The sequence below is a fragment of the Rheinheimera sp. genome (assembly GCF_037442345.1).
GTDB lineage: Bacteria > Pseudomonadota > Gammaproteobacteria > Enterobacterales > Alteromonadaceae > Pararheinheimera.
This window is the reverse complement of the sequence record NZ_JBBIQL010000010.1, coordinates 1-113,882: the sequence shown is the minus strand read 5'-3', so window position 1 is coordinate 113,882 and position 113,882 is coordinate 1. Positions and strand designations below refer to the sequence as shown.

General features: G+C 54.4%; 110 protein-coding genes, 1 tRNA gene and 1 riboswitch (1 of these 112 running past the window's edge). Of the genes, 74 read left to right on the top strand and 37 right to left on the bottom strand.

Annotated elements, in window-relative coordinates:
• The 6 genes in view from WKJ04_RS07835 to WKJ04_RS07810 are tightly spaced (at most 47 nt apart) and all read right to left on the bottom strand, a layout consistent with a single transcriptional unit that may run on beyond the window.
• Positions 1–1,322, bottom strand: the 5' portion of a protein-coding gene (locus WKJ04_RS07835; protein WP_337879922.1) for a GH92 family glycosyl hydrolase. 904 nt of this gene lie to the left of the window's left edge; the window shows 1,322 of its 2,226 coding nt (coding positions 1–1,322); it begins with the start codon at positions 1,320–1,322; its stop codon lies beyond the left edge, outside the window.
• Positions 1,319–3,517: a GH92 family glycosyl hydrolase gene (locus tag WKJ04_RS07830; protein ID WP_337879921.1), complete on the bottom strand. Its 2,199-nt coding sequence runs from the start codon at positions 3,515–3,517 to the stop codon at positions 1,319–1,321. Before WKJ04_RS07830 ends, WKJ04_RS07835 begins: the two co-directional genes overlap by 4 nt.
• A 33-nt stretch (positions 3,518–3,550) precedes the next feature.
• Positions 3,551–4,738 (bottom strand): AGE family epimerase/isomerase, encoded by a 1,188-nt coding sequence (locus WKJ04_RS07825; RefSeq protein ID WP_337842445.1) that lies wholly within the window; start codon positions 4,736–4,738, stop codon positions 3,551–3,553.
• Positions 4,738–5,748: a carbohydrate kinase gene (locus WKJ04_RS07820; RefSeq protein ID WP_337879920.1), complete on the bottom strand. Its 1,011-nt coding sequence runs from the start codon at positions 5,746–5,748 to the stop codon at positions 4,738–4,740. Before WKJ04_RS07820 ends, WKJ04_RS07825 begins: the two co-directional genes overlap by 1 nt.
• A complete protein-coding gene (locus WKJ04_RS07815) occupies positions 5,745–6,989 on the bottom strand; it encodes a sugar MFS transporter (RefSeq protein ID WP_337879919.1) in 1,245 nt (414 codons plus the stop codon). Before WKJ04_RS07815 ends, WKJ04_RS07820 begins: the two co-directional genes overlap by 4 nt.
• Positions 6,990–7,036: 47 nt before the next feature.
• Entirely contained in the window at positions 7,037–9,361 is a 2,325-nt protein-coding gene (locus WKJ04_RS07810; protein ID WP_337879918.1) for a GH92 family glycosyl hydrolase, read from the bottom strand.
• Between the two features lie 362 nt (positions 9,362–9,723).
• Between WKJ04_RS07810 and WKJ04_RS07805 the strand changes: the two genes are divergently transcribed.
• The 10 genes from WKJ04_RS07805 (at position 9,724) to WKJ04_RS07760 (ending at position 27,824) form a co-directional block, all read left to right on the top strand.
• Positions 9,724–10,740 (top strand): LacI family DNA-binding transcriptional regulator, encoded by a 1,017-nt coding sequence (locus tag WKJ04_RS07805; protein WP_337842441.1) that lies wholly within the window; start codon positions 9,724–9,726, stop codon positions 10,738–10,740.
• A gap of 283 nt (positions 10,741–11,023) precedes the next feature.
• Positions 11,024–13,933 carry a TonB-dependent receptor gene (locus WKJ04_RS07800; RefSeq protein ID WP_337879917.1) on the top strand — a complete coding sequence of 970 codons (2,910 nt, stop codon included), beginning with the start codon at positions 11,024–11,026 and terminating at the stop codon, positions 13,931–13,933.
• Between the two features lie 42 nt (positions 13,934–13,975).
• Complete coding sequence (locus tag WKJ04_RS07795; RefSeq protein ID WP_337879916.1) at positions 13,976–16,804, top strand: discoidin domain-containing protein; 2,829 nt, start codon at positions 13,976–13,978, stop codon at positions 16,802–16,804.
• A 62-nt stretch (positions 16,805–16,866) separates the two neighbouring features.
• A complete protein-coding gene (locus WKJ04_RS07790) occupies positions 16,867–17,793 on the top strand; it encodes a BadF/BadG/BcrA/BcrD ATPase family protein (protein WP_337879915.1) in 927 nt (308 codons plus the stop codon).
• Positions 17,790–18,761: a N(4)-(beta-N-acetylglucosaminyl)-L-asparaginase gene (locus WKJ04_RS07785; protein WP_337879914.1), complete on the top strand. Its 972-nt coding sequence runs from the start codon at positions 17,790–17,792 to the stop codon at positions 18,759–18,761. The genes WKJ04_RS07790 and WKJ04_RS07785 overlap by 4 nt, the downstream gene beginning before the upstream one ends.
• Positions 18,761–20,536: an endo-beta-N-acetylglucosaminidase gene (locus WKJ04_RS07780; RefSeq protein WP_337879913.1), complete on the top strand. Its 1,776-nt coding sequence runs from the start codon at positions 18,761–18,763 to the stop codon at positions 20,534–20,536. The genes WKJ04_RS07785 and WKJ04_RS07780 overlap by 1 nt, the downstream gene beginning before the upstream one ends.
• The gene (locus tag WKJ04_RS07775; RefSeq protein WP_337879912.1) at positions 20,533–21,270 is read left to right on the top strand and encodes a copper homeostasis protein CutC; all 738 of its coding nucleotides are present in this window, start codon (positions 20,533–20,535) and stop codon (positions 21,268–21,270) included. Before WKJ04_RS07780 ends, WKJ04_RS07775 begins: the two co-directional genes overlap by 4 nt.
• Before the next feature lie 64 nt (positions 21,271–21,334).
• Positions 21,335–23,842 (top strand): glycoside hydrolase family 2 protein, encoded by a 2,508-nt coding sequence (locus WKJ04_RS07770; RefSeq protein WP_337879911.1) that lies wholly within the window; start codon positions 21,335–21,337, stop codon positions 23,840–23,842.
• A complete protein-coding gene (locus WKJ04_RS07765; protein WP_337879910.1) occupies positions 23,839–25,629 on the top strand; it encodes a sodium:solute symporter family protein in 1,791 nt (596 codons plus the stop codon). Before WKJ04_RS07770 ends, WKJ04_RS07765 begins: the two co-directional genes overlap by 4 nt.
• A 2-nt stretch (positions 25,630–25,631) precedes the next feature.
• Positions 25,632–27,824: a GH92 family glycosyl hydrolase gene (locus WKJ04_RS07760; RefSeq protein ID WP_337879909.1), complete on the top strand. Its 2,193-nt coding sequence runs from the start codon at positions 25,632–25,634 to the stop codon at positions 27,822–27,824.
• A gap of 177 nt (positions 27,825–28,001) precedes the next feature.
• Here the strand turns inward: WKJ04_RS07760 and WKJ04_RS07755 are convergent, their stop codons facing one another.
• Complete coding sequence (locus WKJ04_RS07755; protein WP_337879908.1) at positions 28,002–28,472, bottom strand: hypothetical protein; 471 nt, start codon at positions 28,470–28,472, stop codon at positions 28,002–28,004.
• A gap of 152 nt (positions 28,473–28,624) precedes the next feature.
• Here WKJ04_RS07755 and WKJ04_RS07750 point away from each other — a divergent pair, with 152 nt between their 5' ends.
• Positions 28,625–29,461, top strand: coding sequence for an endonuclease/exonuclease/phosphatase family protein (locus tag WKJ04_RS07750; protein ID WP_337879907.1), 837 nt, complete (start codon positions 28,625–28,627; stop codon positions 29,459–29,461).
• Between the two features lie 58 nt (positions 29,462–29,519).
• Here WKJ04_RS07750 and WKJ04_RS07745 read toward each other — a convergent pair whose 3' ends face one another.
• The 3 genes from WKJ04_RS07745 to WKJ04_RS07735 are packed head-to-tail and all read right to left on the bottom strand — an operon-like array spanning position 29,520 to position 31,099.
• Positions 29,520–30,437 (bottom strand): HipA domain-containing protein, encoded by a 918-nt coding sequence (locus WKJ04_RS07745; RefSeq protein ID WP_337879906.1) that lies wholly within the window; start codon positions 30,435–30,437, stop codon positions 29,520–29,522.
• A gap of 28 nt (positions 30,438–30,465) precedes the next feature.
• A complete protein-coding gene (locus tag WKJ04_RS07740; protein WP_337879905.1) occupies positions 30,466–30,771 on the bottom strand; it encodes a hypothetical protein in 306 nt (101 codons plus the stop codon).
• Positions 30,761–31,099 (bottom strand): helix-turn-helix transcriptional regulator, encoded by a 339-nt coding sequence (locus WKJ04_RS07735; RefSeq protein ID WP_337879904.1) that lies wholly within the window; start codon positions 31,097–31,099, stop codon positions 30,761–30,763. Before WKJ04_RS07735 ends, WKJ04_RS07740 begins: the two co-directional genes overlap by 11 nt.
• A 333-nt stretch (positions 31,100–31,432) precedes the next feature.
• On the opposite strand from WKJ04_RS07735, the gene WKJ04_RS07730 reads away from it, so the two are divergent.
• The gene (locus WKJ04_RS07730; protein ID WP_337879903.1) at positions 31,433–32,347 is read left to right on the top strand and encodes a bestrophin family ion channel; all 915 of its coding nucleotides are present in this window, start codon (positions 31,433–31,435) and stop codon (positions 32,345–32,347) included.
• A gap of 22 nt (positions 32,348–32,369) precedes the next feature.
• Here the strand turns inward: WKJ04_RS07730 and WKJ04_RS07725 are convergent, their stop codons facing one another.
• Genes WKJ04_RS07725 through WKJ04_RS07715 form a run of 3 tightly spaced genes read right to left on the bottom strand, consistent with a single transcriptional unit; the run spans position 32,370 to position 35,560 of the window.
• Positions 32,370–33,284 (bottom strand): redoxin family protein, encoded by a 915-nt coding sequence (locus WKJ04_RS07725; RefSeq protein WP_337879902.1) that lies wholly within the window; start codon positions 33,282–33,284, stop codon positions 32,370–32,372.
• A 42-nt stretch (positions 33,285–33,326) separates the two neighbouring features.
• Positions 33,327–34,130: a helix-turn-helix domain-containing protein gene (locus tag WKJ04_RS07720; RefSeq protein ID WP_337879901.1), complete on the bottom strand. Its 804-nt coding sequence runs from the start codon at positions 34,128–34,130 to the stop codon at positions 33,327–33,329.
• A 38-nt stretch (positions 34,131–34,168) separates the two neighbouring features.
• On the bottom strand, positions 34,169–35,560 hold the full coding sequence (locus WKJ04_RS07715) for a PLP-dependent aminotransferase family protein (RefSeq protein WP_337879900.1): 1,392 nt from the start codon (positions 35,558–35,560) through the stop codon (positions 34,169–34,171).
• 105 nt (positions 35,561–35,665) lie between these two features.
• Between WKJ04_RS07715 and WKJ04_RS07710 the strand changes: the two genes are divergently transcribed.
• Both WKJ04_RS07710 and WKJ04_RS07705 read left to right on the top strand, forming a co-directional pair.
• Positions 35,666–36,298, top strand: a complete 633-nt coding sequence (locus WKJ04_RS07710; RefSeq protein ID WP_337879899.1) for an NAD(P)H-dependent oxidoreductase — start codon at positions 35,666–35,668, stop codon at positions 36,296–36,298.
• Between the two features lie 2 nt (positions 36,299–36,300).
• Positions 36,301–36,780, top strand: coding sequence for a carboxymuconolactone decarboxylase family protein (locus WKJ04_RS07705; protein WP_337879898.1), 480 nt, complete (start codon positions 36,301–36,303; stop codon positions 36,778–36,780).
• An 86-nt stretch (positions 36,781–36,866) separates the two neighbouring features.
• Here the strand turns inward: WKJ04_RS07705 and hmpA are convergent, their stop codons facing one another.
• The 3 genes from hmpA to WKJ04_RS07690 are packed head-to-tail and all read right to left on the bottom strand — an operon-like array spanning position 36,867 to position 39,534.
• Positions 36,867–38,057, bottom strand: coding sequence for an NO-inducible flavohemoprotein (hmpA, locus tag WKJ04_RS07700; RefSeq protein WP_337879897.1), 1,191 nt, complete (start codon positions 38,055–38,057; stop codon positions 36,867–36,869).
• A gap of 23 nt (positions 38,058–38,080) precedes the next feature.
• Positions 38,081–39,280 (bottom strand): NnrS family protein, encoded by a 1,200-nt coding sequence (locus WKJ04_RS07695; protein WP_337879896.1) that lies wholly within the window; start codon positions 39,278–39,280, stop codon positions 38,081–38,083.
• A gap of 2 nt (positions 39,281–39,282) precedes the next feature.
• Complete coding sequence (locus tag WKJ04_RS07690) at positions 39,283–39,534, bottom strand: hypothetical protein (protein WP_337879895.1); 252 nt, start codon at positions 39,532–39,534, stop codon at positions 39,283–39,285.
• 163 nt (positions 39,535–39,697) lie between these two features.
• On the opposite strand from WKJ04_RS07690, the gene norR reads away from it, so the two are divergent.
• Entirely contained in the window at positions 39,698–41,272 is a 1,575-nt protein-coding gene (norR, locus tag WKJ04_RS07685; protein ID WP_337879894.1) for a nitric oxide reductase transcriptional regulator NorR, read from the top strand.
• A gap of 48 nt (positions 41,273–41,320) precedes the next feature.
• Here the strand turns inward: norR and WKJ04_RS07680 are convergent, their stop codons facing one another.
• The 3 genes from WKJ04_RS07680 to WKJ04_RS07670 form a co-directional block, all read right to left on the bottom strand.
• A complete protein-coding gene (locus WKJ04_RS07680) occupies positions 41,321–42,631 on the bottom strand; it encodes a hemolysin family protein (RefSeq protein WP_337879893.1) in 1,311 nt (436 codons plus the stop codon).
• A 464-nt stretch (positions 42,632–43,095) separates the two neighbouring features.
• Positions 43,096–43,563 (bottom strand): Cys-tRNA(Pro) deacylase, encoded by a 468-nt coding sequence (gene ybaK / locus WKJ04_RS07675; RefSeq protein ID WP_337879892.1) that lies wholly within the window; start codon positions 43,561–43,563, stop codon positions 43,096–43,098.
• Positions 43,560–44,453, bottom strand: a complete 894-nt coding sequence (locus WKJ04_RS07670; protein ID WP_337879891.1) for a LytTR family DNA-binding domain-containing protein — start codon at positions 44,451–44,453, stop codon at positions 43,560–43,562. The genes ybaK and WKJ04_RS07670 overlap by 4 nt, the downstream gene beginning before the upstream one ends.
• Positions 44,454–44,553: 100 nt before the next feature.
• Here WKJ04_RS07670 and WKJ04_RS07665 point away from each other — a divergent pair, with 100 nt between their 5' ends.
• From WKJ04_RS07665 to WKJ04_RS07645, 5 genes are all read left to right on the top strand, one after another.
• Entirely contained in the window at positions 44,554–45,771 is a 1,218-nt protein-coding gene (locus WKJ04_RS07665) for an acyltransferase family protein (RefSeq protein ID WP_337879890.1), read from the top strand.
• A gap of 290 nt (positions 45,772–46,061) precedes the next feature.
• Positions 46,062–46,703 carry a TetR/AcrR family transcriptional regulator gene (locus WKJ04_RS07660; RefSeq protein WP_337879889.1) on the top strand — a complete coding sequence of 214 codons (642 nt, stop codon included), beginning with the start codon at positions 46,062–46,064 and terminating at the stop codon, positions 46,701–46,703.
• Entirely contained in the window at positions 46,696–47,643 is a 948-nt protein-coding gene (locus WKJ04_RS07655; RefSeq protein WP_337879888.1) for an HlyD family efflux transporter periplasmic adaptor subunit, read from the top strand. The genes WKJ04_RS07660 and WKJ04_RS07655 overlap by 8 nt, the downstream gene beginning before the upstream one ends.
• Positions 47,640–48,566, top strand: a complete 927-nt coding sequence (locus tag WKJ04_RS07650) for an ABC transporter ATP-binding protein (protein ID WP_337879887.1) — start codon at positions 47,640–47,642, stop codon at positions 48,564–48,566. Before WKJ04_RS07655 ends, WKJ04_RS07650 begins: the two co-directional genes overlap by 4 nt.
• Positions 48,550–49,680: an ABC transporter permease gene (locus tag WKJ04_RS07645; protein ID WP_337879886.1), complete on the top strand. Its 1,131-nt coding sequence runs from the start codon at positions 48,550–48,552 to the stop codon at positions 49,678–49,680. The genes WKJ04_RS07650 and WKJ04_RS07645 overlap by 17 nt, the downstream gene beginning before the upstream one ends.
• A gap of 17 nt (positions 49,681–49,697) precedes the next feature.
• Here WKJ04_RS07645 and flgN read toward each other — a convergent pair whose 3' ends face one another.
• From flgN to flgA, 3 genes are read right to left on the bottom strand one after another with little or no spacing between them, the layout of a single operon-like run.
• The gene (flgN, locus tag WKJ04_RS07640; RefSeq protein ID WP_337879885.1) at positions 49,698–50,129 is read right to left on the bottom strand and encodes a flagellar export chaperone FlgN; all 432 of its coding nucleotides are present in this window, start codon (positions 50,127–50,129) and stop codon (positions 49,698–49,700) included.
• A complete protein-coding gene (gene flgM, locus WKJ04_RS07635) occupies positions 50,126–50,413 on the bottom strand; it encodes a flagellar biosynthesis anti-sigma factor FlgM (protein WP_337879884.1) in 288 nt (95 codons plus the stop codon). The genes flgN and flgM overlap by 4 nt, the downstream gene beginning before the upstream one ends.
• 59 nt (positions 50,414–50,472) lie before the next feature.
• Complete coding sequence (flgA, locus tag WKJ04_RS07630; protein ID WP_337879883.1) at positions 50,473–51,231, bottom strand: flagellar basal body P-ring formation chaperone FlgA; 759 nt, start codon at positions 51,229–51,231, stop codon at positions 50,473–50,475.
• Positions 51,232–51,303: 72 nt separating this feature from the next.
• Between flgA and flgB the strand changes: the two genes are divergently transcribed.
• The 37 genes from flgB to WKJ04_RS07445 all read left to right on the top strand — a co-directional run bounded on the left by flgB (position 51,304) and on the right by WKJ04_RS07445 (position 83,748).
• On the top strand, positions 51,304–51,678 hold the full coding sequence (flgB, locus tag WKJ04_RS07625) for a flagellar basal body rod protein FlgB (RefSeq protein WP_337879882.1): 375 nt from the start codon (positions 51,304–51,306) through the stop codon (positions 51,676–51,678).
• A 2-nt stretch (positions 51,679–51,680) separates the two neighbouring features.
• The gene (gene flgC / locus WKJ04_RS07620) at positions 51,681–52,097 is read left to right on the top strand and encodes a flagellar basal body rod protein FlgC (protein WP_337879881.1); all 417 of its coding nucleotides are present in this window, start codon (positions 51,681–51,683) and stop codon (positions 52,095–52,097) included.
• 8 nt (positions 52,098–52,105) lie between these two features.
• The gene (locus WKJ04_RS07615; RefSeq protein WP_337879880.1) at positions 52,106–52,777 is read left to right on the top strand and encodes a flagellar hook capping FlgD N-terminal domain-containing protein; all 672 of its coding nucleotides are present in this window, start codon (positions 52,106–52,108) and stop codon (positions 52,775–52,777) included.
• An 11-nt stretch (positions 52,778–52,788) separates the two neighbouring features.
• Complete coding sequence (locus tag WKJ04_RS07610; RefSeq protein WP_337879879.1) at positions 52,789–54,111, top strand: flagellar hook-basal body complex protein; 1,323 nt, start codon at positions 52,789–52,791, stop codon at positions 54,109–54,111.
• A 10-nt stretch (positions 54,112–54,121) separates the two neighbouring features.
• Positions 54,122–54,850 carry a flagellar basal body rod protein FlgF gene (locus WKJ04_RS07605; protein ID WP_337879878.1) on the top strand — a complete coding sequence of 243 codons (729 nt, stop codon included), beginning with the start codon at positions 54,122–54,124 and terminating at the stop codon, positions 54,848–54,850.
• Positions 54,851–54,872: 22 nt separating this feature from the next.
• Positions 54,873–55,658 carry a flagellar basal-body rod protein FlgG gene (flgG, locus tag WKJ04_RS07600; RefSeq protein ID WP_337879877.1) on the top strand — a complete coding sequence of 262 codons (786 nt, stop codon included), beginning with the start codon at positions 54,873–54,875 and terminating at the stop codon, positions 55,656–55,658.
• A gap of 13 nt (positions 55,659–55,671) precedes the next feature.
• Entirely contained in the window at positions 55,672–56,340 is a 669-nt protein-coding gene (locus tag WKJ04_RS07595) for a flagellar basal body L-ring protein FlgH (protein WP_337879876.1), read from the top strand.
• Positions 56,341–56,351: 11 nt separating this feature from the next.
• On the top strand, positions 56,352–57,455 hold the full coding sequence (locus WKJ04_RS07590; protein WP_337879875.1) for a flagellar basal body P-ring protein FlgI: 1,104 nt from the start codon (positions 56,352–56,354) through the stop codon (positions 57,453–57,455).
• Positions 57,455–57,895: a rod-binding protein gene (locus tag WKJ04_RS07585; protein ID WP_337879874.1), complete on the top strand. Its 441-nt coding sequence runs from the start codon at positions 57,455–57,457 to the stop codon at positions 57,893–57,895. The genes WKJ04_RS07590 and WKJ04_RS07585 overlap by 1 nt, the downstream gene beginning before the upstream one ends.
• Positions 57,892–59,226 (top strand): flagellar hook-associated protein FlgK, encoded by a 1,335-nt coding sequence (gene flgK / locus WKJ04_RS07580; RefSeq protein WP_337879873.1) that lies wholly within the window; start codon positions 57,892–57,894, stop codon positions 59,224–59,226. The genes WKJ04_RS07585 and flgK overlap by 4 nt, the downstream gene beginning before the upstream one ends.
• A 10-nt stretch (positions 59,227–59,236) precedes the next feature.
• Complete coding sequence (flgL, locus tag WKJ04_RS07575) at positions 59,237–60,133, top strand: flagellar hook-associated protein FlgL (protein ID WP_337879872.1); 897 nt, start codon at positions 59,237–59,239, stop codon at positions 60,131–60,133.
• Between the two features lie 9 nt (positions 60,134–60,142).
• Positions 60,143–61,141 (top strand): hypothetical protein, encoded by a 999-nt coding sequence (locus WKJ04_RS07570; RefSeq protein WP_337879871.1) that lies wholly within the window; start codon positions 60,143–60,145, stop codon positions 61,139–61,141.
• Positions 61,142–61,360: 219 nt separating this feature from the next.
• Positions 61,361–62,200: a flagellin gene (locus tag WKJ04_RS07565; protein ID WP_337842394.1), complete on the top strand. Its 840-nt coding sequence runs from the start codon at positions 61,361–61,363 to the stop codon at positions 62,198–62,200.
• Between the two features lie 90 nt (positions 62,201–62,290).
• Complete coding sequence (gene fliD, locus WKJ04_RS07560; RefSeq protein WP_337879870.1) at positions 62,291–63,580, top strand: flagellar filament capping protein FliD; 1,290 nt, start codon at positions 62,291–62,293, stop codon at positions 63,578–63,580.
• 10 nt (positions 63,581–63,590) lie between these two features.
• A complete protein-coding gene (gene fliS, locus WKJ04_RS07555) occupies positions 63,591–63,983 on the top strand; it encodes a flagellar export chaperone FliS (protein ID WP_337879869.1) in 393 nt (130 codons plus the stop codon).
• Positions 63,984–64,152: 169 nt separating this feature from the next.
• Complete coding sequence (locus WKJ04_RS07550) at positions 64,153–64,479, top strand: hypothetical protein (protein ID WP_337879868.1); 327 nt, start codon at positions 64,153–64,155, stop codon at positions 64,477–64,479.
• On the top strand, positions 64,476–65,855 hold the full coding sequence (locus tag WKJ04_RS07545; protein ID WP_337879867.1) for a flagellar hook-length control protein FliK: 1,380 nt from the start codon (positions 64,476–64,478) through the stop codon (positions 65,853–65,855). Before WKJ04_RS07550 ends, WKJ04_RS07545 begins: the two co-directional genes overlap by 4 nt.
• A gap of 14 nt (positions 65,856–65,869) precedes the next feature.
• Entirely contained in the window at positions 65,870–66,301 is a 432-nt protein-coding gene (locus WKJ04_RS07540; RefSeq protein ID WP_337879866.1) for a flagellar basal body-associated FliL family protein, read from the top strand.
• A gap of 9 nt (positions 66,302–66,310) precedes the next feature.
• Positions 66,311–67,033, top strand: coding sequence for a FliA/WhiG family RNA polymerase sigma factor (locus WKJ04_RS07535; RefSeq protein WP_337842388.1), 723 nt, complete (start codon positions 66,311–66,313; stop codon positions 67,031–67,033).
• Positions 67,034–67,048: 15 nt separating this feature from the next.
• Positions 67,049–67,906, top strand: a complete 858-nt coding sequence (gene motA, locus WKJ04_RS07530) for a flagellar motor stator protein MotA (RefSeq protein WP_337879865.1) — start codon at positions 67,049–67,051, stop codon at positions 67,904–67,906.
• Positions 67,906–68,895 (top strand): flagellar motor protein MotB, encoded by a 990-nt coding sequence (locus WKJ04_RS07525; protein ID WP_337879864.1) that lies wholly within the window; start codon positions 67,906–67,908, stop codon positions 68,893–68,895. The genes motA and WKJ04_RS07525 overlap by 1 nt, the downstream gene beginning before the upstream one ends.
• A 1-nt stretch (position 68,896) precedes the next feature.
• On the top strand, positions 68,897–69,313 hold the full coding sequence (locus WKJ04_RS07520; protein ID WP_337879863.1) for a hypothetical protein: 417 nt from the start codon (positions 68,897–68,899) through the stop codon (positions 69,311–69,313).
• An 8-nt stretch (positions 69,314–69,321) separates the two neighbouring features.
• Complete coding sequence (locus tag WKJ04_RS07515) at positions 69,322–70,197, top strand: hypothetical protein (protein ID WP_337879862.1); 876 nt, start codon at positions 69,322–69,324, stop codon at positions 70,195–70,197.
• Positions 70,194–70,550 carry a FliM/FliN family flagellar motor switch protein gene (locus WKJ04_RS07510; RefSeq protein ID WP_337842383.1) on the top strand — a complete coding sequence of 119 codons (357 nt, stop codon included), beginning with the start codon at positions 70,194–70,196 and terminating at the stop codon, positions 70,548–70,550. The genes WKJ04_RS07515 and WKJ04_RS07510 overlap by 4 nt, the downstream gene beginning before the upstream one ends.
• Complete coding sequence (gene fliP / locus WKJ04_RS07505) at positions 70,543–71,280, top strand: flagellar type III secretion system pore protein FliP (RefSeq protein WP_337879861.1); 738 nt, start codon at positions 70,543–70,545, stop codon at positions 71,278–71,280. Before WKJ04_RS07510 ends, fliP begins: the two co-directional genes overlap by 8 nt.
• Positions 71,277–71,546: a flagellar biosynthetic protein FliQ gene (locus WKJ04_RS07500; RefSeq protein ID WP_337879860.1), complete on the top strand. Its 270-nt coding sequence runs from the start codon at positions 71,277–71,279 to the stop codon at positions 71,544–71,546. The genes fliP and WKJ04_RS07500 overlap by 4 nt, the downstream gene beginning before the upstream one ends.
• Positions 71,543–72,319: a flagellar biosynthetic protein FliR gene (gene fliR, locus WKJ04_RS07495; protein WP_337879859.1), complete on the top strand. Its 777-nt coding sequence runs from the start codon at positions 71,543–71,545 to the stop codon at positions 72,317–72,319. Before WKJ04_RS07500 ends, fliR begins: the two co-directional genes overlap by 4 nt.
• A gap of 3 nt (positions 72,320–72,322) precedes the next feature.
• Positions 72,323–73,459 carry a flagellar biosynthesis protein FlhB gene (gene flhB / locus WKJ04_RS07490; RefSeq protein ID WP_337879858.1) on the top strand — a complete coding sequence of 379 codons (1,137 nt, stop codon included), beginning with the start codon at positions 72,323–72,325 and terminating at the stop codon, positions 73,457–73,459.
• 2 nt (positions 73,460–73,461) lie between these two features.
• Positions 73,462–75,543, top strand: a complete 2,082-nt coding sequence (gene flhA / locus WKJ04_RS07485; RefSeq protein WP_337879857.1) for a flagellar biosynthesis protein FlhA — start codon at positions 73,462–73,464, stop codon at positions 75,541–75,543.
• Between the two features lie 320 nt (positions 75,544–75,863).
• Positions 75,864–75,948: riboswitch (cyclic di-GMP riboswitch) on the top strand.
• A gap of 179 nt (positions 75,949–76,127) precedes the next feature.
• A complete protein-coding gene (locus WKJ04_RS07480) occupies positions 76,128–76,958 on the top strand; it encodes an OmpA family protein (protein ID WP_337879856.1) in 831 nt (276 codons plus the stop codon).
• A 13-nt stretch (positions 76,959–76,971) separates the two neighbouring features.
• Positions 76,972–78,282 (top strand): sigma-54 dependent transcriptional regulator, encoded by a 1,311-nt coding sequence (locus WKJ04_RS07475; RefSeq protein ID WP_337879855.1) that lies wholly within the window; start codon positions 76,972–76,974, stop codon positions 78,280–78,282.
• Positions 78,283–78,299: 17 nt separating this feature from the next.
• Positions 78,300–78,617, top strand: coding sequence for a flagellar hook-basal body complex protein FliE (locus WKJ04_RS07470; RefSeq protein WP_337842375.1), 318 nt, complete (start codon positions 78,300–78,302; stop codon positions 78,615–78,617).
• Between the two features lie 9 nt (positions 78,618–78,626).
• Positions 78,627–80,372 (top strand): flagellar basal-body MS-ring/collar protein FliF, encoded by a 1,746-nt coding sequence (fliF, locus tag WKJ04_RS07465; protein WP_337879854.1) that lies wholly within the window; start codon positions 78,627–78,629, stop codon positions 80,370–80,372.
• A complete protein-coding gene (locus WKJ04_RS07460) occupies positions 80,353–81,372 on the top strand; it encodes a FliG C-terminal domain-containing protein (RefSeq protein ID WP_337842373.1) in 1,020 nt (339 codons plus the stop codon). The genes fliF and WKJ04_RS07460 overlap by 20 nt, the downstream gene beginning before the upstream one ends.
• Positions 81,373–82,005, top strand: coding sequence for a FliH/SctL family protein (locus WKJ04_RS07455; protein WP_337879853.1), 633 nt, complete (start codon positions 81,373–81,375; stop codon positions 82,003–82,005).
• Positions 81,998–83,323, top strand: coding sequence for a FliI/YscN family ATPase (locus WKJ04_RS07450; protein ID WP_337879852.1), 1,326 nt, complete (start codon positions 81,998–82,000; stop codon positions 83,321–83,323). Before WKJ04_RS07455 ends, WKJ04_RS07450 begins: the two co-directional genes overlap by 8 nt.
• Before the next feature lie 5 nt (positions 83,324–83,328).
• Entirely contained in the window at positions 83,329–83,748 is a 420-nt protein-coding gene (locus WKJ04_RS07445) for a hypothetical protein (RefSeq protein WP_337879851.1), read from the top strand.
• Between the two features lie 108 nt (positions 83,749–83,856).
• On the opposite strand, the gene WKJ04_RS07440 is transcribed toward WKJ04_RS07445, so the two are convergent.
• Complete coding sequence (locus WKJ04_RS07440) at positions 83,857–84,111, bottom strand: hypothetical protein (protein WP_337879850.1); 255 nt, start codon at positions 84,109–84,111, stop codon at positions 83,857–83,859.
• On the opposite strand from WKJ04_RS07440, the gene WKJ04_RS07435 reads away from it, so the two are divergent.
• The 3 genes from WKJ04_RS07435 (at position 84,111) to WKJ04_RS07425 (ending at position 86,492) form a co-directional block, all read left to right on the top strand.
• Positions 84,111–84,401 (top strand): hypothetical protein, encoded by a 291-nt coding sequence (locus WKJ04_RS07435; RefSeq protein ID WP_337879849.1) that lies wholly within the window; start codon positions 84,111–84,113, stop codon positions 84,399–84,401. The genes WKJ04_RS07440 and WKJ04_RS07435 overlap by 1 nt on opposite strands.
• 137 nt (positions 84,402–84,538) lie before the next feature.
• Positions 84,539–85,402: a transposase gene (locus tag WKJ04_RS07430; protein WP_337879848.1), complete on the top strand. Its 864-nt coding sequence runs from the start codon at positions 84,539–84,541 to the stop codon at positions 85,400–85,402.
• A 640-nt stretch (positions 85,403–86,042) separates the two neighbouring features.
• Entirely contained in the window at positions 86,043–86,492 is a 450-nt protein-coding gene (locus WKJ04_RS07425) for a DUF2147 domain-containing protein (RefSeq protein ID WP_337879847.1), read from the top strand.
• Between the two features lie 65 nt (positions 86,493–86,557).
• On the opposite strand, the gene WKJ04_RS07420 is transcribed toward WKJ04_RS07425, so the two are convergent.
• Genes WKJ04_RS07420 through WKJ04_RS07410 form a run of 3 tightly spaced genes read right to left on the bottom strand, consistent with a single transcriptional unit; the run spans position 86,558 to position 89,411 of the window.
• Complete coding sequence (locus WKJ04_RS07420; protein ID WP_337879846.1) at positions 86,558–86,950, bottom strand: hypothetical protein; 393 nt, start codon at positions 86,948–86,950, stop codon at positions 86,558–86,560.
• Positions 86,947–88,572: a S41 family peptidase gene (locus tag WKJ04_RS07415; RefSeq protein ID WP_337879845.1), complete on the bottom strand. Its 1,626-nt coding sequence runs from the start codon at positions 88,570–88,572 to the stop codon at positions 86,947–86,949. The genes WKJ04_RS07420 and WKJ04_RS07415 overlap by 4 nt, the downstream gene beginning before the upstream one ends.
• Before the next feature lie 20 nt (positions 88,573–88,592).
• Positions 88,593–89,411: a hypothetical protein gene (locus tag WKJ04_RS07410; RefSeq protein WP_337879844.1), complete on the bottom strand. Its 819-nt coding sequence runs from the start codon at positions 89,409–89,411 to the stop codon at positions 88,593–88,595.
• Positions 89,412–89,525: 114 nt separating this feature from the next.
• Between WKJ04_RS07410 and bla the strand changes: the two genes are divergently transcribed.
• The gene (bla, locus tag WKJ04_RS07405) at positions 89,526–90,272 is read left to right on the top strand and encodes a subclass B1 metallo-beta-lactamase (protein ID WP_337879843.1); all 747 of its coding nucleotides are present in this window, start codon (positions 89,526–89,528) and stop codon (positions 90,270–90,272) included.
• On the opposite strand, the gene WKJ04_RS07400 is transcribed toward bla, so the two are convergent.
• Positions 90,269–91,129 carry an EamA family transporter gene (locus WKJ04_RS07400; protein ID WP_337879842.1) on the bottom strand — a complete coding sequence of 287 codons (861 nt, stop codon included), beginning with the start codon at positions 91,127–91,129 and terminating at the stop codon, positions 90,269–90,271. The two genes, bla and WKJ04_RS07400, sit on opposite strands and share 4 nt — an antisense overlap.
• Positions 91,130–91,292: 163 nt before the next feature.
• Between WKJ04_RS07400 and WKJ04_RS07395 the strand changes: the two genes are divergently transcribed.
• The 6 genes from WKJ04_RS07395 to WKJ04_RS07370 all read left to right on the top strand — a co-directional run bounded on the left by WKJ04_RS07395 (position 91,293) and on the right by WKJ04_RS07370 (position 98,993).
• A complete protein-coding gene (locus tag WKJ04_RS07395) occupies positions 91,293–92,288 on the top strand; it encodes a M20/M25/M40 family metallo-hydrolase (RefSeq protein WP_337879841.1) in 996 nt (331 codons plus the stop codon).
• A gap of 89 nt (positions 92,289–92,377) precedes the next feature.
• Entirely contained in the window at positions 92,378–93,598 is a 1,221-nt protein-coding gene (gene sbcD, locus WKJ04_RS07390; RefSeq protein WP_337879840.1) for an exonuclease subunit SbcD, read from the top strand.
• A complete protein-coding gene (locus tag WKJ04_RS07385; protein ID WP_337879839.1) occupies positions 93,595–96,471 on the top strand; it encodes an AAA family ATPase in 2,877 nt (958 codons plus the stop codon). Before sbcD ends, WKJ04_RS07385 begins: the two co-directional genes overlap by 4 nt.
• Positions 96,472–96,591: 120 nt before the next feature.
• A complete protein-coding gene (locus tag WKJ04_RS07380; RefSeq protein WP_337879838.1) occupies positions 96,592–97,281 on the top strand; it encodes a tetratricopeptide repeat protein in 690 nt (229 codons plus the stop codon).
• A 57-nt stretch (positions 97,282–97,338) separates the two neighbouring features.
• The gene (locus tag WKJ04_RS07375; RefSeq protein WP_337879837.1) at positions 97,339–98,394 is read left to right on the top strand and encodes a histidine kinase; all 1,056 of its coding nucleotides are present in this window, start codon (positions 97,339–97,341) and stop codon (positions 98,392–98,394) included.
• Positions 98,394–98,993 (top strand): response regulator transcription factor, encoded by a 600-nt coding sequence (locus WKJ04_RS07370; protein WP_337879836.1) that lies wholly within the window; start codon positions 98,394–98,396, stop codon positions 98,991–98,993. The genes WKJ04_RS07375 and WKJ04_RS07370 overlap by 1 nt, the downstream gene beginning before the upstream one ends.
• Positions 98,994–99,024: 31 nt before the next feature.
• On the opposite strand, the gene WKJ04_RS07365 is transcribed toward WKJ04_RS07370, so the two are convergent.
• Positions 99,025–99,783: a DUF481 domain-containing protein gene (locus WKJ04_RS07365; protein ID WP_337842353.1), complete on the bottom strand. Its 759-nt coding sequence runs from the start codon at positions 99,781–99,783 to the stop codon at positions 99,025–99,027.
• On the bottom strand, positions 99,780–100,604 hold the full coding sequence (locus tag WKJ04_RS07360) for a mechanosensitive ion channel domain-containing protein (protein WP_337879835.1): 825 nt from the start codon (positions 100,602–100,604) through the stop codon (positions 99,780–99,782). Before WKJ04_RS07360 ends, WKJ04_RS07365 begins: the two co-directional genes overlap by 4 nt.
• A gap of 168 nt (positions 100,605–100,772) precedes the next feature.
• Between WKJ04_RS07360 and WKJ04_RS07355 the strand changes: the two genes are divergently transcribed.
• From WKJ04_RS07355 to WKJ04_RS07345, 3 genes are all read left to right on the top strand, one after another.
• Positions 100,773–100,848, top strand: a tRNA-His gene (locus tag WKJ04_RS07355).
• Positions 100,849–100,909: 61 nt separating this feature from the next.
• A complete protein-coding gene (locus WKJ04_RS07350; RefSeq protein ID WP_337879834.1) occupies positions 100,910–101,446 on the top strand; it encodes a DUF1285 domain-containing protein in 537 nt (178 codons plus the stop codon).
• A gap of 77 nt (positions 101,447–101,523) precedes the next feature.
• Positions 101,524–102,804, top strand: coding sequence for an amidohydrolase family protein (locus WKJ04_RS07345; RefSeq protein ID WP_337879833.1), 1,281 nt, complete (start codon positions 101,524–101,526; stop codon positions 102,802–102,804).
• A 22-nt stretch (positions 102,805–102,826) separates the two neighbouring features.
• Here WKJ04_RS07345 and WKJ04_RS07340 read toward each other — a convergent pair whose 3' ends face one another.
• From WKJ04_RS07340 to rsd, 4 genes are all read right to left on the bottom strand, one after another.
• Positions 102,827–103,285 (bottom strand): DUF2489 domain-containing protein, encoded by a 459-nt coding sequence (locus WKJ04_RS07340; RefSeq protein WP_337879832.1) that lies wholly within the window; start codon positions 103,283–103,285, stop codon positions 102,827–102,829.
• Positions 103,286–103,290: 5 nt separating this feature from the next.
• The gene (gene yihI / locus WKJ04_RS07335; protein ID WP_337879831.1) at positions 103,291–103,839 is read right to left on the bottom strand and encodes a Der GTPase-activating protein YihI; all 549 of its coding nucleotides are present in this window, start codon (positions 103,837–103,839) and stop codon (positions 103,291–103,293) included.
• 67 nt (positions 103,840–103,906) lie between these two features.
• On the bottom strand, positions 103,907–104,551 hold the full coding sequence (locus tag WKJ04_RS07330; protein WP_337879830.1) for a class I SAM-dependent methyltransferase: 645 nt from the start codon (positions 104,549–104,551) through the stop codon (positions 103,907–103,909).
• Between the two features lie 427 nt (positions 104,552–104,978).
• A complete protein-coding gene (gene rsd / locus WKJ04_RS07325) occupies positions 104,979–105,464 on the bottom strand; it encodes a sigma D regulator (protein ID WP_337879829.1) in 486 nt (161 codons plus the stop codon).
• 128 nt (positions 105,465–105,592) lie between these two features.
• On the opposite strand from rsd, the gene nudC reads away from it, so the two are divergent.
• Entirely contained in the window at positions 105,593–106,414 is an 822-nt protein-coding gene (gene nudC, locus WKJ04_RS07320; RefSeq protein ID WP_337879828.1) for an NAD(+) diphosphatase, read from the top strand.
• 228 nt (positions 106,415–106,642) lie between these two features.
• Positions 106,643–107,725 (top strand): uroporphyrinogen decarboxylase, encoded by a 1,083-nt coding sequence (gene hemE / locus WKJ04_RS07315; RefSeq protein ID WP_337842344.1) that lies wholly within the window; start codon positions 106,643–106,645, stop codon positions 107,723–107,725.
• A 40-nt stretch (positions 107,726–107,765) separates the two neighbouring features.
• On the opposite strand, the gene sthA is transcribed toward hemE, so the two are convergent.
• Both sthA and WKJ04_RS07305 read right to left on the bottom strand, forming a co-directional pair.
• Positions 107,766–109,181 (bottom strand): Si-specific NAD(P)(+) transhydrogenase, encoded by a 1,416-nt coding sequence (gene sthA, locus WKJ04_RS07310; protein WP_337879827.1) that lies wholly within the window; start codon positions 109,179–109,181, stop codon positions 107,766–107,768.
• A 91-nt stretch (positions 109,182–109,272) separates the two neighbouring features.
• On the bottom strand, positions 109,273–110,391 hold the full coding sequence (locus tag WKJ04_RS07305) for a fatty acid desaturase (protein ID WP_337879826.1): 1,119 nt from the start codon (positions 110,389–110,391) through the stop codon (positions 109,273–109,275).
• A gap of 95 nt (positions 110,392–110,486) precedes the next feature.
• Between WKJ04_RS07305 and fabR the strand changes: the two genes are divergently transcribed.
• Positions 110,487–111,095 (top strand): HTH-type transcriptional repressor FabR, encoded by a 609-nt coding sequence (gene fabR / locus WKJ04_RS07300; RefSeq protein ID WP_337879825.1) that lies wholly within the window; start codon positions 110,487–110,489, stop codon positions 111,093–111,095.
• On the opposite strand, the gene trmA is transcribed toward fabR, so the two are convergent.
• Positions 111,085–112,179: a tRNA (uridine(54)-C5)-methyltransferase TrmA gene (gene trmA, locus WKJ04_RS07295; protein ID WP_337879824.1), complete on the bottom strand. Its 1,095-nt coding sequence runs from the start codon at positions 112,177–112,179 to the stop codon at positions 111,085–111,087. The genes fabR and trmA overlap by 11 nt on opposite strands.
• A gap of 148 nt (positions 112,180–112,327) precedes the next feature.
• Between trmA and murI the strand changes: the two genes are divergently transcribed.
• Positions 112,328–113,155 (top strand): glutamate racemase, encoded by an 828-nt coding sequence (gene murI / locus WKJ04_RS07290; RefSeq protein WP_337879823.1) that lies wholly within the window; start codon positions 112,328–112,330, stop codon positions 113,153–113,155.
• Here the strand turns inward: murI and WKJ04_RS07285 are convergent.
• A complete protein-coding gene (locus tag WKJ04_RS07285; protein WP_337879822.1) occupies positions 113,128–113,625 on the bottom strand; it encodes an RNA-binding protein in 498 nt (165 codons plus the stop codon). The two genes, murI and WKJ04_RS07285, sit on opposite strands and share 28 nt — an antisense overlap.
• Between the last annotated feature and the right edge of the window lie 257 nt (positions 113,626–113,882).

Genomic DNA, 113,882 nt, shown 5'->3' with positions numbered 1-113,882 from the left:
TCAAAGTCGCGAATGCCACGTAAGTAACTGTCGGCAATCATCACTGTGCCGGGGTCGCCCACCATTACCTGGGTTTCCATGCCGTACAGCTCCCATTTCGGCAGCCAGCCACTTTCGTTGGCCATGGCCACGGCCGATTGCACCATTTCGCTTTGCAGCTCTGGGTACAGCAAGCTCAGCAGCGGGTGCACATTGCGGTTGGTGTCCCACAGCGAATAGACGCTGTAGCGGTTTTTACCGCCGCTATTGCCAAAGCCGCTTTGGCCCATCAGTGGGTAATCGCCGTTGACGTCCTGAATAATATTCGGGTGGATCAGGCTGTGGTAAAGCGCGCTGTACAGCAGCGTTTTGTTGTGGTCATTGCCTTTCACCTGCACCTTGTCCAGCAGCTGGTCCCAGGCGGAAACAGACTGCTGACGGGTTTTGTCAAAGTCGAAACCCGGCTGCTCTGCGTCCAGGTTGGCGCGGGCATTGGCAATGCTGACAAAGGAAATACCCAGCTTCACTTCAATCTGTTCGTTGGCTTTGGTGTTAAAACTAAACCAGGCGCCAATTTCATCGCCGGACATCTGCTGGCGGTAACCCGGGTAAGGTTTGATGCTGTTGTTGTACTGCATCCATTCGGCTTCCACCTTGTGGTACTGCGGCATCTGCTTAAAGGCGCCGGTTTGGGTTGCCGCTTTGCTGAAGCGGGCGACAAAATACACAGGCCGCACATCTTCCGGGTGGTAGCAGAAGGTGCCAATCATCCGGCTGCCTTCGATTTCCTGATCCGACACTATTGTTAAACTGCCGCCGCTTTCATTGGTCAGGCCCAGGCCTAAATTCAGCAGCAGGTGCGACTGACCGGCCGGGAAGGTAAAACGGCTTAAGCCGGTGCGTAAGGTACTGGTCAGCTCGCTGGTCACACCGTATTTATCCAGGCTGTGGCGGTAATAACCGGCGCTGGCCTGTTCGGCGGAATAGGTACTGCCGTAGGTTTTGGCATCCAGATTTAACTCGCCTGTTGTTGGCATCAGCAGCAACACCCCGGCTTCCGGGCAGCCGACACCGCTTAAATTCAGGTGGCTATAACCGGTCAGGTAACGGTTTTCATAAATGTAACCGCGCGAATTCCAGGCGGCGTCTTTCTCAAATTTATTCAGCTCGCCGCCATAGGCCACATTAAAGGGCGACACCGAGGCCAGCGCATTCGGGTACTGGGCGCCCGGGTGGGTGGCGCCGAAATTGGAGGTGCCAATAAAGGGGTTTACATACTGGCTGTTGCCCGCCAGCACTGTACAGCTGCAACCAAGCAGCAGGCCGAGTATCACTGATTTCATGGCGTTGCACTCATTTCAAATTTCAGTTCACCACCTTGCATCAGTTGCTGGTGGCTTAACATAAAGTGGTTCAGGCGCAGGTTATTCCAATACACCGCTTTGACATAAGGGTGATCGTCAGCCTGGTCGACCGTACTGATACGCAGCTGTTTGCCGTTTTCCAGCTGCACTAACGCGCTTGTGACTTCCGGGCTGCCTAACACATACTGGCCCGACACCGGGTCGACCGGGTAAAAGCCCAAAGCGCTGAATAAATACCAGGCCGACATCTGGCCTGCATCTTCGTTCCCCGCCAGCCCGTCCGGCGCCGTATGGTACAGCTCCTTCATAATGCGGCGCACCAACAGCTGGGTTTTATGACCTTGCCCCAGATACTGATACAGGTAAGGCACATGGTGGCTGGGTTCGTTGCCATGCACATACTGGCCTATATATCCTGAGATCCACTCGGGTAGTTCACCGGGTTTTTGTCCGGTGTTAAACATGGCGTCCAGTTTGGCGGCCACTGCCTGTTGACCGCCCATCAGCTCGATCATGCCCGGGATGTCGTGTGGCACAAAAAAGTTGTATTGCCAGGCATTGGCTTCGCAATAGTCTTCCGGGTGATACGCATTGGGGTCAAACGGCTGACGGAATTGCCCTTGCTGATTTTTCGCCCGCATAAAACCCGAGGCCGGGTCGAAATGCTTGCGGTAATTCATCGCGCGCTGCTGAAACTCGGCCGCGACCTGAGGTTGGCCTATGGCGTCCGCCAGCCGGGCTATGGCCGAGTCGTCAAAGGCGTATTCCATGGTCAGCGCGACGTTCCAGTTGCGCTCTTCAAAGGGCACATAGCCCAGTTGCTGGTAGCTGGCCAGGCCAAATTCCTGCTGGCTGGCACTGTGCAGCGCGGCTTGCAGCAGCTCTTGTGGGTCCAGTTCAATTTGGCCTTTTAAATAAGCGTCCGCCAGCACAGGCACCGAGTGGTAACCCAGCATCATATCGGTTTCGTTGCCTTCAAAACTCCAGACCGGTAAGCGGCCCACTTCGCGGTAATGCGCCAGCAGGCTTTGCAGCATATCGGCGTTTTGCTTGGGTTTCACCAGCGTCAGCCAGGGGTGCAAGGCGCGGAAGCTGTCCCATAACGAGAAGAACTCATAGCGTGGCTGGTCTTTGCTTTGATGAATGTTGCCGTCCGGGCCTTTGTAACGGCCGTCCACGTCGGAATAGAGCCGGGGTGCTAAAGCGGCATGGTACATCGCGGTATAAAACTGGGTTTTGTTGTCATCCGACGCCTCCACCTGAATGCGGCTTAGCTCCTGACGCCAGCGTTGTTCGGCGTCTGCGCGCAGGGCGTCAAAATTCAGCAGTGCAGGTTCGGCCAGCAGATTGGCTTTGGCGTTGTCGATACTGACCGAGCTGATGGCGGTTTGCAGCAGCAGTGGCTGGCCATTCAGTGCAAAATCCATTTCCAGCGCGATATCTACGCCTGAAGCTTCTGCTGAGGACAGGGTTTTAGCGTCGGCAATGATCTGATGGCTGCTGATCGGCTGCGACAACTGGCTGTAAAAATACACCCGCTGGTCTTTGGCCCAGCCGGTGGATTTACGGTAACCGGCAATATGGTAAGGGTCGATCACCTGCACATAAGTGGCGGTGGTTTTGTCCCAGTTGCGGCTGTAGCCTAAATCCAGCCGCACCACACCAGTGGTGGTGTTAGCCGGAAAACTGTAGCGCTGCAGACCACTGCGTGGCCCTGCCGTCAGTTCGACATTAATGCCGTAGTCTTGCAGCAGTACCTGGTAATAACCGGCTTTGGCCTGTTCCTGCTGGTGGCTGAAGGTAGAAACTATTGTTCCACCATTCGGGCCGCCTTCCGTCGGCTGGCGCTGAAAAGGCCGGGTCAGCGGCATAAAAGAAATGTCGTACAAGTCGCCAGCGCCTGTGCCGGACAAATGGGTATGGCTAAAGCCGGCAATCAGGTTATCCGGGTAGAAATAACCTGCTATCCAGTCCCAGCCGGTGCGGCCATTGTCCGGGCTTAATTGCACCATGCCATGGGGCACAGTGGCGCCAGGGTAGGTTTTGCCTTTGCCGTCTGTGCCAATCAATGGGTTTACATAAGGCAAAGGGTCAAACGCAGTGGGTGGGGTCTGTGCGCTCTGGCCGCAGCCAAATAACAGCGCCGCCGCCAGGGTCATCACAGCAACTCGCATCCATCTTCCTCCGGACCAGGGGCTTGCGCTGGCTTATGCCAGCGCTTTCAGGCCTAAAGTACGTAACACTTCAAAGCAGGCACATAAGGTGTGGTAGTCACACTTGGCACCGGCGGCGCTTTTCTGGTTGGAGTACTTGCTGTTGTCACGGTGCAACAGACGGAACCAGGCACCGTATTGGTGATCCACCATATGCTGCCAGCTGTACTGCCAGAGCGACTGGTACTGCTCCAGGTATTTGCTGTCGCCATTTTGCTGGTGCAGCATGGCGGCCGCGGCCAGGCTTTCGGCCTGCACCCAGAAATATTTGTCGTCGTCACACCACTGGCCTTGTGGGTCAAAGCCATAAATCAGGCCGCCGTGCTCAGCGTCCCAGGCTTTGCTGTAGGCTTGATCAAAGAGTGAAGCAGCGCGTTGCAGCATCCAGTCTTCCGGCGCATGGCGGTGCAAAATCAGCAGCAGTTTGGTCCATTCGGTCTGATGGCCAGGCTGGAAACCCCAGGGGCGGTACAGGTTTTTCGGGTCGTCTTTGTTGTAATCCCAGTCGATGCTGAAATCTGGTTTGTAGTGTTCCCACACCAGGCCACCGGTCTGGTCGGCCTGACGCACCGCAATGTTGTAGGCCAGGGTTTTGGCGCGTTGTAAAAACAGCGGCTCGCCACAGGCTTCGAAAGCTGCCAGCATGGCTTCACACAAATGCATATTGGAGTTTTGGCCACGGTAAGGGCTGAGTTCGCCAGCCACGCTGATTTCGTCCGCATAGAGGCCATAATCCGCCTGCCAGAAGCGCTGCTCCAGCAACTGATAAGTGTGTTTTAACGGCTCGGCAGAGTCGATCAGTTTGGCTTTGTACGCCGCCGAATAAGCCAGCAACACAAAGGCATAACCATAAGCCTGTTGGGTCATATCCAGCGGCTGATGGTTGTTTAAGGTCCAGGCGTAGGTCTGTGTTTCTGCCTGCCAGTGCACCTGCTCCAGATAGTTCAGGCCATGCTGAGCTATGGCTTTGTAATCGGCATTGTCATACACCAGGGACGCCAGCGCGTAATTGACAATAATACGGGTGCTGCTGACCAGCTGTTTAAAGTGGGTGTCAAACAGGCTGCCATCGTCCAGATAGTTCTGGTGATACCCGCCGCTTGGGTCCACCACTTTGTCGGTGTAAAAATCCAGAATGCTCTGGCAGTGCTCAAGTAAAAAGGCTTCAGAATAGAAATTCATCACAGGCTCCGGAAAAACGCTGGGTCAAAGTCGGTCGGGGACAGCTGGTGCTGTTGCATCAGCTGGGCTACGGCCTGCTGATCAGGTAAAGCCGGGAAGGCGCCCGGCAACGTCACGGCATAAGCGCCACAGAAACTGGCGAAAGTCAGCAGCTGCTTCAGTAAAGCGGCATCGCTGAATACGGCCTGCTGACTGTTCAGTACGCTCAGACCAAACAACACCCCACCAATAAAGGCGTCGCCGCCTGCTGTGGTGTCGACTGCTTTGACTTTGGGTGGCTGAATGCTGCCACTGTGTTGTTGGCCATAAAAATCGATGCGGTTAGCACCGTCAGTGACCAGCAATAAAGCGCAACCGGCGTGCAGGCAGTCCTGCAGGTACGCCTCGGATTGGCCTTGCGCTAAATACTCCAGCTCATCGCGGGAGAACTTCACTAAATCGGCTTGTTTGACCAGCGCGTTTACCACGTCGCGGTCGGCGGCTCCGGCCGCCCACAGGTTATGGCGCAGGTTCACATCAAAACTAATAAACTGACCGGCGGCTTTGGCCTGCGCGATCAGTGCTGTGGTGCTTTGTGCAATAGCAGGGGTGGTCAGCGTATTGCTGCAAATATGTACCAGGCCGTCCGGGTTGAACCAGTCCGGGCTGATTTGCGCCGGGGTCAGCATCACGTCGGCGGTTTCATGGCGATAAAAGGAAAAACTGCGGTCGCCGCTGTCGTCCAGCATCACAAATGCCAGGCTGGTTTTGGCGCTGGGGTGGCGCAGTAAAAAACGGGTATCGACACCGTACTGCTCAAGCGCAGACGACAGAAAATCACCAAATTTGTCCGCACCAACCTGGCCGGCAAAACGTGCCTGTCCACCCAGTTGTGCCACAGCAACGGCGGCATTAGCCGGTGCACCGCCCGGATACTGGCGGAATTCCGGCAGGCTGAGTGGCCCCTGGCTGGTTGCACCTATGTGCAGGAAGTCGATCAGTGCTTCGCCGAAACAAAGAACGTTTTTCATGATGTTGCCTTAGTCTCACTTGAGTTGTGGCTGATGTTGCTGCCGGATAAGGCATACCAGCCAATGTAGAAATAGGCCAGTGCTGGTACCAGGAAACTCCATTGCACCGAGCTGGCATCTGCCACCAGACCTTGCAGCAGTGGCAATAAAGCCCCACCAACAATGGCCTGACATAATAAACCTGAGCCCCGGCTGGTTAAGTCGCCCAGACCACGGATGGCCAGAGTGAAAATAGTCGGGAACATAATAGAGTTAAAGAAACCCACTGCCAGTACAGACCAAACGGCGACAGTGCCAGTGCTGTTAATAGTCACCAGCAGTAACAGCACCGCAATTACAGAGTTAAACGCCAGCACATACACAGGCGCAATCCAGCGGGTGATCAGTGCACCGGCAAAACGGCCCAGCATAGCGCCACCCCAATAATAGGACACCATCTGGCTCGCTTGTTGTTCACTCAGGCCGGCAATATCCGGTTGGGCGAAGTAGTTCACCAAAAAGCTGCCAATCGACACTTCAGCACCGACATAGACAAAAATAGCGATGGCACCAAATACCAGGTGTTTGTGGTGCCAGATGCTGTCTTTCTGCTCACTGTCGCTGGCAGCAGGGCTGCTCAGCTCAGGCAGTTGCAGAAAGCGAAATCCGATGGCGGTAGCCACCACGGCCGCAGCCAGGATTAGGTAAGGCAGCTGTACCGCTTTAGCACTGTCGGCATGTAAGGCACCAAAAATCAGCGCAGCCCCAAAGAGTGGTGCCAGGGTATGGCCTAAGGAGTTAATCGCCTGCGCCAGGCTTAAACGGCTGGCGGCGGTGCGTTCTTCACCCAGAATGGCAACATAAGGGTTGGCTGATACCTGCAAAATGGTAATGCCGCTGGCCAGTACAAACAGGCCCAGCAAAAACACCCCATAAACCGCCACTTCGGCGGCCGGGTAAAACAGCAGGCAACCGGTCGCCATGGTCAACAGGCCGGTAATAATGCCGCGAATATAACCGATGCGTTCAATCAGTTTGCCGGCCAGTGGCGACACAATGAAATAAGCACCAAAAAAACAAAACTGCACCAGCATCGCCTGAAAGTAATTGAGTTCAAAGGCGGCTTTGAGGTGTGGAATTAAAATATCGTTCAGGGCAGTAACAAAACCCCAGATAAAAAACAGGCTGGTCATGGCTGCAAAGGCAAACTGGCTGGATTTACCGCTGCTTTGCACTGCCTGAGCTGAGCTGAAAGTGGCCATAAAAATTCTCTCTGAAAAAGGCCAGAGCAGGGCTCTGGCCAGAAGGGTTAGTGGCTGGTGGACATGGAATAAGGGGCAGCATCCGGGCCTGCAAGCCGGTTTTGATTTGGCGCGGCGCCCATGCTGAACTGCAGTTCACCGCCTTGCAGCAGTGCCTGATGGCTGAGCCAGCTTTGCGCCTGGGTCTGGCCATTGAACTGCACCTGCTGCACATAAGGGTGGTCAGCCAGGTTGTTGCTGGCGCTTATGGTCAGTTGCTTGCCGTTTGGCAGGCTCAGCACCGCTTTATCAAACAGCGGGCTGCCCAGCACATACTGCGGCACACCCGGAGTGACAGGGTAAAACCCTAAAGCGCTGAACACATACCAGGCCGAGGTCTGGCCGTTGTCTTCATCACCGGCATAACCATCCGGCGTGGCAGCATAGAGTTTGTTCATCACTTCACGCAGCCGGGCTTCACCTTTCCATGGCTGGCCAGCGTAGTTGTACAGGTACAGCATGTGCTGAATGGGCTGGTTGCCATGGGCGTAGTTGCCCATATTCACAATCTGCATTTCGCGGATTTCGTGAATAGTAAAACCGTAGTAAGAGTCGTCAAACAGCGGCGGCATCTCAAATACCTGGTCCAGTTTGGCGACAAAAGCCTGGTCGCCGCCCATCAGCTGCTTTAATCCGGCAATGTCATGGAAGACCGACCAGCTGTAATGCAAGGCGTTGCCTTCGGTAAAGGCGTCACCCCATTTCAGTGGGTTAAAGGGGCTCTGGAAACTACCGTCCTGGTTTTTGCCACGCATCCAGCCGCTTTGTGGATCAAACAGCTGCTGGTAGTTATGCGCCCGCTGTAAAAACAGCGCCGCGTCGTCGGTTTTGCCAAGAGCTGTAGCCAGTTGCGACAGGTTAAAGTCGGCAAAGGCATACTCCAGACTACGGGCCACGTTTTCGTGAATGCCTGAGTCATAAGGCACATAACCCAGCTGGTTGTAGTAGTTCACGCCTTCGCGGCCGACCGACTTCACCGGCCGTCCGGCGTCCACTTCAGCGTTCTTTTTCATCGCCTGATACAGGGTGTCGATATCAAAACCCCGCACACCTTTCATATAGGCGTCGGCAATAATATTGGCCGAGTTGGAGCCGATCATCACATCGCGGTGGCCCGGGCTGGCCCATTCAGGTAACCAGCCGGATTCGTGATAGGTGTTCACCAGGCCTTGCATAATCTGGCTGTTCAGCTCTGGGTACATCAGGCTGAAAAACGGGAATACAGCGCGGAAGGTGTCCCAAAAGCCATTGTCGGTAAATAGATAACCCGGCAGCACCTGGCCATTGTACGGGCTGTAGTGCACCACCTGGTCTTTGGCGTCCAGTTCGTAGAATTTACGTGGGAACAGCAGCACCCGGTACAGGGTGGAATAAAAGGTGCGAACCTGGTCTAGATCCTGGTCGTGCAGGCGGATTTTGCTCAGTTCAGCCTGCCAGCTGGCGCGGGCTTTGCTGCGGGTTTGCTCAAAGTTATCCTTGCCAATTTCGCGCTGCAGGTTGAGTTCAGCCTGTTCAGGGCTGATAAAAGACGAGGCCACTTTCACCTGCACCTGCTCACCTTTTTTGGTTTTAAAACCAATAATGGCGCCAACATGCTGGCCTTCACTTTGAGTGCTGCCTTGCTGTAGTGCCCAGTTGTCGCCCCAGGTGTGGCTCAGCTCGAAGTCTTTATCAAACTGCAGCACAAAGTAGTTATGGAAGTTGTCCGGTACGCCGCCATGGTTGTTGCGGGCATAACCGATAATTTTGCGTTCGGCCGGAATAATCTGCACTTTGGAGCCTTTATCAAAGGCGTCCAGCAGAATGTAGCTGTGCTGGTTATCCGGGAAAGTAAAACGGAACTGGGCAGCGCGTTCAGTCGGTGCTACCTCCGCTGTCACGTCATAGTCGGCCAGGTAGACCGAATAATAATCCGGCCCTGAGGTTTCGGCTTTATGTGAAAACCAGGACGCCCGTTGTTCCTGTTCAAACTTCAGCTCACCTGTGACCGCCATCAGCGAAAAGGCGCCATAGTCGTTCAACCAGGGGCTGGGTTGGTGGGTTTGTTTAATACCACGAATAGTGTCGTCGCGGTATTTGTAAGTCCAGCCGTCGCCCATAGCCGCCGTCATCGGCGTCCAGAAGTGCATGCCCCATGGCATGGCGACGGCCGGATAGGTATTGCCATTGGATAAACTGAACTTGGAGTCGGTGCCCATCAACGGATTGACGTAGCTGACCAAGTCCTGTTGTACCAGATCCACTGGTGCCTGTTGTTGATTCTGCTGCTGGCTGCAAGCCGGTAAAACCAGACTAAAAGCGGCAAGCAGGCTGAGTTGTTTAATAGTTATCATCATTCAGCTCTGATTGTCCCGGTGTTCCTGTTGGCTGCTTTTGTGATCGCCTGGCCATTTGACACCGGTTCATTTTCCCCGGATTTTGACTGTAAACGATTACATTTGATTCTGTCCAGAAAAAAACGGTCTTGTCCTACCAGAGGGATAATAAGCACGGTAAACTGCTACTATTTGGCAAATTTGCCGACTGATGATACCGTTTACATGAAGGATTGCTGACGTAAAAGTAACTGTGAAACGTCAACTAGCCCTGGTGTTTGGCTGAGACAACCTGGCCGTGATTTGTCGGTAGGTTCAGCCTGTGAAAGGTAAAATTTTATCTGCGGATTTAAGAATTTTGTTAGGAAATTCAAAAGGTCATGACCAATATTAAAAAGGTAAGTGAGTTAGCCGGTGTGTCGACGGCAACTGTGTCCAGAACCTTGAAGTCCCCTGATCTGGTGACAGCCCAGACCCGTGAAAAAGTGATGGAAGCGGTAAAACGGGCTGGTTACCGGCCGAACTGGCTGGCCTCCAGCGTCAAATCAGGTAAATCCAATTCCATTGTGGTGCTGGTTCCCAACCTGGTGAACCCGTTTTTTATGCGCATTATTGAAGGCATAGAACAGGCGGCGCAGGAAAATGGTTATTCGGTGCTGCTGGGCGATACCCAAGGCAAAGCCGAGCGGGAAAACGAATACGCCAGCATGGTGCTGACCAACAGAGCCGATGGTTTAATTCAGCTCGACCATTCCTTTCCGTTTTCCGCTGCAGACGCCGAGCTGGCGGCCGTGGTGCCTATGGTCAGTGTCTGTGAACGCATTGAAGGGGAAAAGAAATTTCCTGTCATCGAGTTAGATAACTACGCGGCTGGCCGGGCGTTAAGCCACCATCTGATCAGTTATGGCCATCAGCGCTTTGGCATTATTGCCGGCCAGATTGCCAGCCAGATCCACCATGACCGGCTGGCCGGTATCCGTTCAGTGTTGCAGGAAGAAGGGCTGGAGTTTGACGAGCAAATGCTGGTCGGTGGCAGTTATCAGATAGAGACAGGCATCCGTGGTGTGCAGGACTTATTGAAGTTACCAGTGCGGCCAACCGCCATTGTCTGCTTTAACGACGACATCGCCATTGGTGCTTTGCACGAAATTAAACGCCAGGGCCTGCGGGTGCCGCAGGATATATCGCTGACCGGCTTCGATAATATCCGGGTGTCGGCCTATATGGACCCGCCACTGACCACAGTGGACCAACCGGCCAACGACATGGGCCGCCGCGCTGTTGAAGTCTTGCTGCAACTGATTAAACGCCAGCCACTCAAACGCAGCCGGGAGATCCTGCCTTTCCATCTGCTCGAACGTGGCAGCAGTGGCCCTGTGCCGCGCCAGACTGCTTAATTTCTGGTCAGAGATCTATTTTTATCTAAATAAAAACAACAGCTTGTCTGTTGTTTTTTCTTTTATCGCTCCAGCAAAACTGCGCTGATTCTGAGCTGATGTTGACAGCTAAATAATCCGGGGCTAGTATCTGACGCTGCCTGTAAACGATTACATTTATGTTTATGGCAATGAACTGCTAATACTTAATGGCAGTTGTGTAAGTATTAGAAATATAAAGAAATTATCGGTTCATTTTGGTTTTGATGAATACGATTACATAAAGTCCGAGGGGGAGCCGGTCATGGCTAAACGGAATTCAACAGGGTATACAGATCGTTACAAAGGCTTCGCTAAGTCTTTGTTATATATATCAATGTTCAGCACCATTGGCCTGGCTCAGGCCCAGGAAGAGCAAAGTGCTGAACAAAAGAAAGAACAAGAAGCCCAGACTGAAGTGATCGAAGTCAGGGGTATTCGTGCTTCATCGGCAGAAAACCTGGCGGTGAAGCGGATGTCTCTGGCGACCATTGACGCCATTACCTCAGAAGACATTGGTAAATTCCCGGATAAAAACGTCGCCGACTCGCTGCAGCGGGTGCCAGGTGTCACCATTCAGCGTGACGGTGGTGAAGGCTCCACTGTATCTATCCGCGGCTTATCTTCAGATTTAACTTTCACTCAGCTGAACGGCAATTTCATTGCCTCATCGCCGGGTGAACCGTCACGTTCTTTCTCTTATGCCTTGTTGCCTTCCACCATGATTGACCGGGTTGAGGTGTACAAATCCTCTGAAGCCCGTCTGGACGAAGGTGGTATCGGCGGTACCGTCTTGATGTACAGCCGCAAACCTCTGAGCATGGACGCCAACGAAGGCGTGCTGAATGTCGAATACAGCAACTCCGACATTACCGACAAAAACGAACCTCAGCTCAGCGGTATCTATTCCTGGAAAAATGACGACGAAGATTTCGGTTTCCTGTTCGGTTACACCCAGCAGGACAGAACCAACCGCACCCAGGATTCGCGCGTCAATATCATGAACCGTAACTACTACTACGGCGAAATGGTCGACAAACAAACGGTCGCTGGCGGTGCCAAAGGCTACGCAGCCCAGAGTATGGTGCAGGAAGTGCTGGAAGAAGACCGTGAACGCCGCGGTTACCAGGCCACCACCCAATGGCGCATTAACGACCGATTAGAAGTCGGTTTTAACTATTTCCGTTTTACCCTGGGTTTAAACTCCATTCTGAACCAGCTGGAATACCCGGAGTGGAATAACAACGACAACTACTGGACCGACATCCGCGTCGACGCTGACGCCGAATTTGTCACCGGCATTGATTACTCTGCTGCTGCGTCCGGTACTTTGCTGGACACGCCAATTCCGCGGATTAACGGCGAATACAAAATCGAAGAAGCGACGTCAGACACCTTCGACTTTTTTGCCGATTACGAAGGCGATAACTTTAAATCGCATATCACCTTTGGCCGCACTAAAGCTGACGGTGGCCCGACAGAAAAATACCGTGCTGCTTATTATGCCGGCGCCTCGTCAGGCTATTACGGTTATGACCTGACCAACAAAAACATGACCACCTATATGGACCCGAACATGATTGCTAATCTGGTTCAGGGCATTGGTGGTGAAGCGGATGCCGGTGCGACCGACTCCAGCTTTGTCGCAGGTACGCAGGATGAAGATTACGCCAGTATCGACGTCGACCACTTTGTGAATCTGGGCATAGTCGAAACGCTGCATTACGGTGCCAAATACCGGAAAGGTAAAATTCACCGTGAAACCCGCAATACCTTCTTCCTGGCGAAAGACTTTGATATTGCTGCAGGCGAAGCGGCCGGCACTATTGACCTGGATGATGACTACTCGAAAAACGGTGGTATTCCACTGATTACTGACGTGATTCTGCCGCAGTCGCTGCAAAACCTGTCTGGTGCTATTAATACCAACCTGTTCCCAGCGGTCGACTGGCGTAAATACCGGCAGATCATAGGGGAAAACTTCCAGAAATACACGCGTTATGAGCCGAACTATGTGTATGACGTCGAAGAGGAAATCTCGGCGGCTTATATTCAGGCTGATTACCAGTACGAGAGCCTGCGCGGTAACCTGGGTGTGCGTTTTGTCCGCACCACCACCACCACCGGCTCGTCTGACAAAATCACCTACCGCCTGGACTGGACAGACGACAGCGGCGCTGAGCTGCCAATCGACCAGCAACGGGTGGAAGATTTCGTTTATATCGAAAAAGAAAGCACAGAAACCAAAGCCTTACCTAGCCTGAACCTGGTGTGGGATATTGATGACAACTGGGTACTGCGTGGTGCGGCGTCCAAAACTATGGCTCGCCCTGGTTACAACTCCTTAGGCCGTTTCCAGACCTTAACCTACACCTCCAGCGAATACTCGGCAGACCGTTCGTCGGCGGATAACTTCGACGAAGTGATCGACGGCGAAGGCTGGACAGGTTCAGGTGGTAACACTGAACTGAAGCCATACGAAGCCACCCAGTTTGACTTGTCACTGGAGTATTACTACGGCAATGGCTCAGGTTTTGGGGCTGCACTCTTTAAGAAAGACGTGGATAACTTTGTCGTTCCGCTGATCCTGGACATTACCCAGGATATGCCGGTGGAACAGTTTGAACTGATCAACGCCGGTAACGAGCTGATCAGTGTCGGCGGCGCTAACCAGCTGGTGCGTGATTTCTCCACCTCAGGTAACGGGACCAATGCGACCGTGAAAGGGATGGAAGTCTTTATGCAGCACTTCTTCGACAACGGTTTTGGTTTATACGCTAACTACACCCGTACCCTGACCAACCAGGCCAATGTGGAACTGAATGGTGAAAAACTGGGTGAATCGCCACTGATTGGCAGCTCGAAGTACCAGATGAACTTCTCAGCCTTCTACGAAGATGACCTGTTCAGCGTACGTGCTTCGTACAACAGACGTGGCCCAACAGTCGGCAGCTACAACTCTGACTGGGAAATGAACTACTACGAAGACGTGTATGACCAGGTCGACGTCAACGCCAGTTACAACCTGACTGAGAGTCTGATCCTGTCTGCCTCCGTCATTAACCTGACCAAATCTGAGGTGTATCAGCATTTGGGCAATGACACCGACAAGCGTTTCATTATGAACGCATACAGCGGCCGCCGGTTCTACGCCGGAGCTACCTACAGATTCTGATCTGTAGCGCCAATGTCAGGTTAACGAAAAGGAAATAAACAGATGAAAACCTTTAAAACAACTCAATCAGCTTTAGCCCTGGCGGTCGCTTTTGGTGTACTGACAGGTTGTGGTGGCGGCAAAGAAGTCGACCCTACGGATGTACCGGTGCAACTGGACACCACCTCGGCCGATCTGGCCGGTTCTGTGGTGAAAGGCACCTTAAGCAATGCGGCTATTCAGGTGACTCAGCTGAACGGCTCTGCGCTGAATCTGAGCAGTACTCCACGTACTGACGCGACAGGTGAAGCCGGTTTCAGCGTATCAGGTCAACCAGGTTACGGCATTAACTCAATGCTGAAAATTGCGGTGACTGCAGACGCACAAAGCCAGATGGTGTGTGACGCCATCAACTGTGCTGGTACGGCAATGGGCGGCAGCCTGTCAGGTGACACCCTGGCCACCTTGAAACTCAACACCATGACTTATCTGCAGGTGGCGTACGCCAGCCAGGCGGACAACCAGGTCGATGCCCAGTTTTATGCCAACGCGCTGACCACTATTGCCACAGCACTGGTGGAAAAAGATGTTGCTGGTGGCCGTAATGTGGCGGTGCGTGCGCTGTACGAACTGGCGCTGGCCGACAATGCCCGTCGCGCCCTGCGTGCTTTGGGCCTGGACAGCAAAACCAATGTGTTCAACACCGCACTGGTTAGCGCCGAAGCCTATGAAAATTTTGTCACCGACACCAAGTGTGAAGACGTGGAAGTGACAGACGGTGACGGCAATACCACAGTGCAGGAGCAATGCACCGATGTGCTGGTGGCGCCTGACGTGATCAAGCTGTCACTGCTTAACGCTGCATTTGCCAACCTGCAATCGAGCGAACAATTTGACCAGCTGTTCGCCTCCGCACTGGACGCCATTTACCTGGCGCAGGATGGGGATGAAACGGCACTGGAGCCGCTGCGTCAGCGTCTGCTGGATTCAATAGCTGCTGTGCCTTACCTGGACCAGCTGAACCTGACCGCCGAAGATGTGGTGGACCTGAAGCTGAAGTTTGCCGAAGAACAGGCAGACACAGGCCCAATTCACCGTATTACCACCGCAGCCAACCTGGCCACAGCGGTGATCACTGGCCGTAACCGCATCAGTGATGCCGAAGCGGAAGCCAAAGCCTTTGACGGCGATACGTCGACTAAATGGCTGGATCACAACGACTGGAAAGGTGCACCCACTGAGGAAAATCCATCCTGGATCCAAATTCAGTTTGCCACGCCTCAGGCGGTGAACACCCTGTCGATCACCAGTGCCAACGACTCACCAAGCCGTGACCCGGAAAACTTTACCGTATTGGGTTCTAACGACGGTGTGACCTGGGTCACTTTAGGCAGCTTTATCGGCGAAAGCTTTGACGAGCGTTTTGAAAGCAAAGACTTTAAGTTTGATAACGGTCTGGCGTACAGCTACTACAAGCTGAATATCACCAAAAACAAGGGGGATGACGGTCTGATGCAGCTGGCTGAGATTGAGCTGTTTGGTCCTATCTACCCGGACCTGAAACACCCAACGGCCAATGCCAATATCACAGCACGCGGTCAGATCAGCGATGCAGAAGCGCCAACCAAAGCCTTTGACGGTGATACCGAAACCAAGTGGCTGGACAACAAAGGTGTGCCAAGCGAAGCCGAGCCTAGCTGGGTGCAACTGGATTACCCGGCACCTGTGGCCGTCAGCTCACTGGCCCTGACCAGTGCCAACGATTCACCAGGCCGTGACCCGGAAAACTTTAATCTGCAAGGGTCAAACGACGGCGTGACCTGGGTCACCTTAGGTTCCTGGTTAGGTGAGTCCTTTGAGGAGCGTTTTGAGCGTCAGAGCTTCCGCGTTGATAACAGCCTGGCCTTTAGCAGCTACCGGCTGAACATCACCAAAAACAAAGGTGATGACGTATTAATGCAGGTGGCTGAAATTGAACTGATTGGCCCTGAAGTGCCTGGCCTGAACCATGGCCGCAGCAGTGGTGTACAAATCACCGGCCGCGCCGCCATCAGTGAAGGCGAAGCGGTAACCAAAGCTTTTGACGGCGACAGCAGCACCAAGTGGCTGGATAACGAAGCGGTGCCAACCGCTGCGGCGCCGGCCTGGGCTGAGATCAGTCTGCCAACGGCACAGGCAGTGACCCAACTGGCGCTGACCAGTGCCAATGATGCACCAGACCGTGACCCGGAAAACTTTACGCTGCAGGCGTCGAAAGACGGTGAAACCTGGATTGACCTGGCCAGCTGGTTAGGCGTGAGCTTTGATGCGCGCTTCCAGCGTCAGATCTTCTCTGTGGGCAACCAGTTAGGTTTCCCTTACTACCGTCTGAACATCACCAAAAACAAAGGTGACGCCAACCTGATGCAAGTCGCTGAAATTGAGCTGATTGGTCCGCAGCACCAGGCCGTGGTGCACAGCCATCAAGGCGGTGTCGCCATTACTGGCCGGGCCGCTATCAGCGACAACGAAGCCGCCAGCAAAGCTTTTGACGGCGACAGCAGCACCAAGTGGCTGGACAACGAAGCCGTGCCGACCGCCGAAGCGCCAAGCTGGGTTGAGCTGGATATGGGCGCTGAAGTCATTGTGAATGCGCTGGCGCTGACCAGTGCCAACGATGCGCCAGACCGTGATCCGGAAAACTTCAGCCTGTCAGGCTCGAACGATGGCGAAAGCTGGTTTACTGTGGGGTCATGGATTGGTGAAGCCTTTGACCAGCGGTTTGAACGTAAGCTGTTCAACACCGGCAGTGGCCGCGCCTTCCGCTTTTACCGGGTGGAGATCAGCAAAAACAAAGGTGACAGCAACCTGATGCAGGTGGCTGAAATCGAACTGATCGGCCCTGACATCTAACCTGGCTGCAACAGCCATGCAGGCTCCGGTACGCCGGAGCCTGGTTTTACAGGATTTAACACATGATTCAGATCAGTAAGGGGCTGCACACTTCTGCAGCAAAAGGCGACGAGCTGCTATTTGTCGGCATAGACGGTGGTGCCAGCCATTGCCGTGCTTTGTTGCAAAACACGGCCGGCGTCAGTCTGGGTAGCGGCAAAAGCGGCCCGGCCAACCCGGTCAATGGTCTGGAACAATGCAAAAACTCTATTCTCGCTGCGGTGACTGAAGCCCTGCAACAGGCAGGCCTCAGCACGGCAGACTTTTCCCGTCTGGTGGTGGGAGCTGGCCTGGCTGGCTTGCATTTACCGGCGATGCGTGACGCTATGGCGGCGTGGCAGCATCCATTTCATTCGTTATACCTGACCACAGACCTGCATGCAGCCGCGGCCGGTGCCCACCAGGGGCTGGATGGCGCTGTGCTGATCCTCGGTACTGGCTTCAGTTCGCTGGCCAATGTGGCAGGGAAACAAACTCAGGTTGGCGGTTATGGTTTTCCTATTAATGCCACCTGCAGTGGTTCCTGGTTTGGCTTGGAAGCGGTAAAGGCGGTGCTATTGGATGCCGATGGTGTCGGGCTGCCAACCAGCCTGACGCAAAGTATGCTGACCTGTTGCAGTGCCACTGAACTGGCGCAGCAACTGATGAACGCCAGCGCCACTGAATTTGCCCGTTACGCCCCGCTGGTGTTCAGCGCGGCAGACGCTGGCGACAAAGTCAGCCTGGGCCTGATCCAGCAAGGTGCCAGCTTCGTCAATCAGGTGATCCGCCGTTTATTGGCTTGTGGCGCCGACCGGTTGGCACTGATTGGCGGTATTACCGAACGGATTAAACCCTGGCTCGACCCTCAGCTGGCGGCCTGTATTACGCCGGCACTGGCGTCGCCTGAGCAGGGCGCCATTTTATTGGCCCATCAACAACGCAACAGCCTGCAGGGAGCTGCCCAATGAGATCACGGCGCGATTTTCTGAAACTGTCCGCTCTGCTGGGCGTGACAGGACTGTTTAAAAGTCAGCAGGTGCTGGCGGCTCCGGCTAAAGCGAATAAACCTGTGGTGGTGTCCACCTGGGAGCATGGTATGCCAGCCAACGAAGCCGCCTGGCAAGTGCTGAGCAAAGGTGGCCGGGCGCTCGACGCGGTGGAAGCCGGCGTGCGGGTGCCGGAAGCGGACCCGAAAGTGCGCACCGTCGGTTACGGTGGTTACCCGGATAAAAACGGTATCGTCACCTTAGACGCCTGCATCATGGATGAACACATGAACTGCGGCTCTGTGGCTTTTTTGCAGAATATCAAACACCCAATTTCGGTGGCCCGCGCCGTGATGGAGAAAACTCCACACGTGATGCTGGTGGGTGAAGGTGCCAAACAATTTGCGCTGTCGCAGGGCTTTGTTGAAGAAGACCTGCTGACGGCAGAAAGCAAAGCCGACTGGCTGGCCTGGCAAAAAGACCAGCAGCTGCAGCTGATCAATATTGAAAACCACGACACCATCGGCATGTTGGCGCTGGACGCTGACGGCAACTTAAGCGGTGCCTGCACCACCAGTGGCGCTGCGTACAAAATGCATGGCCGGGTGGGCGATTCACCCATTATTGGCGCCGGTTTGTATGTGGATAACGAGGTGGGAGCCGCCACGGCCACTGGCATGGGTGAGCTGATGATCAAAACCGTAGGCAGCCATTTAGTGGTGGAACTGATGCGTCAGGGCGCGAGCCCGGAGCAAGCCTGCCGTGAAGCCGTGGAACGTATTGCCCGCAAAATTGGTGATTACGCCGCCTTTCAGGTGGGCTTTTTAGCCTTAAACCGCCAAGGCCAGTATGGTGCATTCTGTATTCAGCCTGGTTTTAACTACGCCGTGCGCCAGCACAGCGGCAGCCAGTTGATTGACGGCAAAAGCCTGCTCGGAGCCAAAGCCTGATGCGAAGTTTGTTCTGGTGCTGTGTGGCGCTGTGCAGCTGTCTGGCGCAGCCAGTTTTTGCAGTGCAGCCAATGGCTTCAGCGCAGTCAGCAGAAAAGACGCAGGCCGTTGGCCTTCAGCCAGCCGAACCGCCTTTTGCGCTGACGCTGCAGCAACTGACGGACTGGACAGAGCAGGGCGCGACCGCCAGTGCGGCCAACCGCAGCCTGGTGCCGTTAGCGCGGCGACAGAGTGCGCCGCTGACGGGGCTGGCGGTACAGGACTCTTACGCCAAGGTGTTATACGCGCCTGATGGCATGAATAACTTTGGCAATTATGTAACGCCTCAGCCGAAGTTTAATCTGTACAACTTCAGCCACTGGTCGCAAATCGACATTCTGAACTGGTTTGCCGGTACTGCCGATTTAACAGTGCAAATTCCGGCCCGGCCCTGGGTCGATACCGCCCATAAAAATGGCGTCAAAGTGATAGGGTCTGTGTTTCTGGGGATTGCGCAGTGGGGCGGCAACCCGGACACAGTCGAAACCTTGCTGCAGCAGGATGCTCAAGGCCGTTTTGTGCTGGCAGACCAGCTGATCCGCATTGCAGAATTTTATGGTTTTGACGGCTGGCTGGTAAATCAGGAAACCGATTTAACCGCAGTCAAAGACGCTGCCAATCAACTGGTAAAAGGCGAGAAAAACCCGCAACGTGGTGCTGAGCTGGCTGCGCGGTTATTGGCGTTTATGCAGTACCTGACCGCCCGTGCGCCGCAGGGCATGGAAATTCATTGGTACGACTCCATGCTGCCGAGCGGCGTGGTGCGCTGGCAAAATGAGCTGAATGAACAGAACCAGCGTTATCTGCAGGGCGCGGTACGCAGCAGCGACGCTATTTTTCTGAATTATTGGTGGGACCAGCCAATGATTCGCCAATCGGCCGAGCGTGCGCTGATGCTGGGGCGCAGCCCTTATGAGGTTTACACAGGGGCGGATTTATGGCCAAGTCGCACAGCCCAGCGCGCCTTCAGTCAAAGCCGTTGGCTGGACGACTTAATGGTCGACGGCAAAGCCCTGACCTCTATTGCGCTTTTTGCGCCTAACGTGAATTTTAACTTCAGTGGTGACGCCGATACTCCGGCCTTCAGCACTTTTGCCGAAAACCCTCACGATGAGCGGCGCTTTTATCAGACCGAACAACGACTGTTCGCTGGCGACGATTTAAATCAGGCCACCACAGATGCTACCGGCTGGAAAGGCCTGGGCGCGTATCTGGCGGCCAAAACCACAGTGCTTAGCCTGCCATTTCACACCCGATTTAACACAGGGCACGGCAAGCAGTTGTGGTTGAACGGCCAGACCAAAGGCGCGGCCTGGAGCGATATCAGCCAGCAGGATGTGCTGCCTACCTGGCAATTTGCGGTGGAAGGTGACGCTGCATTGCATATTTTTTACGACTTTCACCAAGCCTGGTCTGGTGGCAGCTCGTTAGCCATTCAAAGCAGCGCGACGACCAAAACCAGTCATATTCCACTGTACCGCACTCAGTTGCAGCCCGGCAGCGGCCTGACGCTGAAGGTACGGGTTCAGGGGCAGGCCGCAGGCCTCAGCCTCTACGTACAGACCGCTGACGGCAACAGGCTGAGCCTGCCACTGCAAAACAGTGACCACTGGCAGCAACTGACTGCCCACTGGCCAGAGTTACAGGGCCAGCAGATAGTGCAGTTGGGTTTGCTGCTGAGCGCCGGTCAGAAACGACTGGATGCCCGGATTGGTGAACTGGAGCTGCTGCCATGACCTCGGTCAGCGCTATCCCATTGGAAGCATGCATTAATGCCGACGACTTGTCTGCGTTAGCTGGCGATCTGCAGGCAGTCTTGGCAGGCGGAGCGCGCCGGATTGAACTATGTGGCGTGATGGAGCAGGACGGTTTAACCCCGTCGTTGGCTGCGATGACTATTGCCCGTCACAGCCTGGCTGACCTGCCCGGTTTGCTGGTGATGATCCGGCCGCGCGGCGGTGATTTTTGCTACAGCGCCGCTGAGCTGCTGCAGATGCAACGCAGCATTGAACTGGCCGCACAGGCTGGAGCCGACGGCGTGGTGCTGGGGCTGTTAACGGAGCAGGGCCAACTGGATATTAGCCGGTTAAAGCCTTTGCTTGCGCAAAGCCAGGCCGCCGGTTTGCAGGTCACTTTTCACCGCGCTTTTGACGCCTTGCCCGACCCACTGGTTGCGTTAGAGCAATTGGTTGACTTGGGTGTGCAGCGCATTTTAACCGCAGGCACCGCCTGGGGCAGTGGTCTGGGTATTCTGCACGGTGTGCCCTTGGTGCAGCAGTTACTGCAGCAGGCCGCTGGCCGCGTAGAGCTGGTGCTGGGTGGCGGGGTGAACCAGCAAAATCTGCCGCAGCTGTTGCCAGCACTGCAAAGCTGGCGTCAGGGTTTTTCAATCCATAGTTATTCCGCTTTGCTGACTCAGGGCCGGGTCGACCCAGACAAAGTCAGGCAGCTGACACAGTGGTGCCGCTGAGCAGAGCGAACAAAAGAACAGCGCCAATGAGGGCGTCATTTAAGTCATTACAAGAGCATTTATCATGGTTGTATCTGAGTCTTCAGGCATTTTGGATCTGAACGGTGACTGGCAATTCCGCCAGGCGGACCAGCAGGACTGGTTTGCGGCGACAGTGCCGGGTTGTAACTTTACCGATTTGCAGGCCAATGGTCTGATCGACGAACCTTTCTACCGTGACAATGAAAACAAGTTGCAATGGATTGAGCAGAAAGACTGGCATTACCGCAAAAGCTTTGTGTTGCCGGCCGACTGGCTGGCGCAGGATATTGAGCTGGTGGCTGAAGGATTGGATACCTTTTGCGACTTGTATCTGAATGGCCAGTTGCTGGGGAAAAGCCAGAATATGTTTATTGGTCAGCAGTTTGCTTGTACTGAACTGCTGAAAGCCGGTGAAAATCGGCTGGAAATCCGTTTTCGCTCGCCGATCAATGAAACCATGCCACAACACCTGGCAGCGGGTTACACCTACCCGGCGGAAAACGACAAGTCGGACGAAAAACTCAGTGTGTATTGCCGCAAAGCACCTTGCCATTTCGGCTGGGACTGGGGCCCACGTTTTGTTACCAGCGGTATCTGGCGGCCAATTTATCTGCGTAAAGTGCCGAAAGCCCGCATCAGCAACCTGCATTTTGTCCAGCAGCGTTTGTCGGCAACGCTGGCGGAATTCAGCTTTGTTGCCAGCTATCAGCTGAAACAAAGCTGTGAAGCTGTGTTGCAGGTGCGTTGTGCCCAGGCACCAGAGCTGAACCAGCAGTTGCGGCTGCAACTGACAGAAGGCCAAGCCACAGAACTGAAGTTTCAGTTGGCCCAGCCGCAGTTATGGTGGCCTAATGGGTTGGGCGAGGCCTTTCTATACCAGTTTGACTTTAGCCTGACGGTGGACGGTGAACTGCTGGATCAACAGCAACAAAAAATTGGCTTGCGCAGCATTGAAGTGGTGAATAAACCCGACGCCGACGGCGTCAGCTTTTTCCTGAAAGTGAATGGTAAGCCGGTCTTTATGAAAGGCGCCAACTACATTCCGGGCGACAGTTTCATTCATCGTATGACTGCCGAGCGGCACCAGGCTGATTTTGCCGCTGTGACCGCCGCCAATATGAATATGCTGCGGGTCTGGGGTGGTGGCGTTTATCAGGACGATGTGTTTTACCAACTGGCGGACGAAAACGGCATTCTGATTTGGCAGGATTTTATGTTCGCCTGCTCACTGTACCCGGGTGACGCGGCTTTTATGGCCAATGTGGCGGAAGAAGCGCAGTACAACATTAAACGGCTGCGTAACCACCCTTGTATTGCACTTTGGTGTGGCAACAACGAAGTGGATATGGCCATTGAAAAATGGGACTGGCCAGCCAAATTTGGTTACAGCGATGAACTCTTTAGCCGTTTAAAACAACAGTATATGGCGTTGTTTGGTGAGCTGTTACCACAGCAGCTGCAGCAGCTGGACCCAACGCGTTTTTACCTGCGATCCTCGCCAGGCGTGTTCTGGGAAGATGATTCGGACCATTTGGGTAACCATCATTTCTGGGGCGTCTGGCATGGCGAGCAGCCCTTTAGCGAATACCAAAAACGTATTCCGCGTTTTATGTCGGAATATGGCTTCCAGTCGTTTCCTGTGCAGTCGTCGATGCAGCGGTTTACCGAAGCAGAAGACTGGGATTTAGGCTCAGAGGTATTGAGGGTGCATCAGAAACACCCACGCGGCAATAAGCTGATCCACAGCTATTTGCAGCAGGAACACAGGGACGCCGTCGACTTTACTGACCTGATGTACTTAAGCCAGGTGCAGCAGGCCGAAGGCTTAAAACTGGCCTTTGAAGCGCACCGCGCCGCCATGCCGTTTTGTATGGGTACCTTGTATTGGCAGTTGAATGATACCTGGCCGGCGGCGTCCTGGTCTGGCATTGACTATTACGGCCGCTGGAAAGCCTTGCATTACCAGGCGGGCCGTAGCTTTGGCACGGATTTACTGGTGATCACTGAACAACAGCAGCAGCTGCAAATACAGCTGGTGTCGGACCGCCACAGTGCGTTGGCCGCCCGTCTGGAGCTGCAACTGCTGGATTTCAGTGGTGCCCTGTTGTGGCAGCAACAGTCAGAACTGACCACAGCAGCCAATGCCTCTGTGCTGGTTTGGTCGAAACCGAAGGCTGAACTGTTGGCTGGTAAAACCGCTGAACAGCTGGTGTTTCAGGCCAAATTACTGAACAGCTCGGGTCAGTTACTGACCGAAAATCTGTATTATTTTGTTCCAGCCAAACAACAGACACTGAGCCGGCCAGAGCTGAGTATTCAAAGCAGTACCGAAGGCGATTGCCTGGTGCTGCAGCTGCAAAGCCGGGCTTTGGTGCGCCAATGTTTCCTGGAGTTCAGTCCTATGCCGGCCAATTTATCGGACAACTTCTTTGACTTGCTGCCCAACCAGCCGAAAACCATCCGCCTGCAAGCGGCAGGCTGGACAGCCCAGCAACTGCAGGCCTTGCTGCCAAGCCTGAGCTGGCGGACGCTGGGGGGCTTTCACTCATGACGCTGCATTGGTTCGACTTGCTGGTGATCGCGCTCTATATGGCCGGTACTTTAGGTCTGGGCTTTTATATTGCCAACAAAGCGCGGCAGGACATGAATGCCTACTTCCTGGGCGGTAAAAAAATTCCCTGGTGGGCGCTGGGCGTGTCGAACGCGTCTGGCATGTTCGATATTGCCGGCACCATGTGGCTGGTGACAGTCTGTTTTATCTATGGGCTGAAAAGCGTCTGGTTGCCCTGGGTCTGGCCTATTTTCAACCAGGTGTTTTTGATGGTGTACCTGTCACTCTGGTTGCGTCGCTCCAATGTGATGACGGGCGCAGAGTGGCTGGAAACCCGCTTTGGTAAAGGCCGCGGTGCAGAGTTATGCCAGTGGGTGGTGGTTATTTTTGCCATTGTCAGCGCCATTGGCTTTATTGCTTATGCCTTTAAAGGCATTGGCAAATTTGCCGCTATTTTCTTCCCCTGGCACTGGTCGCCCGACACTTATGCCTTGCTTATTTTCGCCTTTACTACCTTGTATGTGCTCAAAGGCGGCATGTATTCGGTGGTACTGACCGAGTTGCTGCAGTTCGTCATTATGACGCTGGCAGCGGTGGCAGTCGGTGTGATTGCGATGTCGCTGGTCAGTCCGGAACAAATTCAGCAGGCCACGCCCAATGGCTGGGATCAGCTGTGGTTTGGCTGGCAGGTCGGTTTAGACTGGCAGGGGTTGCTCGACAGTGCCAATGATCGCATTCAGTCCGATGGCATGGAGCTGTTTGGCTTGATGATCATGATGATGCTGTTTAAAGGCGTGTTGTTCAGCATGGCAGGCCCGGTACCGAACTACGATATGCAGCGGATTCTGGCGGCGAAAACACCGAAAGAAGCGGCCAAAATGAGTGGTTTGGTGTCCTTGGTCATGTTCTTCCCAAGGTACATGATGGTGGCTGGTTTTACTGTGCTGGCCCTGGTGTATATGGGGCCGGAAATTAAAGCCCAGGGCCAGAACTTCGACTTTGAGCAGCTGCTGCCTATTGCGATTTCGCAGTATGTGCCGGTCGGGCTGGCTGGTTTGCTGATCGCCGGTTTGCTGGCGGCCTTTATGTCGACGCTGGCGGCGTCGGTCAATGCCGCACCTGTCTACCTGGTCAATGACGTCTACAAAAAGTACTTTAACCCGAATGCAGAGGCCAAAACCTATGTGCGGCTCAGTACCCTGATGTCGCTGGTACTGGTGGTGATTGGGGTTGGCATGGGGTTTATGCTCAGCAGCATCAACAACATTATGCAGTGGATTTTTGGCGCGCTGTTTGGCGGTTATGCAGCGGCCAACCTGCTGAAGTGGCACTGGTGGCGCTTTAATGCCTATGGCTATTTCTGGGGCATGATGTCGGGTCTGGTGGCGTCCCTGGTGTTGCCACTGCTGCTGCCGGATACCCATCCGCTCTATGCCTTCCCGGCTTTATTAGTGTTGAGTCTGGCAGGTTCTGTGCTGGGTACGCTGATGACCCCGGCTGAGCCTATGCAGGTACTCTGCGATTTCTACCGCCAGGTACGGCCATGGGGCTTTTGGGCCCCGGTGAAACAGCAGGTGCTGGCACAACAACCAGATTTTGACCCGGACACTCATCCAGGCCGTGACGCCATCAATATTCTGGTCGGCATGGTCTGGCAATTGGCGCTGGTGGCGCTGCCTATCTATCTGGTGATCCAACAATGGCCTGAGTTCGGTTGGACTCTGGCTGTCGCCTTGCTCTCCAGTTGGTTTTTAAAGAAAAACTGGCTGGATAAACTGAAGGACTAACAATGAAACAACTCCTGCTTGGCAGTGCGCTAGCACTGCTGAGTCTGGCTGCTTGCGCCTCGCAAACGGCTGACTCGCCAAAAAACACCGCAAATTCGCCACTGTCGTACGTGGATCCGCTGATTGGCACCGGCGGTCATGGCCACACTTTTCCTGGCGCTGTAGTGCCTTTTGGCATGGTGCAATTAAGCCCGGACAATCCGTCCAAAGGCTGGGACTGGACTTCGGGTTACCATTATTCTGACGACACCTTGCTGGGGTTTAGCCACACCCATTTGTCCGGCACCGGGGTGGGCGACATGCTGGATTTACTGGTGATGCCGTTTCGCGGTGATTACTTAAAGCGCGAACGCGACGACAAAGGCCGTATTTTCACCAAGTACAGCCATCAAGGCGAAGTGGCACAACCTGGTTATTACGCGCTGGAGCTGCCAGCAGAACAGGTGAAAGCCGAATTAACGGCCAGTGCCAGAGTAGGGGTGCATCACTACAGTTTCAGTGGCGGGCAGGACGCCCAGCTGCTGCTGGATTTAGGTTATGCGCAGAACTTTGATAAACCGGTGACGACTTTTATCCGGGTAGAAAACGACCACACTATTGTGGGCTACCGGGTCTCCACCGGTTGGGCCAAACTGCAGCCGCTGTATTTTGTTGCCCACTTCAACCAGCCGTTCAGCTACCAGCTGTATCAGGCGCAAAAACCAGCCAAAGGCGAGCAATTGCAGGCCGAACAAAGCCAAATCGTGCTGAATTTTGGTCAACCGAAAACGGCGGTTGAAGCGCAAATGGCCTTGTCCTACACCAGCATTGCCGGTGCTAAACGCAACCTGGCGGCAGAAACCGCCGGTAAAAACTTTGCACAAGTGAAAGCGCAGGCGCAGCAGGCCTGGACAGCGCAGCTAAGCCGCTTTGCTGTGGTAGACGACAACAAGGTGAATAAAACCAAGTTTTACACCGCGCTGTACCACAGCTTTTTAGCACCACAGCTGTTCAGCGATGTGGACGGCGCCTATTTTGGTGCTGATGGCGCGACGCACACTCAGCCGGGCTATCAGCGTCATAGCCTGTTTTCGCTGTGGGATACCTTCCGAGCCTTGCACCCGCTGTTGACGCTGAGCAACCCGGAACGGGTGGATGATATGGTCAAATCCATGTTGGGGTTTTATGACGAAACCGGCTTATTGCCAAGCTGGGATTTAATGTCGAATGAAACCGATGTGATGATTGGTTACCACGCGGTGCCGGTGATAGTGGACGCCTACTTAAAAGGCCTTACCAGCGCCGATCCGGAGCACCTGCTGCGGGCGGTCAAAGCCTCGGCCATGCAGAACAAATTTGGCACCGATTTATACCGCCAGTATGGCTATATCCCGTCTGAACTGGAGCTGGAAGCTGTGTCAAAAACGCTGGAATACGCCTTTGACGACGCCGCTATTGCCCGCCTGGCGCAGGCTATGGGTAAAACCGACGATGCAGCGTTATTCAGCAAACGTGCCCTGAGTTACCGCCAGCTGTTTGATAGCAGCACAGGCTTTATGCGTGGCAAAACCAAAGAGGGCCAGTGGGTCAGCCCGTTCAGCCCGACTTATGTGGCGCACCGCACCACGGACTACACCGAAGCCAATGCCTGGCAATACAACTTCTTTGTGCCGCATGATGTTGAAGGCATGATGGCGTTATACCCGTCTGAACAGGCGTTTTTAGCTAAATTGGACGAGCTGTTTACCACCAAAGAGAAAATGCATGGCGATGTGTCGCCGGACATTACCGGCCTGATTGGCCAGTATGCGCATGGCAATGAGCCGGTGCATCATGTGGCGTATTTATACGCTTTTACCAGTGCACCAGAAAAAGGCCAGCACTGGTTACGTCATATCCGCGACACTATGTACAAAGCGGAACCGGACGGTCTGGCCGGTAACGACGACGTTGGCCAGATGTCGGCCTGGTATGTGTTCAGTGCTCTGGGTTTTTACCCGGTGAACCCGGTGGACGACGGTTTTGTTCGTGGTTTGCCGCAGTTCCGTCAGGTGCAGCTCAGCCTGCCGGGTGGCAAAAGCCTGACCATTCGCACTGAAGGCGATCTGGCGGGTACAGTGCAAAGCTGGCAGCTGAACGGCCAGCCGTTAGGGGTGAAAGTCAGCTACCAGCAACTGATGCAAGGCGGTGAGCTGGTGTTTCGGATGAGCAAATAACCTGTGCAGGATAGTACCTGGGCTGGTTGCAGAAGCAAAAGGCGCTACTTAAGGCGAGCAATGGTCTGGCTCTAAGCAGACCCTCTGCGGCAGGGATGCCGCAGCGGAGCCTATAGGGATATATCCACGGCGCGTCTGCGTGAGCCAGGCCTTTGCCGCTGCATCCGGACTATTTATTTATTGGGAGCCCCAGCCGTTCCTTTGGCTACAGCTGAGGTAACCCAGCAGCAGAAAGATCACAAGGAGCACCCCTTGCGCCACTGCAAAAGGTGGTTCGCTTTGGGTGGGGGCCAGCTGCTGCAAGGGCGGCAGCTTCATAAAAGACTGCACCACAGCGACAAAAGCATTGAGGTAAAACGCAAACAGGCTGCAGACAATAAAGCTGACGCGCCAGCCGCCAGTCAGTGCCGTTTTCCACCAGGCATAACCAGATACTGCCAGTACCAGCAGTGACAGGATCACAAAAAGGTGCGAAGGTAAGAACTGCTCCGCAGGCAAAATGACACCGCTCAGGCTGGTCAGCAGCGTCAGCCACCAAAACAGACTATGCAGCAGGGCGCCGGGTTTGTGCTTCAGCAAGGCCAGGCTGAAACAGGCACCGGCCAGTAATGCCAGCAGGCTAATCAGAACGTGCAGGGTCAGTAACATAAGGGCTCCTTGGCCACGAGACAGGCTGTCTCTGAAAGGCTTAGCAGAGCTGTCATCATAACTCCATCTGTGGCGGCTAAAATCGCCCAAAAGAGTGATGGGCTGAGCGCTGAAAGCCGCGCCTGGCCTGAACGCAGAACTAAGGACATCACATGCGATTATCTGCTTCAATCTGGTTCGTAGTCATGCTGTTCAGCAGCGCCAGCTGGGCCGAATCGGTGCAACTGATTAGCTGGAATATCCGGATGGACACCCAAGCCGACAAAGAGCTGGCCTGGCCGCACCGGGCTGGCCGGGTGACCGGCTGGTTGCAACAGCAACAACCTGACGTACTGGGGTTGCAGGAAGTGCTGCATCATCAACTGGAGCAGGTGAAACAAGCGCTGCCTGGTTATGCAGCTGTGGGGGTCGGCCGCGACGATGGCAAACAAGCCGGTGAATACAGCCCGGTACTGTATAAACAAAGCCGCTTTGAACTGCTCGACAGCGGCACCTTCTGGCTGAACCCCGATAACAGCGTGGGTAAAGCGGGCTGGGATGCAGCGCTGCCGCGTATTTGCAGCTGGGTCTTGCTGCGGGATAAACACAGCCAGCAGCAATGGCGTGTACTGAACCTGCATCTGGATCATCTGGGTGCCGAAGCGCGGCGCCAGTCGGTGCAGTTAGTGGTAGCTAAACTGGCGGCCTGGCCGCAGGGAGCTGTGGCCGTAGTGATGGGTGACTTCAATCCCTCTGGCGACGATGGCTTACTGCAAAGCATGCAGCAAGCATTGCCGCAGCACCAGGACGTACTGGCGCTAAAACCAGGCAAGGGCCCGGCATATAGCTTTTTAAATTGGTACGACAAACCTGACCAAGGTGTGCGACTGGATTTTATGCTGGTGCCCAAAGCACAGCTGTCGGTGCAGAAAGCCCAATTGGTTGCGGACGACCTGAAGAACCGCCGTTCGGATCATCTGGCTCTGCAGGCATGGTTACAAATTCAGTGATATTGGGTGGGGCATTAGCCCCTGCGCACAATGCAACTTCATCTGATTTGGTTGGTTCCTACAGTGTGAGAGAAAATGGGTTTAGAAACTGCCGTTGCCACAGTAGCTGTTTATCCACTTCACTGAGCCTGGCTTCATCACAGACCGCTTCCCAGTGATCGGTAATCGCCTGTATTTGGTGTTCGAATATCGCTTTGGCTTCATCCGCAGAGAGCAGAAAGTTATGTGCTGCGGCCAGGCAGGTTGCTAACTGGCTCAGTTTGTTATTCCCTGTGATCAACATAGCCTGGGTTGCTTCATTACCGGTGCGGCCCTGGGGGCAAATGTCGTAAGCAGGAGTCAGCGACAGTGTTTGACCATCCCAAAACGCAGCATGGTTTCTCGCATGATCATCTGTGTTGCCGGACAAAATATTAAAGCTAAGGCGGCAAAATAGCTCTCGCAGCGTTTTTTTGGGTGTGGTGAAGCGGTGGCGGATAATCTCGGCTAGGGTTTCGTAGCTTGCGTACCGTGCCATCATGTCATCCAATGCAAATAAGGTGAGGGCAGAAACGACAGACTTGCGTGACCAGCCATTTGGTGTAAAAACCCGGTCAAATCGTTCGACCAGCAAAACATCCTTATTTGCAGCTTGTGTTAGTTTGACTGGAGCTGCATCAACTCCAGCCAATTTAGCCAACCGCATCGCGATGAATTCCGCTTTTACCACACTGTAAAGGTCATTACTTGCTGAGAACTTTGCGATGTATTTGGTGTTGTTTTCATCGATTAATGCTTTCGGGCGCGCACCACCGATGGAGCTGCCATGAAAGAGGGCCTGATCCAACTCTGCAGTCAGCGGAACTCCTTTCTCTACGCGGGCAGCAGATTCTTGCAATTCTTCCAGGCTGACGTTTGTTGCCGATCTGGGAGTATATTCTGTTGGTGAATGTTGAAAGTCTAATGCGCCTATCCGGTCTGAGCCTGATTCAAGCAAATAGGTCAGTTCATCAAGCTGATCGGTATCAACATCTTTGCCTTTGAGTCCAAGGCGGCGATTGATGATAACCCGCCGTCCCCAGGCATGGCGCTCCGTCTCTGATACAGCCGGGAATGCTCAGGCCATCCTGTAATGGTAAACTGCCAGGCTGTAAGGGGAGTTCTGGTTCATAAATGGGCATGGCATCCTTAATTCGTTCAAGATAGCTTTTACCATAGTTGAACAGCAGCTTGTTCCCGTCAGGTACCAAACGCCCTGCAACAACAGGTGTTGTTGCTTGTGGTAGCCAAACCCAGACAAAGGCTTCTTTATAGTGATCGTTAGAAGTCATCCATGACTACCTTTTTCTCTTTTCGGGCGCTTTTGGGTAAAAGAGCCAACTTATATTCTACCTGTTTGCTGTGCATGGCCAGTCGCCCCGGTTCTGCTTCAAATAAAGACACACCAACAATTCTGGCTACTTCAAATGTGGCGCCGATTTCACATTTAGGATCTGCCTTTTCGATCCGGGAGAGCATGCCTCTGGAAATACCCGCACGATCAGCAACGTCCTGAGCAGTCATTTTGTTTTCAAGCCTCGCTGCACGTATCAAGCCAGCCAAAAGTGTTAATACTTCTTCGGTATAGCGGGAATAAGTTCTTGTCACAGATTTTGGCATTTTTGCTCCATATATGAATCGCATTGGTCTTATATGTATTATGTATAGCGCATCTTTCAGTTATCTGTAATTTACTTTCAGCATAATGTTCCATATATATAGCGTGAGCGTTTTTCTTGCTCTATATGTAGCGCAAATGGCAATTGAGCTGGATTTTGCAGGCTGGTAATCCCATTTATCAACAGATTTTCTCCTTGATGCTGCGCCTGCAAAGCCCCCTGATAATGAACTCATCCTTTGGTCGCATTTTGCTGTGTGGTGCTGGGAATTCTGCAGGCGGCGCTTTACCATAAGCACCGCCTTCCATTTCTTACTTAAAAAGCCTTTAGCCCTATGATTGTCCGGCCCAAGCTGCACTGGTTGCGTATGTTATTTGTCTGGCGTGGTTCAGTGGTGGTGCGCATTTTGCCGCAGCTCTGTACCCTGGTGTTGATTGCTGGGGTGGTGGTGCTGGCGAAACGCTTTTATCCGGCTTATGTGCCCGACTTAACGCCCGTGCCTTTTACCCTGCTTGGCATTGCGCTGGCGATTTTCTTGAGTTTTCGCAATTCGGTCAGTTATGAGCGCTTCTGGGAAGCCCGCAAGTTATGGGGCGCTGTGCTGGTGGAAACCCGCGCCTTAACCCGGCAGCTGTTGTCGGCCAGCGACGCCAGCGACACTCAGCAGCGCCAGTTTGTCCACAGCCTGATTGCCTTTGTGTATGCACTGCGGGCGCAATTACGCCAGCAGGACGCGGCCAGTCTGTTGCAGCCGCTGGTGCGGCCTTTATTGTGGCCTGAGTTGTCGAGGGCCCGTTTTAAACCGGCGCTGGTGGTGCGCGATCTCTCGCTGCAACTTGCCGAGCTGCGCCGTGCTAAACAACTGGAACCGATTTTATTTGCCAGCATGGACCAGCAGTTATCCCAGCTGGCGGCTTGTCTCGGCGGTTGTGAACGGATTGCCAGCACGCCGGTGCCTTTTGCTTATGCGGTGATTTTGCACCGCACTGTCTACCTCTACAGCTTTTTATTGCCCTTGGGATTGGTGGCAACCCTGGGTGTGATGACGCCGCTGATTGTGGCTTTTGTCGCTTACACCTTTTTAGCTATTGAAGCGCTGGCCGAAGAGCTGCAGGAACCCTTTGGTACAGAAGCCAATGATCTGGCGCTGGATGCGATGACTGAAGTGATTGAGTCGTCGTTAAAAGAGATGCTGGGAGAGCAGGTGAATCCGGCACCCGCAGTGCCGGACAATTGCATTGTGACCTGAGCCTGGTGGCAGGACGCTGCCTTTATTGCAGCTGTTGCAGAACTTTGGCCTGGTCAGAAAAATCGTCAATCTGTGCCAGCACTTTGCCGTCTTTCAGCTTCAGCAGCACTGGGATACTGCGCACATTAAAGTGCTGAAACAGTACGCCATACTGGTCAATCCGGAACGGCACTTTCATCTGGTACTGGCGGTTAAAGTCAGCCAGTGCTTTGTCGTCCGTCCACAGATGGTTCACCAGCCCTTGCCAGTTGGCCTTCGGCAATTTGGCCACCAGCGCATTTAAATCGGTCTGCGCTTGTTTGCACTGCGCCGCCATGGTCGGGCGCGTGTCGGCCAGATACCAATCGCACCAGGTGGCGGTTATAAACAGCAGTTGCTCACCCTGGCTGACCGCCGCCAATTGCTGTTGTTGCTGCGCCGGACTGACTTTATCGGCAGGTTCAGGCGGTAATTGCTGGCCTTGGGCCAGGCGCTGAATAAAACCATCCAATGCAGCGTCTGATTCATGGCTGCTGTATACCTGCTGACCCTGGCTGTTCATCAGCACTGAAAATGGCGTACCGACTAACCCCAGTGCTAACGCCAACTGACCGTTCTGGTCCAGCCATACCGGCATGGTCAGGCCAAAGCGCTGGATCACCTTGTTCACTTCAGCGGGCTGCTCGTTGATATTGATATTCACCGCGACAAAATTCACCTGGTCGCCATAGGCTTTATACAGCTGCTCGAAATGTGGCATTTGCTCCATACAGGGTTTACACCAGCTGGCCCATAACTTCACGTACAAAGGTTTGTTGGGGTCAAGCTGACCCAGCTGCAGTTGCTTGTCCGAGCCGAATTGTTGCAGCGGCACGGTTTTGTAATCGGGTAAAGCGGCCTGGCTGGCAAAGCCGGTCAACAGAACCAGGGCCCCCAACAGGGATTTCAGGCGAGACATAACAAACTCCGGTTATTTCACTGGTTCCAGTCTGGCTGGTAGTTAGTTTTTTGCCTTGTAAATTTGCGACAGCTTGCGCTGGCGGTAGCCAGCCGGCGTTTCCCCGACAAAATCACGAAAGGCGTGGCTGAAATGGGCCTGGTCATAAAAACCAAGATCCAGTGCCAACTGGGCCAGCGGTTGTTGGGTCTGCGCCAGCCGCAGTCTGGCCTGCTTTAAGCGCTGACAAAGCTGAAAATAAGCCGGACTCAGGCCGACCTGCTGCAGCAATTGCCGCTCCAGGGTGCGGCTGCTGATGCCGAGCTCGGCGGCAGTACCTGCGACATTCAGTTCGGATTGTTGCAGCAACTGCAGCGCCGCCTGGGTGCGGGCTGAGCCAACTGAATCCAGCCAGAGCCGGATCAGCCACTGTTCTAAACTGGCCACCGCCGCTGCTGTGCTCAGGTCGGGCAACTGCTGCAGCAACAGCAGCAGCTGCTGGCGCATGGTCCCACTGAGCAGCTCTGTGGCATCGCAACCATGGTCAGGCAGCTCGGAAGGAGGCAAACGGAATAGCTGAAACAAAGCGCCGGCAAAGAGCCGCACGCTGATCTGCGGTTGTTGGGTGAAAAACTGCCGGGTTTTAGTCTGGCGGTTAAATTCAAAGCAGGCGGACGCCTGTTGCAGGCCAAGCTCAAAGGTCAGGCTGCAGCCGCCGTCGGGGTAGAGTTTTTCCACTGAACTTGGCGGTAAACCCTGGCCGCCGCCAATAGCCCAAAAGCAATCCACCAGCTCGCACAGCATGGCTTCCGGGTAAAAGCGGCGAAAACCAAGGTAACTGAACTCTTGTTGTTGCTGTTCCCGCATCGGCTGACCTGCTGGATTTTTTCGTCACTTTAACCGCTTCAGCGCTGCTGCAGCAAGGCTTCGGTCGCCACCTGCACCCGTTGCAGCAGTTCCACCGCCTGTTGCTGTGACTGAATATTGGTGTAGCCAATCACCAGGCCATAACGTTTTTGCGAAGTGGCGTACCAGGCCGACAACGGAAACACCAGCAGCTGCTGGGCCTGCCAAATAGCAGCCAGTTGCTGGTCGGCACTACCGTGGCGTAAAAAGGCCACCAAGTGCATGCCGCCGTCGGTCAGTTCAAACTGAAATAAGCCGGGAAACACCTGCTGCATGGCCGCCAGCACCATCTGCCGGCGCAGCTGGTACAAAGCCCGCATTTTTTTCAGGTGTTTAAAGAAATGGCCTTCGCTGAGAAAGCGGCTGAGAATTTGCTGCGGCAATAAGGGCTGGCCGGTTTCGACAATTTCTGCCGTTTCATGGAAAGAATTGACCAGAGCTTTGGGCAACACCAGATAACTGACCCGCATCGATGGCATCACAGTTTTACTGAAGGTGCCGAGGTAAATCACCCTATCGGCCTGGTCCTGGCTTTTCATCGCCGGCAGTACTTTTTTGGTGTAGTGAAATTCACCGTCGTAGTCATCTTCCACCAGATAGCTGTTGTGTTGCTGCGCCCAGGCCAGCAATTTTTGCCGTCTGGGTAACGACAAGGTCACTGCCAGTGGGCTGTGGTGGCTGGGGCTGCAAATCACCAGCCGGGCATCCTGATGGTGCTGCAGCAGGTAATCGACATTCAGGCCCTCTTTGTCCACCGGCACATAATGCAGGTTGGCAGCGATGCGTTTCAGCAGCTTTTGGCCGAAAAAATAGCCGGGTTCTTCGTATATCACTTTGTCCTGCGGTTGCAGCAGGCTTTGCAAGATCAGCGCTATGCTGTGCTTGTAGCCACTGGTAATGCAGACCTGACTGGCCGTGCAATTCAGCCCGCGGGAAATAGTCACATAACTGGCAATGGCTTCGCGCAGCGCAGGCAAGCCCATCACAGGCGGCAGCAGCATTTGTTCTGGACGCATGGCCCGAATGGCTTTGCCGGACAACAACAGCCATTTTTTGTAGGGGAATTCGTCGAGCGACGGAATGCCAAGCCGGAAATAACCGGCGTTGTCGCGTAAGTCGACCAGATGCTGTAACTCGGCGTCCTGAAGGCCAGCGGTGCGCTCTGCCTGGTGCTGTTGCAGCTGCAAGTCAGGATTGACCAGTGTCCCTAAGGCGCCGCGACTGACAAGATACCCCTCACCACACAAGATGTTGTAGGCCGTTTCCACCGTTTTTTTTGCCACGCCCAAATCGTCCGCTAACACCCGGATCGCCGGCACCTTCTCACCTGGCTTCAGTTGCCCGCTTAAGATCTGCTGTTTATAACGCTGATAAATCTGCTGATATCCCATGTCCTACCTAAATACACGGTTTTTGTATCTTTCAACTATGGCATGAACGGCTAAACTTTGCACATCGAATCAAGCAACGCCACTGAGTGGTCACGGAGTTAGCGCATGAAACTGTTACATATCACGGTCAGCCCGAACCGGCTGAATTCAGCGTCCAGAGCAGTCGCCGAGTATCTGTTAACGCAACTGAGACAACGTTATCCGGGGTTGCAGGTCACCACACTGGATTTAGCACAGGACCCGCTGCCGCACCTGGATGCCCTGATGGTAGGTGCTTTTCTGACCAAACCGGATGCGCGCAGTGCCGGGCAACAGCAGGCAGTGCAGCTGTCAGACCAGCTGGTGGATCAGTTGTTGGCGCACGACATGCTGCTGATTGCATCACCGGTGTGGAACCTGGGTTTACCTTCGGTGCTGAAAGCCTGGTTTGACCATATTACCCGTGCCGGCCGCACCTTCGCGTTTACTGCCCAGGGCGACAAAGTTGGTCTGGTGCCGGACAGGCCGGTGTTTGTGGTGATGGCCAACGGCACTCCCTTTATTGGTCAGCCGACAGAGCAGGACGACCAGTTTACTCCATACATCCGCACTGCCTTGCGTTACATAGGGGTGACCAATCTGAAGTTTATTCGGGTGGATGGCACCCACCATCCGCGCACCAAAGCCTGCGCCGTGCCAGAGGCAATGGCCGCGACCGAGTTTTTAATCAATCAATTTGTTAACCCACAGGAGAGTTAATCATGACTGCACGACTGAACCATTTTGAAACCGTACCTCAGCTGACCAAGGCGTTAATGGATGCGACCATGGCCGGTTATAAAACATCCATTGACCCCGTGATCAAAAGCCTGATTGATATCCGTGCTTCCCAGCTGAACGCCTGTGCTTTCTGTCTGGATATGCATATCAAACAAGCCAAAATTAAAGGTGAACGTGAACTGCGGCTTTACCATGTGGCTATCTGGCGTGAGTCGCCATTGTTTAACGCCAAAGAAAAAGCCGCGTTGGCATTAACGGAGGCGCTGACCAATTTAGCGGGTGGCGGCGTCAGCTCTGAACTGTATCAGTCGACCAAAGAGCATTTCAGCGAAGTGGAGATTTCTGAGCTGACCTACAGCATTGGTTTGATTAACTTCTGGAACCGGATGCAAATTCTGGCGTTGGTGGAACCAGGTTCACAGGACATCGCCTTTGGCCTGAATAAAGCCGGTCTGAACTAAGGCCCATTCTGGCAAAAAAACCGGCAGCGCCTGTGCGTTGCCGGTTTTTTGTTTCGAAGCGCAGGGTCCGGCGCTGCGGGCCTGGGTTAGAAGTCGCTGTGTGGGCCAAACACCTCGTAATGAATGGCTTCGGCATGCACGCCTAACGCCAGCAACTGGTTTTTGGCAAACTTCATAAAGCCGGTGGGGCCACAAAGATAAAACTGGCCTGTCAGCAGTGGGAGTTCACTGGCAATGGCGTCCAACTGCATCAGGCCGCTGAACTCACCTGCTGCCGCTGGTTGCGGTTGCTGGTACCAGCTGTAGCTTTGCAGCGCCGGGTACTGCTGCTGTAGCTCGCTGATACGCTGGCGGAACGAGTGCTGCTGTGGGTTTTCGCAGGCGTGCAGGTACCAGACCGGCACATCGGCTTTTGCGGCAACCAATGTTTCCAGCATGGCCAGCATTGGGGTCAGGCCGACACCGGCTGAAATCAGTACAGTGGGCACTGTCTGAGATTTCAGGTAAAAGTCGCCGGCCGGTGGCATCAGTTCCAGCACATCACCTGGCTGAATATGCTGATGCAGGTAGTTGGACACCAGGCCAGGCTGCGGCTGCTCTTCGCGTTTCACACTGATGCGGTAGTTGCGGCCATTGGCTTTGTCCGACAGCGAATACTGGCGAATTTCGACATAGTCCGCATAAGGCGGCTTCACTTTGACACCCAGGTACTGGCCTGGCTGGTAGCCGATCACCGGGCCTCCGTCTTCCGGAGTCAGCACAAAGCTGGACACCAGCTCTGACTCTTTGGTTTTTTCACTGACCACAAAACGGCGGGCGCCCGACCAGCCACCAGTGGCCTCGCTGGACTGCTGGTACAGCTGTTTTTCACGGCCGATCAGAATGCCGGCCAGCAGCTGATACGCCAGAGTCCAGGCTTCAGCCACTTCGTCGGTAAATTGCTCTGGTGCCAGTTCTTTTAAGGTGCAAATCAGGTGATGACCGACAATGTCGTAATGGGCAGGTTCAATCACAAAACTGCTGTGTTTGTGTGCCACCCGTTCCACCACAGCCCCCAGCACCCCCAGGTTATCTATATGCCTGGCGTAGGACGCCACAGCACTGAACAGGGCGAATTGCTGGCGGCCGCTGCGCTGATTGGAAAGATTAAAAATATTCATCAGCTGGGGTTCGGCGTTAAACATCCGTTTGTAGAAATAATCCGTCACCGCCACACCAGCGTTTTCCAGCAGGGGCACAGTGCTTTTGACCAGTTCAATTTGCTTTGCAGTTAACATATCAACCTCGTATGAATAAAAAATCAGCCCGCCCGGCCGTCAAGCCGGCGGGAAGTCAGGATGGGCCAGTAGACCCGGATAAAAATCAGGAAGGCGGCCAGCCAGAGGGCAGCGCTCAGTTGCCACAGCAGATGCGGTGCACTCAGTGCGCTGGCCAGGCCGCGGCATAGCCCGCCCAGTAGCAAGGCAGCAAAACTCCAGGCCATCACAGGCCGGGCGGCTAAAGGGCGGCCTGTATGGCCGAGCGACACCCGCGCCATCATCGCCAGCATCATCGCGGCCATAGCACTAATCGCCACCAGATGCAGCATGTCTTTAAAATTCAGCCAGCCGGTCAGCAGGGCAATACCCATCAGCAGCAAGCCCAGCGCCATCGCGAGATAGGAGGCATGCAAAGACCAGAGCAAGGGCTGACGCAGCAAGCCAGGGGTGAACCAGTAGCCAAGCCGGATCAGGTGCAGCAGACCAGCCAGCGCCATCAGCCAACCCGGTGAAAACAACGGCTGGAAAAAACCACTGCTAATAAAAAGCGCAGTACCCGGCAGACTGACCCACAGCAGCAGTGGGTCCAGCCGCGCCGTGCGCATTTGTTCGGTCTGAGTGGCGCGGGCGGTGAAAAAAGGAATTACCCGGCCGCCGACTATGCCCATCAGCAGGCAGAACAACAGGATCATGCTGTGGCTTAAATGGGAGGCTAAGGCCCAGTGTTGGCTCTGGCTTAGCCATAGCAAGGCTGCATTCAGGCCGGCCATCGCCAGCAGCAACGGCAGAAACTGGTAGTTGTTGCGGCTTTTCGCCAGCCAGAGCTGACGGCCTAATGCTGCAATCACACCCAGCCACCACAGGCTTTGCAGCGCGATCAAAAGCCAGATACCCTGACTGGGGGCGACAAAAGGCGTCAGCCGCGCCAGTAGCCAGCAGAGGCAAAGCAGCGCCAGTTTGCCGCCTTTGAGCCCTGGCACGCCGGTCCAGTTTTGTGCGGCAGTCAGCAGGAAACCGGCCGCCACCAAAGCGCCAAAACCAAACAGCATTTCGTGGCTGTGCCAGAGCGTCGCTGGCAGCAATAATTGGCCTGGCCACCAGCCGGACAGTTGGCCAAGCCAGAGGCTTATGGCGAGCAGGGCCCAGAGCCCGGCCACTAAAAAGAAGGGCCGGAACGCCAGTGCCAACACCGCAGGCATGGCGCTGCTGGCCGGGTTCGGCTCAATAGTCAGCGGCTGCATGCTCAGCGTACCTCTTGCTGTAAGCCGTACTGAGCTACACAGCGGCCGACGTAGCTGATTTTCATCAGGGTGGCACTGCCGATCATGCTCAGGTGGCCAGCGATCAGCTGCTGCATGCTGAACCACTGCTCAAAGGGGTAACAGATCAGCACTGTGGTGATTAATATCAGCACTGACAACGTCAGCAGTGCATTGGACCAGCCCAATAACTTCTGGTAACCGGCCATGGCGAAGAATGACGTAGTGGCTTGCATACAGAGCTCCAGGTTTAGGTGAATTACAGCCTTACCAGAGCATTGAGCGTGCCACTTTTAATTTTTATTTAAAATCAATAATATAGATAAATTCTGTTGGTAATCGTGTCATTTTGACCTATGCTGTTTTGATGTTAATTTGTAACGAAAGAGTCAATTTGACATGTCCGCTGCAACAACAGAGCAAAACACAGCTGTGCTGCTGGAAGTGGCACTGGATTTAGCCAATAGCCTGAACAATGAAAACCGCTTTGACCGCTTGCTGACCTCCATTCGCAAGGCCATTCGTTGTGACGCCGTGGTGCTGATGGGCTTGCATCAGCAGGTGCTGACACCACTGGCTATTCAGGGCCTGTCGGCGGACACCATGGGGCGACGTTTTAGCCTGAGCGAGCACCCCAGACTGGCGCTTTTGTGCCAAAGCCCTGGCCCATACCGCTTTGCGGCAGACAACGAGTTACCCGACCCCTACGACGGCCTGTTGCTGGCGCGTTCCGGTGATTTGCCTGTGCACTCCTGCATGGGGTTGCCGCTGTATTCCGACCAGCAACTGATTGGTCTGCTGACCATCGACAGCCTGGAGCCTTATGCCTTTGACGGCATCAGCGACAAAACACTGGAGCTGATGGCGGCCTTGTCGGCTGCCACCTTAAAAAGCGCTTTTGAGATGACCAAACTGGCGCTCAGTGCTCAGCATGCGCAGCAGCTGGTGCAGGAGCTGACGCAGGAAGCTTTGCTGCGGGATGGTGGTGAACTGATAGGCCAGAGTGCGGCGATGCAGGCGCTGCGCAGTGATATTCAACTGGTGGCCGGGTCGGACTACACAGTGCTGGTGCAGGGCGAAACCGGTGTCGGCAAAGAACTGGTGGCCCGCACCTTACACCAGTTGTCGCCACGCAAAACCGCGCCATTAGTGCATCTGAACTGCGCGTCCTTGCCGGAGAGCCTGGCTGAAGCTGAATTGTTCGGCCACGCCCGCGGTGCTTTTACCGGCGCGGAAAAAGATCGTCCCGGTAAGTTTTTATTGGCCGACGGCGGCAGCATTTTTCTGGATGAAGTGGGTGAGTTACCGCTGAGTATTCAGGCCAAGCTGCTGCGGGTGCTGCAAAGTGGTGAAATTCAGCCGGTCGGCAAAGATGCGGTGCAAAAGGTCAATGTGCGGGTGATTGCCGCCACCAACCGCAATTTACAACTGGAAGTGGAGCAGGGCCGGTTTCGGGCGGATCTGTACCACCGGCTGACGGTGTATCCGCTGACGGTGCCGCCGCTGCGTCAGCGCCAGAATGATGTGCTGCCGCTGGCCGGTTATTTTCTGGAGCAAACCAGCCGTAAACTGGGGATTCGTCAGTTGAAACTGGCAGCGGATGCGGCGCAAGCTTTGCTCAGCTACAACTGGCCTGGCAATGTGCGGGAGCTGGAGCATGTACTGAGCCGGGCCGCGCTGAAAGCCGCCGGACAAAAAGGCCGGGCAGCTATTGTCAGCGTGGACGCTGGGCAGCTGGAGCTGACGCCTTCGGCGCCAGCGGCACTACCCAGCCAGCCTTCAGTGTTGCCAGAGCAGCTGACCGATTTAAAAACTGCGACCGACAGCTTTCAGCGCCAGCTGATTTTACAGACCTTGCAGCAAACGGGCGGCAACTGGGCCGAAGCTGCCCGGCGCTTGCAGCAGGACAGAGCCAACCTGACCCGGCTGGCCAGGCGGCTGGGAATTGCAGTGCAAAAACAGATTATTGGCTGAGTGAGTTGTCAGAAAAACAAAGCGGCCCATTGCAGGCCGCTTTGCGCATTAATCCATTAAATCTTCGTCAAGCATTTGCTCTGGCAGTTTTTCAGCCAGCACTTTATCGACACGTTTGCCGTCCATATCCAGAATTTCCAGGCGCCAGCCGGCAATTTCCAGCACGTCTGTGGTTTGCGGGATACGGCCCAGTTGGTACATCAACAAACCGTTCAGGGTTTGGTAACGGCCTTCGTCTTCTTCAGGCAGCTGTTTAATGTCCAGCGTGTCTTTCAGGTCAATGACCGGCAATAAACCGTCCAGCAGCAGGCTGCCGTCTTCGCGACGGATCACCATTTTTTCGTCGTCATCCTGCTGTTCGAATTCACCGGTTAAGGCGTCCATCATGTCCTGCAGTGTGACCATACCTTTGAGGTCGCCGTATTCGTCCACTACGAATACCATCTGACTGCCGCTGGTGCGGAAATGGTCGAGTAATTCCATACCTGACAGGCTGTCCGGCACAAAGTTGACCGGTTTGGCGAGCGTGGCAATCTGGATGTTTTTGCCGGCAATCGACTGGGCCAGCAGCTGTTTGGCTGAAACTATACCCACCACATCATCGATGTTGTTGCGGCAAATTGGGAACCGCGAATGCGGTGACTGCATCACCCGCTTCAGGTTTTCTTCCAGTGGCTGATTCACGTCCAGAAAGATGATGTCTGAGCGCGGCACCATCAAGGATGAAATGCTGCGCTCGTCCAGCCGGAATACGTTTTTCACCATGGCGTGTTCGCTGTGTTCGATCACACCGGCACTGGAGCCTTCCTGCAACAAGGCCTGAATATCTTCATGGGTAACGTTGTCGCCCATTTGCTGGTTAAAGCCCAGTAACCGCATCAGCGCGTGGGTTGAACCAGACAACATCCAGACAAAAGGTTTGGTCACCACCGCCAGCAGTGCCATAGGTTTGGCAATCAGACAGGCAATGGTTTCGGCCGACACCTGGCCAACACGTTTGGGCACCAGTTCACCGACCACAATAGACACATAAGTGACCACAATAACGACCAGCACAGTGGACAGTACGCTGGCGATGTTCAGTGGCATGCCGTAACTTTGCAGCCAGATGGAAAAAGGCTCAGCCAGGATAGATTCACCGAAAATACCGTTCAGAATACCGATGGAGGTGATACCGATCTGCACTGTTGATAAAAACTGGGTCGGGTCTTCCGCCAGCTTCAGCGCTATTTTGGCAGAACTGCTGCCGCCATGCGCCAGGGCCGTCAATCGCGATTTCCGCGCTGTGACCAGCGCAATTTCAGACATCGCAAAAATACCATTCAAGACGATCAAACCGACAAGAATGAAAATTTCCATAAAGTTTCTATATGCTCCGCGTATTAAGAAAAAGGATAGCGACCTGCCATCCGGGCAGGTGCTGAAAAAGCTGAATGAAGGTTTGATACCGCCATCGCCACCCAAGTGGCGGGGATCAGAAAGGCTTGCGCTGCAGGCAAATAACCAAAGGCAATAACCACAGCCGCCTGACGCGGGCTGTCGGTTGGTTTCAGGTTGTCAGACGCTACAATCGGTTGGATTGCAGCGCACCTTCGGTCGGGTTTCATAGGCCTGTGGCGAAAAAAGATGATGCCGCCATCTTAGTGATTTTAAAGCCGAAGTAAAGTGAATTCCCTGTTGCTGAGGCGTTAGCACTGGTTTGTCCGCCGAATAGCGGCCAGGAGTGAGGTCAGGCCAGCACTGGGGTCAGGTCTTGAATTTTGCGTTTCAATGCAAAATTCAAGACCTGACCCCAAAAGCCCACAAGACCTGACCCCTTAGGATTAGCGGGCTAATGGCACAAAGACGGCGCGGCAGCAGGCGGCTAAATCGGCAGGGGCCAGTTGCAGTTCCAGTCCACGCCGGCCTGCGCTGACATAGATCTGGGCAAAGTCGCTGGCGCTGCTGTCTATCAGGGTTCGCAGAGGTTTTTTCTGCCCCAGCGGGCTGACACCGCCCAGCACATAGCCGGTGGTCCGTTCCACCAAAGCGGCGTCGGCCATCTGGGCTTTTTTACCACCAGCCTGGCGGGCCAGTGCTTTCAGGTCCAGCTGATGCTGCACCGGCACCAGGGCGACCAGTAATTCGCTGCCGTCCAGCTGGATCACCAAGGTCTTGAAGACCTGCTCAGGTGGCAACTGCAGTTTTTCGGCCGCTTCCAGACCATAAGAAGTGGCCGCCGGGTCGTGGCCATATTCCAACACGTCAAAGCGAATACCGGCGCGGCGTGCGGTCAGAATAGCCGGAGTCATATTGGTTCTCCTTGCCGGAATTGATTGCGAAGTTGTTCTTTATAACGTCGGGACAAGGCCAGCCGCTGGCCTGTGTTGAGCTCAATTTCACCGTCACCACTGGCTTCATAGCTGATGCTGCGGATCGCCTGGTGGTTGACAGCCAAACTGCGGTGAATGCGGCTGAAACCCTGAGCTTCCAACTGACTGCATAGCTGTACCAGCGTGGCCCGCAGCGGGTAAATCCGGCCTGCGCTGTGCAGATTAACATAATTGCCATTGGCTTCCAGCCAGTCAATGTCGGCCACTTTCACCAGAAACTCTTTGTCCAGCTTGCGCACCAAAAAGTGTTTCGGAGCAACAGCTGCGGCTTCTGTGGTATCAATTTTGTCGGCTTGTTCGGCGATCAGCCTGGCATCGCCTTTTAACCGGCGCCAGACAAAACCCAGCAACTGGTGGCTTGTCAGCAAAAACAGGTAACCCCAGACATCTTTACGGTATTCGTACCAGAGTTCGCGGGCCAAAGGCCCAAAGTCGTAGCCCATGTCCTGCCAGTGGTACACCAGTTCCCTTAGCAACACCATCAGGCCGATATGGCTCAGGCTGAACAGCAGACTGGCCAGTGCATGCGCCAGTAACTGCTGGCGCAGCGCACTGAAACGCGGCGGGTAATGGCGGAAAAACCAGAACAGCAGTGGGCAGAGCGACAGGGTCGATAACAGGCTGCTGAACTCCCAGAGCCAGGGTTCCCACCATAACAAGCTATTGCCTGGGTCGCGGCTGTGCTCTATCCAGACCGAGCTGGCATTGATGCTGTTATTCAACAACAGATAAAGCGTCAGTCCCAGATAACCCCAGAGCGCCGGGTTTTTATCTATCAATGCAAACCAGCCCGGATTTTTCGTCCCCATCAGCCACCTCTTATCCCCGACTACCACCTCAGAACCACTTCAGCTCCCTTGTCCCCGCCTGTTCAGGCACAGTGCGGCTGTCAACTGAAGGAGGTTTAGCATGACACGAACTGACACTGAACGTCGATATGAACTGGACTGGCTGCGCTGTCTGGCCTTTGCCATTCTGATCCTGTACCACCTGGGCATGTATTATGTGGCCGACTGGGGCTGGCATGTAAAAACTGACCAGCCGCAGGTCTGGTTGCAGGACCTGATGATCTTCACCAATCCCTGGCGGATGTCGCTGCTGTTTTTACTCAGCGGTATGGCGCTTAGCCTGGTCTGTCAAAAATACCCGCCCTTGCGCCTGCTGGGGCTGCGTTCCAAACGTTTATTGGTCCCGCTGCTGTTGACCATGGCGGTGCTGGTGGTGCCGCAGGTGTATTTTGAAGCACTGAGCCAGCAACTGATTGAACCTGGCTATTTTAAGTTCTGGCAGCAGTACATCAACCCCTGGACTGAGTTATTGCCGGAGCACCAGAGCCCTATTGGCCTGCTGACCTGGAACCACGCCTGGTTTATTCCATACCTCTGGTGTTACAGCCTGCTGGCGTTGGTGGCGTTGCCATTATTGCAGTGGCTGGTACAACAGGCACAGCACTGGCCGGCCTGGCTGGCGTTGGTGGCGGTGTTGCTGGTGCTGGCAGCGGCCTGGTACTGGTTAAAACCGCTGTACCCCAGCACGCATGCCCTGGTCGATGACTGGTATAACCATGCCAAATACCTGCCGGTGTTTCTGGCTGGTTTTGTGCTGGCGCGTCAGTCTCACTGGTGGGCGCAGCTGCTGCGTTACCGCCGGCTTTGGCTGGGGCTGGCGCTGCTGAGTTATGCACTGATTATTGCTGACCGCCACCAGTGGTTTGACTCTCTGGAAGACCCGGCAGGCACCCAGTGGTGGCTGATGCTGATCGTTGTTCTGGTGGTGGTGCTGAACCACTGGGGCTTTTTGCTAGCCATTCTGGGTTATGCCGGCCGCTACCTGGCCGGGCGCAACAGCAGCTGGCTGACTTATTGTAATCAGGCCATTCTGCCCTGGTACCTGTTGCATCAAACGCTGATTATTGTCTTTGCCATGGTACTGAAACCGCTGGCGCTGCCCGCAGGGCCGGAGGCGCTGCTGATCCTGCTCTGCACCCTGGGCAGTGGCGCCTTGGCCTATGAAGGGATTCGCCGGTCTTCTGTGCTCTGCCTGCTGTTTGGTCTGAACCCACCCGCTTTACCCAAGTCACTTGAAGTGGCAGGGAGGCGGCAAGCCGGCGAGACCCCAGGAGCATAGTGACCCTATGTGACTGGGGCGAGATGGTGCAGCCAACAAAGCTGCAGCTTCAAGTCCGACGGGTATATGCCCAAGTCACTTGAAGTGGCAGGGAGGCGGCAAGCCAGTGAGACCCCAGGAGCATAGTGACCCTATGTGACTGGGGCGAGATGGTGCAGCCAACAAAGCTGCAGCTTCAAGTACGACGGGTAGAATTCATCAAAGCGACAGCTGGTGGAGAATTAATCAGCTGGAGCATTTGGCGTGCAGCCTCTAGCATATTCATCAACTGATGAATTACGGGGTAAACCATGCCGGAGCATGCAGGTCGTCCGTCAGGGGACAGTCAAATCCGTCAGCAGCTGTTGCACCATGCCCGGCTGCTGTTTTCGAAAAAAGGTTACGCCAAAGTGTCGACCCGGCAGATAGCCGAAGCGGCTGGCGTCAATGCGGCGATGATCCGGTATTACTTTCAGGACAAAGCTGGCCTGTTTGAGGCCGTTGTCACTGAAACCATTCAGCCTTTAGCCCAGCTGGTCCACCAGCAAAACCAGCAAAAAAGCCAGAGCAGCCCAGCGCTGTTTATTCAGACCTATTACCAACTGATGGGGCAGGCCCCCGAGCTGCCTAAACTGATCTTCCGTTCCTTGCACGACCCGGACTCGGCGGAGCACCGTATTGTCAGCAAAATTTTTGGTCAGATGTTTCAGCAGATGATCAGCCAGCTGCAGCGCTATATGCGTGAACCAGGCCGGTTGAAGCCTGAGTGTGATCCGCTGAACGCCATAGTTTCCTGTGTCAGCCTGGCGATCTTCCCGTTTTTAATGCCCGACGTAGTGAAACAACAACTGGGGATTGCCATGACCCCGCATTTTTTAACCCAGCTGGGGCAACACCAGCAGCAGCTGTTGCACAGTGGTCTGGTACCCGATCAGGAGAAGCAGAATGTTTAAATTAAGCCATGGGCCGCTGGTCCTGGGGCTGCTGGTATTGGCTGGTTGTCAGGGCGAATCGCAGGTAGCAGCTTTTGGCACCCTGGAGCGTGACCGTATCAGTTTGTTGGCCACCAGCACTGAGCTGGTGGTGCAAAGCCCTGTGAGCAAAGGCAGCCTGGTGCAACAAGGCGACTTGCTGCTGCAGCTGGATGACAGCAGCCAGAAATACCGGGTGGCGCAGGCCCAGGCCGAGCTGCGGCGACTGGAGGCAGTGCTGCTGGAACGACAAAATGGCAACAGGGAGGAACAAATAGCCGCTGCTGCCGCCACAGTGCAGCGACTGCAGGCCGAACAACAGCTGGCGCAGCAACAACTGGCAAGGCAACGTCAGCTGCGCAGCCAGAAGCTAAACAGTCAGGCCGATTTGGACAACGCGGTGGCGGCCCATAAAGCCGCAACAGCGGCGGTCCGCAGCGCCCGTGAACAGTGGCAGGAGCTACAGCACGGCAGCCGGTCTGAAGTGCTGTTGCAGGCAGAAGCCGCAGTGCAGGCACAGCAGATGGTGCTGGCGCAGGAGCAAAAAAAGCTGGCCGATTTAAGCATTGTCGCCACCCGTCGTGGCCTGCTGGAGGATTTGCCCTACAAGTTAGGTGAGCGCATACCGCAAGGGGCCGTGGCAGCCATTTTGTCGGCCGATGAGGCGCCTTATGCCAGGGTCTATCTGCCGGAGCCTTATCTGGCTAAAGTGCAGCTCAGTTCCGTGGTGCAGGTTCAGGTGGATGGTCTGTCCGCCCCGCTTGTCGGCAAAGTTCGCAAAATTGCCAGCGAAGCCAGCTTTACCCCGCACTATGCCTTGCAGCAAAAAGACCGGGCCCGGCTGGTGTTTCTGACCGAAATTGACCTGACCGGCGCTGAAAAACTGCCATCGGGTCTGCCAGTGCAATTGGTGCTGCCATGACTCAGTGGGCTATTGATGTCACAGCTATGACCCGGCGTTTTGGCGATTATACCGCGGTGGACGCGCTGGATTTACAAGTGCAGGCGGGCTCCATTTATGGCTTTCTGGGCCCAAATGGTTGTGGCAAATCCACCTCCATCCGTATGCTGACCGGGTTGCTGACCCCCAGCAGTGGCCAGCTGAAGGTGCTGGGGCTGGAACTGCCGCGCCAGGCCGAACAGCTGCGCCAGCAGGTGGGGTATATGACGCAGAAGTTTTCTTTGTACGACAATTTGTCGGTGCAGGAAAACCTGCAGTTTGTCGGGCAGATTTATGGTCTGAGCAGCGCCCACCGGGCTCAGCGCTGCAAAGAACTGCTGGCGCTGTACCATCTTGAAGACAAACAAAAAGTGCGGGCCGGTGCTTTAAGTGGTGGTCAGAAACAGCGGCTGGCGCTGGCTGCGGCCACCATGCATCAGCCTGCTTTGCTGTTTCTGGATGAGCCCACCTCGGCAGTGGACCCGGAAAACCGGCGTGACTTCTGGGAGCGGCTGTTCGATTTAAGCGACCAGGGCACCACCATTCTGGTGTCCACCCACTATATGGACGAAGCCGAACGTTGCCACCAACTGGCGATACTGGAGCTGGGGCAAAAACGCATTGACGGCAACCCGGCCGCACTGATGCAACAGTTGCAGGGCCGGGTGCTGGAACTGCGCGGTGACAAACTGCGGGCATTGAAACTACAGCTGGAGCAGCAGTCCGCTGTGTTGTCGGTGGCTCAGGTTGGGCAAAGCCTGCGGGTGTTGCTGCGTCAGCCAGCGGCCGATTGGTCTGAGCTGCAGCCTTTGCTGCCGGAGGGCGTCCGTGCAGAGCAGGCGCGGCCTTCGCTGGAAGATGTGTTTGTGGCTCATACCGGGAGGGCTTATGTCAGCACTCATTAGAACCGGTGCCATAGTGTTTAAAGAGCTGCGTCAGCTGGCGCGTGACCGCATTACCTTTGCGATGATTGTGATGATCCCGCTTATTCAGCTGATGCTGTTTGGTTTTGCCATTAATACCGATGTACGGGATGTGCCGGTCGGGGTGGTGGATTTTGCCGGCACCTCAGGCTCGCGCGAGCTGGTGCAGGATTTGCAGGCCAGTCAGGCCGTGTTGTTTGTGCAAAGTTTTGACTCAGTGCAACAAGCCGAACAGGCCATTACCACTGGCCAGGTCAGCGCAGTGCTTTATATTCCCCAGGATTTTGAGCGCCGTTTGTCCGACTGGCGGCTGGGGCAGGCTGCCGGTCATCTGGTTGCCAGGCCCTTGGCCCAGTGGCTGACCGATGCGTCAGACCCCACCTTGTCCGGCGCCATTCACAGTCTGCAACAACTGCCAATAGGCCAGACTCAGTTGCTGCAGGGCAGCCCACAACAAGGGGCGCTGGCGGTGGTGCATTACTTTAATCCCGAGCGGCGCACGGCCGTGAATATTGTACCCGGGCTGGTGGCGGTGATCCTGACCATGACCATGATTCTGTTTACCTCGGCGGCCATAGTGCGCGAGCGCGAGCAGGGCAATATGGAGTTTCTGATCAATACGCCTATTAAACCGCTGGAGCTGATGCTGGGGAAAATTTTGCCGTACCTCTGCATTGGTTTTATCCAGACCGGCCTGATTCTGGGTTTGGGCCACCTGTTGTTTGCTGTGCCGTTGCCGCTGGATCTGGTGTCGTTATTTATGGTGACCCTGGCCTTTATTCTGGCCAGCCTGACGTTGGGTCTGCTGATTTCCACCAAAGCCAAAACCCAGCTGGAAGCCATGCAGATGACGGTGTTTATTCTGCTGCCGTCCATTTTGCTGTCGGGTTTTATGTTTCCTTTTGTCGCGATGCCAAAGCCTGTGCAATGGCTGGCCGAAGTGTTACCGGCCACCCATTTTGTACGCATGATCCGCGCTGTGGTGCTGCGTGACGCTCACTGGCTGCAATTGCTGCCTGACCTGGGGGCCTTGCTGGTCTTCGCGCTGATTGGTCTGACGCTGGCGACCTTAGGTTTTAAAAAGCGGCTGGATTAAGTCGCAACTGCGGCCAGTCAGAAGCTCAGTTGCGGGTAACTTTGCTGGTCGTGTTGGCCGAGCAGGCGTTGTAACAGGCGGCGTTGTTGCGCCAGCAGCTCGCCGTTTTTCTGGTTCAGACGTTGGCAGAGTTCGGTGTGGCGCTGTACTTTTTGCAGTAAATCTTCGCTGGCATCGCGAATGGCAACAGGCAGTTTTTGCAGCAACCGGGCAAAACCCTGTGCTGTGAGTGGCAGTTGCAGTTCGGACATCGCCTGTTGACGCTGCTGATGATTGCGCTGAACCTGTGACAGCAGCGCCGTGGCCTGCTGATTGATCAGCTCCAGTTCGGCACTTTTACGCAGGCTGAGCAGCACATATTGCTTTTGCAACAAGGGCGATAATTGCTGCAGCAACTGCTGATCCTGCTGCAGGCTCTGGATAATCAGCTTCAGCGCCTGTTGGCTCATTTCTTGTGGAACTCCAGAATATCCTGGGCGGTTTGTGCGTCGTTCAGCTTAAACTGGCCGGACGCCAGTGCCTGCTTAATGGCTGCTACTTTGTCCAGGTCGACCTCACTTTGTTGGCCAAGCTGGTCGAAGCTGTGTTGCAAATGGCGGCTGGCGGCGTCTACCACATGCGCATTGCCAGAGTCAGCCGTTGTTGGGTGGCCGGCTTTTACGGGCTGTTGCTCTGTCTGCGGGCCTGCTTTTTTCAAGGCCTGAACCGGGTTGTACTGGTCAATTTTCAGCATAACGCACCTGTCTGTAATCTCTTGTTAGTTATCTTAAGCGACGCCGCAGCGGCAGAACTTTAATCTTTTCTGAATAAAGTTTGCACCGTATCTTCAGCGACCACTTCCGCTTCCAGTTCAGCGCCGGAACTGCTGTTCTGCACCCGGATACGCTGATGCAATACGCCATCCTCCAGTGCGACCCCTGTGGTGCTGGCGGCAAAATCGGCTGTTTTCACCTGAATGATCACGTGCTGGCCTTTGCGTACCAGCAACTGGGCTTCCAGCAGATGCCGGCTGACCGGCTGACCGGCACTCAGCCGGCGTTTGGTCCGCATGCCAAGCAAAGGTTCTATCTGTAACTCCGGGTCCAGCCGGGACTGACGCAGTTCAGTCAGTTCCAGCTTCAGCATCTGGGCCGTCAAGACTTCATCCCGCTGCAGCGCCCTGCTGCTGACCACGATCGGCAGCCAGACCTGCACTTGTGCTGTGGCGCGGCTTTGCCAGCTCTGAGGGGCTGGGCAGTTCAGGCTGTAACTGACCCGGCCCCAGGGGGCCTGCTGAGGGTTACCGCGACTGATCTGCAGGCCGCTGCAGGCCGCTTTGTCCTGCAAGGCGGCAGGCAGGTTCAGGCTGATCCGGGTTTTTGGCCGGGCCGGGCCGCCAAGTTTCAGGCTGAACTGACGGACCTCCTGATGGATCGCCTGCTGAATTTGCTGTTCCAGGCCAGCGGCCAGACTGGTGCCAGGCCAGAGCAGGAGGAAAAACAGCTGCTTCCATAGCGGAAGCTGTGCTTCCGCTTTTCGTTGCCGTTGCCGAGGTTTTGTTATGTAACACATTGAAATGTTTGGCCTTTAAAGTATGGCACAGACTTTGTACCTAAGCAGTATCGCCTGCTACAGGATACAACGATGGAATTTTTTGACAAAGCTTTAGGTGTACATCCTTTTTCACTGCAACTGCGGCTGGACAGAGCCGAGATTATTTCCGGCAACCTGGCCAACGTGGACACCCCGGGTTTTCAGGCCCGTGATTTGGATTACAAAAGCATTCTGCAAAATATCGAGTCGGATATCAGCAACCGCGAAGGGGGCCGCTTCAGCAGTGCAGACCTGCGCCAGCAACTGCTGTACCGGGTGCCAAACCAGCCGTCGGCTGATGGCAATACCGCAGAGCTCAGTGTGGAGCAGGCCAATTTCGCGGCCAACAGCATGGACTTTCAGACCAGCCTGACCTTCCTGAATATGAAAATTGGCGGCTTGCATAAAGCCATCAAAGGAGAATAAGCATGTCGTTTTCGGCTATTTATGACATCGGTGGCAGCGCCATGCGGGCGCAGGTGATGCGGCTGGACACAGTGGCGTCCAACCTGGCGAATGCCGACACAGCGGCCGCCAGCGAAGCAACCGCCTATCGCGCGATCAAGCCGGTATTTTCTGCACTGTACAGCCAGGATTTTGATAACCGCTCTGTGTCTGCTCAGGTGCAGACCCTGGGGGTGGTGCAGTCTGACCGCAGCGTTGAACAGCGCTTTGAACCCAACAACCCGCTGGCTGACGGCAATGGCATGGTGTTTTATTCCAATGTCAATCCGGTGGCTGAAATGGCTGACATGATGTCGGCTTCGCGTGCTTTCCAAACCTCAGTGGAAGTCATGAACCGAGTGTCCAGTATGCAGCAGAGCCTGCTGAAACTGGGGCAATAAGGAATCTTATGTCAGCCGTCAGCAATAACAGTCAGGTGAATAACAACACCCCGGGCAGCAGCATCAGCAGCAATGGCAAAACCGATGCGGCCGGGTTATCCAGTATGTTTCTTGAGTTACTGGTGGCGCAAATCAGCCACCAGAACCCACTGAACCCGATGGACGGTACTCAGTATGTCAGCCAGCTGGCGGAATTCAGCAGTGTCGAAAGTCTGGAAAATCTGAACACCCAGGCCGCCAGCCAACTGAAGTACATGCAAAGCCTGCAGGCGCTGGAAGCCACCGGCATGGTGGGCCAACGCGTGGATGTTGAGGCCGACACCATAGTGCTGGAACAGGATGGCCCGATCAGCGGTGCGCTGAATCTGGGGGCCGAAGTCGATCACGTCAGCTTCCGCCTCTATGACCAGGACGGCGAGCTGGTGGCTGAACAGCAACTACAACAGCCCGGCATTGGCACCTTCCGTTTTGCTTTTGACAGCCAGGACGCCGGGGTGTACCGCGTAGAAGCGGAAGTCACCGCAGGCCAGAGCAAACAAAAAGCCCCTCTGTATCTGAGCAGTACAGTGGAGCGGGTATCGGTTGGCACAGGGCCGGATGACATTATTCTGCAGGTGAATGGCCTGGGGAATCATTACCTTTTTGATATCAATCAGCTGACCAAAGCAACTCAGGGCTAAAGGAGAACGTTATGTCTATGTTTAATATTGGCCTGAGTGGCCTGAATACCACCCAAAAAGCGCTGGAAGTGACCTCAAACAATATCGCCAATTCAGGCACCGCCGGCTACAAAACGGCCAGCACAGAATTTTCCGCCATCTACAACAATGGTCAGCGCAGCGGTGTCGGCGTGTCGGCCACCAGCGAAAATTTTGAAAAGCAAGGCACCCTGGTGTCGACAGGCCAAAGCCTGGATTTAGCCATTACCGGCAAAGGTTTTTTTGTGATTTCTGAAAACGGCCGTCTGGCGTATACCCAGGCCGGTCAGTTTAAGCTGGATGATCAGCGTAACCTGATCACCAATAATGGTAACCAGCTGCAGGGCTATGGCATTGATGACCAGGGTAACCTGGTGCCTGGCGTGTTAACCGGTCTGAAAGTGGAAGCGGGGAATATCCCGGCCAAAGCCACTGAAACGGTGAATTTTTCACTGAACCTGAATTCAGGCAGCCCGTTAATTCCTTACACTGCAGTGTTTAATCCGAAAGACGGTACGGCCTTTAACTATTCACAATCAACCGAAGTGTTTGATTCACTCGGCAACAGCCACACCTTAACCCAGTACTTTAACCACACCGGGGGCAATCAGTGGGATGTGGTGTATTACATGGATGGTGAGCCGATGCTCGACACCGCATTTCCGGCAGGCATGTTAAGCCCAGACAGCCCCATTGATGCCAACAACAGTGCAGGTACACCAGTGAATAATGTGGCTGTGGTACGCATGACTTTTGGCTCGGACGGTCAGTTACGTCCGCTGGACGGTACAGCACCGGCATTGGATAACAACGTGACAGACCCGTCTGATGTGCGGGAATTTACCATAGACTTTTTCCCCACTGGTGCCAGCGCCATGAGTATCAAGCTGGATTTGGTGAAATCGACCCAGTTTGGCAGTGCCTTTGGCCTGTATGAAAACAATGCCGACGGTTACACCTCGGGTGAGTTTACCGGCGTCTCGGTGTCGGAAGACGGCAAAGTGCTGGCCACTTTCTCCAATGGCGAGACCAAACTGCAAGGCCAGGTAGTGCTGGCCAATTTTGCCAACCCACAAGGCCTGGAAAGCGCCAATAACACCACCTGGTATGCCAGCGAACAATCCGGCGCTGCCTTAATGGGGGTGCCCTCTGAAGGCAACTTTGGTGCGGTATTAGCCGGTGCTTATGTAGGTTCCAACGTCGATATCAGCAAGCAACTGGTGGATTTAATGTCCTTCCAGCAAAGCTACCAGGCCAACGCCAAAACCATCAGCACTGCCGACGAAATGATGCAGGTGCTGTTTAACGCTGTGTAAGGGGTAAGGCATGGAACGTTTAATCCACACCGCGGTTTCCGGCGCTGAACTGGCGCAAACTGCACTGCGGATCACCGCCAACAACCTGGCCAATGTGAATACCACCGGCTTTAAGGCGGATATGGAACAGGCCAGAGCCATGCAGATTTCCGGCGATGGGTACCGCACCCGCTTTCAGGCGCAGCTGCTGCCAGTGGCCACCGACATTCAGCCCGGGGCCATGATGGAAACCGGTCGGGACCTGGACGTGGCTGTTAACGGCAAAGGCTTTATTGCAGTGCAGGATGCCGCTGGTAAGGAAGCCTACACCCGTGCTGGGGAGCTGCAGGTGGGGGCCGATGGCGCCTTGACCGTCAATGGGTTTGCAGTCTTAGGCGGTGGTGCCGCTATTCAGTTGCCGGAGTTTGGCGATATCGATATTGGGACAGACGGCACTATTAACCTGCTGCCCGTTGGTGGTGGGGTGGTGGAGCAGGCGGAGCGGATCAAACTGGTTGACTCCGAAGGCATGACCATGCTCAAAGGCGCCGACGGTTTATTCCGGCCTCAGGGCGAAGAGGAGCTGGCGCAGTCCGATGCCATCAGCCTGCGCACAGGTGTACTGGAAGGTTCCAACGTCAATGCAGTGGAAGAAATGGTCAGCACCATGAATGTCAGCCGTCAGTTTGAACTGAACCTGCGCATGATGAAAACCGCCGACGAACTGGCGACCAGTGGCAACAAATTAATCAGCGGCTAAGGCCCGCACAGAGGACCACAACATGAATTCTGCTTTATGGGTAAGTAAAACCGGTCTGGCGGCACAGGACATGCGGATGACCACCATTTCCAACAACCTGGCCAACGTCAATACAGTCGGCTTTAAAAAGGACAGGGTGGTGTTTGAAGACCTGTTTTATCAGGTGCAGCGTCAGCCCGGTACTCAGGCCGACGAATTGAACCAGGTGCCGGCCGGTATTCAGGTTGGCACCGGGGTGCGGGTGAATGGCACCCAGAAAATCTTTACCGAAGGCAGCTTTGAGACGACAGGCAATCAGCTGGACCTGGCCATTGGCGGTCAGGGCTTTTTCCAGGTGGAAAGCCCGGATGGGGAGCTGCTGTATTCACGCAACGGCCAGTTTCATTTAAACGCCGATGGCCTGATCACCAATGGCAATGGTCTGCCACTGGCGCAAAACATTGTGGTGCCACCTGAGGCGACCAAAATCACGGTTGGCCGTGACGGTATTGTCACCGCTCAGGTGCCGGGCCAGGACGAACTGGTGGAGCTGGGTCAGATCCTGACGGTGAACTTCGTGAATCCAGCCGGTCTGGAAGCCTTGGGTGGCAACCTGTACCGTGCCACAGCGGGTTCAGGTGAAGCTTTGGAAGGTATTCCGGGCGAAGAGGCTTTTGGTCAGTTGCAGCAAGGCACGCTGGAAGGTTCCAACGTCAGCGTGGTGGACGAAATGGTCAATATGATTGCGGTGCAACGGGCTTATGAAATGAACGCCAAAGTGGTCAGTGCCGCTGACGATATGCTGAATTACATCAGCCAGAGCATGTAACGGGAGAGCAGTGATGTGGCCTCTGATCCTTCTGGCATTGCTGTGGTTGACCGGCTGCAGCAGCACCCCGGACAGCCCGCTGGCCGATGAAGCCGACTGGCAGCGCGAAAAACCGGTGCAAATGGGCAGTGCAGAACAAAGTGTGGTGACAGACGGCAGCCTGTATTCCGACTCCTACATGTTCACTTTGTTTGAAGACAAACGAGCCTACCGGGTGGGGGATATTCTGACGGTGTCGCTGAACGAACGCACCCAGTCCAGCAAAAGTGCCGACAGTCAGCTGGACCGCAGCAGCGAAATTGCCGGTGCCTTGCCTTTGCTTGGCAACAGAGACACCTCCCGCTTCCGTGGTCAGTTTGAATCGGGCCAGAGCTACAGCGGTGAAAGCAGTGCCAGTCAGCAAAACTTTTTGCAGGGCGCCATTACAGTGCGGGTCACAGAAGTCTTGTCAAACGGTGCACTGGCGATCCGTGGCGAGAAGTGGATCCGGCTGAATCAGGGCGATGAATACATCCGGCTGCAGGGCATAGTGCGGCCTGAAGATATTGATGTCACCAACCGCGTGTCGTCACAGCGTATCGCGGATGCCCGCATTACCTATGCCGGTAAAGGCACCCTGGCCGATGCGGCAGAGCCGGGCTGGCTGACCAGCTTATTTTCAACTTATCTGAACCTGTTTTAACGGAGCTGTGTATGCGTTTGTTTGCGCTGTTGTGCTGTGTGCTGGCCTGTTGCAGCAGCCAGGTTGTGGAGGCAGCTCCCCGTCCTTTGCTGGATATAGTGGATATTCAGGGGGTGCGGGACAACCAGCTGGTGGGTTACGGTCTGGTGGTGGGTTTACCTGGTTCGGGTGACAAAGCCCAGGTCAAATTTGCCGCTCAGTCGCTGAACAATATGTTGAAACAGTTTGGTGTGCAGCTGGATGAAAGCAATCTGCCAAAGTCCAAAAACGTCGCTGCTGTGGCTATTCAGGCAACCTTGCCGCCTATGGCCGGTGCCGGTCAGGCCATTGACGTGACGGTCACCTCACTGGGGGATGCAAAAAGCCTGCATGGCGGCAGTCTGATGCTGACGCCCTTGCGTGGGGTGGACGGTAAAGTCTATGCGCTGGCGCAGGGCAATCTGGTGGTGGGGGGTATTAAGGCCGAAGGCCAAAACGGCAGCTCGGTGACCGTAAACGTGCCTACTGCCGGCATTATACCTGGCGGTGCCATTATTGAACGCGGTGTGGACAGCTTGCAGCAGTCGCCAGACGTGGTACTGCACCTGAAGAAACCCAATTACAAAACAGCGCGTAATGTGGTCACCGCCATCAATAACACCTTTGGCCCTTCGGTGGCCAAAGCGGAAAACTGGAGCAAACTGGTGGTCAGCGCACCGCTGGACCCGGATAACCGCACCACCTTTATGGCGATGCTGCAGGACTTAACAGTCGAAGAAGGCTCGCAGCGGCCCCGGGTGGTGTTCAACAGCCGTACCGGCACCGTGGTGATCAATGACCTGGTGCGGGTGAAACGCGCCGCCGTCAGTCATGGCAACCTGACCATTACAATTTCTGAACAACAGGGCGCTATTCAGCCGTTGCCCTTCAGTCAGGGCGAAACAGTGCCGGTGCAAAACAGCGGTGTTGATGTGACTCAGCAAAACGCCAATATGCTGTTGTGGCCGGAAGGCACCTCGCTGGACACCATAGTGCAGGCCGTCAACAGCCTGGGAGCAACGCCAACTGAGCTGATGTCGATACTGCTGGCTCTGGACAAAGCCGGCGCGCTGGATGCCGATCTGGTGGTGATTTAATGGACAAAGTGCAATTACAACGGACCCAGGGACTGGCGTTTGACCCCCAAATTCAACGTATTCAACCGGCCAGATTGTCGGAGACCGAAGCCTTGCAACAAAGTGCGGAACAGTTTGAAGCTTTGTTTTTGCAGCTGGTACTGAAAAACATGCGGGCGGCAAATGAAGCCATCAGCGGCGAAGATGGCATGTTTTCCAGCTCTTCCTCCCAGTTGTTCCGTGATATGCACGACAGCCAGCTGGCGCAGACCATGGCAGGGCGCAGTCAGTTGGGGCTGGCGGAGCAAATTGTGCGGCAGCTGGAACCACTGACCCAGGACGGGCCGGAAAATAAATTAAAGTCGGCAGCTGAACCTGTCGCTGATGAGTTGTATCAGCAATTTTCAGTGCCTGCCTTGCAGCAGCCGTTACTGACTCCAAAGCGTCAGGGTGAATCATGAGTATGTTATCGAACGCTATTTCTGGCCTGAACGCGTCGTCTGCCGCCCTGAATACGGTCAGCCAGAACGTCGCCAATGCGGCCGTCAAAGGCTACAGCCGCCAGACTGTGGTGTTGCAGACCGCCGACGGCGCGCAAAATGGCGTCAAGGTGACCAAAATTGAACGTATTGTCGACGAGTTTCTCAATGCTGATATCTGGCGCACCGAATCGGATCTGAATTACTACCAGAGTTATCAGGATTATCTGGGGTATCTGGAAGAAGTGTTGGGCACAGATTCACTGAACCTGAATGACGCGCTGGCTGAACTGAACTCATCCTTTAACGCCGCACTGGTGCAGCCGGAGTCCCCGGCGTACCGCCAGCAGGTGCTGTCGTCAGCAGAAGCCATGGTGCAGGATTTACAACAGCTGGACGGAGCTTTAACAGGACAGATCAGTAAGCTGGAGTTTGAGTTACAGGCTGTCGGTGAAAACATGAATTCGACCCTGACCGAGTTGGCCGCGCTGAACCAGAAAATCAGCAAAGAAGCGGCTTTGGGGCGCGACACTTCTGTGCTGCTGGATACGCAGGAACAGACACTGCAGACCTTGTCCGGTTACCTGCAGGTGGATGTATTAAGAGCCGAAGACGGCAGTGTCACTGTGTCTGCGCAAAATGGTGCCCCTTTGGTGATGTCCGGTACCGCAGCTCAGGTGACGGTGGCCGGCAGTGCAGTCAGTGTCAAATTTAATAACCAGGAATTTCCGCTTTCAGGGTTGGCCGGGGGCAGTCTGGGTGGCTTGTTGCGGGTTAAATCCGAAGTGCTGGACCCGGCCCGCGCTGAATTAGGGGTTCTGGTCAGCACCATTGCTGACAGGGTGAACACTGCGCTGGCGGAAGGTTTTGATTTAAACGGCAATCCAGGCGAACCGTTGTTTGCCTATAACGCCGCCGATCCGCTGGGCACCATCAAGCTGAACCCGGCGATGAGCACCGATATGCTGGCTTTTCGGGGCCGGGTCGATGATGGCAGCGGCGGCTGGCTGCCTTCCGGCGGCAAAGGCGATAACGGCAATCTGGTCAATCTGGTGAAATCCATTCAGGGGGTTGGCGCCGGTTACGACAGCCTGATCGGCAAACTGGCGATTCAGAGCAAACAGGTGCAGGCCAGCGTCAGCACTGCTGGGGTACTGAATGATAAAGCCATTACAGCCCGCAGCAGTATCAGTGGTGTCAATCGCGATGAAGAAGCCGCCAACCTGATGTATTACCAGCAGCTGTATCAGGCCAACGCCAAAGTGGTCAGCACGGCAGGTCAGCTGTTTGACACCCTGATAACCATGTTCTGAGGAGAGTGAGATGCGTGTCAGTTCCGATCAGTTTTACCAGACCGCCATTCGCAATATTCAGATCAGCAGTGACAGATACAGCAAACTGTCGGTGCAAATGGCAACCAATGAACGTATTACCAAACCCTCTGACGACCCGCTGGGCAGTGTGCTGACCTTGCGGCTGAACTCCGAGCTGACCACGCTGGAGCAGTACGGCAAAAACATGCAGCAGGCCACTTACAGCCTGAGCCAGCAGGAAACCCAGCTGTCCAGTATCAACAACCTGCTGTTGTCGGTGCAGTCACTGGTCACGGCGGCCGCCGACGGTTCCTATGGCACAGACGAATTGCAGGCGATGGCCAACGAGCTGAATGTATTACTGCCCGGTATAGTGGATTTACTGAATGCCCGCGACGGCGAAGGCAAGTACCTGTTTGCCGGCAGCGAAATTGATCAGCAACCTTTTGTCAAAGATGCCTCGGGCCAATACATTTATCAGGGCGATGGCCAGGTACGCAAAGTAGCCGTGTCTGCCGAAACCCTGGTCAGTGCCAATATTACCGGTGCACAGTTAGCGCCTGGTGCCGCCTTTATCAATGAGTTGCAGGACTATATAACCTTGTTGCAGGCTCCGCCAGCCACGGGTGCCGGCACTGAATCGCGCCAGATGCTGGATGAACTGGAAGCAATGCTGGGCCGGACCACGGCTGCACTGACACAGATTGGCGGTACTGTCAGTTCGTTGGACGAGCTGAAAAATACCAATGTGGATATTGCCCAGTTCACCGAAACCCTGCGTGACGATATCAATGCGGTGCATTACCCCTCGGCTTATATCGATATGAACAATGCGCTGGCCTCCTATGAGTCCACACTGAAAGTGTACAGCTCGGTGTCACAGCTGAGCCTGTTCAGTCTGCTCTGAGGCTGACCCATGCTGATTGAACGCCTCAAATCCGGCCAGACCCAGCAGGTCCAGCGCGCAGAGAACAAAGCAGCAGCGGCGGTTTCAGCGCAGGCTGGCAGCCCGACGCAGGCGGGCTCAGTGGTGCAGCGTCAGCTGAGCACACTGAGTCAATGGAGTGTCAAGGCGGATGTGGCGCAACAACTGGCCAAAAACCAGCAGGCCGAGCAGCAACTGCGCCAGCTGTATCAGCAGCTGGAACAACTGCGGCGTCAGCTGGACCAACCGCAAAGCTCAGGCCAAAAGCAGCAACTGAGCCAGCAGCTGCAACAACTGGAACAGCAGCTGAAACAGAAAAACTCGGCGTTGACGCCAGAGCTGCAGCTGGCTTCGGCGCCACAAGAGCAGAAGCAGTGGCAACTGCACCCGAAAATCGATTTATTAAGCCCAAGGCCAGTGGCGGAAAACGTCAAAGTGCAACTGAGCAATGGCCAGCTGTTGCAGCTGAATTTTGCCGCCGGTCAGTCGGCCGACAGCAGCCTGCAGCAAATCCGGCAGGTGTTTGCCGAAGCTGGCATTGAGGTGAAAGCTCAGGGCCAGGCGTTGATTTTCAGCAGCCAGAAACAACCGGCTTTGCTGCAGCAGGCCTGGCAGGTGCAGGGCGAAGGCATACGGCTGGCCGCCGGAAACCCTATTCAGCTGAAACTGCAAAGTGCGAAAACCCCGTTGACTTTATTGGCTGACCAGGCCAGGCAACTGGACAATCAACAGGCTTATCAGGCTGAGCTGGCGCAGGTACAGCAAAAACTGCAGGCGTTGATGCGGCAGGTGCAGGCCGAGCGGCAGTTATTGCTGAATAAGCTCAATGCACTGCAGCAGGCTGGTGAATCGATGCAGGCAGAACAGGCAGTTCAGGTCAGTACTGAACTGAAACTGCAAATGCAGGCTGGTGCTGCGGCCACAGTCCCGGCCATTTTATCGCAAGGCCAGATCACCCGTTCTTTAGTCGAATTTGCGCTGGCCGATTAGCCAGCGCCAGGTCGCCCCCCTCTTCCTTGGAAGACGTCGTTCTATCCTGTTGTAGCTTCTGCCTCCTTCCCGGAGGCAGTTTTTTTGAGCAGGCTCTGTATTGGGCATGCTCGGCCCTGTGCCACCGGACAACCGCATAAAAAAGTTTAAAAAAAATTTCAGTTCCCTAATGTACCCGCCGCTTTTTACTTATGACCATAGTGCATAGGAGCAACCAACATGGCTTTATCAATTCAATCAAATGCAGCGGCTACAACTATCCGTAACCAGTTAAACCGTACTAACGACAGCCTGGGTGTAGCCCTGGAGCGTTTAGGCACAGGTTTCCGTATCAACTCAGCAAAAGATGACGCTGCCGGCTTACAAATTGCCAGCCGTCTGAGCGCTCAGCTGGTGGGTCAGGAAACCGCCATCAGCAACGCCAACAATGCGAACTCAATGATGCAGACTGCTGAGGGCGCGTTTGAAGAGATGACCAACATTGCTTATCGTATGAAAGAGCTGGCGACTCAGGGTGCCAACGGTACGAACTCAGCGACTGAATACACAGCTCTGGATTCTGAGTATCAGGCTCTTGCTGAAGAATTGACCAGCATCATGGACAACACATCTTTCGGTGCTGGCACTAATCTGCTTTCAGCAGCGGGCACTTTTGGTGCGGGCGCAGTGACTTTCCAGATTGGTGCAAGCTCAGCTGAAACTCTGGATGTAGATATCTCTACTGAATTAGGTAACGTCACTACCACTATCGGTACTATCGGCGACCTGACCAGTCAGGCTAACTCATCGACTGCAATCGATACGCTTGACACCTTATTGGACGATATTGGCGCAGCACGGTCTTCTCTGGGTGCTACCATGAACCGTCTGGATCACACCATCAATAACCTGTCTAACATGACTGAAAACACTGGTGCAGCGCGCGACCAGCTGATGGATGCGGACTTTGCCAAAGAAACGTCAAATATGACCAAACAACAGCTGTTGCTGAACTCAGGTATCTCTGTACTGAGCACAGCCAACACCACCACTCAGATGGTGAGCCAGCTGTTACGTTAACCGAGCCCGGAGAAAGGACTCTCCAACCCGTCCCCCAGTGGCCCGACGCGCTGGGGGCATTTTATTCAGAGATGGTCACGGAGTTAAGTTATGGCATTTTCCAGCATTGACCCGGCGACGCTGGCGTCACAATACACCCAGATTGAACGGGCCAGCAAAGACGAAGTGCTGAAAGCACAACAGACCCGCTTTACCGGTTTGCTGAATTCATACACCAAGCTGCAAACCAGCCTGACCAGTCTGAATGATTTATTCACCAGTTTTGTTAAAGACAAAGAGCTGCTGAGCAATAGCGGCACTGTCAGCGACGAAACCGCCATTAAAATGACCGTAGACGGCAACGCCGCTGCGGGTAGCTACGAAATTTTTGTTGAAAAGCTGGCGCAACAGCATCAGTTATCTTTAGCCTTTGGCAGTACCGAGACGTTGCCCACCGACGGTCAGTTTGAGCTGACAGTGGCAGGGGAAAGTTTTGCGGTGGACCTGTCTGCCTTACCCGCCGGCGCCAAACTCAGTGATTTGGCCACCGCCATTAATAAAGCGGCTGATAACAGCGGTGTGCTGGCGACAGTGATGCGCAGCAATGGCCAGGCCTATCTGGTGCTGACCAGCGAAGACAGTGGCGCGGCAAACACCATCAGTATGAATTTTGTGCCGGGCGCCGACAGCTCGGGTGCAGATATCGCTGGAGCCGTGGCTGGGGCGACCACCTTAAAATCGGCGCAGGACGCTGTATTCCGTATTGGGTCAGATAATGCCATCAGCCTGACCTCCGCCAGCAATACCCTGGAAAATGTGATCAGCGGAGTCACCATTGAGCTGAAAAAAGCCCAACAGGCTGGTGACACCCCACTGCAAATCAGCATCGCGCAGGACAGCACCGCGGTGCAGGAAAAATTGCAGAAGTTTGTCGACAGCTACAACAGCCTGATCAAACAAATCAATTCAGACAGCTCATTGAAATCTGACAGTATGGCGCGCAGCATCAGCAATCAGATGCGCAGCAGCTTTCAGCAAATGTTTCAGGGCAAGACGTTAACCAGCATAGGGCTGGAGTTTGACCGCAATGGTGTACTGAAACTGGACAGTGAAAAGTTCAACGAAGCACTGGAGCAGGACCCCTTGCAACTGGAGCAAATGCTGGTGGCTGAGGACGGGCTGTTCGGTCAGATGCAAACCCGGCTGGAGCCCTACACCAAAAGGGCTGGTTTGCTCACCAGCAAACAACAAAGTATTCAGAGTAGCATCGACTTAGTCACCACCCGGCAAAAGCGCCATGACTATTCCATGGAGCAGGTGTACCAGCGTTATGTGGCACAGTTTACCCAAATGCAGGTGACTATTGCTCAGCTGGAAAGTTCGATGTCACAGTTTGGTTAACGGAGTTTTTATGATTGATTTTGCTGCAGGCTATCAGGCCTACCAACACACCAGCGTCAATGTCAAAGCATCAGGCGCTGATATTCACAGCCTGGTCGGCATGTTATTCGATGGTTTCCTTGATGAGCTGGCCCGCACCGAGGGCCACATTCAGGCCAAACGCCACGACAAAAAAGCCGCCAGTGTGGAAAAACTGCTGAAGATTTTAGGTGGGCTGGATGCATCCCTCGATCAGGACAAAGGTGGGGAAGTTGCCGTCAATATGCATAACCTGTATCAGTTTTGTGGTCAGGCCTTACTGCGTGCCAGTTTACGCGACAGCCTGACGGAACTGGCCGATGTCCGCACTGTGATGACGGACCTGCATCAGGGCTGGCAGGCGCTGTTGCAACACAGAGCCTGACCCTTGTCACAGCGCGCGGAACCCTGCAGTGGCTCTGGTTCCGCCTGGCGGAAGTAATGCTTCCGCTTTCTTCGTTAATCACCATTATACCCAATATAAATCAGTAACTTAACTATTGGCTCGCTTTTTGCTGAACTGTAGCTGAATACAGTTTAGTGGGAAGCCTTCCATGCCGGTACAGCTCGCAAAATCAGAACCTGTTTTGGTGCAGACTCAGCACCTGTTGTTGCAGTTGCATCAGGCTGTAGTGCATGGCAAATGGCTGCAGGTGCAGGCGCTGGACCGTCAGATCCTGCCATTGGTGCAACAATTGAAGGCGCAGCCAAATGCCGCCAGCCTGAAGGTTGAACTGCAACTGCTGACTCAACGGTACCTGCAACTGATCCAACTGGCGAAAAAGCAGCAACAGCTGCTGGAGCTCAAGATGATGCAGTTTCAGCAGAACAAAGCCGGTGTGCTGGCCTATCGTCAGACCACAGACGGGACAGAATCATGAATCTGTTGGCAGTGAATCCGGTATCAACGGCATCTTCAGCCCAGCCTGTTGTGGTGCAGCCAGCCAACGAGGTGCCCACAGAACAGCACTGGCCTGAGGGGGGGGAGCCGGACTGGACAGAGCAGGAGCCAGAGGCCCAGGCACCCGCAAGCCTGCCGGAGCTGCCACTGACTGTGCCAGAGCCGGAAACCGCTTTACCTTCAGTGTTAAATCCCATTCTGGAACTGCTGCTGGCTGCGACCCGTCAGCCAGCCACTCTGTTGACAGAGCCTGCATTAAAGGCCCCAGACGCCGGTGCTGAGCACCCCGTCTCAGCGGTCAGCCTGCCGCCGTTGCCTGTTGGGGGCAGTGCCGCTCCGTCTGCAAAAAGCGGGTTCGTCTCTGGCCCAGTCACTGATGTTCTGTCTGCCAGAACGGCAACAATCCAGGTCGCCGGGTCCGTGCCGACAGAGACAGCCGTCCTGCCAACGGCTGCTGTGGCAGCGTCCGCATGGCCTGACGTGCAGCGGCCTGCTCCGGTGAATACCAGCAGCGTTTCGATGGTCACAGTGGCTGCCGAGGCCGGGCTGCAGGCTGTCGTCTCGCGGGTTGACTCAGTTCCTGTATTGCCTGCAGCCGCGCAGGTTGTAACAACAGCTGCGTCTGCAGAGCTGTTGCAACGAATGACGCCGGTGCAGCTTGTGGCCCCGGCGACTGAACACCTCAGTCCGGCCAGTCCAAACCAAAGCCTTCCCCCTGTTGGCTCGGCCTCTCAATGGGTGGCCGCAGCTCAAGGGGTATTGTTCAGCCAGTCTCCGGCTTTTGCTGCCAAAACAGCGGCGGGGATGTCGCAACCTGTGCTGGTTTCCGCCGGGCTGACCCCGGAGGCGACTGAGCCGGCAGAATTCAGCACCGGTCAGTTGGTGCCGGCAAGGCTCAATACGGTACAGACGGATGCGGTCTGGCGCAGCGAGCCTTTGCTTGGCTCTCACCCTTCTCAACTGGGTCAGCGTCTGATGCACCTGCTGGCTGATAAAACCGAACTGCAATTTGGCCTGGGGCTGCAAAAAGCCACGATCCGGCTTGACCCGCCCAGCCTTGGAGCCGTCGAGCTCAGTATTGCCGTGGACGGTGACAAGGTTTCGGTGCAGTTGAACAGCAGCGTCAGTCAGACCCGCGAGCTGATGGCTCAGGGCCTGGATCAGCTGCGGTTGCAGTTGCAGCAAAAGTTAGGGGCGGACATTCAGCTGCAGTTACAGACAGGCGATGGTCAGTCAGGCCAGCGTCAGCGGCAATGGGGCTCAGACACTGAGATAGCGCAGAACCCGCACTGGGTGGATGCAGAACCACAAACTTCAGAGCAGCAGCCTTCCGGCTGGCTGAATCAACTGGTGTAAGGAAAAACAAGGACATGAATAAAGCAATCGTCGTTTTGCTGGCGTTGGTTGTAGCCGGAGCAGGAGCCGCCGGTTACTTCTGGTTGCAGTTGAACCAGAGCAGTACCCAAACCGAAGAAATCAGCGTCAAGCCGCTGTTTCATCCGATGGAAAAGTTTGTGATGAGTGTCAGCGGGGACCCGACGTCCAGATACCTGGTGTTGGAACTGACGCTGGTCAGCCACAAAGCCGACACCATTGCTGCGCTGAATGAAGCCACACCGCTGCTGCGTAATGCGCTGGTGGAACATTTCGCCCGGCAAAGCCACCTGGAAGTGAAGCTGGCCATGCAGCAAGTGGCGGAGGTTCAGTCTGAATTACTGGCCCGTTTTAACCAGACGTTGCTGGACAACAAATACGAACAGCAGCTGGATAAGGTGCTGATCACTAACATTTTTATTCAGTAGGACCGCATTATGCTGGCGGAAAATTTCTGGACTGAACCACAACTGGCTGCCGGGCCTGAACTGGCGGTGGCCAATGAAGGGCTGTGGCTGCAGAAATACAGTTATCTGGTAAAGCGTGCCGCTGGCCATTTGCGCTCCTTATTAGGGGCTGTGGTAGACAGCGACGACCTGCAGCAAATTGGCCTGATGGGGCTGCTGTCGGCGTTGCGCCGTTATGGCAAGGCGCCGGATGCTGCTTTTGAATCTTATGCCTTCAAACGGGTGCGCGGCTCCATGCTGGATGAGTTCCGCCGCGCTGACTGGCGGCCACGCCAGTTGCGGCAGCAGGCCCATCAGTTCCGCGATGCCAGCCGTGAGCTGACCCGCAAACTGGGCCGTTTGCCCAACCAGGAAGAACTGGCCTTGCATCTGCAGCTCAGCCCGCAGGAAGTTGCTGAGCTGCTGTATCTGAACCAGGCCGAATCGATGGAAAGTCTGGATCTGCTGCTCGAGCAGCAACAACACGCTGAACTGGGGGAAACCTCGTTGTCGGCACTGGAACTGAAGCTGTCACTGCAGCAGGCCATGGCGACCATGCCGGAGCGCAGCCGCTTGTTGTTACAGCTGTACTACAGCCATGAGCTGAATATGAAAGAAATTGCGCTGGTGCTGGACCTGACCGAAAGCCGGGTTTGCCAGCTGCATAAGCAGGCTATTGATTTACTGACAAAAAAACTGTCGCAGTGGGATTAACGCAGGACTGATGTGATGCAACGACTGATAGGTTTAGGTGTGGTGCTGCTGGCCGTGGTCGGTGGTTTTATGATGGCAGGCGGCAATGTGGCCATGTTATGGCAACCGGCTGAATTTGTGATTATTTTCGGCGCAGGCCTCGGCGCTTTGATTGTGGGCAACAGTGGGTCTGTGCTGAAGGAGTTAGGCCGCCAGCTGAAAGCCCAGTTTGTCCGCCAGCCGGATCAGGCGCAGCTGTATAAAGAGTTGTTGGTGCTGCTGTACCAGCTGCTGGAAACCATCCGCAGTAAAGGCTTTCGTGAACTGGAAGACCATGTGGAAAACCCGCAGACCAGCTCAATTTTTATCTCGTACCCGGCGGTGCTGGATAACCCGCAACTGCTGCAGTTTGTTTGTGACAATGTGCGGCTGATGGGGTTGGGAAAAATTAATGCCTATGACCTGGATATGCTGCTGGAGCAGGAAATTCAGACGCTGGAACAACAGCAGTTGAAGCCCGCTTCCGCCACGCACTCCATTGCAGAAGCCATGCCTGGCTTCGGCATTCTGGCTGCAGTGGGGGGCATTATTATTACCATGCAGCACCTGGACGGCCCCTTATCCAGCATTGGTTACCATGTGGCGGCTGCGCTGGTCGGTACCTTTATCGGTATTTTCGGCTGTTATTGCCTGCTGGAGCCGATGAGTTCAGCCATGGAAGCTTATGTACGCAAACACATCGCGCTGCTGGAGTGTGTGCGGGCTGTGCTGGTGTCTCATACCAAAGGCCATGTGGCGGTGGTGGCGACCGATTCTGGCCGCAAGCTGATAGCGGCTGAACTCAAACCTTCTTTCACTGAGATGGAAGACTGGATTAACAACAAGGCCGCCTGATGAACGCACAGACTCCTGTTTTAATGCGCCGTGCGGCCCGCACTGCTGCCGCCAAAAAAAGCAGCGGTGCCTGGAAAGTGGCTTTTGCTGATTTCACCCTGGCGATGATGGCGTTTTTTATGGTGCTGTGGATTTTGGAAGTCTCCACCTACAAAGAACGCACAGATGTGGCGTCCTATATGCGTACTCAGTCTATTCTGGGCGGTAACAGCCATCCCTTTGATGCGATGAACAGCCCTTATCCGGTGGACCTGGGCGGTAACCCGTCACCGGTTGAAATGGCGGTGTCTACCCATGAACCGCAACAAAGTTATGTGGCGGGTATGTCGGCTCATCTGCAGATCCCGGAAGGTAAACGTGAACCTTCCGCCGGTATGGGCGAAAAACTGAATTCACTGATCAGCGGCCAGTACGAATCGCCGCCGGATCTGAACCTGCTGGCAATGGCCTTTAAAGAGTTTGCCGAGCTGAACCAGGCCGAAGCCAACCTGGTCGTCGAGCAAATTCCTGCGGGTTTGCGGGTGATTTTACGCGACAGCGAGAACCGCCAGATGTTTCAGCGCGGTCAGGTGCAGATGAACCCTTATTTTGAAGATTTGCTGCTGAAGCTGGCACCGGTGTTTTCCCGGATCCAGAACAAATTGTTGTTATCCGGCCATACCGATGGTACGGCCTTTAACAGCAGCCAGTACAGCAACTGGGAATTGTCCGGTGACCGGGCTTTGCAGGCGCGGCAGGTACTGGCGGCCGGTGGCATGCCGGTGCAGCGGGTGGCTCAGGTGTCGGCATTTGCCGAAACCGTGTTACTGAACCCGGCGCAGCCAGGGGCCAGTGAAAACCGCCGCATAGAGATTCTGATCCTGACCAAAAAAGCCGAACAACAGTTGCTGGATTTATTCAGCAGTGAAAAACCGGGCAATGCGGTTGAGCAGGCGGCTGCAGGCGCAGATGCCAATCAGCCGGTTTTAAGAACAAGGTATCAGAACTGAGATGCCGTACCCCAGACAACAGCCGGGACGGCAATTTTACCGCTGGTACTTTTATGATCCGACTCAGCCGTTGGTGACCCAGACCAAAGGGGTGCCGGTGAAGCTCAAAAGTGCAGGCTGGTTTGGCGGTGAGATAGGTTCCGCTGTGGTGAAAGATATGAGTGGTGGCGGTGCCGGAGTGCTGGTGCCGCGAAAAGACAAAGTGCCGGGTAAGTTCTGGGTCTGTTATGACCGTAACACCCGGGTGAAAGCTGTCGTGAAGTACCGCCAGCAGGTGGACGACAAGCTGGAATTTCTCGGTCTGGCCTGGGTGAACGCTGATCCCCAACTGGTACTGAAGTTATTACGCAAATTAAGACGGCGGGCTTTTGTGATCCAACAACAGCCGGTTCGTCTGGTACAGAACACAACTGCATGAGTGGGCAGATGAAGAAGCAAAAAATTATGTCAAAACTGCAAAAAGCGGGCACCGCGCAGGTCAGTCCTTATGCGCTGACCCGGCAGCAGCGGCAGTATGAGCAGGCCAGTCAGCTGGCCCGCAGCCGGCTGACTGATACCGGCAAAGCACTGCAGGCCGAACTGGGCCGCATGTTAACAGACGTCGATTTTGAGCTGGACCTGAATATCTGCAACCCAACCGGGCTGGACAACTGGCTGTCGGAACAGTCTGTGCTGCTGGCTGAATTGCAACTGCCGCTGGAGCAGGAAAGCAGCTGTTATCTGGCCATTGATCATCAGGCTGTGCACAACATGGCGGATCTGTGTCTGGGGGGCCAACTGACAGCCCGCCACCAGATTGAAGAAAAGGTGGAGTTTTCCGCGTCGGAAACCCGCATTTGTTGCCGTTTGCTGCAAAAGCAGGCGCAGGCACTGATGCAGTTGTTGTTTAACCAGCATTTGCCGCTGTCGGCGCATTTGTTTAAACAACAGTTCCGGCCCGAACCATTTCAATGGCTGGTGCTGAAAGTGCGGTTAGTGCTGGCTGGCGAAGCCGTCAGCTGGCTGCTCTGGCTGCCGGTTGCGCTGTGGGCGAACGAACCTGAAGAGCACAAGGGCGCATCAGGCCCGGTGGCGCTGCTGGACTGGCGGCGTCTTCCGGTGCGGGGACGGGTGGAAATGGCCAGGCGGCAGGTGCGGGTTGAACAGCTGCAGGCCTGGTGTCAGGGCGAATTGCTGAGTGTGGAGCTGTTCAGTTCCATGCAGTTTCAGCTGGAACAGCAGGTGCTGTTTCACGGCAAGGTAGCGGAAGAAGCCGGTGCCTTGATGTTTCAAATTTCAGATTACGCAGAGAGTGGATCATGAGCAACGTACAAAGCGCTATGGATACCGGAATGAACGATATGGATATGCTGGATATGGGCGAGCTGTTTGGTGACGATCAGGCACAGGCCCCGGTTAAAAGCGGGCCTGGCATGGCCATGTTCCGTGACGTACCACTGACCGTGACTCTGGAAGTGGCCAGCACCGAAGTGACGTTAGGCGAACTCAGTGACGCCGAAGCCGGGGACGTATTGCCGCTGGACAAAGCCGTCGGTGAACCGCTGGATGTGAAAGTCAACGGCGTACTGTTTGCCAAAGCCGAAGTGGTGATGGTCAACGGCAAATACGGCCTGAAATTTGTGTCGACCCGTCGCGAGCAGAAAACCGATGCCTAAGTTTTTTCTGCTCCTGCTGTTGCTGGCCGGCAGTTTTGGCCTGAACGCTCAGGAGCTGACTTTGTTGTCGGTCACCGACACCAACTCAGGCCAGGATTACAGCGTCAAACTGCAGATTTTACTGCTGATGACCATGCTGAGCCTGATCCCCGGTATTGTGATGATGATGACGTCTTTTACCCGCATCATCATTGTGCTGGCCATTCTGCGTCAGGCGCTGGGTCTGGCGCAAAGCCCGCCCAACCGCATTCTGATTGGCATAGCGCTGATGCTGAGCCTGCTGATTATGAAGCCGGTCTGGCAGGATATTTATCAGAACGCCTTTAAGCCGTACCAGGCAGAACAATTGACGCTGGAGCAGGCCATTGGCCGGGCTGAACAGCCGGTGCGGCAATTTATGCTGGCGCAAATTCGTGAAAACGAGTTGCAGCAGGTGCTGAAAATAGCCAAAGAGCCGACCACCATGGCCGCAGCGGACCTGAGCTTTGATGTGCTGTTGCCTGCTTTTGTGCTGAGCGAACTGACCACTGCCTTCCAGATAGGTTTTATGCTGTTTATCCCCTTTTTGATTATCGACCTGGTGGTGGCCAGTGTGCTGATGTCGATGGGTATGATGATGTTGTCACCGCTGATTATCAGCCTGCCGTTTAAGCTGATGATTTTTGTGCTGGCCGATGGCTGGTCCATGATCGCTGGCACGCTGGCCGCCAGTTTCGGAGCTGCACCATGACGCCGGAAATGGCAACGGATCTGGTCAGCAGAGCCATTTTCAGCATTATCGAAATTTTGCTGGTGTTGATCGTGCCCGGTCTGTTACTCGGCATTGTGGTGGCTATTTTCCAGGCAGCGACCTCGATTCAGGAGCAAACCCTGACCTTCCTGCCGCGTATGTTGCTGACCCTGCTGATGGTGGTGTTTGCTGGTAACTGGCTGGTGCAGAAACTCATCGACTGGTTCGCCGACCTGAGCCAGATGATCCCGGGGATGTTGGGATGAGCCCGCTGCTGAACTTAACCATCGACCAACTGATGGTCTGGTTTGGTTCGCTGTGGTGGCCCTTTGTCCGCCTGGCTGCTTTTTTATGGGCCATGCCGCTGTTTGATAACCCGGCCGTGACACCGCGCAGCCGGATCTTACTGGCGCTGGCGTTGGCCTTTTTGCTGGCCCCGGCTATTGAGGTCAAAGCGATAGACCCTTTTTCCATCGACGGGGTGCTGGTGACGCTGGAACAGGTGATTTTTGCGGTGCTGATGGCTGCCGCAGTGCGTATGTTGTTTGAAGTGCTGGCGCTGGTGGGTCTGGTGATTTCCATGCAGATGGGCTTGTCGATGGCAATGATGATGGATCCGGCCAGTGGCGACCAGGTGTCCCTGCTCAGCCAGTTGTTCTGGATCATGACCGCCTTGTTGTTTCTGGCTCTGAATGGCCATCTGGTGGCGCTGCAGGTGCTGGTCGACAGCTTCAGCCTCTGGCCTGTCGGTGACAGCCTGTATCAGGTGAATATTCAGTCTTTGCTGGGGTTGGTCAGCTGGATGTTTGCCTCGGCGCTGCTGGTGGCGCTGCCCGCCATTATTGCCATGCTGCTGGTGAACCTGACCTTTGGTATAGCCAGCCGCTCGGCTCCCAGCCTGAATCTGTTTGTATTGGGCTTTCCCATGACCCTGCTGCTGGGCTTTGTCTGTGTCTTTCTGACCCTGAACCAGATGGGCCAGTATTTTGCCGTGATGGCTGAACATGTGCTCAGCACCCTGTTGCTGGCGTTAAGGTAAAGCATGGCCGAACAAAGCAGTCAGCAAAAAACCGAACAACCCACAGAGCAGCGGCTGAAAAAAGGCCGCCGTCAGGGCCAGGTGGCACGTTCCAAAGAGCTGAATACGGCCATGTCGCTGTTGATTGGTGCTGCTGCCTTATTGTGGTTTGCCGGCAGTTTTATGGAGTTGTTTACCCAGTTGATGGAGCAGAGCTGGCGGCTGGATAAAAACAGCCTGAAACAGCCGGATCTGATGACCAGCAGCATCGGCGCCGCTTTGCTTGGCATGTTAGCTGCCAGCCTGCCATTTTTGCTGACCTTGTTTGTGGTCAGCTGGATAGCGGGTGTGTTGCCCGGTGGTTTTATTTATTCAGCCGAGCTGTTAGGACCGAAATTTAACAAGCTCAACCCAATCAAAGGTTTGGGCCGGATGTTCGGGATGGACAGCTGGATTGAACTGGTGAAATCCATTCTGAAGGTCAGCTTATTAGGCGGCTGTTTATGGGGTTTGCTGAATCATCTGGTCGACAGACTGCTGCACCTGCAACGGATGGATTTAGTGCTGGCAAGCAAAGATGGGCTGGAGCTGTTGTCCTTCAGCCTGATGGTGCTGGCGCTGGCACTTTGCCTGGTGGCGGTCATCGATGTGCCTTACCAGCAGTTTAAAGTCAGCAAAGAGCTGAAAATGACCAAGCAGGAACTGAAGGAAGAGCGCAAGTCCACCGATGGTAACCCGGAAATCAAAGGCCGGATCCGGCAAATTCAGTACCAGCAGGCCAACCGGCGTTTGGGTGAACGGGTGCCAACCGCCGATGTGATTATTACCAACCCAACGCATTTTGCGGTGGCGCTGAAGTACTCAGAAAGCAAAGCCAAAGCCCCTTATGTGGTGGCCAAAGGGGTGGATGAAATGGCGCTGCGTATCCGGGAGCTGGCCAAACAACATCAGCTGGAAGTGCTGGAACTGCCGCCGCTGGCCAGGGCCATCTATTTTTCGACACGGGTCGACCAGGAAGTGCCCAAAGCGCTGTATACCGCGGTGGCTTATGTACTGCATTACGTGATGCAACTGAAAGCTTTTAAACAAGGCCGGGGTCAGGCGCCGGCCCCATTGCCCGATTTATTTATTCCGTCCAGCCTGCAAAAGGCCAATGAGTGAGGATGTCCATTGTGAACTGGCGAATGTTAACTCAACCCTATACCGCAATTCCGGTGCTGCTGCTGGCCATCCTGGCCATGGTGGTGCTGCCGCTGCCCGCCTGGCTGCTCGATGTGCTGTTTACCTTCAACATCGTACTGGCCATTATTGTGTTGCTGGTGGCGGTCTCGACCAAAAAGCCATTGGATTTTTCGGTATTTCCCACTGTGCTGCTGGTGGCGACCCTGATGCGGCTGACATTGAACGTGGCCTCCACCCGGGTGGTGTTATTACACGGTCATGAAGGCACAGATGTGGCTGGCCGGGTGGTGCAGGCCTTTGGCGAAGTGGTGATTGGCGGCAATTATGTGGTCGGTATGGTGGTGTTCGTTATTCTGATGATCATTAACTTTGTGGTCATTACCAAAGGTGGCGAGCGGATCTCCGAAGTGTCGGCCCGTTTTACCCTGGACGCCATGCCGGGTAAACAAATGGCCATTGATGCCGACCTGAACGCAGGTTTGATAGGCCCGGAGCAGGCCAAAGAGCGGCGGGCCCAGATTGCCAGCGAAGCCGATTTTTACGGTTCGATGGACGGTGCGGCCAAGTTTGTCCGTGGGGACGCTATTGCCGGTCTGATTATTCTGGTGATCAACCTGCTGGGCGGGGTGGCCATTGGTGTCTTTATGCACGGCCTGGGGCTGGGTGAATCCTTCCAGCGGTTTGCGCTGTTGACCATAGGTGATGGTCTGGTGGCGCAAATTCCGTCACTGCTGATGTCGGTGGCTGCTGCCATTATTGTGACCCGGATGAATGACGAAGGCGAAATGTCGGACGAAGTGGGCCGGCAGTTGCTGGCCTCGCCCCGGGTGTTGCTGACCGCCGGTTTTATTATGACGGTGCTGGGCATAGTGCCCGGTATGCCAACCGCAGCTTTCCTGACCTTTGCCGCGCCTTTGTTTTTCGCCGCCTGGCGCTTGCAACAACAGCAGCAGGGCCGCAGTTACACCGAAGTCGAAGCGCTGACCGAAAAGATCAGTCAGGAAGCGGTCAGCCTGAGCTGGGACGATATTCCGCATACCGATCGTTTGTCGGTGGAACTGGGTTTCCGGTTGGTGTATCTGGCTGACAAAACCCAGGGAGAACCCTTATTGCAAAGTTTACGTGGGGTGCGCAAAACCCTGTCGGAACTGTGTGGATTTTTGTTACCGGAAGTGCGGGTGCGCGACAGTCTGAAACTGAATCCGCAGGAGTACCGCATTAGGCTCGGTGGTGTGATGGTTGGTTCTGGCCGCTTGCAGGCCAATAAACTGCTGGCACTGAATACGGGGGATATCTACGGCCAGATGGATGGCGAGGTGACCACCGATCCTGCTTATGGTCTGGAAGCGGTCTGGATTGACGCTGAGCAGAAATCCAAAGCATTGAACCTGGGCTATTCGGTGGTGGATGCGGCCACAGTAGTGGCAACCCATGTTGGCAAAGTGGTGAAGGAGCAACTGGCTGAGCTGTTTATTTTTGAAGACGTGAAGCAGTTTCATAAACGGCTGGCGCAGGTGGCGCCCACACTGGCCGAAGCGCTGGAAAAAGCCTTGTTGCCCAACCTGCAGTTAAAAGTGCTGCGCCTGTTGCTCAAAGAGCAGGTCAGTCTGGCCGATGTGGTCACCATTGCTACGGCGCTGGTTGACAGCGCTGAGGTGACTAAAGACCCGATTTTGTTGGTGTCGGATGTGCGGTGTGCGCTCAAGGCCATGCTGGTGCAGCAGGTCCTGGGGGAGCGGGAAGAGCTGGCAGTCTACAGCCTGGATGACAAGCTGGAGCAGACCTTACAAAGCGCGCTGAATCAGGCGATGCAGGCCGGCAAAGTCAGCCTGGATTCGTTCCCGGTGGCACCGAATCTGCTCAGTCAGTTCCAGCGCCTGATGCCACAAATCCGTGAGCAAATGCAGCGCCTGGGTTATCACCCTGTATTGGTGGTGCTGCCTCAGTTAAGGCCACTGCTGGCCCGGTATGCGCTGAGTTTTACTCAGGGGAATCTGGTGGTGCTCTCTTACAACGAAGTGCCGGATCAGGTGCGGGTCAATGTGATTGGAACCCTGGGGTAACGGATAAATGACTTTGCAATAGCAGGATCTGCGCTCGTCGAGCCGATCACGGTTTCTGTCGCAAATTTAACCAGTTTTCGCCTTGGTCGAATCTGTTTCAACTAAACGTCATGTTAGTATGGTATTTAGTGTTTATGACATTGAATTTATGTGTTTTTTAGTGTCATTTATGAATAGTAAGCAGGTGGTTTGGGTAAATTTTAGTCATTTAACTGATTGAATTTACAAAAATAAAACTTATGGCCTGTTTTTTTTTGCGGAATTTATTTATGTTAAGCAAAGGTTCAGTGTAAATCTGGGCCGCAAGCGTAAAAAGCTTAGAAATTAAAAGGCAAACTGGTCGAAAGGTCAGGACGCAAAGCCTCCGGTCTAAGGGCAATAGCCTAAGATAGCGGGGTTGCATTAGCAAGCGGTCACCCTGCAGGTGTCCCCTCTGTGTTGCCGTCAGGCAAGGCAAAGTGGCATCTGTGTTTGGGGACGGGGCAGGTCTGTCTGACAGTCTGGCTCCGCCTGTCTTTTGCTGTTTGCCTTTTAATCGGGTACCGGGCTTTGGCCCAAACGGGTTGGTTAAAAGGATTATTCGGGTGAACAGCACGTTAATTAGTCTGGCATTCAGTTCGATCATGGGCAGCACAGCCTCTACTGTGGTGGTGCCGGCCATGGATCAGTCTGAATGGCAGGTTTCAGGCAATCAGTTTCAATGCCGCATGCAGCAGCAGCTGGGCTCTATGGCGACTTTAAGTTTTCGTCAGGAACCAGCGAAAGCGCTGGAATTGTGGCTGGATATGAACTCCACGCATCTGCAGTTGCAGGACGTTCAGGGCCGCCTGGTCCCGGCGGACTGGCAGCCAGGCCAGTATGCGCCTGCGTTGCAACTGGCAGCCACAGAGGTCACTCAGGCCCATGCCCGCTTTGTGGAGCAGGTGCCGGTGGTTCTGCAACAACTGCAGCAGGGCTATTGGCTGGAGTTATGGCTGGACTTACCCGGCCAGGAACTCAGTCTGAAGGTGCCTAACCTGAAATCCGCTGCGGCCCTGACGGAGTTTCAGCGCTGCACCACATCGTTATTACCTCTGAGCTGGGAACAAGCCCGCGATTATCAACTTCATTATCTGGCCGGTGAACGTCAGCCAACGGCGGCTGGCCTGGCCCATCTGCAATTACTGGCCCGCTATATCAAAGAAGACAAAGCCATCCGCAAAGTGCTGATCGATGGTCACAGCGATGATGCCGGTTCGTCTTTGGCCAACCGTCTGGCGTCGGAAGAACGTGCCGACGAAGTGGCTGCCCGTTTTATTGAATGGGGCGTGCCGAAAAAGCAGCTGGAGATCCGGGCCCATGGCAACCGATACCCGCTGGCACGGAACCAATCCAATAACAGAGTGGTGCTGCGGTTGATCCGCAGTGCAGGTTGAGAGAAGAGGTGGTATGAAAAATTTATTGTGGATCGATGCCTCTGTACCTGCAGATGAGCAACTGAACTGTGCCAGAGCCGAAGGCCTGCAGGTGACGACAGCCAGAGATTTAACCTCCGTACTCAATGCCTGCAGCACGCTGCGGCCGGACATTGTGGTGTTAGCGTCGGAATTGCCGGATGTGCGTACTGTTGAGCTGATGCGCCTGCTGAAACGGCATTTTGACAGTTGTCAGATCATTGTGCTGGTGGAGCGCGACCAGCATGCCTTTGCCGCTGAGTGCCTGACCCAGGGGGCGATCGACTATCTGCTCAAACCTTTCAGTGCAGTGCAACTGCAAAACACCATCCGTCACGCTGCTTCGGTGGGTCGTGGTTTAAAGGATATGGTGGCTGTGTCGGTGGGCAGCCGTCAGGTGCTGCAACTGGCCAACAGAGCCGCCCAAACCGACGCCACAGTGCTGCTCAACGGTGAGTCAGGCACAGGCAAAGAGCGACTGGCCCAGTACATTCACCAGGTGTCTGCCCGCCGTGACCAGCCTTATATCGCGGTGAACTGTGCGGCTATTCCGGAAAATATGCTCGAAGCCATGTTGTTTGGTTACAACAAAGGCGCCTTTACCGGGGCAACGCAGAATCAGATAGGTAAGTTTGAAGCCGCCAATGGCGGTACCTTGTTGTTGGATGAAATCTCTGAACTGCCACTGCCTTTACAGGCCAAGCTGCTGCGGGTGCTGCAGGAGCGTGAACTGGAACGTCTGGGCAGCAACCAGAAAATTAAACTCAATGTGCGGGTGATTGCCGCCAGCAACAAAGACTTACGGGCTTTGGCTGAGCAGGGCCAGTTCCGTCAGGACTTATTTTACCGGCTCGATGTATTGCCACTGCGCTGGCCCGCCTTACGGGAACGCCGCGACGACATTTTGCCGATGGCCGAGTTTTTTATGCAGAAATACGGTGATGGCAAGTACCTGTTAAGCCCGGCGGCGCGGCAACAACTGCTGGCGTATTCCTGGCCGGGCAATGTGCGTGAGCTGGAAAACGTGATGCAGCGGGCGCTGGTGATGGCGCGTGGTATTGAGCTGCAGCCGGTGGACTTAAGTTTGCCGGAGCAGGTGGTGCCTGCCGCTGAATTGCCGGTATCCGCCGAGCAACTGAAGCACAGTAAACGCACAGCAGAATTCGATTACGTGTTAGGGGTACTGAACCAGTTTAATGGTCATCGTACCCGGGCTGCAGCAGCTTTGGGCGTCAGCACCAGAGCCCTGCGGTACAAATTGGCGGCTATGCGTGAGCATGGTGTAGACACAGACGCAATAGCTTAAGTCAGAGGAGCAGACAGATGGTCAGTCCAATTCAGTCTCAGCAGGAATTACTCAGTCAGTTTGGTCAGCTGGAGCAAATCGCCCGCAATGACCGTATTCAGCCGGCTCAGGCCGACAGTGGCATCAGCAGCGATTTCAGCGCTGTGATGCGTTCCATTAATGCCCAGCAGAATTTGTCGTCGGAGATGATGGCGGCCGTGGATGCCGGCCGCTCTGACGATGTGGTGGGGGCTATGGTCGCCAGCCAGAAGGCGGATTTAAGTTTCTCTATGTTGCTGCAGATCCGTAACAAAGTGATGAACGGTGTGGATGACATTATGCGCATGTCGCTGTAAGGCTGAATGATGAAAACTGAATTAGCGAAAGCCATGCCCGCCACTATTGACGGCAGCTTCCGGGAGAAAGTGATTAACCTGTCCGGCAAAATGCAATTTTTGCCGCAGGGCGAACGCAGCCTGGCGTCCATTGCGCTGCTGGCCACCCTGGTCGCCGCCACTATTGTGGTGATCCTCTGGACTTCGGCAAAAAACTACGTGCCTCTGTATGGCAGCCAGGAGCATTACGACAAAGCCGGTATTGTTGAAATTCTGGATAAAGAGCAGTTTCCGTTCCGCATTGACACCGACAGCGGCAATATTATGGTGCCGCAGGACCGCCTGGCGGATGCCCGTATCACCTTGGCAGCCCGAGGCATTAAGGCCGCGATGCCGGAAGGTCTGTCGGCCATGCAGGACAAAATGGCCATGGGCACCAGCCAGTTTATGGAATCGATGCAGTACCAGCATGCCCTGGAAGGCGAACTGGCCCGTACCATTATTACCATGGATGGGGTGCGTAACGCCCGGGTGCATCTGGCCATTCCGAAACGCAACCTGTTCGTGGGCCGTGAAGAAGAAAAATCGGCCGCCTCAGTGATGGTGGATTTAGCACCTGGCTACAACTTAAAACCTGAGCAGGTCGAAGCCATTGTCAGCCTGGTGTCCGGCAGCATTCCGGGGCTGGACCCGCGTCAGGTCTCTGTGGTGGATCAGCGCGGCAAACTGGTGTCGGGTTCTCTGTACGACGAAACCCCTATTGGCAAAGAAACTGACAAAAAACTCGCTTTTATCGACAAAGTGGAGCGTTCGATTGAACAGCGCGCCTCCATCATGCTGCTGCCGGTGCTGGGGGATGGCAATTACCGCATTCAGGTGTCCGCAGACGTCGACTTTAACGTAGTGGAAGAAACCCGCGAAGCCCTGGACAAAGAGGCGGTGCTGCGCAGCGAAAACATGAAAACCGACTCGATGCAGGACCAGCTGGCAATGGGCATTCCGGGCTCTTTGGCCAACCAGCCGCCGGTACCGGTGCAACCCGGCCAGCAGGCGGCGCCGGATAACAACGAACGCACCTCGCAGCGCAACGAAACCCGCCGTGAGTTCGACACCGGCAAAGCCATCACCCATACCCGCTATGAAATTGGCCGGGTAAAAAGCCAGAGCGTGTCTGTGCTGGTCAATCAGGCGGCCGCAGGTGACGCTGGCTGGACACAGGCGCGGCTGGATCAACTGGGCGAAATGGTAAAAACCGCCACAGGGTTCCAGGCCGAACGCGGCGACCAGTTTCATATCAGTGCCTTTGAGTTTGTGCCGGCTGGCGCTGCGGCTGAGCTGGAAGGTATGGCCTGGTGGCAATTGCCGGAGATGAAAGAATACATCCGTTACGGTGTCGGGGCTTTGATTGGTCTGGCGCTGGTGATTTTTGGTGTGCGGCCTTTGGTGAGCCACCTGACCCGTAAACAAAAAGTACAAGGCACAGCGGCTGGCGCAGTGACCGGGCTGAACCCGCTGAACCCGGCTGCTTCAGCAGCAGAAGCGGAAGCCACTGCAGCCAAAGGTCCGGCCATTCTGGACGGAGTGGCAACCCCTGCGGCGGATGCAGCCGTCGGCGCCGCCGCCGCCCATAACATGAACTTACCTGCAGTAGGTTCGGAATTCGCAGACCAAATCAATCATTTGCAACTGCTGGCCAACCGGGAATCTGACCGGGTTACAGCAGTGATCAAATACTGGATAGAACGAGGAGTCAGCGTTGAATCCGTTAAGAGCTGAGCAAACCAAAACCATTGGTGATTTGGATAAAGCCGCAATACTGCTGCTGAGTATGGGCGAAGAAAATGCCGCCTGTATTATCAAGAAGCTGGGGCGCAACGAAGTGCGTGCTTTGTCGGAGCGCATGGCCAAAATTGCCAACGTGACGCAGGACGACGTGGCCTCTATTCTGACCGACTTTTTTGACCAGTACCGCACGGAAAGTGGTGTCAGCGGTGCGTCCAGGCTGTACCTGGAGCGGGCGCTCGACAAAGCAGTGGGCCGTAAGCTGGCGCGTGGCATGCTGGACGATATTTATGGTGGCGCTTTGGCAGACGATATCCGCCGGCTGGAATGGGTGCCGGCTGAATTGCTGGTGCGTTTTATGGAGCAGGAACATATCCAGATGCAGGCGCTGATCCTGGCCTTTTTACCGGCCGAGCAGGCCAGCGCCATTCTGGGCTTATTTCCGCAGCAAAAACACGATGACATTCTGTTCCGTATCGCCAATATGCGCGAAGTCAGCGAACACGTGATTGAAGATTTGCGTTACACCCTGGAGCGTTGCATTGATTATGTCGGTGAACAGGTGGGGGCCCGGGTCAACGGGGTGCAGCAGGTCGCCGACATTATGAACCGCTACAGCGGCAACAAAGCGGAAATTATGGAGCTGCTGAAACAGCACAACTCTGCCACAGCCGAAGCCATTGAAGACAAGATGTATGACTTCTTCAGCTTAAGCCGCCAGAGCGAAGAGGTGCTGAACCAGCTGCTGACCGACCTGCCGGATGAATTGTGGGTCACGGCGTTAAAAGGGGCCGACGTGGCGCTGACTGAAGCCATTCTGGCGGTGTTACCGAAGCGGCTGGCGCAGGTGTACCGTCAGCAAATCGACACCATGAAACCTCAGCCTGTGCGCAAAGTGGAAGCGGCGCGCGCCGAGATTATGGCCATAGTGAAGCAGCGTATGCTGGCGGGCGAGCTGGATTACCGGTTGTATCCGGAAGAGACGGTGGGCTAAATGAGCGGCGCCGCGCAACCCTTGCGTTTTCCGGCACTGCAGCGGCGTGATGGTTCCGTACACCCGCAGCAGCAGTACGAACAGGGCTACCAGCAAGGGTATCAGGCTGGGGTGGAGGCTACAGAACAAGAGGCGTTCAGCCGTGGCCGGCTGGCCGGTGAGCAGCAGGCTGAAGCCTTCTGGCAGCATCAGTTGCAGCAACAACAAACCGACGCCTTGGTGCGTGAGCAGCAGGCGCTGGATTTGCTGGCGCAGCAGTTTGAGCAGCAGCTGCAACAACGGGACCAGCAGATAGCGGCGGAGCTGCTGGCCACAGTGCAGCAGCTGTGCAGCCTGGTGCTGCAGGCCGAACTGGTGACCCAACCGGCCTTGCTGCAACTCTCTATTGAGCAACTGGTGCCCTTATTGGGTGCGACCGATCCGTTGCAGTCTATTGCGGTGTCGGCACAGGACGCGGCCTTATTTACCGGTATTTCGCAAATTCAGCAGGTGCCCTTGCAACTCGACAACCAGTTGTCGGCAGGGCAGGTGTTGTTTAATGGCAAACAACAGCTGCATCAGCTGGATTTCCAGCAGCGGTTAGACGAAGCGCTGTTGCCACTGCGACAGCAATTGTTGGGTGACCATGCGTAACCTGGGCGCCGAACTGGCCAGCGCCAGAGCCCAGCTGAAACGCCCGGCGCCTGTGCTGAGTTTTGGCCGGCTGGTGCGGGTGAACGGGCTGATTTTGTCGGCCGCCGGCGGCCATTTTGTGCTGGGCCAGCGTTACCAGGTGGAAACCGAACAAGGCGACTGGTGTGAAGCCGAAGTGGTGGGCTTTGAACCCGACCAGGCCTTTTTAATGCCATTGGCCCCTGTGTCTGGTGTGCGGGCCGGTGCCAGGGTGCGTGCTGTGCCAGACGCCTCCAGTTTTTGGGTGTCGCAGGCGTTGCTCGGCCGGGTGGTTGACGGCTTAATGCAGCCGCTGGACGGCAAAGGCCGGTTGACCGAAGGCGAGCGCATTTCCGCCAGCCTGGCCGCTGTGAACCCGTTGCAGAAAAAAGGCGTCAGTGCGCCGCTGGATGTTGGCATCCGGGCTATTAACGGGCTTTTTAGCGTTGGCCAGGGCCAACGCCTCGGCCTGTTCGCCGGCTCTGGCGTCGGCAAAAGTAAGCTGCTGGGCATGATGACCCGCTTTACCCAGGCCGACGTGGTGGTGGTTGGCCTGATTGGTGAGCGCGGCTGGGAAGTCAAAGATTTTATTGAGCAGTGCCTGGGGCCGGATGGCCTGAAAAAGGCGGTGGTGGTGGCGTCACCGGCCGATCAGTCGCCGTTGCTGCGGCTGCGCGCCGCCGAACTGGCGCACCGGCTGGCCGCCTATTACCGCGACCAGGGTCTGAACGTGTTATTGCTGGTCGATTCGTTAACCCGTTATGCCCAGGCGCAACGTGAAATTGCCTTGTCAGTGGGCGAGCCGCCTGCCACCAAAGGTTATCCGCCTTCTGTCTTTAGCAAACTGACGCAACTGGTTGAAAAAGCGGGTAACAGTGCCGATAGCCAGGGCAGTATGACCGCCATTTATACAGTTCTGGCGGAAGGCGATGATCAGCAGGACCCGATCGCAGACGCCGCCCGCGCTATTCTGGACGGCCATATAGTGCTCAGCCGCAGCCTGGCGGAGCGGGGCCATTACCCGGCCATTGATATTGGTGCCTCCATCAGCCGGGTGATGCCACACATAGTGCCGGAAGCCCAGCTGAAACAGGCCTACAAACTGAAGAAACTCTACAGCCGCTACCTGCAGGTGCAGGAGCTGATCCCGCTTGGTGCTTACCAACAAGGCAAAGACCAGGAACTGGACCAGGCGGTGCAACTCTATCCGGCGTTAGAACTCTTTCTGACCCAGGGTTTAAACCAGGCCTGCAGTTTTACTGAAGCCCAGCAACAACTGCAGCAATTACTCGGGAGCTGAACCACATGTTAAAGCAGTATCTGGAGTTACAGCAGCAGAACCTGCTGCAAATGGCCGAACGGCAACACCAGCTGGCGCAGCACAGTCAGCAGGAAGAACGGCGCTTGCAGCTGCTGACCGGCCATATTCAGCAACTGGAACGCAGTTACCAGATGAAATCTGCCCTTGGTTTGCAAAACCTGGCGTCGATGCAAAACGTGCTGTGGGATATGCAACAACAGCAGCAGGACAAAGTGCAACAAAGCCAGCAGGAACTGCAGCAACAGCAGCAGGTTTGCCGCAAGCAGGCGGCGTTCAGCAAAGGCATTGAATGCCTGGTCGAGCGGCGTGAGCTGGTGCAACAGGAAAAACAACAACGTCAGGAACAGCAACAGGCCGACGAACTGGCGATGCAGCTCCATCAACGCGGCCGGCAGTTGGCCTGATACTGATCTCTTCGTTGAACAGGTCTGTTGACACTAAGGGGAAACCACGTAATTCTGGACTTTGTTTAGATAGCTGACGGATAGTGTTCAGTTTTCTGGCTGTGAGCCTTAAGGGAGGCCGCCGGAATTTACAGAGGTCAAGGATGAAACTACTCTTCTCTTTTTTAATTTTCTGCTGGCTTTTTGTGCTGTACCAATGCAGCCAAGCTGCGGCTGAAAGATCAGGCGTTCCGGAGCTGACTCCGCATTTTTTCCAACATCGGGCTGAGTTTCAGCAACTGACAACTCTGGCCTGTGCTGTGCAAAAGCAAATGAATAGCCGCCATAAAGTTTATAAGCCAGGGACTGCGCCTGAGTACCCAATGCCTTTGGCTGCAGACTTCGCAAAAATTGACCGCTTGATCAGGCAAATAGGGGGCGAGAGCCTGATACTGCAACAGGGTGCTGATGGTGGTTGTTCGTTATTGCTGAGGCAATGGGGCTTTACGTTTGCCGGTGACAGTACGGCTATGAGCTACAGCTACAACCCGTCCCGGTTGGCTGACTATATTCCACAGCTGCATGATTTGGATAAACACAATCCACAAGAACCCGTGTATTTCACTAAGCCATTGGCCGATGGCTGGTATGTGGAATATGACTACAGCCCTTAGCCGAACAGCGGGGTCATAGCCGAACAACGGGGTCAGGTCTTGCCCCGTGCCCCTTGGTGAGAGGTGGAGAGGATATCAGCAGGACGGTGTGCAAAGGGCTATAGTCAGCTGACCATGGATGAGAAAGGGAGGCACGGATGAGCCGACCGCTAAGACTGGAATTTGCCGGTGCGTTGTACCACGTGACCTCACGTGGCAATGAACGCAAAGCCATTTATTTAGAAGAAGCCGATTTTGACCGCTTTCTTGAGATTCTTGCTCAGGTTTGTCAGCGCTATAATTGGGTGATCCATGCTTATTGCCTGATGACCAACCACTACCACTTACTGTTGGAGACGCCCGATGCCAATTTAAGCGCGGGCATGCGTCAGCTAAATGGCGTTTATACACAACAGTTTAACCATCATCACCGTCGTGTAGGCCATTTACTGCAAGGTCGTTACAAGGCCATTCTGGTGGAAAAAGAGAGTCACCTACTCGAAGTCAGCCGATACATCGTCTTAAACCCGGTGCGAGCGCATATGGTGAACTCCTGTGCAGAATGGCTCTGGAGCAGCTATTCCTGCACTTGTGGCATGCAGCCCACACCGCCTTGGTTGGCGGTAGACCAACTCTTGCTGATGTTTGCATCGGAACGACATTCTGCTATTGAACACTATCAGCGTTTTGTAAACGCTGGACTTTTGAATGATTTGTGGGCAGGGCTAAAACAACAGTTGTTCATCGGGTCTGATGAATTTGTCACCCGGATGCAGCACCAGATAAAGCAGCCAGACCTATTAACGGAAGTGCCCGCTGTGCAAAAGAGGAGTATCGCCAAACCCTTGGAGTGGTATGCAGCACAAAGCAGCAGAAACGACGCCATCCAGCAAGCGTTCGCCAGCGGAGGTTACAGCATGGCCGAGTTAAGCCGTTACTTTTGTTTGCATTACGGAACCATAAGCCGGATTATTTCAGGAAAAAGCCACAAGTCTCCCGCGGGGGCACGGGGCAAGACCTGACCCTGCAGCCGTGACCCTGCAGCCGATGTTTACACGAAGGAGACGGGGGAATATAGTGGTAGTTATGAGGTTTGTAATTTTGCTTAATAATATGATATTCAGAAGTTTAATATTTGGGTTGTCAGTATTACCTTTGATTGTTTTTATTGTAGTAAGTGCAATGTATACTTTGCATGCTTCATATTATTTTCTGTTGGGGGTGGTGCCTTTTTTGGTGTCTTCAGTAATGTGTTACATCGCTACCTTTAGGAATAAAAATCTCTATTGGGCGGAGTATGGTGGTTTCATTGTTTCTGTTTTGTTTTCTGTGATTTATATGAAATTGTATTGGGATGCCAAGTATTCTGTTGACTATGTGGATGCGCAGGCAGACCTTGCTTGGGTTGTTATTATACCGATTCATTTTTTAGTTTATTTTTTGGTTTGTTGTTTTTCTGTATTTTTTTGGTACTTAGGCAGACGTTTTTTTAAGTTGTAAGTTTGTCGGGTTGACCGCCAATGGGGTCAAGTCTTGCCCCGTGCCCCAGCATTCTGCTTAGCCGTATTGCCGCTTGACTCTGTTTTTCGTCCTAAGGGATGATGCGCCCCGAATCAGGCCTGTTCCCTGGCCTGCCTGTCTTTTCTCTAAAAGTGGCCTTTTATGAAAAAAATCTGTGTGTCTTTGTTCGTGCTGGTGTTGTCGGCCATGGGTTCTGTACAGGCCAATCAGCCTGCCGCGACGGCCACTGTCACAGGGCAATGGACAACCATTGATGATGAAACCGGTCAGCCGAAGTCGGTGGTCGAAATTTATCAAGAAAATGGCAAGCTGTACGGCAAGGTGGTGAAGATTTTTGACCCGGCGAAAAAAGCTGCCTTGTGCAGACAATGCAAAGGTGCCGACAAAGACCAGCCGGTGCTGGGGCTGGTGATTATTAAAGGCCTGAGCAAAGACGGTGACGACTACAGCGACGGCGATATTCTGGACCCGAAAAACGGTAAGTTATACAGCTGTACCCTGAGTCTGGACACGGCGGACCAGCTGACTGTGCGGGGGTATTTGGGCTTTGCTCTGTTAGGTCGTAGCCAGACCTGGCAGCGGGTGATATAACCTGTCAGCAACAGAAAAACTAAGGCCAGCATTCAAGCTGGCCTTATCGTATGAACTTCAACGCCTTATTGAGTGGTCTCCGGGTAACGCTGTTTTTCGGCGACGCAGTGGGCGCTTTTCAGCTCAAAGTTCTGGTTGGATTTATTGTGGCGAAGTACGCAGCGGCCATGCTCCAGTTTCAGCTGAAACAGGTTCGCCGCGTGCTGGACCCGGCCGTCCAGGGGGCGGCCTTTTTCGTCCCGCAATACCGCATTTTCTATCCAAATTTCGGATTCAAATAAAAATACATTGTCAGCCAGCAACACCAGCTCGCCGCCTATGGCTTGCTGTATGGCCTGTTGTATTTCCAGCCGCACCTGGGCTGAGGTTTCGGTTAGCACGGCGGCTTGTTGTTCGGCCTGCAGCTGCTGCTGGCAGGCGCTGAGGAACAAGGCGGCGATGACAAGGCTCAGTCTCATGGTTGCTCCTGCCGGGTCACCGGGGTGCGAATACTTTGGTCCAGCAGGCTGTCGTTCGGGTTGCGCACTGCTGGTGTGGTCAACAAGGCCGGTACCTCACTGCTGTGACTGCGGGTGAGCTGGCTGACTGTGCTGCTGGCGCTGACCGGGCAGCTGCCACTTTGTGCATACTGCACCGCGGCAGCGAGCAGGGCCTCGGCCGGGTCGCCCAGTTGATGGTTAAAGTCGTCAGGTACTGCACAGCCTTTTACCTGGTCGTCAAACTGCGGTGATGGTGTTGGAACAAAACCATCGGCATAGTCGCCAAAACCTTTGGCATTTACACCCGAGAATTGAATGGTGAAATAAGTACTGCCGCAGTTGTCCTGCGGATAGAAACCATAAGGTTTGCCGCAGGTGCGGTCGCCAATCAGGATCACTTCGGCATCCACGCCTCGCAGGCCATTGATAAAAGCTTCGCTGGCCGAACAGGTATTGCCGGTGGCCAGTACAAAAATCCGGCTTAAGTTCAGGTTAGGCAAGCTGGTGTTGGTCAGGGTGTTTTGTTCGTAATTAATTTCCCTGTTGTAAAAGGGCGTTGGTTGCAGTGTGGCGCCTGTGACAGGGTTGGTCGTCGGGTACTTGTCATTAAACTGCATCTTTTCAAAGTAGCGGCTTTGAATAATGTCTGGCCCCGTCATCATATAAGCCAGCTGGCTGGACAAGGCCAGCAAACCTCCGCCGTTGTAACGTAAATCGATTACCAGGTTGCTGACCGCCTGGTCCCGGAACTGCCTTACCGCGCTGATTAGCTGCGGCTGAGCCGGTGTGATAAAGGAATTAAACTGCATGTAGCCCAGCTTGCCTGCACTGGTGTTCAGTACTTTGACGTTTTGCACCGGGCTGCTGGCCACATTGGCGGAGGTTAGTGTCAGGCTGTAGTCAGTGCCATCCGGGCGGCGGAATTTAAACTGATGCGGCTCACCGGACTTGTCTGGAAACAAACCGGCATTCAGGGTGTTCACCCCGGCCTGGGTTGGGTCGTTAATAAAATCCACCCCGTCAATTTCCAGAATAATATCGCCCCGGCGGACTGAAGCATTGCTGGCTGGCGAATTGGGTTCGGTATAGGCCACCTGAAACCAGCGTGGCACTGTGGTGGATTCCACCGACCATTCAATGCCATAGCCTGAGCTGACGCCGGATTGGGTTTGCTGGTTATAACTGGCGGTATCCTGAATAAAATGAAACTGGTCTTTCGCTGCGGAAGACGCTGTGGTCTGCTGTGTTTTTAACTGGTCAAAATAAGCCGCCACAGAATAAGCCGCCGGGTCGCGGTCGGGCAGTTCGCGGTACCATAGGTAAGTGCGGTTACTCCACGAGCGTAACCACATTTTTTCATGCATGGCGGTACCGGTTTTGTCCGGGTAAGGTTGGTTGCTGTTATAGGGGTCGGTGCCGCTGCGGGGTGTGGCGCAATAATCTTTGTACTGGCTTTCGTTGTTGTAAACACCTGCTGTCCAGACCGGTGCAGTGGTACTGCCGCCGCCCGTCCCGCCCGTACTGCCTGAGGAGCCGCCACCGCCGCCGCATGAGCTGAGAGTGACAGCCACTAAAACACTGAACCATAACTGATATTTCATCCGCACTCCTCCTTTCGCTGCTACAGGCTTTTGCGTTTCGTGGCACAAATAAAGGCGAAACTGCCTGGCATGACTAATTCCGGATACCGTACCTTATTAAATAAAGCCCAGCCGCCCTGATACCGGCCGGGTTCCAGCCGCTGCATATACTCACCGCCTTTCTGGCCATCCAGCATGGCTATCACCCGGTTGCCCTCCACTGCAAAGCCGTCTTTATGGGGGTCCAGAAACAGGCCTTTGGTCACCAGAACCCGGTCATTACACAGCTGAGCGGTCAATACCAGGCGTTTCTGGCTGTCGCGGATTTTCAGGGTCATCACTTCGTAACTGAATTCCCAACCGGCCGGGCAGTGCTGCAGTTCCCCCTGCACCACCTGCACTAAGGGCTGGCCCTGAGTGTCCGACAGCACAAAGGAAAAACTCAGCCAGTGCCGGTCAGCATGCAAACAAAAAAATACCTGGCCGTTTACCCAAATCAGCGGGTGTTCACCACCCGCATCCGGCAAATCGGCGTACAGTGTGTTCATGCCCACCGACAACTGGATACGCCGATCCGGGTCGAATTTAAAGCCGGGCAGGTGTTGCCTGTCCAGGTTGATCGGGTGTTGTGCTCTTTGCTCCAGTGTAGACGGGCTCAGCAGGTTTTTTTGCAACTGACGTTGATGCAAAGGGCAAATGGCCAGCAGCTCTGGCTGTCCCTCCAGTTGAAAATACTGGTAGACTGGACAGCCACAAAAAATGCAGCCAAAGCCGCAATGGCGGCGGCTTTGCTGCTTTTGCTCCGCACTTAAAGCGGCGGGTTGGTGAAGCCGGCTGGCTAACAGGCTATGGGGCTGCATAACAGATCATCTGAACTTTGTGCTGCCAGAGTAAGGCAAGTTGCAGGCCTTGCCCAGTGGCTGCTATAAAAAACTTTAGACCTTGTACCCTTGAGGTACAAAGAGGGTATCCATTTGAAGCTATTCAGTTTTATCTTGTCCTTTTTGCTGTGGTTGTCGGCAGTACTGCCTGTGCAGGCCGAACCAAAAGCACTGCAGCTGAGCCCGGATCTCGAAGTGATCCAGCTGAGCCCGGATCTCTGGGTGCACCGCTCCTGGTACAGTTTTCCGAACGGCGTGCGTTTTTATTCCAATGGTGTGCTGGCGCGTTATCAGGGCAAAATCTGGATCATCGACACGGCCTGGGGCAATGAGTCCACTGAAAAGTTATTGGACTGGGTGCAGACTGAACTGAAGTTACCTGTACACAGTGTGGTGGCGACTCATTCGCATGCCGACAAAACCGGCGGTTCAGCGCTGTTGTACCAGCGGCAGATCCCGTTTTTCAGCTCGGCCCAGACCCGTTTGCTGAGTATCAAAGAAAATATTCCGTTGCCACAGTCGCTGGGACGTTTTGATGTGGGGCAAAAAATATCGCATGGACCTTTTGAGCTGTATTACCCAGGCCCAGGCCATACCAAAGACAATCTGGTGGCTTATCTGCCACAGGCACAGGTACTGGTGGGCGGCTGTGCCATTAAAGCGCCACGTTTTCCAGGGCTGGGTTATATAGCCGAAGCGGATCTGGCGCATTGGCCCAAAGCGCTGCAGGCGATGCGGCAGCAGTATAGCCAGGCCACTGTGGTGGTGCCCGGCCATGGCGAAATTGGTGATATGCGGCTCATTGACTACAGCCTGAATCTGTTTAAAGTGAAGTTCTAGGGCGCTTTTTTTGCCGTCAGGCTGCTGCCCAGCGAGGCGGTAATCACCGCCGCTATGGCGCCCCATTGCAGCAGGCTGAGCTGCTCGGACAAAATCAATAAACCGGCCAGAGCCGCGATGGCCGGTTCCAGGCTCATCAGAATACTGAAACTCTGCGCTGGTAGCCGTTTTAACGCCACCATCTCCAGGCTGTAAGGAATGGCGCTGGACATCAGAGCCACCGCCAGACCAAACAGCAACACAGAACCATCCAGCAGCGCAGAGCCTGCACTGACCACGCCGATGGGCACCAAAAAGCAGGCGGCCACACCCATGCCAATGGCCACAGCGGCACCGCCACTGATAGCGCCGCCACTGCGCTGCCCATAAATAATATAACCAGCCCAGCAGGCCCCGGCGCCCAACGCCAGTACCACCCCCAGCGGGTCCAGTACCGCCTGTTCGCCTTGCCAGGGCAGCAGACAGGTGATCCCAAGAATGGCCAGCGCTACCCAGAGCAAATCCAGCTTACGTTTGGACGACAGCAGGGCCACCGCCAGCGGGCCGGTAAACTCCAAAGCGACGGCGATGCCAAGCGGGATCCGGGCTATCGCCAGATAAAACATCAGGTTCATGCCACCCAGACAAAGCCCATACAACACAATGGCCTGGCGGCTTTTGCCTTGTGGCCAGTGCCGCCAGGGCTGAAACACCAGCGACAGCAAAAGGGCAGCAAAACCAACCCGCAGCGCAGTGGTGCCTTCGGGCCCTATCAGGGGAAACAAGGTTTTGGCGATGGAGGCGCCGGATTGGATCACCATCATGGCAATCAGCACACTGACAATAGCGAACAAAAACTGGCGTGATAAAGCAGGCACGGAACATCTCATGACGGCGGATTCAACTGGCGCTAGTGTAGCTGGTTTCAGTGCTGGCCACCGCTACTTTCCAGCGCAAAAAGCCTGCTGTTGGTCGGTGGCCGGCTTTGCAATACACAACTGGCGCAGTAGCCTGTCAGGTTTTGAGCAGCGGACAAGCGAAATGCGTTTTTTCCTGAAACTGAGTGTGGCGACGGTGGTGCTGGGGGGAGTGGGTTGGTTTGGCTGGCCGCAGTACCTGCAATGGATGACTCAACTGGAGCAGCAGCGGCTGGCAGCGCAACCTGCGCCAGTGGTGTCACAGATGCCGGAGCGGCTGGACTGGCCGCAACAGCTGGCGGATTTACAGCAACTGGCTTCTGAGGCTATGGCGGGTCGGGGCACAGGGCAACCCGGTGGCCTGGCCGCGCAACACTGGCTGGTGCAGCAGTTTGAAAAAATTGGCCTGATACCAGCGGGCACTGAAGGGTATCGCCAGCCTTATCAGGCCAGGTCAGGTAAAGCCGCTGACCATCAGGGGGCGGCCAATGTACTGGGTAAAATTGCCGGCACAGACCCTGCACTGCCCATGCTGGTGATCACCGCTCATTACGACCATTTAGGTGTGCAGGAGGGGCAGATTTATCATGGTGCGGATGACAATGCCTCAGGGGTGGCCGCTCTGCTGGCGCTGGCCCGTTATTTTAAACAGCACCCGCCCCGCCATACCTTGTGGTTTGTTGCTGTGGATCATGAAGAACAAGGTATGTGGGGCAGCAGGATGCTGTTTGAACAGCAGTTGCTGCAGCCGGAACAGATAAAACTCAATATCAATCTGGATATGTTAAGCCGTGACACGGCCCGGCAGTTATTTGCGGTGGGCGCTTATCATCAACCCAGGCTGGAACCTGTTCTGCAGCAGCTGCAGCAGCAAAGCTCAGTCCGGTTGTTATTGGGCCATGACCGGCCTCAGTGGCTGGCCGGCCATACACCAGACTGGACCACGGGCTCTGACCATCATATCTTCCATCAGCACGGCATCGACTTTGTCTATTTTGGTGTGCCAGACCACCCGGATTACCACCAGCCCACCGATACTTCAGACCGTATCGATCCGCAGTTTTACCGCGAGGTCAGCGAAACTGTGCTGAGCAGCCTGTTATTGTTTGATGCAGAGTAGGTTATGCTAAGGCCATGATTTTCTGAGAAGCGCTCTCTTTTCCAGAGCGCTTTTTTTAAGGCACTTGCTGCCGGGAATAAAACGGCCTTATGCGAATTTTACACAGCTCCGACTGGCATCTGGGGCAACACTTTATCGGCAAAAGCCGCGCGGCTGAACATCAGGCGTTTTTTGTCTGGTTAAAGCAACAGATTGAACACCACCAGGTCGATGCACTGATTGTCGCCGGTGATATTTTTGACACCAGCACCCCACCCAGTTATGCCCGCGAGTTGTACCACCAGCTGGTGGTCGATCTGTTGCCGACTGGCTGTCAGTTGATTTTATTAGGTGGCAACCACGATTCTGTGGCTGTGTTGCAGGAAAGCCAGAGCCTGTTGGCCAAACTGCATACCCGGGTGATCCCGGGCTGGCTGGGGCAGCCAGAGCCACATCTGCTGACACTGGCGGATAAACAAGGCGAGCCCGCAGCTTTGTTGCTGGCGTTGCCCTTTTTACGCAGCCGCGATGTAGTGCAAAGCCAGAGCGGCGACAGCGCCCAGGCCAAACAACAACAGCTGCAGCAGGCCATTGCTGACGTCTATCAGCAGCTGTATCAGTTGGCCCTGCAGCGGCGGCAGGAACTGGGCCTGGAGCTGCCCATTTTGGCCTCTGGCCATCTGACCACAGTAGGCGCCAGCTGCACGGAATCGGTGCGGGATATTTATATTGGCACTTTGGATGCCTTCCCAGCCAGCGCTTTCCCGCCGGTCGATTATCTGGCGCTGGGCCATATTCATCAGCCGCAGCAAATCGCCAGCAATCCGTTCTGGCGCTACAGCGGCTCGCCTTTGCCGCTGAGTTTTGATGAAAGCCGCCAGCAAAAGTCGGTGGTGCTGCTGGAGCTGAATGGCACTGAACCCAAACTGGAATTGCTGCCTGTGCCTTGTTTTCAGCCGATGTTGAGCCTGAAATGTGAACTGAAGCAGCTGGATGCTTTGCTCACACCAGCCCTGGAGCAACTGAAAGCCGGGCAAAAACTCTGGCTGGAACTGCAACTGACCGGCGCTGATGCATTGCTCAGCGAATTGCATCAGTTGGTGCAGCAGCAACTGGCCGATTTGCCGGTGGAGCTGCTGAAATTGCGCCGCGCCCGATCTGCGCTGGTCAGCGGCCTGAACAGTGACGCAAACATCAGCCTGACGGAACTGGCGCCTGCGCTGGTGCTGCAGCAACGGCTGGAGCAGGAAGAGCTCAGTGCTGAGCAGCAACAGCAGTTTCAGCAGATGGTGGCCGGCTTGCTGCTGCAATTGCAGGAGGGCGGGGTATGAAAATCCGTACTGTCCGGCTGCAAAACCTGAATTCGCTGAAAGGTGAGTGGCGTATTGATTTCACAGCCCCGCCTTTAGCAGACACCAATTTATTTGCCATTACAGGCCCGACCGGCGCCGGTAAAAGTACCATTCTGGATGCGATATGCCTGGCCCTGTACCACCAGACGCCCCGGCTGAAACAACTGTCGCAAAGCAGTAACGAACTGATGAGCCGCCATACCAGTGAATGCCTGGCTGAGGTGGAGTTTGAAGTGCGGGGAGAGGTGTATCGTGCCTTCTGGAGCCAGCGCCGTTCCCGTGGCGCTGTTGATGGCAATCTGCAGGCCGCTAAAGTGGAGCTGGCGCGCGCCGACGGCCAGATCCTGACCGACAAAAGCAACGAAAAACTGAAGCTGACCGAGCAACTGACCGGCCTGGATTTTGGCCGTTTTACTAAATCCATGTTGCTGGCTCAGGGTGGTTTTGCTGCGTTTCTGAATGCGCCGGCCAATGAACGCGCTGAGCTGCTGGAAGAGCTGACCGGCACTGAAATTTATGGTCAGTTGTCGGTGGCAGTGTTTGAACGCACTAAAGAAGAAAAAAATCAGCTGGAGTTGCTGCTCGCCAAACTCTCAGGGGTGCAGTTGCTGGATGCCGGGCGCCGGGCTGAGCTGACGGCTGAAGCCGAACAACTGAGCACAGAGCAACAACAACTTCAGCAACAACAACAGGCATTGTTGCCTTTGGTGCGTTGGCGTGAGCAGTTGCAGCAGGCTGAAAACCGCCAGCAACAAGCGATGGCCCAACAGCAGCAGGTGCAGGCTGAACAGCAGCGCCAGCACAGTGCCCTGGATAAGCTGCAGCGTTTTGAGCAGCACAGCCCTTTGTTAAGCCAGTACCAGCAATTGCAGCAGCACAGGGAGCAGACCTCGGCGGCACAACAGAGTTATCAGCAGCAACATCAGCAACTGGCTCTGCAGCAACAACAGTTGCAACGGCAGATTGCAGCAGGGCTGATGGCCAGCCAGCAACAGGAGTACAGTGCCAGACAACAACAGCAGCAGCTTTTCGCAGAAGGGCAGCAGCTGCAACAACAGCTGCAGGGGCACAACAGCGATCTGCCAGAGTTGCAGCAGCAGGAAGAGCGCCAACGCCAGCAACTGGAAGTGGTGCAACAACTGACCCAGCTGCAGCAGCAACAACAGCGGCTGGAACAGCAAAACCAGGGCTGGCGGCAGCAGCTGGAAGAATTAACCCCGGCGGTGCAACAACAGGAGCTGCAGGTACAGCAACTGCGACAACGGTACCGAGAGCTGGACAGCCAAAGTCAGGACAAACAGAAGTTGTTGCAACAGGAGCGGCTGATCCTGCAATTGGCTGGCCACAGAGCCCGGTTGCAACCCGGGGAAGCCTGTCCTTTATGTGGCAGCGAACAGCACCCGGCCATTGAACACTATCAGCAACTGGAACAAAGCCAGACCGAACAGCAGTGGCAACAACTGCAGCACGAACAGCAACTGGTGTTGGAACAAGGCAAAGCGGCAGCCGAACAAAAAGCAGCGCTGCAGGCCCGTGTCGAGCAGCTGCAACAACAACTGGCACACCAGCAGCAGGAGCAGGCTCAATTGCAGCAGCAGTGGCAGCAGTTGGTGCAACTGCTCAGTGCCCAATGGCAGTCGCAACTGCCGCAGGGGCTGATCGCGCTGCAACAACAACTGCAACAGCAGTTGAAACACACACTGGCACAGCGCACGCTGTTGCAGCAGTGGCAACAGAATCAACATCAGCTGGCACTGCAACAGAAAGACCTGCAGCAGCTGCAACACCAACTGCAATTCTGGCAACAACAGGCCAGTACCTGGCAGGTAGAGGCTGACGGGGGCTCAACCCAGCCAAGCGCGGATCTGGCCGGATTACAACATCAGGTGCAGCAACACAGCGCTGCCTTACAGAAGCAACTGGGCCAACAGGAACAAAGTGCCCGGCAGTTGCAGCAGTGGCAGCAGCAACTGGAACAACAACAACAGCTGTGGCAGCAGCAGCTCAGCAGCGCAGCTTTTCAGAGCGAAGCCGCCTTTCTGGCGATTTTGCTGAGCCCTGAACAGGTGGCTGAGCTGAGCCAGCTGAAACAGCAACTGCAACAACAGGCGATAGCGGCAGAGGCAGAATGCCAGCATGCCCGGCAGCAACTGCAGCAGTTGCAGGCACAGCAACTGACCGGGCTGGATTTGCCGCAACTGACAGCGCAACAGCAGCAGATACAGCAACAGATGCTGGAGCTGGTGGCAACTTTGGCCAGCCTGCAACAGCAACTGGACGCCGACCGGCAACAGCAACAACAACAGCAGCAACTGGCGATGGCAATAGAGCAGCAACAGCAGCAACTGATCAGCTGGCAGCAACTGAACAGCCTGATTGGCTCTTCGGACGGTGCGCGCTTTCGCCGCTTTGCCCAGGGCTTAACCCTGCAACAACTGGTACAGCTGGCCAATGCCCAGCTACAGCGGCTGCACAGCCGCTATCAGCTGAAACGCAAAGCCGATGCCGAGCTGGATTTAGTGGTCGTCGACAGCTGGCAGGCCGACGTGGAACGCGACACCAAAACCTTGTCAGGCGGCGAAAGTTTTCTGGTCAGTCTGGCACTGGCACTGGCATTGTCTGATTTGGTGTCGAGTAAAACCCGCATTGACTCGTTGTTCCTGGATGAAGGTTTTGGCACCCTGGACCCGGATACCCTGGACAGCGCGCTGGCGGCGCTGGACCAGCTGAATGCCAGTGGCAAACAGATTGGTGTCATCAGCCACGTGGAGGCATTAAAAGAGCGTATTGCAGTGCAGATCCGGCTGGAGAAGCAGCAGGGGCTGGGCTACAGCACGCTAAAGGTGTATTAAGGCTGAAAAACAGATGACATTTGTCAGGTGCAACTGGTGACTTTTGTGCCTGCCGCAGTGCTGGCTGACTTCCGATAATGACACCACACCAACGGGGTGTTATGAAAAAGGAAAGTAAAAATGAAGCCATTACTTATTGCTCTGACCCTGCTGACTACTGCAGTGCAGGCTGCCAGCATTGACCAGATTGACGCGGCCGCCAACCGCATGCAACTGACGCAGCTGACGGACTACGCCAAAGGAACTGAGGTCAGTTATCCGCAGGCCTACGCCCAGTACCGGCTGGCGGTGATCAGCCAGGTGGCTGGCAACTCTGAACAGTTTTCGGCTGCTTTGCAGCAGGCGCGTCAGACGCTGGAACAGCTGACGGCACAACAGCCGGATGCAGAAAATCTGGCGTTGCTGTCATCCGTGTATGGCCTGATGATCAGCGAAAGCCCGCTGAAAAACGGCGCCAAATATGGCAAAAAAGCCGCAGAAGCCCTGGCGAAAGCGGAACAGCTGGCACCGGACAATCCACGGGTACTGCTGGTCAAAGCTATTTCTGCCTTCAACACGCCAGCTGTCTTTGGGGGCAGTAAAACGGCCGCAGCAGAACTGGCCAGCCAGGCCATAGCGCAGTTCAGCCGGCCCTGCACACAAATCTGCTGGGGCCAGGAAGAAGCGTATACCTGGCGTGGACTGGCCAGCATGGATGCCGGCAATAAAGACGCGGCTGTGGCCGACTGGCAACAGGCGCTGCAACTGAACCCGGATTACGGCTGGGCCCGTTTTCTGTTAGAACAACAGCAGCGTTACAGTCAAAACTAAGCAGTGTTGACGCTAAACAGCAGGCTGGCCGGAGTCCGGCCAGCCCTAAGGACAGGTATGGATCAGAAAGAATCGCGGCTGAAATGGGTGTACCTGGTGAATCTGGTGTTTTACCTGGTGCCTGTGTGGTTCCGGCCCTACAGCTTGATGGAGATTGGCTGGCAGCTGCTGGCTCTGGCTGGGTTTCTGGTCTGTTATTTTTATGCCTATTCCACGCAGAAACGCCGGACCTTGCTGGGGGCGCTTGGTATAGTGCTGGTGGCGAGCCTGATCACCCCTGTCACTTTTGGTTCCATCAGCCTGTTTGCTTTTGCGGCCTTTTTCTTTGGTTTTGCGTTACCTCTGCGCTATTTCGCGCTGCTGATCCTCGGCTTGGGCTGCTGGATCACGCTGCTCGGCTGGTGGCTCTTTGATGGGGTCTGGGAGTTCAGTCTCTATGGCAACCTGCTGGTGCTGGGTATTGGCACTATGGGCCAGGTAGAGCAATGGCGGCAAAAGGTGCAACGCCAGCAGCAACAAAGCAAAGCGGAAATCAGTCAGCTGGCTGCGCAGCTGGAGCGGGAACGGATTGCCAGAGATTTGCATGATATTCTGGGGCACAGCCTGTCCAGTGTGATTCTGAAGGCGGATTTAGCCGCACAGTTTCTGCAGCGTGGCCAGCAGGCCGAGGCTTTGCAGGAAGTTCAACAACTGGGTGTGATTGCCCGCGAAAGCTTATCAGCGGTACGGCATACCGTGGCTGGATACCGCCATAAGGGTTGGGACAGCACAGTGCAGCCGTTGCTGGAATTATTACGTCAGGCTGGTTTTGCGGTGGAGCTGAACGGGCAATGGCAAGACCTGACAGAGCAGGAGGAGCAATGCCTGGTGCCCGTGCTGACCGAACTGATCACCAATATTATCCGCCACTGTCAGGGCCGGCAGGTGTGGCTGACGCTGCAGCAGACCGGAGAGCAACGTTCGTTAGTGATCACAGACGATGGTGCCTGCAGCACTATAGAGGCGGGTCAGGGGCTGAAAGGCATTGCTGAACGCCTGAGCTTGCTGGGCGGGCAGCTGAGCTGGCAGACTGACCCCACCCGTTTTCACCTTCAGATCCCAAGGACAGCCTGATGACACGTATTTTGCTGGCCGAAGATCAGGCCATGGTGCGGGGTGCTTTGGCTGCCTTGCTGCGCCTCAGCGGTCAGTTTGAGGTGACCGAAGCTGAACATGGTCTCGCCGCCCGGACTTTGCTGCAGCAACAGCAGTTTGATTTATTGCTCACCGATATTGAAATGCCGCTTTGCAGCGGTCTGGATCTGGCGCTTTATGTGCAGCAACAGCAGTTGCCTGTCCAGGTCATGATTCTGACCACTTTTGGCCGCTCCGGTTATGTGCAGCGGGCGCTGGAATCCGGTGTCAGGGCCTTTTTGCTGAAGGACGCCCCTATAGAGCAGCTGACTCAGGCCATCAGCCAGGTGTTGCAGGGTAAAAAAGTGATAGACCCGGAGTTATTGCTGAACGCCTTGGGCGAAAAAGACCCGCTGACCGAAAAGGAACGGCAGGCACTGCGTCTGGCCGGCGAAGGTAAAACCACCGCGGAGATTGCCGCGGCTTTGTATATTGCCGAAGGCACGGCGCGGAATTATTTGTCTGAAGCCATCAGCAAACTGCAGGCGGGCAACCGGGTTGACGCAGCCCGGATTGCCCGGCAAAAAGGCTGGCTTTGATGCCAGCCTGCCAGAGCTGGCATCCATCCGTTTAAAACGAATACACCAGGGTTAACGAGGTTTGGGTATCGGTTTTCTGTTTGCCAACAGGCACCTTGCTGTCGTTTTGCACGGAAAAGGCCGCTTTCATCTGCAGGCGGCCATTGAGCTTGCTGGTTAGCGAACTTTCAGCCACTGTCCTTTTGTTGTCTTCACCATATTCCAGCGCCACTGTTTGTTTAAAACGGGCATTGTCGCTCAACTGCCAGCGAAAGGTTGCGGCGCTGCGGACCAACAGGCCGTTTTCCTGTTCGCCGGCATCGGTTTTACCGCGGGCATAACCAGGACCAATTTCGCCGTCCAGCGACATGTCCTTTGTCTTAAAGATCTGATCGCCATACCCAATGGCGACGGTGCTGTATTCGGTGTAAGCGCCAAAACGGTCATCTATATGGGAGCCATAAATAAACAGCCGGGCCGAATCTGAATCAAGCCGGTAACCGCCTTTGGCGGAGGCTGCATAACGTTCGGCTGAGGTCTGTATCAGGGTATTGCCATCATCGGTGGTGGTTTCATCGCGTTTATAAAAAGCACTCAGGCTGTATTCGTTCGACCAGTGCTCCATCTCATGGCTGGAATCTATTTTGCCGGTGACTGAGGTACCTTTGGTGTTACCTGACGTGGTGATGGCTCCCAGCTCGGCGGTGGTGCTCCAGCCTAATTTGGGTTCGTCAGAGGCTGTGGCTGAAGTGTCTTCGGCCTGTGCCGCGATACAGCTGCATGCAAGCAGGGAGAGGACCAGGTATTTCATGGGTTCGTTTCCTTTTTCAGATGGACATCCATTTGCGGAAATGGAATTTCGATGCCTTGTTCGTCAAAACTGAGCTTGATGTTTTCCAGCAGGCTCCAGTAAACCGGCCAGTAATCGGCTGCATTGACCCAGCTGCGCACAATCAGGTTCACGCTGCTGTCGGCCAAAGCGCCCACTGCGATCAGCGGGTCAGGTTCTGCCAGAATACGACCATCGGCCTTCACCAGTTGTTCCAGAATCAATTTGGCTTTGCGTAAATCTGAGCCGTAGCTGATGCCAACCACTAAATCGACACGGCGGGTGGCTTCGGCGGAATAGTTCACTATGGCACCGCCGGTAATTTGCGAATTGGGCACAATAATGCGTTTGTTGTCGACACTGCGCAGAATGGTCTGGAAGATTTCGATTTTCTCTACTGTGCCTGAAACACCTGCTGTATCAACGTAATCACCAGCTTTAAAAGGACGGAACAGAATAATCAGCACACCGGAGGCAAAATTGGATAAAGAGCCTTGCAGCGCCAGTGCTACGGCCAGGCCTGCTGCACCCAACATGGCAATAAAAGATGCGGTCTGGATACCGACCTGTGACAACGCAATCAGGATAAACAGCACCATAATGGCCGTCTGAATAATACCGCCTAAAAAAGACACCACGGCTTTGTCGACTTTACGGCTCAGTAAGGCTTTTTCCAGCATACGGGTCAGGTTTTTGGACAACCAGCGGCCGACATAGAGAATAATCAGCGCCACCAGGATCTTAACGCTGTAGGACAGGATCAGCTGTTGGTTGTCGCTGATAAAATCAATAAATTGTTGCATTGTGACTCCTTCAAACCAGACAGCGCAGAGGAGTAGTCTCTGCGTTTCTGGCCTAACCCTAACACAGCGGTCCGGCTGGCCCAAGCCTGAACAGGCTTAACAGCACGCTGCACATGATAAAAAACAGTTGCATAAACAGAGTGATTCGCTAGAATGCGCGCCTCTGCGGTGACTGTAGCTCAGTTGGTAGAGTCCCGGATTGTGATTCCGGTTGTCGTGGGTTCGAGCCCCATCAGTCACCCCACTTCCCCTTTAGCTGTGTTACTCTTTTTTCATCTCTGGTCCTTTTCACCTGTATTTTTTCTATGAACCTCAACCTGCTGCAGCAGCAACTGCAACAACCCAATCTGGCTCCGCTGGAGCTGTGGGACCCACCTTTTTGTGGTGATTTGCCCCTGCGGATCGCTGCCGATGGCCGCTGGTGGTATCAGGGGTCGGTGATTGAACGCGAGGCCCTGGTCCGGCTCTTTGCGTCGGTGCTGCTGTGCCGCGACCAACAGTATTTTCTGCTGACGCCGGTCGAAAAAGTGCGGATCCAGGTGGAGGATGCGGCTTTTGTTATCACAGAGCTGGCTTCACTGGATACCGATCAAGGGCCGGTGCTGCAGGTGACAACCAATTTGCAGCATCAGATGTTAATCAGCGCTGAATACCCTCTGCAGCTGTTGCCTCAGGCCAATGGTCAGCTCTTACCTTATCTGCAGTTATGGCGGGGTCTGACTGCCAAATTCAGTCGCAACTGTTATTACCAGTTGGTTGACTTGGCAGAGGAGCAGGCAGGGCAGTTCTTTGTATATTCTGGCGGGCAAAAGTTCCTGTTGGGGGCTTCAGCTTCCGGTTGAAGCAATGACAGGTTGCGGAAAAAAACGGCCTGCTTCATAGTCAACTGAACCCTATAAAACAAGAACAAGGAACAGCAATGAAGACGCAAATAACAGTGCTGGCACTGGCGGTATTGGCCGGGCCAACGCAGGCCGCGACCCTGATCCATGCAGGACGGCTGATTTCTGCCGAGGACAATCAGGTCAGGCAGCAGGTCACGGTGCTGGTGGAAGGCGACAGAATCAGTGCCGTCAAACAGGGTTATCAGGCCGCAGGTGCAGCAGATACACTGATCGATCTGAAAAACCATACCCTGATGCCTGGGCTGATGGATATGCATACCCACTTCTCTACCCAAATGGGGCCAGGCAGTTACAGCGAAGACTTCACGATGAATGAAGCCGACTTTGCACTGCGTGGTGCCACCTTTGCCGAAAAAACCCTGATGGCGGGCTTTACCACAGTGCGGGAGTTGGGCGATACCCACCGTATCAGCACCGCGCTACGTAAAGCCATTCATCAGGGGTTGGTCAAGGGGCCGCGTATTTTTACTGCGGGTAAATCGCTGGCAACGACTGGCGGTCATGCAGACCCAAGCAATGGGGTGGCCTATTTTCTGATGGGCGACCCTGGCGCCAAAGAAGGGGTGATCAATGGGCCGGATGAAGCCCGTAAAGCCGTGCGGCAGCGGTATAAAGAGGGGGCTGATCTGATTAAACTGACCGCCACTGGCGGTGTGCTCAGTGTCGCGAAAAGTGGCTCCAACCCTCAGTTTACCCAAGCAGAGTTAGAGGCAGTGGTTAGCACGGCCAAAGACTATGACATGACAGTGGCTGTGCATGCGCATGGTAAAGAAGGCATGGAGCGAGCCATAAAGGCAGGAGTCGACTCCATCGAACATGGCACTCTGATGGACAAAAACACCATGGCGCTGATGAAAAAACACGGCACTTATTACGTACCAACCATCAGCGCCGGCAAATGGGCGGCTGACAAGGCCGTCACTCCGGGCTTTTTCCCTGAACTGGTGCGGCCTAAAGCGTTGGCCATTGGCCCGAAGATTCAGCAGACTTTCGCGGACGCCTACAAAGCCGGTGTCAAAATTGCCTTTGGGACCGACTCTGGCGTGGGAGCGCATGGAGATAACTGGAAAGAGTTTATTTATATGACCGAAGCGGGTATGCCGATGATCGAAGCCATTCGGGCCGCGACTATTGAAAGTGCAAAACTGCTGAAGGCGGATGCCGAATTAGGCACGGTCACCGCAGGGAAACTGGCGGATTTGGTTGCGGTGCCGGGCGACCCCTTGCAGGAACCTGCCCTGATGGGCCAGGTCAGTTTTGTGATGAAAGCGGGTCAGGTGTATAAACAGCTGTAGCCGGATTGAACAAGCCGCTTGTTTAAGCGGCTTTTTTCAGCCAGTCGAGCAGAGTGCCGACATCGGCCAGAATGGCATCTTTTAAATTAATTTCAGCCTGTTGCCGGATATGGTCCAGATGACGGATTTCTTTTTTATCCCGCTCTTTACGTGCCTGATGGGTTGGCATGTCTTTGACCACTTCATACATTTGAAACAGGGCTGGATACTGAGTTCTGGCTTCGGGTTTTTGCCCCAGCTGCAAATGATCCAGCAGGACCCAAATCCGCAAAGCCCCTTCTGACAATTCACATTGACCTTCTTGCATGGCCCGGGCGATCAGGTCGATGCTTTCAAACAGGTAGGCATTTTTCTTCTGTACGTCGGCTTGCTGTTGTTGCTTTTGTTGCTGCAACAAGCGCAATAAGCGGCCAAGGTACAAACTTAAGCCCGCCACCAGTAAGGTCGCCAGGCCAAAGGCAATAATCCATCCGGTTGTCAAAACTGTTAATCCTCACCCAGAATTTCTTTGCGCCAATCGGTTTGTTCCAGTTTAGCCAGTGGGTCGAGCTCTTCTTCCTCGTCCTCGTCGTCCAGTCCTAATAACTCAACGAGTTCGGCGTGGCGCGCCGTTTTGGCGTTAAAGTACTTGGCTTCTTTGCCTTTGAGAATTTCGCCCTGATCAACACGGTCTAACAGTGCAGCCAAGGTTGCATCGTTTTCAATCTGAGCCAGCTCTTGCTCCGGGCTTAAGGCGGGGGCTTTGGCTTTGCTCAGCTGTGCCACGGGCTGCAGGTTCTTGCTGTCCATCAGCTTTTGTTCAGCCTGAGTCAACACCAGTGGGATAGGTGTCTTGCTGCCGTGGCGTGGGTCTTTTTTCCCTGAACCTTGAGAGTTTTTCTGCTCTGCGGGTGGTGAATGCCGGCTGCCGGATTTTAATCCCGAACCTTTCTTTTTGGTTTCAGGCGCACGGGTGCGATCCTGTCGGGCTTCTGCCGCAGGTTTGTGTCTGACACCAATCTGGCCTGAGGTGCGGGTTTTTTTAATCCGGGTCATAAAGTCTGCCTCTGAAAAAGGGCGCGTATTTTAACCAGTTTACTGCGAAAAGCCCAGTCCCTGGCCGTTAATTCTGTTTTTGTAAAAGAACGACATCCGGCGCCGGAAATTCCACAGTAAAACCATCACGTTGGGCTAAAAACTCGAAGGTTTTTTCGTGGAAAAAGCTGATATGGGTCGGGTCATTTTTATAATGCCAGTTCGCGAAACCTTTCAGATCGATATAGCGCTTGGTCATAATGGCGAGTACTGCTGCTGGTTTTAACAGCCGTTGCCATAAGTGCCATTCCTTTGCCGGTGCAGCAAAATGCTCAATGGCTTCAGAGCAGCTGATAAAATCGTAGCTTTGGTTCAGGGGCGCCGGGTCCGGTGCGAAGTAGGGGTCCCAGATGGCCATCCTTTGACCCTGCTCGGTCAACATTTGTGCCAGTAAAGGACCGGGTCCGCAGCCAAAATCCAGACCAGACAAACCAGTGCGGCCCAACTTCTGTTGCAAAGGCTTCGCAAGACGATTCAGAAACTGGCGATACCCAGGGTCATCGCAATGATTCTGATGCAGGTCGTACTGTGCTTTTTCCGCTGCAGCGGATAAATGATCTGTGGCAGCGACAAAAACCAGAGCGCACTGCGGACAACGCCAATACGGCCGTTTTTTATCCTGATGAAACAGAGAACTGTCGGGGTGAAAACAGAGTGGGCAATGCACTGACATAAGCTGAAAACAAAAAGGGCGATACCTGATGGTACCGCCCTCTGAGGAAGAGTGTCTAGTCAGACACGAATTCTGCTTAAGTCATCCTGACGGGGACCGACCCCCTGTCTTGCAAGCATCCAGTTATTGTTGCGCAATTTCCCTATAGAGGTTGTTATTCGCGATCATCCTGATACTTTCTGGTTCATCCGTGCTGTGTTAAGAAACACAATAGCATCATTTTTGATGTTGCATTAAAGCGTACTACCGCACTGCTGCTGTCCTTGCTGCTGGTCCTTGTTTTTAGCGTGTTACCGGAGGCAACGTGACTAACCATACTCCAATTTCACTGAATGACAAGATGTTTTGCAGAAAAAAACGACGAAATGTGGAACTTTTTTAATCAGCAGACCAGCGGACACTGGCCTGCCAAAACGAAGGGGAATTATCAGGCAGAAACCACGTCGCTGTGTTTGTTATGCAGGGTCTGGATCAGCTGATCCTCATAATCGAAACGTTCCACCAGCACCTGGCCCAATTCAGACAAGTCCTGATCAAAAGCTGCAGTCCATTGATCGTCAGTCACTTCAGCGTACTTGTCATTGAATTCCAAGGCTACATCAGTGGACGCAGAAATTTTGGGGGTCAGAGCATCAGCCAGCTTGCGGCTGTCATGGCCGTTTACTGCACATTCGGACACGATGCGTTCATACATTTCAAAATGCCCGGCAGACAGGTAATCCATCAGTTTCTGGCAAAATGCCTGAACTTCAGAGTTGGCAGGCAAAGACTGTTGGCTTTTTTTGTCGAATGGAGGCAATGCGGCCAGTTTGCAATAGCTGACAATCAGGCGCTGTCTGTCGTCAAGCCAGGTGTCGATAGCGGTTAAACGACCACCCCATTTTTGTTGAGCTGTTTCCAGGCGGGTGAACATATCTGAGCCCTCAGATCAAAAATTTACTGCTGTTAACCTCTAATTAAAAGAATTCTGCAATAAAGATCAACTACTTTTTTATTGGTCAGCCCAGTGTTTGGTTCTATGATGGCGCAGCGAAACGGATGGTGAACGAGGTGTCTATGATCCGCCACAGCCTGCCTTATGCAAAAGCAAGAACAGGATATTGGTATGTAGTTTCTCAGGGAAAATTGTATTTGCCGGATGCTGAACAGCCGCCCCAACCCCAGAGCCTGCAGCAGTTGGGGCTGGAACTGGATGGCACCGAGATGCTGTGCCAGATTGGTGAAATTGACCAGACCCCATGTTACCTGTTGCAGTATCAAGACAGGCCTGAACCTGAACACCATTGGCACAGTGCCAGACAGTTTCTGGCCTTTGGTGAGCCGCATTTTGAACATGCGGCCAGAGCGAGTCAGGTGGCGCTGTTTTTGCAAACCCATAAATTTTGTGGTCAATGTGGCAGCAGCATGCACTTGGTGAACTGGGAGCTGGCAGCGCTCTGCCATAAGTGTGGCCATCGTTGTTATCCTCGGATCAACCCTTGTGTATTGATTGCTGTCGTGAATTCGAAAAATCAATTGTTACTGGCGCGCTCGGCACGGCACAAAAGCGGCTTTTTTTCGATTTTGGCGGGCTTTGTCGAATCGGCTGAGACACTGGAACAAGCGGCTGTACGTGAAGTGGCAGAAGAAGTCGGAGTGCGTATTGGTAATCTGCAGTATGTGGGCAGCCAGCCCTGGCCTTTCCCACATTCACTGATGACGGCTTTTATTGCCGATTATCAGGGGGGCGAATTGCGTTGTCAGCCGGATGAAATTGAAGAAGCGCACTGGTTTGATTTAGATAAGCTGCCGGAAGTTCCAGGCGAAGCGACCCTGTCAGGGCGGGTGATCCAACAGCTGGTCAAAGCCAATAGCAGAAAATAAAAAAGCCACTAAATCGTGGCTTAAGTGGAGTGTAACTTACGTTACCCGGACCTGTTTAAACAGGTTTCTTTCTTCTTGTTCTTTACTAGCGCAAGTAGTTTATAACAGATGTATTTTGGGCAGGCAACAGCTTTTTTTAACCGAAACTGAATACGCTGTGGGAAAACATAGTCATCAGAAAAACTTCAGTGATAAACTAACAAAAATTCAGAAGATGGCAGATAACAGATGCAATTAAAAAATGATCGGTATTTAAGGGCTTTACTGAAACAACCTGTGGATCGGACTCCTATTTGGATGATGCGCCAGGCTGGGCGTTATCTGCCAGAGTATCGTGCAACCCGTGCTCAGGCGGGCGATTTTATGTCCTTGTGTAAAAATCCAGAACTGGCTTGTGAAGTGACGATGCAGCCGCTGCGTCGTTATCCCTTGGATGCAGCCATTTTATTTAGCGACATTCTGACTATTCCTGATGCGATGGGTATGGGCCTGTATTTTGGTGAAGGTGAAGGCCCGCGTTTTACCAAACAATTGACTGATTTTATGGATGTGGTGCAGTTACCTGTGCCGGATCCGGAAGTTGAACTCAAATATGTGATGGACGCCGTGCGCACCATCCGTCGCGAACTCAATGGTTCTGTGCCTCTGATCGGCTTTTCCGGCAGCCCCTGGACTCTCGCTACTTACATGTTTGAAGGCGGTAGCAGCAAAACCTTCTCAAAAATAAAGAAGCTGATGTATACCGAGCCGGAGGCCGTACATATTCTGCTGGATAAGCTGACGCAGAGTGTGATCCTGTACCTGAATGCTCAAATTGCTGCCGGTGCTCAGTCTGTGATGATCTTTGACACTTGGGGTGGTGTGTTAACACCCCATGATTACCGAGAGTATTCGTTAAGTTATATGCAGCAAATTGTAGCCGGTTTAACCCGCCATGCGGATGGTCGCCAGGTCCCAGTTACCTTATTTACCAAAAATGGTGGTTTGTGGCTGGAAGACATTGCGGCGACCGGTTGTGATGGTGTCGGTTTGGACTGGACCATGGACATTCGCCATGCGCGTGCCCGTGTGGGGGATAAAGTGGCCTTGCAGGGCAATATGGACCCTGCCATTTTGCTTGGTACACCTGAACGTATTCGCCAGGAAGTTCAAGGCATTCTGGATGGTTACGGTATGGGGACTGGTCATGTGTTTAACCTGGGCCATGGTATTACGCCAGATGTGGACCCGGAAAAAGCGGGTATCTTTATTGATGCAGTGCAGACCTTCAGCCCGGCTTATCATATGCAAGCCACACTTCTGGAAGAATAAAAAGATCAAGGGGCCGGAAGGCCCCTTGTTGATCTCAGGGTTAAAACAGCCGGTTTAAGCCGTTCATTGCGGCGACCCGATACGCTTCGGCCATGGTTGGGTAGTTAAAGGTGGTGTGCACAAAGTACTCGATGGTATTGCCACCGTTCTTTTGCATCATAATGGCCTGACCTATGTGTACTATTTCCGCCGCGCGCTCGCCGAAACAATGGATACCCAGGATCTCTTTGGTATCACGGTGAAACAAAATTTTCAGGCTGCCGACACTGGTATTGGCAATTTGCGCCCTGGCCAGGTGTTTAAACTGGGCCCGACCCACTTCGTAAGGAATACGGGCTGCCGTCAGTTCCTGCTCATTCTTGCCGACTGAACTCATTTCCGGAATGGTGTAAATCCCGACAGGAATGTCGTCAATCAACCGGGTGTCGCAATGGCCATGAATAATCGAGTTGCCAGCAATCCGGCCCTGATCATAAGCTGCACTGGCCAGACTGGGGTACCCAATGACATCCCCTACGGCATAAATATTCGGCACTTCCGTCTGGTAGTTCTCATTGACTTTCAGCTGGCCGCGGCGGTCAGCCACCAGACCAACGGCAGACAGGTTGAGCAGATCGGTGTTTCCGGTGCGGCCATTGGCAAACAAAATGCAATCGGCTTTCATTTTTTTGCCGGATTGCAGGTGCAGGATCACGCCATCCTCACAGCCTTCAATATGGTCAAATTCTTCACCGTGGCGGATGGTGACACCGGAGTTCCAGAAATGGTAGCTCAGAGCGTCGGAGATTTCGGTGTCCATAAAAGCCAGCAGACGGTCCCGGGTGTTGACCAAATCAACCCGAACCCCTAAACCGCGGAAAATAGAGGCGTACTCACAACCTATCACCCCAGCACCAAAAATTATGATATGACGCGGGTCATCCTGCAGTGACAAAATAGTATCACTGTCGAAAATGCGGGGGTGACTGAAATCAACGTTTTCGGGTCGGTAAGGGCGAGAACCTGTGGCCAGTACTATGTACTCCGCTGAGATAATTTGGTCTGGAGCATCCGGTGTTTGAATGCGTAAGTGATTGGCATCAACAAAAGATGCAATGCCGCCTATGACTTTGACCCGGTTTCGTTCATAAAAACTGCTGCGCAGTTGCACCTGCTTGCGGATCACGCCGGCGGCGTGCTTCAGGATTTGTGGAAACGTCAGGTTGGACGACTGGTCGTCCATCTGAAACAAGGGGTTTTCTTTGTATTCAATAAAACGGCTGACCGAGTGGCGTAATGCTTTTGACGGGATAGTGCCCCAATGGGTGCAGCCCCCGCCCACTTTTTCATAACGCTCAATCACGGCGACGCGTTTACCGCTTTTCGCCAGATTCATCGCTGCCCCTTCACCCCCCGGGCCTGTGCCGATAATAATGGCGTCAAAATCGTACTGAACTGGTTTAGTTGTTTTAGCCACTGTGTTACCCCGTTGATTTCTATGGCCTTAGTGTACGCAGAATTCCGGAAAAACGGCGATAAAAAAGGCGGCTGGAGCCACCTTTTTTAGGTTAAACAAGTTGGGTGGTCAGCAGTCGCCACCTTTTCTGTTGGGCGCGCCAGTTGGCTTTCAGCTCGGCAACCCGGTGTTGCAGATCAAAGCCAGCGTAGTGTTCAGTCAATTGCTGTTTCTTTTGTTGCAACAGCGTTTTTTTCGCTTCGTAGTACAGCTGCAGTTTTTCTACCAACACATCGTACTCCTGCTGCAGCTTCTGTAACGTCAGCTCGGCATCCGGTAGGTGCAGTACCTGGGATTGGGCGCGCTTTAACTGCATTTGCGCTTTGGCTTTTTCAATGCGCTCTTGCGGGCAGACTTTCAGGTTGCGGGTTAAGCCAAGATAGGAACAGCTTTTAATCAGCCACTTGGTAGGGTCAAACTGCCACCATTTGATGCCGTTGCGGTAATCGTATTCAAAAATATGGTGGAAGTTATGGTAACCCTCGCCATAGGTCAGAAAGGCCAGCACGCCGTTGTCGCGGGCACTGTTTTGATCGGTATAAGGCTGACGACCCCAAATATGAGCCAATGAGTTAATAAAGAATGTGAAATGGTGGCTCAGCGTCAGGCGTAATACACCCACACTCAGTAACATGCCAAGGATACTGTCGGTCAGCACGCCCAACAGCAGAGGAATACCAAAATTGGTCAGTATGGTGAGCCACAGGTAATTGCGGTGTTGCCACATCACAATCTTATTATTCTGCAGGTCGCGTGCGTTGCTGTAATCCGAATAGGTTTGGCTTTGGTATTCGCGCAGCATCCAGCCAATATGGCTGAACCAGAAACCGCGTTGGGCGGAGTAGGGATCTTTGTCGTTTTGATCGACAAACTTATGGTGCACCCTGTGATCAGAAGACCAGTGCAGCGCGCTGTTTTGCAGTGCAAAAGCACCACCAATGGCGAAAATCCATTGCAACACAGGGTGAGCCTCGTAAGTTTTATGCGCCCAGAGCCGGTGATAACCTGCGGTAATAGATATACCGCAATAACCGAGGCACAGCACTGTGGCAATAATTTCTGTCCAGGTGAAACCTACAGCAATGGCATACCAGGGCACCAGGATCAGGGAAACTAAAAAGGTAGACGCAAACAGAATAATGTTGGTCCAGATCAGAGGTGGTTTATTCATTCAGATTGACTCAGCTTACAACTGTTCGCCAATTTAGCCGTGCAATGCAAGCGGGTCAAGGGCTAAAATGGTGAGCGCAGCAAAAGGAGCGGGCAGTGAGCAGAGCACAACAAAAAGAAAAAACCAGACGTGCAATTATAGATGCAGCTTTTCAGCAACTTAGCCCAGAGAAAGCCTATTCCAGCCTGAGCCTGCGTGAAGTGGCCAGAGAGGCTGGGATTGCACCAACCTCTTTCTATCGTCATTTTGCGGATATGGATGAGTTAGGGTTAACCCTGGTGGACGAAGCCGGCTTGATGCTACGTCAGTTACTGCGTCAGGCCCGCAATAAAATAGAAAACAACGGCAGTGTGATCCGCACCTCCATTGAAACCTTTATGGAGTTTGTGGTGAGTCACAGCAATGGCTTCCGTCTGTTACTGCGGGAACGTTCAGGCACCTCTGCCGCCTTTCGTAGCGCTGTGGCTCGCGAGATCCATCATTTTTCGGCTGAGTTGGCCGATTACCTGCGAAAGGAAACCGCTATCCCTGGGGAAATGGCGCAGGTGCAGGCCGATGCGATGGTCATCATAGTGTTTCATGCCGGCGCTGATGCGCTGGACGCGACCCCGGAACAGCGTCGCCACATTACCCAACGTACTATTATGCAACTGCGCTGGCTGGCTCATGGCGCAGCCAGCTATGGCCGCAAAGCTAAGGACTGATTTTCCGCAGCCAGACACCGGATTCAATGTGGTGGCTGTAAGGGAACTGATCAAATAAGGCAAAGGCCTGAATATGGTGAGTCTGGCTCAGAGTTTTCAGGTTGTGCGCCAGTGTCTCCGGGTTACAGGAAATGTAAATAATGTCTTGAAACTGGGAAACAAACTGCTCAGTGGCCGGATCCAGACCGGCCCGTGGCGGGTCCACCAGAATGGTATTCAACTGCAGATGCGATAAATCCAGCTGTTTTAGCGCCTGCCCTTGTGCCATCGCCGCGCTGACATCTTCGGCAGACATTTGCAGTACCTGCAGATTGGCTACCTTATTCAGCTCAATATTCAGTTGCGCCGATTTAATTGAACTGCGGGAAATTTCTGTAGCGACCACCTGACGAAAGTAAGGGGCCAGGGCCAACGAAAAGTTGCCGTTGCCGCAATACAACTCCAGCAAATCACCATCCAGTTGTTTGGCGATATCGCAAGCCCAACCCAACATCTGCTGGTTTACGCCGGCATTCGGTTGGGTAAAACTGTTTTCTACCTGTTGATAGCTCAGCTTGCGGCCCTGCACAGTCAGCTGTTCCATCACGAAATCACGATCGACCAGCACTTTTTGTTTGCGGGCGCGGCCAATAAAGTCCAAGGGCGCAAAGTCTGACAGCTCCTGCTTCAATGTAGCCGCCTGCTCTGCCCAGTTTTCCGCCAATGGCTTTTTATAGATCAGTGATACCAGTAACTCGCCACTTAAGGTACTGAGGTAATCCACCTGATACAGCTTGTGCCGCAGCTCTGGTTTTTGTTTGAGCTTCTCCAGCAACACGGGCATAAAGTCGGCGATGCGTTTACTGGCGACAGGGAAGTAGTCGATACGCTGCTTTTGTTTGGTTTCTGGGTCAAACATGATGTGGAACAGGTCGTCGCCTTCGTGCCAAATTCTGAACTCGGCGCGTTGCCGGTAATGGCTGGGTTCTGAACGAAACAACTGCAGGGCTGGCAAGGCATAGCCAGACAGCAATGCCGTTGTCTGGGCAGCTTTTTCTGCAAGCTGTTGTTCATAAAGTTCCGGGTACACTTGTCCCAATGCCATCTGCTGTTCTCCTGGCCAAAAAAGCGGCTTATTCTAAGGGCTTTTCTGCGAATGTCCATCTGGCCCGACAGATAGGCCTTATCACTCGATTGTTTCGGCTACAACTGCTCTGGCAGAATAGGCCCTTGCTTACTAAAGGTAGTCTCAGATGCGAATTGGTGTAATTGACAGTGGGGTCGGTGGTTTGTCCATTCTGAATGCAGTACGGGAAAGTGTGCCTGCACAGTATATCTATTGTATGGACAATCAATACCTGCCATATGGTACCAAAAGCGAACTCTTTATCCGTCAGCGTTTGCAGCAACTCACCCACCATTTGCTTGAACAATACAAGGTGGATTTGGTGTTGATTGCCTGCAATACCGCAACTACCCAGGCGGTGGACTATCTGCGCCAGCAGTTTGCGCTGCCTTTTGTTGGGGTGGTACCAGCTATTAAACCTGCAGCTCACTACTGTGGCATTCAACCCTTTGCGGTGTTGGCAACACAGGCCACAGTGAATGGCCCTTATATTGAACAGCTGGTCGCAGAGTTTGCGCCAAAAAATGATGTTCAACTGATTGCTTCAAGTGAGTTGGTGCTGTTAGCTGAGCAGAAGGTTTGGTATCGCTGTGATGTGACGGCCGAGGTGCGTCGGGTTTTGTTGGATACTCCGCTAGCTCAAAGCAATGTTGCCGCGTTAGTGCTGGGTTGTACACATTTCCCTTTTTTGACGGAAGAAATCCGCGCTTGTCTGGGACAGAGTGTCCGTCTGTTTGATACTGCCGAGGCTATTGCGCGGCGGGTGAAGCAGCTTCAGTTGCAGTTTGGTTTCAGTCAGCCAGAAGATGGGGTTGTGGATGTCTTTGTCAGTACTGCCGAATTGGATTTGATCCAGCAGGGGCGTTTGGCAGAGTTAGGGTTTGGCCAACACCAATGCTGGCCAAATCCGGCGGGAGTAGAACAAGCCTATTCTTCGGTCTCGTCGTTGTCCTGATCCTGACGCTCTTTCGCTTCACGGACCTTTAACGTGCGTTCCTGAAACTCAAAATCATTCAGTTTCTGGATCATCTTCGCAGCGTCTTTTGCTGCCACTTCAACAAAGCCAAAACCACGGCGGCGGCCTGTTTGACGATCTTTCATCAGGCGTACATTTACGACGACGCCAAATTTCTGGAATAGTTCACGTACTGCATCTTCGTTGGCACGATAAGGTAAATTGCCTACATATAAGGTGGAGGTTTCGCCCTGGTAGTTTGTTTTAGCGGCCGGCCGGTTTGGACTGGTTTCCAGTTCAGCCCCTTTGGTCTGCACCAGAATAGGGATTAGCACACCGGCCAGCACAACACCGAGTGAAACCAGGGTGGCGGCGTTTAACCCCAGGTCAGGCAGAAAAGAAAATATCAGATACGTCAGAATGGCTAAGGCCAGTGTAAAAGGTAATGAGCGTTGTAAGTTAGTCCACATAACAATTCCCTAAGTCATTATAAAAACAGTCAGATCAGAAAGACGCATTAAATAGCTTTCTTATATTAGCGATTAGATCTTAAGCAGCCAACTGCTAAATCGCTGTGAACAAAGGGAGTTTCCGTATCAATTCTATACATATCGGTGGTTTAACCGCCAAACGATCCTGAAATCGCCAAAAAGTTATATTTCCCTGTTGCGCGAGTTCAAAAACTCCCTATAATGCGCGCCATGCCGACGGGGTGAAGCGAAAGCGA

Coding starts and splice junctions, on each gene's coding strand:
- WKJ04_RS07830 (WP_337879921.1), bottom strand. CDS start 3,517: ATGCGAGTTGCTGTGATGACCCTGGCGGCGGCGCTGTTATTTGGCTGC.
- WKJ04_RS07825 (WP_337842445.1), bottom strand. CDS start 4,738: ATGAATTTCTATTCTGAAGCCTTTTTACTTGAGCACTGCCAGAGCATT.
- WKJ04_RS07820 (WP_337879920.1), bottom strand. CDS start 5,748: ATGAAAAACGTTCTTTGTTTCGGCGAAGCACTGATCGACTTCCTGCAC.
- WKJ04_RS07815 (WP_337879919.1), bottom strand. CDS start 6,989: ATGGCCACTTTCAGCTCAGCTCAGGCAGTGCAAAGCAGCGGTAAATCC.
- WKJ04_RS07810 (WP_337879918.1), bottom strand. CDS start 9,361: ATGATAACTATTAAACAACTCAGCCTGCTTGCCGCTTTTAGTCTGGTT.
- WKJ04_RS07805 (WP_337842441.1), top strand. CDS start 9,724: ATGACCAATATTAAAAAGGTAAGTGAGTTAGCCGGTGTGTCGACGGCA.
- WKJ04_RS07800 (WP_337879917.1), top strand. CDS start 11,024: ATGGCTAAACGGAATTCAACAGGGTATACAGATCGTTACAAAGGCTTC.
- WKJ04_RS07795 (WP_337879916.1), top strand. CDS start 13,976: ATGAAAACCTTTAAAACAACTCAATCAGCTTTAGCCCTGGCGGTCGCT.
- WKJ04_RS07790 (WP_337879915.1), top strand. CDS start 16,867: ATGATTCAGATCAGTAAGGGGCTGCACACTTCTGCAGCAAAAGGCGAC.
- WKJ04_RS07785 (WP_337879914.1), top strand. CDS start 17,790: ATGAGATCACGGCGCGATTTTCTGAAACTGTCCGCTCTGCTGGGCGTG.
- WKJ04_RS07780 (WP_337879913.1), top strand. CDS start 18,761: ATGCGAAGTTTGTTCTGGTGCTGTGTGGCGCTGTGCAGCTGTCTGGCG.
- WKJ04_RS07775 (WP_337879912.1), top strand. CDS start 20,533: ATGACCTCGGTCAGCGCTATCCCATTGGAAGCATGCATTAATGCCGAC.
- WKJ04_RS07770 (WP_337879911.1), top strand. CDS start 21,335: ATGGTTGTATCTGAGTCTTCAGGCATTTTGGATCTGAACGGTGACTGG.
- WKJ04_RS07765 (WP_337879910.1), top strand. CDS start 23,839: ATGACGCTGCATTGGTTCGACTTGCTGGTGATCGCGCTCTATATGGCC.
- WKJ04_RS07760 (WP_337879909.1), top strand. CDS start 25,632: ATGAAACAACTCCTGCTTGGCAGTGCGCTAGCACTGCTGAGTCTGGCT.
- WKJ04_RS07755 (WP_337879908.1), bottom strand. CDS start 28,472: ATGTTACTGACCCTGCACGTTCTGATTAGCCTGCTGGCATTACTGGCC.
- WKJ04_RS07750 (WP_337879907.1), top strand. CDS start 28,625: ATGCGATTATCTGCTTCAATCTGGTTCGTAGTCATGCTGTTCAGCAGC.
- WKJ04_RS07740 (WP_337879905.1), bottom strand. CDS start 30,771: ATGACTTCTAACGATCACTATAAAGAAGCCTTTGTCTGGGTTTGGCTA.
- WKJ04_RS07735 (WP_337879904.1), bottom strand. CDS start 31,099: ATGCCAAAATCTGTGACAAGAACTTATTCCCGCTATACCGAAGAAGTA.
- WKJ04_RS07730 (WP_337879903.1), top strand. CDS start 31,433: ATGATTGTCCGGCCCAAGCTGCACTGGTTGCGTATGTTATTTGTCTGG.
- WKJ04_RS07725 (WP_337879902.1), bottom strand. CDS start 33,284: ATGTCTCGCCTGAAATCCCTGTTGGGGGCCCTGGTTCTGTTGACCGGC.
- WKJ04_RS07720 (WP_337879901.1), bottom strand. CDS start 34,130: ATGCGGGAACAGCAACAACAAGAGTTCAGTTACCTTGGTTTTCGCCGC.
- WKJ04_RS07715 (WP_337879900.1), bottom strand. CDS start 35,560: ATGGGATATCAGCAGATTTATCAGCGTTATAAACAGCAGATCTTAAGC.
- WKJ04_RS07710 (WP_337879899.1), top strand. CDS start 35,666: ATGAAACTGTTACATATCACGGTCAGCCCGAACCGGCTGAATTCAGCG.
- WKJ04_RS07705 (WP_337879898.1), top strand. CDS start 36,301: ATGACTGCACGACTGAACCATTTTGAAACCGTACCTCAGCTGACCAAG.
- hmpA (WP_337879897.1), bottom strand. CDS start 38,057: ATGTTAACTGCAAAGCAAATTGAACTGGTCAAAAGCACTGTGCCCCTG.
- WKJ04_RS07695 (WP_337879896.1), bottom strand. CDS start 39,280: ATGCAGCCGCTGACTATTGAGCCGAACCCGGCCAGCAGCGCCATGCCT.
- WKJ04_RS07690 (WP_337879895.1), bottom strand. CDS start 39,534: ATGCAAGCCACTACGTCATTCTTCGCCATGGCCGGTTACCAGAAGTTA.
- norR (WP_337879894.1), top strand. CDS start 39,698: ATGTCCGCTGCAACAACAGAGCAAAACACAGCTGTGCTGCTGGAAGTG.
- WKJ04_RS07680 (WP_337879893.1), bottom strand. CDS start 42,631: ATGGAAATTTTCATTCTTGTCGGTTTGATCGTCTTGAATGGTATTTTT.
- ybaK (WP_337879892.1), bottom strand. CDS start 43,563: ATGACTCCGGCTATTCTGACCGCACGCCGCGCCGGTATTCGCTTTGAC.
- WKJ04_RS07670 (WP_337879891.1), bottom strand. CDS start 44,453: ATGGGGACGAAAAATCCGGGCTGGTTTGCATTGATAGATAAAAACCCG.
- WKJ04_RS07665 (WP_337879890.1), top strand. CDS start 44,554: ATGACACGAACTGACACTGAACGTCGATATGAACTGGACTGGCTGCGC.
- WKJ04_RS07660 (WP_337879889.1), top strand. CDS start 46,062: ATGCCGGAGCATGCAGGTCGTCCGTCAGGGGACAGTCAAATCCGTCAG.
- WKJ04_RS07655 (WP_337879888.1), top strand. CDS start 46,696: ATGTTTAAATTAAGCCATGGGCCGCTGGTCCTGGGGCTGCTGGTATTG.
- WKJ04_RS07650 (WP_337879887.1), top strand. CDS start 47,640: ATGACTCAGTGGGCTATTGATGTCACAGCTATGACCCGGCGTTTTGGC.
- WKJ04_RS07645 (WP_337879886.1), top strand. CDS start 48,550: ATGTCAGCACTCATTAGAACCGGTGCCATAGTGTTTAAAGAGCTGCGT.
- flgN (WP_337879885.1), bottom strand. CDS start 50,129: ATGAGCCAACAGGCGCTGAAGCTGATTATCCAGAGCCTGCAGCAGGAT.
- flgM (WP_337879884.1), bottom strand. CDS start 50,413: ATGCTGAAAATTGACCAGTACAACCCGGTTCAGGCCTTGAAAAAAGCA.
- flgA (WP_337879883.1), bottom strand. CDS start 51,231: ATGTGTTACATAACAAAACCTCGGCAACGGCAACGAAAAGCGGAAGCA.
- flgB (WP_337879882.1), top strand. CDS start 51,304: ATGGAATTTTTTGACAAAGCTTTAGGTGTACATCCTTTTTCACTGCAA.
- flgC (WP_337879881.1), top strand. CDS start 51,681: ATGTCGTTTTCGGCTATTTATGACATCGGTGGCAGCGCCATGCGGGCG.
- WKJ04_RS07615 (WP_337879880.1), top strand. CDS start 52,106: ATGTCAGCCGTCAGCAATAACAGTCAGGTGAATAACAACACCCCGGGC.
- WKJ04_RS07610 (WP_337879879.1), top strand. CDS start 52,789: ATGTCTATGTTTAATATTGGCCTGAGTGGCCTGAATACCACCCAAAAA.
- WKJ04_RS07605 (WP_337879878.1), top strand. CDS start 54,122: ATGGAACGTTTAATCCACACCGCGGTTTCCGGCGCTGAACTGGCGCAA.
- flgG (WP_337879877.1), top strand. CDS start 54,873: ATGAATTCTGCTTTATGGGTAAGTAAAACCGGTCTGGCGGCACAGGAC.
- WKJ04_RS07595 (WP_337879876.1), top strand. CDS start 55,672: ATGTGGCCTCTGATCCTTCTGGCATTGCTGTGGTTGACCGGCTGCAGC.
- WKJ04_RS07590 (WP_337879875.1), top strand. CDS start 56,352: ATGCGTTTGTTTGCGCTGTTGTGCTGTGTGCTGGCCTGTTGCAGCAGC.
- WKJ04_RS07585 (WP_337879874.1), top strand. CDS start 57,455: ATGGACAAAGTGCAATTACAACGGACCCAGGGACTGGCGTTTGACCCC.
- flgK (WP_337879873.1), top strand. CDS start 57,892: ATGAGTATGTTATCGAACGCTATTTCTGGCCTGAACGCGTCGTCTGCC.
- flgL (WP_337879872.1), top strand. CDS start 59,237: ATGCGTGTCAGTTCCGATCAGTTTTACCAGACCGCCATTCGCAATATT.
- WKJ04_RS07570 (WP_337879871.1), top strand. CDS start 60,143: ATGCTGATTGAACGCCTCAAATCCGGCCAGACCCAGCAGGTCCAGCGC.
- WKJ04_RS07565 (WP_337842394.1), top strand. CDS start 61,361: ATGGCTTTATCAATTCAATCAAATGCAGCGGCTACAACTATCCGTAAC.
- fliD (WP_337879870.1), top strand. CDS start 62,291: ATGGCATTTTCCAGCATTGACCCGGCGACGCTGGCGTCACAATACACC.
- fliS (WP_337879869.1), top strand. CDS start 63,591: ATGATTGATTTTGCTGCAGGCTATCAGGCCTACCAACACACCAGCGTC.
- WKJ04_RS07550 (WP_337879868.1), top strand. CDS start 64,153: ATGCCGGTACAGCTCGCAAAATCAGAACCTGTTTTGGTGCAGACTCAG.
- WKJ04_RS07545 (WP_337879867.1), top strand. CDS start 64,476: ATGAATCTGTTGGCAGTGAATCCGGTATCAACGGCATCTTCAGCCCAG.
- WKJ04_RS07540 (WP_337879866.1), top strand. CDS start 65,870: ATGAATAAAGCAATCGTCGTTTTGCTGGCGTTGGTTGTAGCCGGAGCA.
- WKJ04_RS07535 (WP_337842388.1), top strand. CDS start 66,311: ATGCTGGCGGAAAATTTCTGGACTGAACCACAACTGGCTGCCGGGCCT.
- motA (WP_337879865.1), top strand. CDS start 67,049: ATGCAACGACTGATAGGTTTAGGTGTGGTGCTGCTGGCCGTGGTCGGT.
- WKJ04_RS07525 (WP_337879864.1), top strand. CDS start 67,906: ATGAACGCACAGACTCCTGTTTTAATGCGCCGTGCGGCCCGCACTGCT.
- WKJ04_RS07520 (WP_337879863.1), top strand. CDS start 68,897: ATGCCGTACCCCAGACAACAGCCGGGACGGCAATTTTACCGCTGGTAC.
- WKJ04_RS07515 (WP_337879862.1), top strand. CDS start 69,322: ATGAAGAAGCAAAAAATTATGTCAAAACTGCAAAAAGCGGGCACCGCG.
- WKJ04_RS07510 (WP_337842383.1), top strand. CDS start 70,194: ATGAGCAACGTACAAAGCGCTATGGATACCGGAATGAACGATATGGAT.
- fliP (WP_337879861.1), top strand. CDS start 70,543: ATGCCTAAGTTTTTTCTGCTCCTGCTGTTGCTGGCCGGCAGTTTTGGC.
- WKJ04_RS07500 (WP_337879860.1), top strand. CDS start 71,277: ATGACGCCGGAAATGGCAACGGATCTGGTCAGCAGAGCCATTTTCAGC.
- fliR (WP_337879859.1), top strand. CDS start 71,543: ATGAGCCCGCTGCTGAACTTAACCATCGACCAACTGATGGTCTGGTTT.
- flhB (WP_337879858.1), top strand. CDS start 72,323: ATGGCCGAACAAAGCAGTCAGCAAAAAACCGAACAACCCACAGAGCAG.
- flhA (WP_337879857.1), top strand. CDS start 73,462: ATGTCCATTGTGAACTGGCGAATGTTAACTCAACCCTATACCGCAATT.
- WKJ04_RS07475 (WP_337879855.1), top strand. CDS start 76,972: ATGAAAAATTTATTGTGGATCGATGCCTCTGTACCTGCAGATGAGCAA.
- WKJ04_RS07470 (WP_337842375.1), top strand. CDS start 78,300: ATGGTCAGTCCAATTCAGTCTCAGCAGGAATTACTCAGTCAGTTTGGT.
- fliF (WP_337879854.1), top strand. CDS start 78,627: ATGAAAACTGAATTAGCGAAAGCCATGCCCGCCACTATTGACGGCAGC.
- WKJ04_RS07455 (WP_337879853.1), top strand. CDS start 81,373: ATGAGCGGCGCCGCGCAACCCTTGCGTTTTCCGGCACTGCAGCGGCGT.
- WKJ04_RS07450 (WP_337879852.1), top strand. CDS start 81,998: ATGCGTAACCTGGGCGCCGAACTGGCCAGCGCCAGAGCCCAGCTGAAA.
- WKJ04_RS07445 (WP_337879851.1), top strand. CDS start 83,329: ATGTTAAAGCAGTATCTGGAGTTACAGCAGCAGAACCTGCTGCAAATG.
- WKJ04_RS07435 (WP_337879849.1), top strand. CDS start 84,111: ATGCCTTTGGCTGCAGACTTCGCAAAAATTGACCGCTTGATCAGGCAA.
- WKJ04_RS07430 (WP_337879848.1), top strand. CDS start 84,539: ATGAGCCGACCGCTAAGACTGGAATTTGCCGGTGCGTTGTACCACGTG.
- WKJ04_RS07425 (WP_337879847.1), top strand. CDS start 86,043: ATGAAAAAAATCTGTGTGTCTTTGTTCGTGCTGGTGTTGTCGGCCATG.
- WKJ04_RS07420 (WP_337879846.1), bottom strand. CDS start 86,950: ATGAGACTGAGCCTTGTCATCGCCGCCTTGTTCCTCAGCGCCTGCCAG.
- WKJ04_RS07415 (WP_337879845.1), bottom strand. CDS start 88,572: ATGAAATATCAGTTATGGTTCAGTGTTTTAGTGGCTGTCACTCTCAGC.
- WKJ04_RS07410 (WP_337879844.1), bottom strand. CDS start 89,411: ATGCAGCCCCATAGCCTGTTAGCCAGCCGGCTTCACCAACCCGCCGCT.
- WKJ04_RS07395 (WP_337879841.1), top strand. CDS start 91,293: ATGCGTTTTTTCCTGAAACTGAGTGTGGCGACGGTGGTGCTGGGGGGA.
- sbcD (WP_337879840.1), top strand. CDS start 92,378: ATGCGAATTTTACACAGCTCCGACTGGCATCTGGGGCAACACTTTATC.
- WKJ04_RS07385 (WP_337879839.1), top strand. CDS start 93,595: ATGAAAATCCGTACTGTCCGGCTGCAAAACCTGAATTCGCTGAAAGGT.
- WKJ04_RS07380 (WP_337879838.1), top strand. CDS start 96,592: ATGAAGCCATTACTTATTGCTCTGACCCTGCTGACTACTGCAGTGCAG.
- WKJ04_RS07375 (WP_337879837.1), top strand. CDS start 97,339: ATGGATCAGAAAGAATCGCGGCTGAAATGGGTGTACCTGGTGAATCTG.
- WKJ04_RS07370 (WP_337879836.1), top strand. CDS start 98,394: ATGACACGTATTTTGCTGGCCGAAGATCAGGCCATGGTGCGGGGTGCT.
- WKJ04_RS07365 (WP_337842353.1), bottom strand. CDS start 99,783: ATGAAATACCTGGTCCTCTCCCTGCTTGCATGCAGCTGTATCGCGGCA.
- WKJ04_RS07360 (WP_337879835.1), bottom strand. CDS start 100,604: ATGCAACAATTTATTGATTTTATCAGCGACAACCAACAGCTGATCCTG.
- WKJ04_RS07350 (WP_337879834.1), top strand. CDS start 100,910: ATGAACCTCAACCTGCTGCAGCAGCAACTGCAACAACCCAATCTGGCT.
- WKJ04_RS07345 (WP_337879833.1), top strand. CDS start 101,524: ATGAAGACGCAAATAACAGTGCTGGCACTGGCGGTATTGGCCGGGCCA.
- yihI (WP_337879831.1), bottom strand. CDS start 103,839: ATGACCCGGATTAAAAAAACCCGCACCTCAGGCCAGATTGGTGTCAGA.
- WKJ04_RS07330 (WP_337879830.1), bottom strand. CDS start 104,551: ATGTCAGTGCATTGCCCACTCTGTTTTCACCCCGACAGTTCTCTGTTT.
- rsd (WP_337879829.1), bottom strand. CDS start 105,464: ATGTTCACCCGCCTGGAAACAGCTCAACAAAAATGGGGTGGTCGTTTA.
- hemE (WP_337842344.1), top strand. CDS start 106,643: ATGCAATTAAAAAATGATCGGTATTTAAGGGCTTTACTGAAACAACCT.
- WKJ04_RS07305 (WP_337879826.1), bottom strand. CDS start 110,391: ATGAATAAACCACCTCTGATCTGGACCAACATTATTCTGTTTGCGTCT.
- trmA (WP_337879824.1), bottom strand. CDS start 112,179: ATGGCATTGGGACAAGTGTACCCGGAACTTTATGAACAACAGCTTGCA.
- murI (WP_337879823.1), top strand. CDS start 112,328: ATGCGAATTGGTGTAATTGACAGTGGGGTCGGTGGTTTGTCCATTCTG.
- WKJ04_RS07285 (WP_337879822.1), bottom strand. CDS start 113,625: ATGTGGACTAACTTACAACGCTCATTACCTTTTACACTGGCCTTAGCC.